Raw genomic sequence first — 115,343 nt, forward strand, 5'->3', positions numbered from 1 at the left:
GACTTGGCGGGGCCGGGGGTGCCGCGGCCGCCGCGGTCGACGACATCGCGGCCGCCGCCGGGGTCGGCCCGGGCGGGGGGCCGGTCGGGGGACCGAACGTCGGCAGCCCCGAACCCGACGGCAGGGAGAACGGTGCCGGCTCCGGAGCAGGCGCCGGGGCCGTCGGAGCGGGCGCCGCACCGGCCGCCGCGGCCCCGAACGCCCCGACCGCGGCCGCGGCACCGGCCGGACCCACGGTGACCGGCGGGAAGGCGGTGGTGGCCGGGGCGGGCCCGTCGGACCCGTTCGAAGCGCTGCTCCCGCCCTGCCCGCCGGCGAGGGTGGCGGCGCCGAGCGCGACCGCGTACTTGGGGTGCGCGTCGACGACGGTCGGCCGGCCGAGCTCCTCGGACACCATCCGCGCGACCAGCGGGATCCGCGAGGACCCGCCGACCAGCAGCACCGCGCTGAGCTCGTCCGGGGTGACCTCGGCCGAGCGCAGCGTGCGGTTGAGCGCGCCGATCGTCGACTCGATCGGCGCGCGGATCATGTCCTCGAACTCGGCGCGGGTGAGCTTGACGTCGAAGTGCCGGTTGGGCAGGAACACCGGGATCGTGGTCTCGGTGTCGATCGACAGCGCCTCCTTGGCCAGCACGCAGTCCTGCCGCAGCCGGGCCAGCGCCACCGTGGTCTGCGGGTCGCTCATGTCCAGCTCGGACAGCGCCCCGCCGGCGGCGTAGTTGACGTGGGCGAGGATCGCCTCGTCGAAGTCGACCCCGCCGAGGCGCTCGATCCCCTCCGGCGAGCCGAGGATCTCGATGCCCTCGGGACGCTTGCGCAGCACGGTGGCGTCGAACGTGCCGCCGCCGAGGTCGTAGACGGCGACGATCTCGCCGTTCTCCAGCCGCCGCGACGCGGCGTAGTGGGCCGCGGCGGCCTCCGGCTCGGTCACCATCCGCGGCATGGCCACCCCGGCCAGCTGCGGGACCTCGTCGAACAGCTCGCGGCGGAACGGGCCCCAGTTGGCCGGATGGGTCAGCACCATCGAGTCCGGGGCCGCGCCCTGGGTGGCCGAGACCCGGGCGACGACGTCCGAGAGCAGGCTCGCCAGCAGCGCGGTGACCGCGTGCGGGGCACCGCCGAGCATCACCGGCGTGGGATCGCCGAGACGGCGCTTGAACTCCCGGCCGACGCGGTCGGGATTGCTCACCGCCCGCCGGCCGGCCGCGTCGCCGGTGACGACGGTGCCGTCCTCGCGCAGGTAGACGACGGCCGGTGTCACCACACTGCGGTCGCCGAGGGTGAACATCTCGACCCGGGACGCGTTCGCCACCGCAGCGGCCACGAACGTCGTACCCAGGTCCACGCCCAGGCTGTAGGACACTCCGCCACCTCTCGGAGGCGCGGGGCCCGCGGCCCCGCGCGTTTCAGCACTGCCGACGGTACGAGCACACGATGCTCTGGAGTGATACTCGTCCCAGGTCACGCTGTCATTACCGTTTTCGCCGAGCGGGGGGCTGGCCCTACCCTGCGAGGGGGCCGACCCCCTTCCCGAGCAGGTCCCGCGGCGGGACGATTCCCCGATGAGGCTCGAGCCCGCGGCACCGGGGAACGTGCCGGCCGTCCCCACGGCCCGCCCGGGTCCCGCCTCGGCCGTCGCCGAGGCGCGCCGCAGGCGCGAGCGCGAGCAGTGGCAGGGGCGGCGCAGGCTGGAGCGCCAGCTGCACGACGGCGCCGCCCTGCGGGCCTCGGCCCTGGTCCTGCAGCTGGGCCTGTTCCGGCACCGCGTCCCCGAGGCGGAGCACGAGCTGCGCGACGCGATCGGCGTCCTGCAGGACGAGCTGCACGCGGTGCTGCAGGAGCTCCGCGACGTCGCCGGCCAGATCTACCCGCCGCTGCTCGACGAGGCCGGGCTCGGCCCTGCGCTGCGCGAGCTCGCCGAGCGGCTCGACGCCCCGCTGCGGGTCCGCGACGACGGCCGGCGCTTCGGCGCGGCCGCCGAGGGCGCCGTGTACTTCGCCCTGGCCGACGCCCTGACCGCGGACCCGGTCTCGGCCCGGTGCGTGATGGTCGCGGGCTCGGAGGCCGAGCTCGTCGTCACGGTGGCCGGTGCGGAGCCGGGGCTGAAGGAGCTGCTGCTGGACCGCGCCCGCCCGCTCGGGGGCTCGGTCCGCGACGAGCTGTGCGACGAGGTGTGTGACGTTTCCGCCCCGCCGGACGAGATCGACGGTACCGGCACGATCGTTGCGAGGATTCCATGCGAGTAGCACTGGCCGAGGACGGCGCCCTGTTCCGCGAGGGGCTGCTGATGCTCCTGCAGGCCGCGGGCCACGAGGTCGTGGCGGTGGCCGCGGGCGGCGACGAGCTGCTGGCCGCGCTCGCGAGCACCCCGTGCGACGTGGCCGTCCTGGACATCCGGATGCCCCCCGAGCCCGACGGCGGGCTGGTCACCGCCGAGCGGCTGCGCGAGAAGTGGCCGAACATGGGGCTGCTGTTCCTCTCGCACTACGCCGAGTCGCACTACCTGATGAAGATCCTCGACATCGGCACGGACGCCATCGGCTACCGGCTCAAGGAGAAGGTCGGCAGCGTCGAGGTGCTCACCGACACCCTCACCCGGATCGCCGACGGCGAGATCGTGATCGAGCCGGTGCTGGCGAAGCGTCTGGTGGAGCGGCCGCGCGGGGAGAAGAAGGACGAGGTCGCCTCGCTCTCGGAGCGCGAGCTGGACGTGCTCAAGCTGATGGCGGAGGGGCGGTCGAACGGCGGCATCGCCGGTCAGCTGTACGTGACCCCGAAGGCCGTCGAGAAGCACATCGCGAGCATCTTCGCCAAGCTCGGCCTGCACACCGACGAGACCGAGAGCCACCGCCGGGTCCTGGCGGTGCTGACCTACCTCCGCTCCCAGCGGGACGGCGACTGACGGTCCGGCATGGAGAGGTGGGCCGCGCTGGGGCTGCGCGCCGCGCTGGTCGGCGGGGCGGTCCTCGTCGTGTTCGCGGTCCTCGTCGTCCTGCCGCCCGTGCTGCTCGACACCGGGCTCGGGCAGATCGGGGTGCTGCTGCCCTTCCTCGCGGCGCTGGTGTGCGCCGTCGGGGCGGCGCGGCTGCGGCCCGTCCTCGACCGCGTCGTCGAGCGGCTGACCCACACCCGGGGCACCACCCCCTACTCGGCGCTGGCGGAGGCGGCCGCCCGGATCCGCAGCGGCACCCCGGACTCGGCCCTGCCCGGGCTCGCGGAGGTCCTGGCGGAGGGCACCGGGGCGCGCGAGGCGCGGGTCTGGCTCGCGGTCTCGGACCGGCTGGTGACGGCCGCGGTGCACCCGCCGCGCGAGGGCGTCGACCCCGCCGGCGAGACCGTGCCGAACCTCGCGGTGCTGCTCGGCGGGGAGGACCCGGAGCGCCGGGCCGACCACGTCGTCCCGATCGTCGAGGGGCAGACCCTGCGGGCCGTGCTCGCCATCCGCAAGTCCACCGCGATCACCCCGGCCGACCAGCAGCTCATGCGGGACGTCGCGGGCGGGGCGGGACTGCTGCTGCGCGGGGTCGCGATGAACACCGAGCTGCGCGACCGCGTCCGGCGGGCCGCCGAGCTGGCCGCCGAGCTGGAGCGGTCCCGCGAGCGCCTGGCCACCGCCCGGGACGTCGAGCGGCGCCGGCTGGTCGGCGAGCTCTCGCACGCCACCACGGACCGGCTCGCGACGCTCCGGATCGTGCTCGACGGCGCCCGCCAGGACCTGGGCGGGAGCGCGCCGGAACCGGCCCGGGCCGCCTCCGCGCTGCGCCGCGCCGGGACCCAGCTCGACGAGCTGCTCGAGCGGTTCCGGCTCATCGCCCGCGGCGTCTACCCGCAGGTCCTGCGCGACCAGGGACCGGTCGGCGCGCTCGAGGAGGTCGCGGCGGACCTGGACCGGCCGGTCCGGCTCGCCGGCGCGCCCGAGGACCGGCTGCCCTGGGAGGTCGAGTCCGGCGTCTACTACGTCGCCGCCTCGGCGCTGCAGTGGCTGGCGGCGTCGAAGGGGCCCGAGCTGGAGGTCGAGCTGACCCACGCCGAAGGCCGGCTGGCCGTCCGCGTCGTCGACCCCCGGCCCGGCTTCGCGCCGGGGGAGCTGCGCGCCGCGCTGGCCGGTGACCTCGAACGGCTGGCCGCGCTCGGCGGCGAGGCCGGGCTGACCACGGACGAGGACGGACGGCTGGTGCTCACCGCCAGCCTGCCCGAGCGGCTGGAACCCGCGGTGGAGGTCGCCCGGGAGGTGCGGGTGTGAGCGCGGCGACGGGCGTGACGGCCGGGGTGGCGGCCGGCGATCCTGCGGCGCGCAGCGGGCTCCACCGGCTCGCCGTCGCGGTCTACCTGGTGGTCCTCGTCGTCTGCGCCGTGGTGGCGCTGGGCTGGCTGGCGGTCGGGGCGTACGTCGCGCTCGCCTGGTTCGTGCCCGGTTTCGGGGCGGGCGACGGCGTGTGGGCGCAGGCCGTCGCCGCCGCGGCTCCCGCGACCGAGCCGCTGGACCAGCTCCTCGTCGACTACGTGCTGAGCCTGCTCGCCGTCGCGATCGCGGTGGTGCTGCTGGTGCGCGGCGGCCGCGGCTGGCCGATCCGGCTGCTCGCGCTGGCCATGGTGGGCTCCGGCGGCGCGTTCAACCTGCAGGCGCACGCGGCCGCGACGGCCGTGGACACCGCGACCGGGATCGCCGCGGGGCCCATCCACCAGATCGTGCTGCACGGCGTGGCCTGCGCGGCCTACGTCCTGGCGCTGCTGGTCTTCCCGACGCCGCAGGGTGCGTGGTTGGGGCGGTGGGGGCGCTCGGGCCGGGTGACGCTGGCGGTGTTCGGGGCGGCCGTGCTCGGCGTCGTCGGGTTCGGCACGGCCCTGCTCCCGCACACCACGAGCTGCGTGCTGTTCTTCGGCTTCCTGGTGCCGCTGGTCGGGGTGGCGGTGCTGCCCGGGCGGATCCGCCGGGGCGCGACCGCCGCCCTGCGCACCCAGGCCCGGCTGGTGTTCAGCCTGCTCGTCGCGGCCTTCGCGGCGATCGTCGTGCTGGGGATCAGCACGGTCGTGCTGTGGCTCCTCGGCGTGCCGGGCCTGGAGCTCTACGACCCGACGGCGCACGGCACGGCGGCCGCCCCGATCGCGCTGCTGTTCTGGGCCTCGCGGGTCGGCTCGGCGGCGATCGCGGTCGCGGTGCTGGTGGCGGTGCGCGCCGAGCGGCTGTGGTCGGCGGAGGCGCGGTTCAGCCGGGTGCTCGCGGCCGTGCTCGCCGTGGCCGTCGTCGGCGGCGGCGTGATCGTGTTCGAGGCGGCCGGGTGGCTGATCGGGCTCGGGCCGCTGTGGTCCTCGCTCGGCGCGTCGATCCTGGCCGCGGTCGCCTTCCTCCCCGTGTACCGGGCGGTGGAGGGGCTCACCGACCGGCTGCTCTACGGTCGCCGGCCCACCCCGTACAGCGCGCTGGCCGAGGTCGCGGCGCTGTCGCGGACCGCGGCGTCGGACGCGCCCGACCTCGCCCGCGTCGCCGAGGCGGTCGGGCGGGCCCTCGGCTCGTCGCGCTGCCGGCTGACCGTCGTGCGCCCCGGCCTGCGTGACCGCACCTACGAGTGGGCCTCGAGGCGCGCGACCGCGCGGGACGACGGCACCGGCCTCGTCGGCGTGCCCGTGCGTGGCGGCGAGCAGCACCTCGGCACGCTCGAGGTGGACCGGGCCGCGGTGGCCGGCCTGCACGCCGACCGCCGGCACCTGCTGGAGGACATCGCGGACAGCCTCGGCGTGGTCGTCACGGCCAGCCGGCTGGGCGTGGAACTGGAGCGGCAGCTGCGGGCCGCGCTCGCGCACGCGGCCGAGATCGCGGTCTCCCGGCGCGAGGCCGTGTCGGAGATGGACGGCGAGCGCCGACGGATCGAGCGGGACCTGCACGACGGCGCCCAGCACCAGCTCGTCTCGCTGCGGCTGGTGCTCGGGCTCGTGCAGCACGAGGTGGAGACCGGCCGGATCGACCAGGCCCGCGAGCGGCTCGGGGTGCTGGCCGGGCAGCTCGACACGGCCGAGGCGGTGCTCGCCGAGACCGCCAGCGGCGTCCGCTCGATCGCGCTGGCCGAGCGCGGGCTCGTCGCGGCGCTGGAGGCCGAGCTCGCAGGGCCGCCCCCCGTGCGGGTGGAGTCGCTGCTGGCGCCCGGCCGGCGCTACCCGCCGGAGCTCGAGGCGGCGGTGTACTTCTGCTGCCTGGAGTCGGTGAACAACGCGCACAAGCACGCGCCGGGCGCGGACGTCGTCGTCCGGTTCACCGAGGAGGACGGGCGGCTGCACTTCACGGTGCGGGACACCGGGCCCGGGTTCGTGGTGCCCGAGCCGGCGGTCGTCGGGCCGGCGGCCGCGACGGCCGGGCGCGGGCTGCGCAACGTCGCCGCCCGGATCGTCGCCGCCGGCGGACGGGTGGACCTGCGGTCCGCGCCCGGCGAGGGGACGACGGTCGAGGGCTCGGTCCCGGTACCGGAGCCGGAGGAGGGGACGGTGACCGCGCCCGCGGTCCCGCTGCCCGACGCCGAGGCCGACACCACCGCGCTCGACGTCCCCGGACTCGTCGTCGAGACCCGTCCGGTGCCGGCCGTCCCGCGCGAGCACCACGATCACGGCACGGACGGGACGCTGCCCGGGCAGGTGCGGCGCGCGCTGGCCGCCGCCGCCGCCGAGCTGGGCGACCCGGGCGTGCGCGAGCGGCTGCGCGCGCTCGAGGCCGACCTCGACCGCCCGTTGCGGGTCGCGGTGTCGGGGCCGCCGAGGTCCGGCGTGTCCACGCTGGTGGCGGCGCTGGCGGCGACCCCGGGCGAGGTCGACCTCGAGGTCGTCGAGGGCACGGACGGGGACGTGCTGCTCGTCGTCCTGCCCGGGACCGACGCGGTGCCGCCGGCCGGGCCGCCCGCGATCGGCGTGCTGGCCCGCGCCGACGAGCTCCCGGGCGAGCCGTGGAGCGAGGCCCGCCGGCTCGGCGCCGAACCGCAGGTCCGGCGGCGCTGCCACACCGTCGTCCCCGTCGCGGCCGGTTTGACCCGCGGGAGGACCGGCTCCGCCCTCGTGGCCGAGCTCGCCGCCGACGGCGCCCGGCCGGACGAGATCGCCGCCGAGCTGACCCGGCGCAGCGGGGTGCCGCGGCTGCGGGAGCTGCTCGAACGCGGGCTCGCCGACCGGGCCGACGCGCTGCGCGCCCGCGCCGTGCTCCGCGAGCTGGACGAGATCGTCGCCGGGCACCCCGCCGGGGCGGACGGCGACCTGCGCTACCAGCTCGAACGCCTGCGCTCCACCGCGCACGAGCTCGCCGAGCTCGACCTCGTCGACGGGCTGCGCGCCGGCAACCCCGCCCTGTCCACCGACGAGCGCGCCGCGGCCGAGCTGCTGCTGGGCGCGGAGGGGACCGCGGCCCACCGCCGGCTCGGCCTGGCCCCCGACGCCGGTCCCGAGGAGATCCGGCTCGCCGCCGCGGCGCAGCTCAGCCGCTGGCAGCGGCGCGCCGAGCACCCGGTGTCCACGCGGGACCAGCGGGCAGCGGCCGCGGTGCTCGTCCGCACGTGCGAGCGGATGCTGGCGGAGACGCCCGTGCCGCCCGCCACCCCGGTGGGCGTCGGGACGGCACCGACGCCGCCCGCCGGTGTCGGAGCCGGCCGGTAGGGTCGCCCGCATGATCGACGCCGACGGTGTGCACCGCGTCCCCGTCGACGAGCACCTGGCCGTGACCACGGAGGTCCTCACCGGGCTCGGCGCGCCGGAGCGAGCGGCCCGCGAGCAGGCCGGGATGCTGCTGGAGGGCGACCTGCGCGGGCACGCGTCGCACGGCATCCGGCGGCTGCCGGTGCTGGTCGGGCGGATCGGCAACGGGGTGCTCGATCCCGCCGCCGAGCCCGACCTGCGCTGGACCACGGACGCGGTGCTGGCCGTGGACGGCCGCACCGGGCTGGGGCCGCCGGTGGCCCACCGGGCGGTGGAGGCGCTGGTGGAACGGGTGCCGCGGACCGGGGTCGCCGTGGCGGCGATCCGCCGGGCGGGGCACCTCGGGATGCTCGCCCCCTATGTCGAGCGGCTGGCCGGGGCCGGGCTGGCCGGGCTCGCGACCACCACCAGCGAGGCCCTCGTCCACCCGTGGGGCGCTGCGCCGGCGATGCTCGGCACCAACCCGATCGCGGCGGCGATCCCGACCGGCGGCGAACCCGTCGTCCTGGACATGGCGACCGGGCAGATCTCCCGCGGCAAGGTGCTCGACCACGCCGCCCGCGGCGAGCCGCTGCCCGAGGGCGCCGCCGTCGACGCCGAGGGCGCACCGACCACGGACGCGGCCGCCGCCCTGGACGGGGCGATCACGCCGGTGGGCGGGCCGAAGGGGTACGCGCTGTCGCTGGTCCTCGAACTGCTGGTCGCCTCGCTGACGGGTACGGCGCTCGGGCGGGAGGTCCGCGGCACGCTCGACACCACCGACCCCGTCACGAAGGGCGACCTCCTGATCGCGTTCGCGCCGGCGGCCTTCGGGGTGGGCCGGACGCAGCCCGCGATCGCCGCCTTCCTCGACGAGCTGCGGACCCTCGCCCCGGCGCCCGGGCACACCGGCGTCCAGGTGCCCGGCGACCGCGCCCGGGAGGCGAGGGCGCACAACCGGTTCCGAGGGGTGCCCGTCGACGCGGCGACCTGGGCCCAGGTGCGCGCCCTCCGGGAGGAGCAGGGCGGCGCCGGAGCGTGACCGACATCCCAGGCTGAGCCGTTCGGACCAGCCCATCATCGTCCGTGCCGTCTCACGGACGGCCGATGGTTGACTACGCGCCGTAGCACGTGCGGTGACACCGTCCGAGGGGGCTGGGGGGCAGATGCATCCGGACGATCCCGGAATCGTGGGGCTGACGCTGCAGGTGGGGCGCACGGCGGTGGCCGGCGCCGATCTCACCTCGCTGCTCTCCTCGGTCTGCACCGCGCTGCCCACGACGCTCGGCGTCTCCGGCGCGGCGATCGTGCTGGTCGACTCGCCCGACCGGGTGGCCGGGGTCGCGGGGGTGTCGGCGTCGGACACCGCGGCCGGGCGGCTGGGCGAGATGGAGCTGCGCGCGGGCACCGGTCCCGTGCAGGGCGCCGTCCGGTCGGGACGCCCGATGGTCACCCCGGACCTCACCCGCATCGGCCCGCCGGAGCTGGCCGCGGCCGCCGCGGACACCGGGCTGACCTGCTCGGTCGTCGTCCCGCTGGTCGTCGACGGGGAGCCGGTCGGCGGGCTGCAGCTGTTCGGGCACCCGGGGCGGCCGGTGGGGGACGGGCACGTCGACGCCGTCGCCGGGCTCGCGGAGGTCCTCTCGGCCCGGATCGCGGACGTCTGGGCGCTGCGCCGGCTCACCGCGACGGTCGCCCGGCTGACCGCGGAGCACGAGGCCGCACTGCCGGTCGCGCACGCCACCGGGATGCTCGCCGAGCGGTACCGCACGGACGTCGAGGAGGCCGCACGGTACCTGGCCAGCCGGGCGAGGAAGGGGGGCGTCGAGCCGGCAGAGGCCGCGCGGGCGGTTCTGGACCGCACGGACGACCGGGCCGCGGCCGGCGAGGACCCGCCGACCGAGGTGCTGAGGGTGGTGGCACCGGACGGACGCGGCGAGGGTCCTGCCGGACGGAGAGAGGGTCCTGCCGAACGGGCGGAGGGTCCTGCCGGACGGGGGGAGGCTCCTGCGGGACGGGGGGCCGCGCCGCGGACGGGCGGGAACCCGATCCCCTCTCAGCGGCGCCCGGAGGAGGAGCGCAGCCGCTCGGGCGGCGGGCGACGCCGTCTCGCGGACGACCACCCCGCCGCCACCGGGGCCCCCCGCTCCGACGCGCCCGCGGGCCGGCGTGCGGCGCCGGAGGCGGAGCGGTCGCGCGGGTCCCGCTCGGAACCCCGCGGTCCGCGGGATACCGGTCCCCGCGAGCCCCGCCGGTCCGGTGCCCCTGCCGAGCGGCGCGCCGACGCACCCGGCCCGGGTGCGCCCGACGCCCTCCCGCCCGTGCCCCATGCACCCCCCGGGCCCCAGCCCCGGCACGGCGGTGCCGCACCGTCGCCGGGCCGCCGGGCGGACCGATCGGCCGGCCACGGTGAGCACGGTGAGCACCGTGAGCCCCGTGAGCAGGGTGGCCGCAGGGGGCACGCCGAGCGCAGCGGGCAGGGTGGACACGGTGCGCACGGTGCGCACCGCCCGCCGTCGAACCCGGCTCCGGCGGCGGGTGGCGGGAAGCGGCGGCTCCGCGAGCCCGCGGGCGAGGTCCTGCCCGGCCGCGACCCGTGGGACCTCGACCAGGCGGCGCTCCCCGGGATCGCGACGCCGGAGCGTCCGGGCGGCCGCCGACGCGCCGAGGACCGGCCCGACGCGCCGCGGGTCCCGCAGCAGCGCGAGGGCGAGCGGCGTGCCGAGGAGCGGTCCGCGCCGGGTCGCCGCGCCGCACCCTCCACACCGGACGCCCCGCCGATCCCGGGTTCGGGCGCCCCGCGGGCCCGCCACCGCCGCGCCGACATCACCTGACCCGCCCCGCCCGTTCACGCCGACGTCACACCCCGGGGGGGCGGTGGCACCCCGGCGCGGGGAGACGTAGGGTCTGCTTCCGAACCCGCGGGAGCACTCACGTTCCGAGGCTGAGAGGGCGGCAGGACCGGCCGTCGACCGTTCGCACCTGACCCGGTTAGCACCGGCGTAGGGAGGACCGTGTCGCGCATGTCCCTGTCCCGTACCCCCGTCCGGCTGGCCGCCCTCGTGGTCGGCCTGGCGCTGCTCCTCGTCGGCTGCGGTGGCGCCGCCGGGCGGCAGGGCTCGTCGGAGCCGATCCGGATCGCCCTGGACTGGACACCGAACACCAACCACAGCGGCCTGTACGTCGCGCAGCAGGAGGGCTGGTTCCGCGAGGCGGGGCTGGACGTCCAGTTCCTGCCGTACAGCGACACGTCGCCGGACACCCTGGTCGGCACCGGCGCCGCCGAGTTCGGGATCAGCTTCCAGGACTCGTTCACCTTCTCGAGGGCCGCCGGCGCCGACATCACCTCGGTGATGGCGATCCTGCAGCACTGGGCCACCGAGGTGGCGGTGAAGGCCGACCGCGCCGACATCACCTCGCCCAAGGACCTCGACGGCAAGACCTACGGCGGCTTCGGCGGGCCCGGCGAGGAGCCGAAGATGCGCCAGGTCATCCGGGACGCGGGCGGCACCGGCGAGTTCCAGACCGTCACCCTGGGGACCAGCGCGTACGAGGCGCTGTACGCCGGGCAGGTCGACTTCACCGAGCCCTTCGTCGCCTGGGAGGGCATCGAGGCCCAGCTGCGCAACGAGCCGCTCAAGACCTTCAAGTACACCGACTACGGCTTCCCGGACGCCTACAACGTCCTGCTGATCGGCAACTCCACCTGGCTCGAGGACCACCCGGACCAGGCGGCGAAGTTCGTGCAGGCCGCCCAGCGCGGCTACCAGCTCGCCGCGGACGACCCGGCCCGCGCGGCGAAGGACCTGCAGGAGGCGAACCCGGGCGCCTTCACCGAGCCCGAGCTGGTGACCCGCAGCCAGGACATGCTCGCGAAGGACTACCTGAAGGACGACACCGGGAAGGTCGGCACCCAGACCCTGGAGCGCTGGCAGGGCTTCTCCGGGTTCCTGATCGACACCGGCGCGGTGGTCGACGCCGCCGGGAAGCCCGTCACGACCCGTCCGGACTTCTCGACGTGGTTCACGAACGACTACCTGACGCCGGGTGGGGCCACGTCGTGACCCGCGCCGACCACCGGCCCGTCGCGGAGCCGGCGACCCCGCCGCCGTCCCTGCCGGGTCGCGCGGGCCGTCCGCCCGCGCGGCGCCCGTCGCGGGGCCGGCCGTCCCTGCTGCGGCGGGTCGCGCCGCCGGTGCTGGTGGTGCTGCTCCTGCTCGGGGTGTGGCAGTGGGCGGTCACCGTCCTCGCCGTCCGCCCGCAGGTCCTGCCCACGCCGCTGCGCGTGGTCGAGCAGGGCTGGGCGTTCCGGGACGTGCTGTGGGCCAACACCCTGCCGACGCTGCAGGTCACCGCGGTCGGGTTCGCGGTGTCGCTGGCGGTGGGCTGGGTGCTGGCGGTCGTCGTCGACTTCTCGCCGTGGCTGCGCCGCGCGCTGGTCCCGCTGCTGGTCGCCTCGCAGACCCTGCCGATCATCGCGATCGCGCCGCTCATGATCATCTGGTTCGGCTTCGGGTTGCTGCCGAAGGTGCTGGTGATCGCGCTGGTGACCTTCTTCCCGATCGCCGTCGGGCTGATCGAGGGCTTCTCCCGGGCCGATCCCGAGGCGGCGAACCTGCTGCGCAGCATGGGCGGTGGCCGTTGGGCGGAGTTCCGGTACGTCCGGCTGCCGGGTGCCCTGCCGTCGTTCTTCACCGCGCTGCGGATCGCGATCACCTACGCGGTCACAGGCGCGATCTTCAGCGAGTACGTCGGCGCCCGGGCCGGGCTGGGGATCTACATGGCCCAGCAGAAGAACTCCTTCCGCACCGACCTCGTCCTCGCCGCGGTGGGGGTGACGGCGCTGGTCAGCGTCGCGCTGTTCGGCCTGACCTACCTGGTCGAGCGGGTCGTGGCGCCCTGGATCAGGGGGGCGCGCCGGTGAAGATCACGGTCGACGGTCTCGAGCTGGCCTTCGGCGACCTGCCCGTGCTCGACGGGGTGTCGTTCGACGTCGCGCCGGGGGAGTTCGTCTCGATCCTCGGGCCGAGCGGCTGCGGCAAGAGCACGCTGTTCGGCGTCCTGGCCGGGCTGGTCGAGCCGGACCGCGGCCGGGTCCTGGTCGACGGCGCCCCGGCCGGCCGGGAGACGTTCGGTTACATGCCGCAGAAGGACTTGCTCTTCCCGTGGCGCACCGTGCTGGACAACACCACGCTGGGTCTCGAGGTGGCCGGGGTGCGCCGCCGGGAGGCCCGCGACCGTGCCCGCGAGCTGTTCGGGCCGTTCGGCCTCGCCGGCTTCGAGAGGTCCCGGCCGGCCGAGCTCTCGGGCGGGATGCGCCAGCGGGCGGCGCTGCTGCGCACGGTGGTGCAGGACCGCGAGGTGCTGCTGCTCGACGAGCCCTTCGGCGCCCTCGACTCGCTCACCCGCACCGCGATGCAGGAGTGGCTGGAGGAGGTCCGCGGCCGCTTCGGCTGGACGGTCCTGCTGATCACCCACGACATCCGGGAGGCGGTGTTCCTCTCCGACCGGGTCCTGGTGCTCTCGCCGCGTCCGGCCCGGGTCGCCCGCGAGGTCCGGGTGGACCTGCCGCGGCCGCGCGAGGTCGGCGTGCTCACCGATCCGGCCTTCGCCGCCGCCGAGGCGGAGCTGCTCGACACGCTGCGCGGCGGGACGCGGCTCTGAGGGAGCGTGCTTGACTGCGCGCGTGGACGATGATCTCCGCCGCGCGCTGACGGACGTCGGCTCGTCCGACCGGGGCGTGCAGAACGCCGCCTACCAGGCGTTGACGGCCGCGACGGACGGGCCGGTCGCGTGGGCCTACGAGGCCTGGGACGAGCTCGTCGCGGGTCTGCGGGACCGGGACAACCACGTCCGCGCGATCGCCGCGCAGCTGCTGTGCAACCTCGCGAAGAGCGACCCGGAGGAGCGGATCGTCCGCGACTTCCCCGCGCTGCTCGAGGTCACCCGGGACGATCGCTTCGTCACGGCACGGCACTGCCTGCAGTCGCTGTGGAAGGTCGGCGCCCTCGGCGGGACCCCGCTCGACACGTACCGCGAGGGCCTGGTGGCGCGGTTCGCGGAGTGCCGTGCGGAGAAGAACTGGTCCCTGATCCGCCACGACATCGTCTGCAGCCTGCGGGACGTCCACGAGGCGACGGGCGACGAGACCGTCCGGGCGACCGCGCTGGAACTGATCGACTCCGAGGACGACCCGAAGTACCGGAAGAAGTACGCGGGCGTCTGGAAGGCGCAGCGGGCGGGCCGGACCGCCTGACGCCTACGCTGGTCGCGTGGACATCACGGCCGGGGCGCTCAAGCACGGCATCCCGGCCGACGCCATCCGGGCGGTCGTGGCCGCGCCGCTGTGGCGGGTGCCGCAGGAGCCCGGCCGGATGCTGTGCATCGGCCCGGACCGGGACCGCAACCTGCTGGAGGTCGTGGTCGAGCACGGCCCGGCGGGGGAGCGGGTGGTGCACGCGATGCCGCTGCGGCCCAAGCACTACGCCCACCTCGACCCCGGTCACGACGCCGACTGATCCGCAGGTCAGGAGGGGTCGTGAGGGCCGACTGCCGCGAGAGGCGCAGTCGGCACTCACGGATCAGACGTGCAGGTCGAACGAGTGGTCGTCCGTCGGGTGGTTGTCGACGGCGTGGCTGTCGCTGACGGAGTGGTCGTCGGAGACGTGGGTGTGGGTGTCGGTATGGGTGTCGGTGTCCGTGTCGTTGTGCCCGCTGTCGACGTGGCTGTCGTCGTGCGAGTCGGTGTGGTCGTCGTCGTGCGAGTCCGTCGACGTGTCGTTGTGCGCGTTCGACCGGGTGGCGTCGCCGCCCTTGTCCGCCAGCGAGCCCGAGCCGAAGTTCGCCAGGTGGTCGTTGCTGTCCGTGAAGGTCCCCGTCGCGGGGCCCGTGCCGGAGAGCGCGCCCCCGTGGTCGGCGGTGGCGCCGGACTGGTCGACCGCCGGTCCGGAGCCGAAGGATGCCGTGTCGTCGTCGCCGTCCACCACGTCGTCGCCCCAGCCGGCCACGGCGTGGTCGCCCGTCGCGACCGGTGCGCGGTCGTCCCCGCCGACCGCGACGGCGTCGTCGCCGCTGGCGGTGGTCTGGTGCAGGTCGATGCGCTGGTCGACGTCGCCGCCGTGGGTGTCGATGTCCTGGTGGAAGGACTGGTCGAGGAAGGTCCGGCGGTCGTCGACGAACGTGGTGGTGATGTAGGTCCTCAGGTAGTCCGCGGCCTCGGCGTGCGGGTCGGCGTCATGGCCGCTGTGGCCGCCGTGGCCGTGGTGGTGCACGGGCGGGGCCGGCGGCAGCTCGTGGTGGCCGTGCCCGTCCCAGTCGTGGTGCGGGTTGTCGGCGGCGAGGGTCACCGCGTCCCGGACGTCCTCGGCGGACAGGTCGGCGAGCCCGCACTCCTGCAGGTAGCCGCTCGGGTCGGCGAGGAACGCCTGCTGCTCGGCGGGGTCGCGCAGCAGGTTCATGAGCAGGTCGAGCAGCGTCGTGGTGGCCACGGTGGTCTCCCGGAGGTCGTCGCGGTGTCGCCCGGGGTGGGCGGTTCGGCGACGACGCTAGGAACCGGGACAGGTCGGCGGATCGGGCGTGATCCCCCTTTCCCGTGACGGCCGTGCGGGGACGGTGCGGCAATTCCGACAACGGGGCGGCGGAATGCCGCAAGCGCGCATCTGAACTGCGACGACGCCCTTTCCCGGCAGCAATCGGACGCCCGGCGCGCAACACCGCGAGAATGATCGGGAGGCGATATTCGTGCAGTGGGTTTACCGCGGCATTGACCACGGCCGGGAAAGCGACACGAAAGGACGAGCAAATCGTGACCCGGCCTTGCCCGGAACCCCCGTTCCGCTCCCCGAACGGGTGCGGGGACTCAACCCGGGAGCTCGGCGAGCGCCCCGACGCTCGGGACCCGGTGGTCCGGCGCCTGCACGTGCTCGGGGTAGCGGCGGCCGTCGCGGTCGATCCACGCCGTGCGCAGCCCGGCCCGCGCCGCGCCGTGCAGGTCCCACGGGTGCACGGCGACCATCAGCAGCTCGCCGGGCTCCCTGCGGCACACCCGGGCCGCGAACTCGTAGGCGCCCGGGGCCGGCTTCCAGATCCCGGCGTCGTCGACCGACAGGACGTACTCGAACTCGTCCCGGATCCCCGCCTCGCCGAGGAGCCGCTCGGCGACCGAGGCGGCGCCGTTGGACAGGGTGACCAGCCGGGAGCCGGCCGCGCGGAGCCGCCTCACGCCCTCGACGACGTCGGGGTGCAGCGGCAGCGCGAGGAACCCCCTGATCACATGGTCGGGTGCCTCCTCGTCGGAGGTGTAGGGCGCCAGGAGGTCCTGCGCGGTCTCCCGGGCGACCTCGGCGAACGGCCGGTAGTCGCCCGCCGCGGCCAGCGCGATCCCCTCCCGCAGCGTGCTCGCGAACCACAGGGTCGACAGGTGCTCGGGTGCCCCGAGCTCGGTGAACCGGTCGGTCAGGGGGCGCAGGTCGGAGAGGGTCTCGTTGACGTCGAAGACCACCGTCTCGGGAGCCATGCCGGCGATCGTGGCACCCGCGAGCCCGGTTCGCCGTGCTTCCGCCCACGACGCCGGCGTCGATCACCCGGGAGCCACGTATGGTCTGCACCCGTGGACACGGGTGCGCACGAGGAACCGGCGGTCACCGTCGTCGGGATCGGGGCGGACGGCTGGTCCGGGCTCGCGGGCACGGCCCAGGAGACCCTCGCGGCGGCCGAGGTGATCCTCGGCGGGCCCCGCCAGCTGGACCTGGTGGCGGGCAAGGTCGAGGCCGAGCTGGTGGCCTGGCCGTCGCCGCTGGTCCCGGCCCTGCCCGGGCTGCTCGAGGAGTACTCCGGGCGGCGTCTGTGCGCCCTCGCGTCGGGCGACCCGATGTTCTTCGGCCTCGGCGCGACGCTGGCCCGCACCGTCGGGGCCGAGCGGATGCACGTGATCGCGCACCCGTCGTCCGTCACCCTGGCCTGCGCCCGGCTGGGCTGGCCGAGCGAGGACGTCGACGTGGTGAGCATCGTCGGGCGCCCGGTCGAGCGGCTGCGCCGGTCGGTGAGCCCCGGCCGGCGGATCCTGGTGCTCAGCGCCGGGGCGGCCTCACCGGCGTTGCTCGCCGCGCAGCTCACGGCGGACGGGTTCGGCCCGAGCCGGCTCACCGTGCTGGAGCAGCTCGGCGGCCCGGGGGAGCGGCTGTACTCGGGGACCGCGCGGGACTGGCTGCACCCGGAGGGCGACGCGCTCAACGTCGTCGCCGTGGAGTGCGCCGCCGCGCCCGGCGCGCGGGTGCACGGCGAGGTCCCCGGCCTGCCCGACGAGGCCTACGACCACGACGGGCAGCTCACCAAGCGCGAGGTCCGGGCCGTCACCCTCGCCCACCTCGCCCCGCGCCCCGGCCAGACGCTGTGGGACGTCGGCGCGGGTGCCGGCAGCATCGCCGTCGAGTGGATGCGCGCGCACCGCTCCTGCTGGGCGGTCGCCGTCGAGGTCCATCCCGAACGGGCGCAGCGCATCCGGCGCAACGCCGCGGCGCTCGGCGTGCCCGCGCTGCAGGTCGTGACCGGCCGCGCCCCCGCCGTGCTCGCCGACCTCCCGCAGCCCGACGCCGTGTTCATCGGCGGTGGCCTCACCCGGCCGGGCGTGCTGGAGGCGTGCGTGGAGGCCCTGCCCCCGGGCGGGCGGCTGGTGGCCAACGGCGTGACCGTGGAGTCCGAGGCCGCGCTCGCGGCCGCCCGCGAGCGCTTCGGCGGCACCCTGGTGCGGCTGCAGGTCGCCCGCGCCGAACCCGTGGGCGGCTTCCTCGGCTGGAAGCCCGCGATGCCCGTGACGATCTGGAGCACCGACCTGTGACCGAGCGCAGCCTGCCGGAGCGAGCAGCATGACCGTGCACTTCATCGGCGCCGGCCCCGGCGCCGTCGACCTGCTGACCATCCGCGCCCGCGACCTCATCGCGGCCTCGCCGGTGTGCCTGTACGCGGGGTCGCTGGTGCCGCCGGAGATGCTGGAGCTCTGCCCGCCCGACGCGCGGACCGTCGACACGGCCCTGATGACGTTGGCCGAGATCGTCGACGAGATGGTCCGGGCCCACGAGCACGGCCTGGACGTCGCGCGGCTGGCCTCCGGGGACCCGTCGGTCTTCTCCGCGATGGCCGAGCAGATGCGCCGGCTCGACGCGGCCGGCGTGCCCTACGACGTCACGCCCGGCGTGCCCGCCTACGCGGCCGCGGCGGCCACGCTCAAGCGCGAGCTGACGGTCCCGACCGTCGCCCAGACCGTCACGCTGACCCGGATCGCGGCGCGCGCGACCCCGATGCCCGAGGGGGAGTCCCTGGAGGCGCTCGGCACCGCGGGCGGCACGCTGGTGCTGCACCTGGCCGTGCACCGCATCGACGAGGTGGTCAAGGAGCTGGCGCCCTCGTACGGCGCCGACTGCCCGGCCGCCGTGGTCGCCTACGCCAGCCGGGAGCACGAGATCGTGCTGCGCGGGCGGCTCGACGACATCGCCCACGCCGTGCACGAGGCGGGCATCCAGCGCACTGCAGTGATCATCGTCGGGCCCGCGCTCGCCGCGGAGCAGTTCCCGGACAGCCACCTGTACTCCGACACCCGATGCCGTGCGTGACAACGCCCCGAGAACGGCAGTCGGCACTCACGACCCCCTCTGACGTGCGGATCCTCGTCCTCGGCGGCACGACGGACGCGCGCGCCCTGGCCGGTCTGCTGCAGGGCCGCGCCGAGGTCGTGTCCTCGCTGGCCGGGCGGGTGCGGAACCCGCTGCTGCCGCCCGGCGAGGTGCGCGTGGGCGGCTTCGGCGGGGTGCCCGGGCTGGTGGAGTACCTGCGGGACAAGGCGATCGACGTCGTCGTCGACGCCACGCACCCCTTCGCCGCCGGAATGACCGCCAACGCCGCCGCGGCGAGCGCCGGGACCGGCGTCCCGCTCGTCGTGCTGCGCCGCCCCGGCTGGACCGAGGGCCCGGACGACGACTGGCGCCGCGTCCCGTCGCTCGGCGCGGCCGCCGCGCTGCTGCCGGCCGTCGGGTCGCGGGTGTTCCTCACGACCGGCCGCCAGGACCTCGCGACCTTCGCCGGCCTCCACCTGTGGTTCCTCGTGCGCTCGGTCGACCCGCCGGATCCGCCCGTCCCGCGCCGGATGCACTCGGTCCTCGACCGGGGGCCCTTCTCCGTGAAGGGGGAGCGGGCGCTGCTGCAGGAGCACGCGATCGACGTGCTGGTCACCAAGGACTCGGGCGGGTCGGCGACCGCCGCGAAGCTCACCGCGGCGCGCGAGGCGGGCGTGCCGGTGATCGTCGTCGACCGGCCGCCGCTACCGGCGGGCGTGTCGGTGGTGGCCGACCCGCCCGCCTGCGTCGCGGTGCTGGAGGAGGCCTACGGGCTCGGCGCGTAGTGCCGCGGGGTGAACACCGTGGGCCGGCCGCCGCGCACCACGACGCGGGTGGTCGACGAGCCGACGACGACCAGCGTCCGCATGTCGACCAGCTCGGGATCGAGCTCGCCGAGGGTGGTGACCGTCAGGCGCTCGCCGGCGCCGCCGACGTCCCGCCCGAGGACGACCGGGGTCTCCGGGGCGCGGTGCTCCAGCAGGACGTCCCGGGCGGCGCCGACCTGCCACGGCCGGGCCTTGGAGCGCGGGTTGTAGATCGCGATCGCGAGGTCGGCCTGCGCGGCGTGCACCAGCCGGTCGACGACGGTCTCCCACGGCTTGAGCCGGTCCGACAGCGAGATCATCGCGTAGTCGTGCCCGAGCGGGGCGCCGACGGCGGCGGCGACCGCCTGGGCGGCGGTGAGCCCGGGCAGCACGCGCACCGGCACGTCGAGGTACTTCGGCTCGGACGCGACCTCGAGCACGGCGGTGGCCATCGCGAACACGCCGGGGTCGCCCGCGCTGACCACGGCGACGTTCCGGCCGGACGCGGCCAGGTCCAGCGCGTGCGCGGCCCGCTCGGCCTCGACGCGGTTGTCGCTGGCGTGCCGGGTCTGCCGCGGGTTCGGCGGCACCCGGTCGAGGTAGGGGCCGTAGCCGACGAGGTCGTCGGCCGCGGCGAGGGCAGCCGCGACCTGCGGGGTCAGCCAGTCCCGCCCCGCCGGACCGGTCCCGACGACGACGACCTCACCGCGGCCGGTCACCCGGTCCTCGGGCACCGTCTCCGTCTCGGCCCGCTGTTCCGCCCTGAGATCGGCGGGGTCCGGGATGCTCGCGGCGACCTCGCCCGGGAGCATGGCGATGGAGAAGTAGGGCACGGACTCCGGGTCGATGTCGGCCAGGGCGCCGGTGCGCTGCCCGTCCATCGTGGCGCGCTCGACGAACTGCGCCCGGTCGAGCTTGCCGGCGTCCGCGAAGGCCTCGCGGACGGTGGTGAACGTGCGGCCGAGCTTCATGACGGCGGCGGAGTCGGTGGCCGCGAGCCGCTCGGCGAGCACTTCGCGGGGCAGGGTGCCGGGCAGGATCGTGAGGATCTCGTCCCGCTCCACCAGCGGCTGCCCGAGCGCGGCCGCGGCGGCGCTCACCGAGGTCACGCCGGGCACCACCTCGGCGCGGAACCGGCCGGCGAGCCGCTTGTGCATGTGCATGTAGGAGCCGTAGAAGAGCGGGTCGCCCTCGGCGAGCAGCACCACGTCCCGCCCGGCCGCCAGGTGCGCGGCGAGCCGCTCGGCGGCCTCGGCGTAGAACTCGTCGATCGCGCCCTGGTAACCGCCCGGGTGGTCGACGGTCTCGGTGGTGACCGGGTAGACCAGCGCCTCCTCGATCTGGTCGCCGCGCAGGTGCGGCTCGGCGATCCGACGCGCGATCGAGCGACCGTGCCGGGCGGAGTGGTAGGCGATCACGTCCGCGGAGCCGATGAGCCGGGCGGCCTTGATCGTGACGAGGTCGGGGTCGCCGGGGCCGAGGCCCACCCCGTAGAGGGTGCCGGTCATCTACAGCTCCTGCTCGCTGGCCAGGGCGTTGAGCGCGGCCGCGGTGATCGCCGAGCCGCCGCGCCGGCCGTGGACCACCAGGTACTCGAGGTCGGGGCGCGCGGCGAGCGCCTCCTTGGACTCCGCGGCGCCGATGAAGCCGACCGGGATGCCGAGGACGGCGGCCGGGCGCGGCGCACCGGCGTCGATCATGTCCAGGAGGTGGAACAGCGCGGTCGGCGCATTGCCGATGGCGACCACGGCACCGTCGAGCTTGTCCCGCCACAGCTCCATCGCGGCGGCCGAGCGGGTGTTGCCGATCCGCTCGGCGATGCCCGGGACCTCGGGGTCGCGCAGAGTGCAGACGACCTCGTTGTCCTTGGGCAGCCGCGCCCGGGTGACGCCCGAGGCGACCATCATCGCGTCGCACAGGATCGGGGCGCCGTCCTGCAGCGCCTTGCGCGCGGCCGTCACGACGCCGGGGGAGAAGCCGACGTCGCTCGTGAGGTCGACCTGCCCACACGCGTGGATCATCCGGACGACGACGTACGCGACGTCCGGCGGGAAGGCCGACAGGTCGGCCTCGGCCCGGATCGTGGCGAAGCTCCGCCGGTAGATCTCCGCGCCGTCGCGGATGTAGTCGCTGGTCATACGGTGGGCTCTCCGGTCGGTGCGGGGACGGTGAGGGCGGTGGACAGGTCGGGGACGGTCCGGTCGTGTACGGCGTAGGTGCCGTCCGGCAGGGCGACGACGTCGAGGTGCGGCTCGTGCGGCGCCCCGCACCGCCGCGCGCACCCGACGACATGGGCGCGGGGGAGCGGGCCGTTCCCCGCCAGCACCTCCCGGACGTCGGCGCGGACGTCGGCGTGCGACTTGGCGCAGCCCGGCCGTCCGGCGCAGGCGCTGAGCGCGAGCGCGGGGGCGTCCGCGCCGAGCACGAACCCGTGCGCGCGCAGGCGCTGCACGGCGTCGGGCGCGGGATCGGGGAGCACCAGCGTGCGCCAGGGCGTCACGATCGTCTCGGGGGCGGCGGCGGCGAGCCCGCGCAGCTGCGCGGCCGAGATCTCGCCCAGCACGGGGGCGACGCCGAGGGCCTCGCCGCCCGCCGCGCGGGGGATCGGCCCGACCGGAGCTCCCGACTCGCGCTGCGGGAGATCCCGACTCGCGGAAGGGTCAGGTGCGGGAGCTCCCGACCCGCGGGGCAGGAGGGCGGCGGCGATCCGGGCGGGTGCGTCGGGCAACTCGGCGGCGCGCCAGGCACCCGCGCACCCGGCCCGCGCCTTCTCGCGGAGCGTGAGAAACACCTCAGCCGCGGCGACGAGCAGGGCGGGCGCCTCCGCCGGGGTGCACACGACCGCCGTCGGCACCCCTGCGACCTGCAGGAACCCGTGGTCCGGCGCCTCCGCGACCCAGCAGAGGTCCGGCCGCTCGGCCGCGACGTCACCTCTCCCGTCGTCCAGGGCGAACAGGAACCGGCCGGGCAGCGCGGCGAGTGCGGGGCGGGCGCACAGGGCCTCGTCGAGCACGCGCGCCAGACCCCGGACGTCCGCCCTCCCGCCGGTGATCCCGGACAGCGGCGAGGCCAGGACGTTGCGCACCCGCTCGTGCGACGGCGCCGGGATCAGGCCCGCCGCGGCGAGCCGCGACACGAGCCGCGGGTCCTCCCGGTCCAGGCCCCTGAGCTGCAGGTTCCCCCGTGAGGTGAGGTGCACCGCGCCGTCGCCGAGCTCCTCGGCACAGGCCGCGAGCACCCGCAGCTGCGCCGCCGCGACGACCCCGCCGGGCAGCCGGACGCGGGCCAGCGCACCGTCGGCCGCGTCGTGCGGCGCGAGCACGCCGGGGCAGGCGTCGGCGCGCGAGCGGGCGGCCGGTGGCGGGGTGGGCACGGCAGCACTGTAAACACGGACCGGGCGGCTTGACGCGGAGTGATCCCGTTGCGGAGAGTGGGCCCGACACAACCGCATACGGCGAGCGGGACCCAGGAAGACCGGTGCGAGTCCGGCGCGGTCCCGCCACTGTCACCGGGGAGCAGACCCCGCACGGACGGCCACGGGGAGACACCTGGAAGGCCGGGGCGAGCGCGGATCCGGGAGCCAGGACACTGACCCGCCCGCCGCGCACCACCACCGACCCGGGACGCGGATCCCGCAGGAGAGGACCTTCGATGAGCGCTGCCCCGATCCTGCTGCTCTCGACCTCGGACACCGACCTCCTCTCCGCCCGGGCCTCCGGCGCCGACTTCCGCCTGGCCAACCCCAACCGCGTGCTGCTCGACGAGCTGCCGGCGATGGTCGCCGAGGCCGCCGTCGTCGTGGTGCGGGTGCTCGGCGGGTACCGGTACTGGGAGGAGGGCCTGGACCTCCTGCGCGCCTCCGGCACCCCGCTCGTCGCGCTCGGCGGCGAGATGGCGCCGGACGCCGAGATGATGGAGCTGTCCACCGTCCCCGCCGGCGTCGCGGCCGAGGCGCACACCTACTTCGCCCAGGGCGGCGCCGACAACCTCCGCCAGCTGCACGCCTTCCTGTCCGACACGGTGCTGCTCACCGGCGAGGGTTTCGCGCCCCCGGTCGCCCTGGCCGAATGGGGAGTACTGGAGCGGGAGGGCGTCCCGCAGCAGGGCCCCACGGTCGCCGTGCTCTACTACCGCGCCCAGCAGCTCGCCGGGAACACCGCGTACGTCGAGGCGCTGTGCGAGGCGATCGAGGCCAGGGGCGCGACGCCGCTGCCGATCTACTGCGCCTCCCTGCGGCAGGCCCCGGCCGAGCTGCTGGCGACCCTGCGACGGGCCGACGCCCTGGTCGTCACCGTGCTCGCCGCGGGCGGCACCAAGCCCGCGTCGGCGCAGGCCGGCGGCGAGGACGAGGAGTGGGACGTCGCCGAGCTGGCCGCGCTCGACGTCCCGATCCTGCAGGGCCTCTGCCTCACCTCCAGCCGCGCCGCCTGGGACTCCAACGACGACGGGCTGTCCCCGCTCGACGTCGCCACCCAGGTCGCCGTGCCCGAGTTCGACGGCCGGCTGATCACCGTGCCGTTCTCGTTCAAGGAGGTCGACGGGGACGGGCTGTCGGTCTACGTCCCGGACCCCGAGCGCGCCGCCCGCGTCGCCGGGATCGCGGTGCGGCACGCGAACCTGCGGCGGATCCCCAACGCGGACAAGAAGATCGTGCTCATGCTCTCCGCGTACCCGACCAAGCACGCGCGGATCGGCAACGCGGTCGGGCTGGACACCCCTGCGTCGACGGTCGCCCTGCTCAGGGCCATGGACGAGGCCGGGTACGACGTCGGCGAGTTCCCCGGCGTCGCGGCGCAGGACGGGGACGCGCTGATCCACGCCCTCATCGAGGCCGGCGGGCAGGACCCCGACTGGCTCACCGAGGAGAAGCTCGCCGGCAACCCGATCCGCATCTCGGCCGAGCGGTACCGGCGCTGGTTCGACAGCCTGCCCGAGGACTTCCGCGCGGGCGTGGAGGAGCACTGGGGGCCCGCGCCGGGCGAGCACTACGTGCAGGACGGGGACATCGTCGTCGCGGCGCTGCGCTCCGGGAACGTCACGCTGATGGTCCAGCCCCCGCGCGGCTTCGGCGAGAACCCGGTCGCGATCTACCACGATCCGGACCTGCCGCCCTCGCACCACTACCTCGCGGCCTACCGCTGGCTCGCCGCCCCGGCGGCCGACGGCGGCTTCGGTGCGGACGCCGTCGTGCACATCGGCAAGCACGGCAACCTGGAGTGGCTGCCCGGCAAGACCCTCGGCATGTCCGCCTCCTGCGGCACGGACGCGGCGCTCGGCGACCTCCCGCTGATCTACCCCTTCCTCGTCAACGACCCGGGCGAGGGCACGCAGGCCAAGCGCCGGGCGCACGCCACGCTCGTCGACCACCTGATCCCGCCGATGGCCCGCGCCGAGACCTACGGCGACATCTCCCGGCTCGAACAGCTGCTCGACGAGCACGCGAACGTCTCCGCCCTCGACCCGGCCAAGCTGCCCGCGATCCGCCAGCAGATCTGGACGCTGATGACCGCGGCGAAGATGGACCACGACCTCGGGCTCGACGAGCGCCCGCACGAGGCCGAGTTCGACGACATGCTGCTGCACGTCGACGGCTGGCTCTGCGAGATCAAGGACGTCCAGATCCGCGACGGCCTGCACGTCCTGGCGGCCGCGCCCGAGGGTCCGGTCAGGGTCGACCTCGTGCTGGCGATGCTGCGCGCCCGGCAGATGTGGGGCGGCGAGCAGAGCGTCCCCGGTCTGCGCGAGGCGCTCGGCCTGGTGGAGGACGGCAGCGAGGCCCGCGGCGCGGTCGACGAGGTGGAGGCCCTGGCCCACGCCCTGGTCGCGGACATGGAGGCCGCGGGCTGGGACCCCGACGCCGCGCCGGCGGTGGTGCGAGCGCGACTCACCGGAGCCGAGGGCGCGACTCGCGGAACCTCGGCCCAGGACTCCGCGAGCCGGGGTGTGGGCTTCGGTGAGTCGCGCTCCGAGCTTCGGCACGAGACGGTCGAGAGGATCCTGCGGTTCGCGGCGACCGAGGTGGTGCCGCGGCTGGCGGAGACCGCGCACGAGATCGACCGGGTGCTGCACGCCCTCGACGGCGGGTTCGTCCCCGCCGGGCCGTCCGGCTCGCCGCTGCGCGGGTTGATCAACGTGCTGCCGACCGGCCGGAACTTCTATTCGGTCGACCCGAAGGCCGTGCCCAGCCGGCTGGCGTGGGAGACCGGGCAGGCGATGGCCGACTCGCTGGTCGAGCGCTACCGTCGCGACCACGCGGGCGAGTACCCGCGCTCGGTCGGACTGTCGGTGTGGGGCACGAGCGCCATGCGGACCAGCGGCGACGACGTCGCGGAGGTCTTCGCGCTGCTCGGCGTCCGCCCGGTCTGGGACGAGATGTCCCGGCGCGTCACGCGGCTCGAGGTGATCGACCTCGAGGAGCTCGGCCGGCCCCGCATCGACGTCACCGTGCGCATCTCCGGGTTCTTCCGGGACGCGTTCCCGCACGTCCTGGCCCTGCTCGACGACGCGGTCCAGCTCGTCGCCGAGCTCGACGAGCCCGCGGAGCAGAACTTCGTCCGCGCGCACGTCACGCAGGACGAGCAGCGCACGGGGGACCGGCGGCGCGCCACGACGAGGATCTTCGGCTCCAAGCCCGGCACGTACGGCGCGGGCCTGCTCCAGCTCGTCGACTCGAGGAACTGGCGGGACGACGCCGACCTCGCCGAGGTCTACACGACCTGGGGCGGCTACGCGTACGGCCGCGGGCTCGACGGCGCCCCGGCGCGGGACGACATGGAGACGGCGTACCGGCGGATCGCGGTGGCGGCCAAGAACACCGACACCCGCGAGCACGACATCGCCGACTCGGACGACTACTACCAGTACCACGGCGGCATGGTCGCGACCGTCCGCGCGCTGACCGGCTCCGCGCCCGAGGCGTACGTCGGCGACTCGACCCGGCCCGACGCCGTCCGGACCCGGACCCTGCACGAGGAGACCGCCCGCGTCTTCCGGGCCCGGGTGGTCAACCCGCGCTGGATCGAGGCCATGCGCCGGCACGGGTACAAGGGTGCCTTCGAGATGGCCGCGACCGTCGACTACCTCTTCGGCTGGGACGCGACCACCGGCGTCGTCGCCGACTGGCAGTACGAGAAGCTCACCGAGAGCTACGTGCTCGACCCGGACAACCGCAAGTTCCTCTCCGAGTCCAACCCCTGGGCGTTGCACGGCATGGCCGAGCGGCTGCTCGAGGCGGTGGAGCGCGGGCTGTGGGAGGCGCCGGAGCAGGCCACGCTCGACGCGTTGCGCCAGGCCTACCTGGAGACCGAGGGCGACCTCGAGGCCGAGTAGGGCCGGAAGTCGGTATCAACACGACTCCATCGGCCGGACACTCGGGTCCCCCGTCACGCGAGGAGGCCCGGCCATGGAGACCACCGTCGACGAGATCGCGCCAGACCTCTACCGGCTGTCCACCTTCGTGGAGCCGGTGAACCTGGCCTTCAACCAGTACCTGGTGGCGGGGGAGGAGCCGCTGCTCTTCCACTGCGGGCCGCGGCAGATGTTCCCGTTGGTCAGCGGGGCGGTCGCGCGCGTGCTACCGGTCGAGCGACTGCGCTGGATCTCCTTCGGGCACGTCGAGTCGGACGAGTGCGGGTCCATGAACGACTGGCTCGCGGCGGCTCCGCGGGCCGAGATCGTCCACGGGATCCTCGGCGTGATGGTGTCGCTCAACGACCTGGCCGACCGTCCGCCGCGCGCGCTCGCGAACGGCGAGACCCTCGAGCTCGGTGGGCGACGCGTGCGCTGGATCGACACCTCGCACGTACCGCACGGCTGGGAGTCGGGGCTGCTGTACGAGGAGACGACCGGGACGCTGCTCTGCGGGGACCTGTTCACCGCGACGGGCCACGCACCGGCGGTCGCCGAGTCCGATCCGGTCGAACCGGCCCTCGCGGCCGAGGCGCTGTTCCACGCCACGGCGCTGACCCCGGGTACCGGACCCGCCGTCCGCGCCCTCGCCGACCTGCGTCCCGAGGCGCTCGGCCTGATGCACGGCCCGGTCTTCCGCGGCGACGCGACCACGGCGCTCACCGAGCTCGGGAACGCCTACGACCGCCTGCTCGACGAGGCCCTCGCCGCCCGTGACCCGGCCTGACACCGGCATCCCGGGACGGCCCGGCACCGCTCAGCGGGCGAGCTTCCCGAGGTGCCGGTGCAGGTCACCCGCGGCCGGGCCGAGCTCCCGCAGCAGCGCCGCCTCGACCTCCCGAACGGCCGGGGCGAGCCGCCCGTGCAGCTCCCGCCCGCGGTCGGACAGCAGGACGAGCACGCGGCGGCGGTCGGTCTCGTCGACCCGGCGGTAGACCAGCCCCTGGTCGATCAACCGGTCGACGATCTTGGTCAGGGTCGGCGCGGGGACCCGGACGGCCGCGGCGATCCCGCTCATCGGGTGGCCCTCGCCGTCCGCGAGCAGGTCGAGCACGCGCCACCGGTCGAGCCCGGGACCGTCGGGCCCGAGCGCCGCCTCGATCCGGCGCTCGACCCGGTGCGCCGCACCGGCGAGCGCGTCCAGGAGGCCGGTGTCGGTGACCGACGGTGGGGCACTGCTCACGGCGGGTCCACTTCCTGCGGGGAGGGGTGACGGGGAGGGGCGTTCTGGTCAAGACTCTCACGCGGAGGACTCCGACGGCGGACACGACCGGGGAGGTCCGCGATGCGCACGGCCGGCAGCGGCGGGAGCGGCAGGCGGAGCGGCGGTGACCTCGTGGGCGGCGGGGGCCGCACGGGCGACGTGGTGGAGGTCGCCTTCGTGGTGCCCCGCAGCGGGCCGGCGGGGCTGTTCGGCCCCGCCTGCGAGTCGTGCGGCGCCCTGGCGGTGGCCGAGCTGAACGCGGCCGGGGGCGTGCTCGGCCGCGAGGTCCGGCTCCGCGCGGTCGACGGTGGCCGTGCCCCGGCCGAGGTCGCCGCCGAGGTGGGCGCGCTCGTCGAGGCGGGGGCGGTGCAGGCGGTGTCCGGCTGGCACATCTCGGCCGTGCGGCAGGAGGTCGCCCCGCGGGTCAGCGGGCGGGTGCCCTACGTCTACGCCCCGCTCTACGAGGGCGGTGAGCGCACCCCCGGGGTGTTCCTCGCCGGCGAGACCCCGGACCGGCAGGTGCTCCCCGGCCTGCGTTGGATGGCCGCCGAACTGGGCGTGCGCACCTGGTGCATCGTCGGCGACGACTACGTGTGGCCGCGGGTCTCGGCGCGCGCCGCGCGGACCTGGGCCCGGACCACGCCGGACGTGCGGATCCTCGACCAGGTCTTCGTCCCGCTGGGGACCGAGGACTTCTCGGCGACGCTGGAGCGGGTGCTGCGCTCGGGCGCGCAGGGCGTGCTGATGTTCCTGGTGGGCTCGGACGCGGTGCGCTTCAACCGCGCCTTCGCCGCCGCCGGGGCGGACCGGCGCTGCGTGCGGTTCAGTCCGCTGATGGAGGAGAACATGCTGCTCGCGAGCGGCCCGTCCCAGGAGCTGTACTCCGCCGCGGCCTGGTTCGAGAGCCTCCCGACCGCCGCCGGCCTGGACTTCTCCCGCCGCTACGTCGAGCGGTTCGGGCCGCGTGCCCCGGTGCCCGGCGCGCTGGCCGAGTCCTGCTTCGAGGGCCTGACCCTGCTGGCCCGGCTGGCGGAGCGGGCGGGCTCCCTCGACGTCGACGCGGTGTCGGGGGCGGGGGAGGGGATCGCCTACGAGAGCCCGCGCGGCGACGTCGCGCTGGTGCACAACCACCTCCGGCAGGACGTCTACCTGGCCCGGGCCGACGGGCTCGAGTTCGACGTGCTCGCCCGCTTGACCTGATTGCTGTCGCTCGACATAGTTTCACATGACAGCAAATTGGGAGGCGCCCGTGCCCACCTACGCGTTCCGCTGCCCGCACTGCGGGGGATTCGACGTGATCCGGCCGATGCGCGAGGCGGGGGCCCCCGCCACCTGCCCCGAGTGCGGCACCGCGGCCCGCCGGGTCTTCGAGTCACCGGCGCTGCGCGCGGGCGACCCCCGGATGCGCCGCGCCCTCGACGCCTCGGAACGCAGCGCCGACGAGCCCGCCGTCGTCTCCTCGGTGCCCGGCCGCAACCGCCGGGCCACCCCGGTCAGCCGGGACCCGCGGCACGCCCGCCTGCCCCGTCCCTGACGCAAGTCCGGCTCGATCACTCCGCTGACCAGGAGGAACCGCCATGCCCGACGTCGTCTTCTCCGTCGACCAGGCGAAGCCCATGCGCGACCAGAAGGTGCCCGGCCACAACCGCTGGCACCCGGAGATCCCGCCGGCGGTGACCGTCGCCCCCGACACGTCGATCCGCGTCGAGTGCCGGGAGTGGACGGACGCCCAGATCGGGAACAACGACTCGGCGAACGACGTCCGGGACGTCGACCTGACCCGCTGCCACATGCTCTCCGGACCGATCGCGGTCGAGGGCGCGGAGCCCGGGGACCTGCTCGTCGTCGACATCCTCGACCTCGGCCCGGTGCCGCAGCAGATCGGCGACGCGCCCGGCCAGGGCTGGGGCTACACCGGCATCTTCGCGAAGCAGAACGGCGGCGGCTTCCTCACCGACCGGTTCCCCGACGCCTACAAGGCGATCTGGGACTTCCGCGGCCAGGTCGCCACCTCCCGCCACCTCCCCGGTGTGCGGTACACCGGCATCACCCACCCCGGCCTGTTCGGCACCGCACCCAGCCATGAGCTGCTCAACCGGTGGAACGCCCGGGAACGGGCCCTCATCGCCACCGACCCGGACCGCGTCCCGCCGCTGGCGCTGCCTCCGTTGGAGGAGGCCACCCTGGGCGGCAGCGCGACCGGCGACGTCCTCGCCGAGATCGCCCGCGACGGCGCCCGCACCGTGCCCGCCCGCGAGAACGGCGGCAACCACGACATCAAGAACTTCACCCGGGGCTCGCGGGTCTTCTACCCGGTGCACGTGCCGGGTGCCCTGTTCTCGGGCGGTGACCTGCACTTCTCCCAGGGCGACGGCGAGATCACCTTCTGCGGCGCCATCGAGATGGGCGGGTTCATCGACTTCCACGTCGACCTGATCAAGGGTGGCATGGAGACCTACGGCGTGACGACGAACCCGATCCTGATGCCGGGCAACGTCGAGCCGCGGTACTCCGAGTTCCTCACCTTCATCGGCATCGGCGTGCAGCACGAGACCGACACCCAGCTCTACAACGACGCCACGGAGGCCTATCGCAACGCCTGCCTCAACGCCGTGACCTATCTGGAGAAGTTCGGCTACTCCGGCCCCCAGGCCTACCTGCTGCTGGGGTCGGCGCCGATCGAGGGCCGGGTCTCGGGTGTCGTCGACATCCCGAACGCCTGCTGCTCGCTCTACCTGCCGACCGCGATCTTCGAGGACGACCTGCGGCCGTCGGCGAGCGGTCCGGCGCGCAAGGACCGGGGGAGCTGCGCGGTGAGCTCGTGACGGGTCCGGACGCCTCCTACGAGGTCCACGAGATCCCGGAGTTCACCCTCGAGTGCGGGGCGACGCTGCGGCCGGCCCGGATCGCCTACCAGACCTACGGCGAGCTGGACGCCGACCGCGGCAACCTGATCCTCTACCCGACCTGGTACTCCGGGCGGCACTGGGAGAACGAGTGGCTGATCGGGGAGGGGATGGCGCTCGACCCGGCCCGGTGGTTCGTCGTGGTGCCGAACATGCTGGGCAACGGGCTGTCGTCGTCGCCGTCGAACACCCCGCCGCCGTGGGACCGGGCGCGGTTCCCGCGGATCAACGTGCGGGACAACGTCGCGGCGCAGCACCGGCTGGTCACCGAGGTGTTCGGCGTCGAGACGCTGCCGCTGGTGCTCGGCTGGTCGATGGGCGCCGGGCAGACCTACCAGTGGGCGGTCAGCCACCCGGAGATGGTGCAGCGCATGCTGCCCTTCTGCGGGTCGCCGCGGACCGCGCCGCACAACCAGGTCTTCCTCGACTCGCTGCGCGCGGCGCTGACCGCGTCCGTCGGGTTCGACGGTGGCTGGTATCCGCCGGACGACTGGCCCGTCGGCGGGCTGCGGGCCTTCGCCCGGATCTACGCGGGCTGGGGGTTCTCGCAGGCCTTCTACTGGAACGAGGTGTGGCGGGAGATGGGCTACACGTCGTTGGAGGACTTCGCGGTCGGGTTCTGGGAGGGCTTCTTCCTCGACGGCCGGGACCCGAACAACCTCCTCACCATGCTCGACACCTGGTGGAACGGCGACGTCGGGAAGACGCCCGGGTTCTCCTCCACCGAGGAGGCGCTCGGCTCGATCCGGGCGAAGGCGATCGTGATGCCGGCGGAGAAGGACCTGTACTTCCCGCCGGAGGACGAGGAGTGGACCGTCTCGCACCTGCGGGACGCCGAGCTGCGGGTGATCCCCGGGGTGTGGGGGCACTTCGCGGGCGGCGGGGCGAACCCGGTCGACACCGCGTTCATCGACGCCGCGGTGAAGGAGCTGCTGGACCGCTAGCGGAGCCGCCGGGCGCACGGTCACCCGGACCGCGGAGGAGCGGACCGGGCGGCCTCACCCGAGCAGGGCGGGGGGTGGGTCCTGCTCGGGTGAGGCTCTTCGACAGCGGCGGGGAGGGCGGCGCCCTCCGTCATGACCGACGACCGCCTCTCCCTGCCGCTCGTCGCACCGTAGGACCTCCAGCAGGGTGGAGGGTCAAGGGCCGTCGGGGTTAGCCTCGTCCGATGCGGATCGGGGAGCTCGCCGTGCGGTCCGGGGTGCGGGTGCGCACGATCCGCTTCTACGAGCAGGCCGGGCTCCTGCCGGCCCCCCGACGCACGCCCGGTGGGCTGCGCGAGTACGACGACGAGGCCGTGACGCGCCTGCGGTTCGTCCGGGCCGCGCAGGCCCTGGGCCTGTCGCTGGCCCAGATCACCGAGGTGCTGCGCGTCCGGGACCGGGTCGGGCCGCCGTGCGAGCACGTCGCCGAGCTGCTCAGGGACCACATCGCGGCGGTCGAGGCGAGGATCAGGGAGCTGACGGCCCTCCGCGACGACCTCCGCGCGCGGGTCCCGCCCGCGATGGTGCCGGACACGGGGCGCTGCCACCCCGACCACGTCTGCTACCTCATCGAGGACACGCCCTCCGACATCCTCCGCTGATCCGCCGGGGCCCGGGCGAGGCGCGCCCGGGGGCTACGCCTCCCGGACGTCGAGCAGGTCGTTCTGCTCCACGGCCTGCCGGGAGAGCGTGGTGTAGCCGCGCTCGTCGAACAGCACGGTCAGCCGGTCGGCCTCGGTGGCGAGCACCACGCCGTCGCCCCACTCCGTGTGCCGGACGGGGGTGCTGGGGGTGAGCCCGTCGCGCTCGTCGCCGAGGTCCTCGGGGACGTGCTCCTCGGCCGAGCCCGCCTCGCAGGTGTCGCAGTGCCCGCACGGCCCGCCGAGTTCCTCGCCGAAGTAGCCGAGCAGGTAGCGGCGGCGACAGCCGGCGGTCTCGGCGTACTCGCGGACCAGGTCGATGCGGGAGCGGACCAGCCGGCGGTGCCGCTCGGCGGCCTCCACGGCGGCGTCGACGGCCTCCTGCGCCGACAGGTCGGCGCGGGAGATCCGGCCCTCCTCGACCTGCACCGCGCCGACCTGTTCGAGCAGGTTGACCGCAGTGGTCCGGCGCTGCGGTGACAGCTCCGAGCGCTCGCCGAGCTCCTTGCCGGTGGCCGGGCCCTCCTCGAGGGCGGTGAGCACCGCGCGGAGCGCCTCCGGCTTGGGGCGGCGGGCCACGAGGAACCGCTGCAGGCGCAGGTCGTCGTGGTGGTGGTGCAGCTCGACGGTGGCGGCCCCGCCGTCCCGGCCGGCCCGGCCGATCTGCTGGTAGTAGGCGTCGAGCGAGCCGGGCGAGGCGGCGTGCAGCACGAACCGCACGTCCGGTTTGTCGATGCCCATCCCGAAGGCCGAGGTCGCGACGACGACGTCCAGGTCGCCGGCGAGGAAGCCGTCGTGCACCTCCTCGCGCCGCTTGCGGTTCAGCCCGGCGTGGTAGTGGGCGGCGCGGACGTCCGGCGCCGCGGCCTCCAGCGCCTCGGTGTAGCGCTCGGCCTCTTTCCGCGTCGCCACGTAGACCATGCCGGGCCTCGGCAGCTCGCGGACCCGCTCGACGAGCTCACGGTGCCGCAGGTCGTCGTCGGCGTAGACCCGCACGGTCAGGTGCAGCTCGGGCCGGTCGAAGCTCCGCACGATCTCGCGGGGCTCGCGCAGGCCCAGGCGCTCGATGATGTCCGCCCGCACGGGCGGCGCGGCCGTCGCCGTCAGGGCCACCACCGGCGGGTGCCCGAGCCGCTCGATCGCGGCCCCGATCCGCAGGTAGTCGGGGCGGAAGTCGTGGCCCCACTCCGACACGCAGTGCGCCTCGTCGACCACGAACAGGCCGATGCCGGCCTCGACGAGTCGTTCGACGACCTCGTCCTTGGACAGCTGCTCGGGGGCGAGGAACAGGTACTCGGCCTCACCCGTGGCGAGCGCCTCCCAGGCGTGCCTCGTGCGGGCCGCCGGCTGGGCGGAGTTGACCGTGACGGCCTCGGGCACGTCGCGCTCGGCGAGCCCCAGCTGCTGGTCGTGCTGCAGCGCGATGAGCGGCGACACGACGACGGTCGGGCCCTCCAGGAGCACGGCGGGCACCTGGTAGATCGCGGACTTGCCGGCGCCGGTGGGCAGGACGGCGAGGACGTCGCGGCCCTCGACGAGGTGCTCCATGCCGTCGAGCTGGTCGGGGTGCAGCTCGGCGAAGTCGAACCGGTCCGCCGCCGCCTGCTGCAGTCGCTCGCGTGCTGTCGTCACCGGCGGGTGCTACCCCGGACTCCGCCGTCACAACCTGCGCAGCGCGGGCCGGGTCGTCGCGGACCTCCTCGCCGGACGACGCCCGTGCCTACGGGTCGACCGGGTGCGGCGCGGTCCGGGACGCGATCGCCGCCCCGGTCAGGGCGAGCACGACGAGCACGACCAGCAGCACGGGCAGGGCGACGGCCGGGGTCACGAGGACGGCGAGCAGCGCGCCGCCGAGGCCGACGAAGGTCGCCTGGGCCAGCTGGTCGGCGAGCTGGGCGGCGGAGGAGTGGTAGCCCACCGCGTCGGCGGCCGACCCGGCGAGCAGCAGGGCCGACAGCGAGGAGAAGCCCAGCCCCATGCCGACCCCGGCGACCAGCCAGAGCGGCAGGGCGGCCCAGGCGACACCCCACGAGGGGGCGACGAGGAGCAGCCCGGCCGTCCCGAACGCGATCAGCAGCATCCCGATCCGCAGCAGCCGGGGCCGCGGCAGCTCGGGCCGCCTGCCCTGCCATGCGGCCGCGGCGGACCAGCCCAGCGACCCGACGATCAGCGGCAGCCCGGCCGCGGACAGCGACCAGCCGTGGGTCGCCGCCAGCATCAGCGGCAGGTAGGCGGTCACGGTGAAGAATGCCCCGGCGATCAGCCCGCGCCCGGCGACGACGGCGGCGACCCCGCGCCGTGCCCGGACCGTCCCCGCCGGCACGAGGCGGCGCAGCGCGGGCACCAGCACCGCCAGCGCGGCCACGGCGAGCACCGCGCCGACGGGCGTGGGGTGCTGGCCCGCCCAGCTGAGCGCGGACACGCCCAGTGCGGCGGCCACCGCGGCCGCGACGAGCCCGCGGTGCGGCGGGGCCGGTTCGAGGGGCGGGGCCAGCCCGCGCACCGCCGGCAGCACCAGCAGCACGGCCAGCACCACCAGCGGGAGCAGCCCGAGGAAGACCCAGTGCCACGACAGGTGCTCGGTGACCAGCCCGGCGACCGGCGGCCCGACCAGGGACGGCACCACCCACGCCGAGGACACCAGCCCGAACACCGCGGGCCGGGCGTGCGCGGAGTACACCAGCGCGATCAGCACGTACACGGCCACGCCCTGGGCGCCGGCGCCGAGGCCCTGCAGCAGCCGCCCGGCCAGGAGCTGGCCCAGCGAGCCCGCGGTGCCGGCCACCAGCAGGCCCAGCCCGAACACCGCGGGGGCGAGCAGCAGGACGAGCCGGGGCCCGCGCGCGTCGCACCACCGCCCGCCGAGGACGGTGCCCACGACGGTCGTGGCGATGAAGGCGACGAAGGGCCAGGCGTAGTCCGCGACGGTGCCGAGCTCGGCGACCACCGCGGGCATCGCGGTGCCGACGCCCATCTGCTCGAACGCGACGAGGCTGATCAGCAGCACGATCCCGACGGTCACCGCGCGCCGGTGGGGGCCGAAGAGCTCGTCGCGGACCGACGGGGCGGAGGGGACGGGGGCGGTCACGGATCGAGCCTGCACGCTGAACCGAGGTCGAGGTCAAGCGGGATCCCACGGCGGTCTCCGTTCCGCCCCCGCGCTCGGCGTTCGGCGCCGCCCGCCCGGTGGGCGACGCGCGGCGAACGGGGTCCGAACGGCGCGTTCCTAGCGTCGGCTCGTCCGCACCCGCCGACCTCGCGAGGAGACCGCGATGACCCCCCACCCGACCCCGCCCCGGCCCGCACCGCCGGCGACACCCGGGCGGCCGGGCCCGCCGGGCGCCGACGAGCCGCGTGCCTCGTCGTGGCGGGTGGCGGCATGAGGGCGCCGGCCTTCGCCAGGTTGGCGTCGGACCGCTCACCGTTCCGGCGCGCGCTCGCCGACTCCGCGACGGTGATCGTGGCGTACCTGCCGTTCGGCCTCACGCTGGGCGCCACCCTGGCCTCGACGCGGTTGCCCGCGGGGGTCGCGTGGGCCTCCTCGCCGCTGCTGTTCAACGGGGCGGCCCAGCTCGTGGCCGTCACGCTGCTCGACGGCGGCGCCGGGGCCTTCCTGGTCGTCGCCGCCACGCTGGTCGCCACCGCGCGGATGCTGCTCTACAGCGCGTCGCTCGCCCCGTACGCCGCGGAGTGGCCGCGGCGCTGGCGGTGGCTCGGCGCGTACCTGCTGAGCGACCCGGTCTACGCACTGGCGATCGGGCGGTTCGGCGGGCCCGGCGGCGGGGGCGGGGCGCGCGAGCGCCGCGTCTACTACCTCACCGTCGGCGCCACGCTGTTCGTGGCGTGGCAGGTGCTGACCGGCGCCGGCGTGCTGCTCGCCGGTGTGCTGCCGCAGTGGCTGCCGGTCGACCTCGCCGCCGCGCTGACCCTTCTGCTCCTGCTGCTGCCCATGCTCACCGGCCGGGCCGCCTACGCCGCCGCGGCGGCCGGCGGCGCGGTCGCCCTCGCCGTCACCGCGCTGCCGCTGGGCCTCGGCCTGCTCGTCGGCGCCGCGGCCGGCATCACCGCAGGCGTTGCCGCCGAGGCGTGGCGGCGGGCGCCGCGCACCGATCCTCCGGAGGGAGTCCGTGATGCGTGACCTGCTCGTCCTCGTCGCCGTCGCCGCGGGGATGTACGCGATGCGTGCGGCGTTCCTGGTGGTGGCCCGGCCCGAGCCGCCGGCGCCGCTCGCGCGGGTGCTGCCGCACGTCGGCCCCGCGGTCCTGGGCGCGATCGTCGTGCCCGCCCTGCTCGCCCCGCACGGGGCGGTCACGCTCGCCGGGACGGTGCCGGCCCTCCTGGCCGCGGCCGGGGCCTGGGTGCTGTGGCACCGGTTCCGGAGCCTGCCGATCGCCCTGTTCGGGGCCCTCGCCCTCGCCCTGCTCACCACGGAGTTGTTCCGATGAACGCCGATGTCCTGATCCCTCACGCCCCGACCGCCGACATCCGGATCCAGGAGCTCGGCCCGGACCGGTTCGACGTGCTCGACGCCGTGCTGGACGGGTTGTCCCCGACGAGCCGCTACCGCCGCTTCCACACCCCGGCCCCGCGGCCGACCCCGGAGGTGCGCGCGATGCTCGCCGCGGTCGACGGGCGGAGCCACATCGCCGTCGCCGCCTTCACGGGGTCCGGCCGGCCCGTCGGGATCGCCCGGCTGATCGCGGTCGTGGGCGGCCGGTCCGAGCTGGCCGTCGAGGTCGTCGACGAGTGGCAGGGCCGCGGGATCGGCTCCCGGCTGGTCCGCGCCGTGATCGAGCGGGGCCGTGCGGCCGGGCACCGGGTGGTGCACGCCGACGCGCTCGCCGAGAACGTCGCCGCGCAGGCGCTGTTCCTCTCGGTGTTCCCCGCCGCGATCGCGATCTCGCAGGGCCACGAGGTCGGCTTCGCGGCGGAGCTCGCCGCGCCGGGCGACGCGGCCCTCGTCGCGGCCTGATCCCGGCCCGGCCCGGCCCGGTCCCGGTCCCGGTGACGCGGTCGCGTGCCGCGCCGGGGCCGGGACCCGGCGTGGCCGGAGGGCACCCGCTCCACCGATCGGTCCACCATCCACCGCCCGACCGGCCCTGCCGCCCACCCGGTCCGGCCGGGACGCTGGCGGGACGGCCGCGCGCCGTGCCGAGGCGGGCCCGTGCGGAGGGGGCCGGGATGCTGGAGGTCACGCTCCTCGGCGAGCAGGTGGTACGGGACGCCGACGGCACGGTCCTGGTCCGGCCGTCGCGCACCCTCCTCCTGGTCGCCTATCTCGTGGTGCACGCCGGGTCCCCGCAGCCCCGCCAGCGCATCGCCCCGCTCTTCTGGCCCGACTCGACGGACGACCAGGCCCTGACGAACCTCCGCCGCGAGCTGCACCACCTGCGCGGGCTGCTCGGCGACGGATCGTCGCTCCTGGTCAGCAGCCGGGACCTGGGCTGGCAGGACGCGCCGGACTGTCGGGTCGACGTCCGGGAGTTCGCGAGGTCCCGGGCCGCCGCGCTCGCCGCCGAGGCGCGGGGCGACACGGCGGCGTTCCTGGCGCACGCGGACGCGGCCCTCGGGACGTACCGGGGGGAGTTCCTGCCGGGCAGCGTCGAGGACTGGGCCCTCGCCGAGCGGACGGTCCTGGAGCAGCAGTGCGTGGACCTGCTCGACCGGGCCGTCGCGGCGCGGACGCGCGCCGGCGACCCCGGCGAGGCGGTCGGGCTCGCGCGGCGCCGGGTGCAGCTGCGGCCGCTGGAGGAGGCCGGCTACCGGCACCTCATGGAGCTGCAGGCCGAGTCGGGGGACCGGGCCGGCGCGGTGAGCACCTACCACCACTGCGCCTCGCTGCTGGAGCGGGAGCTGGGCGTGGTACCGGACCCGCAGACCCGACGCACGCTCGACCGGGTGCTGGCCCGCGGCGGTCCCGCCGCCCCGGCACCCGCGTCGGCCCCGGCGCCCGGCCGGGCGGGCCGGGCCGGGGCGGAGCTGGTGGGCCGGGTCCGGGAGCTGGGGTTCCTCCAGGACCGCTGGCGCCGCACCGTCGCCGGGCGGCCCGGACTGCTCGTCGTGCGCGGCGACGCCGGCGTCGGCAAGTCCCGGCTGATGGCCGAGCTGGCCGACCGCGTCCGCCGCGGCGGCGCGGTCGTCGCGGAGGCCCAGTGCTTCGGCACGGCGGGCCGGCTCGCGCTCGCGCCGGTGGCGGACTGGTTGCGCACCCCGGCGATCCGCTCGGCGCTCACCGGGCTCGACGGCGTGTGGCGGACCGAGGTCGAACGGCTGGTCCCCACCAGCCGCGCCCGCGCCGAACCGGGCCCGTCCGCGATGGTCGACGCCTGGCAGCGCCACCGCTTCTACGAGGGCATCGCCCGGGCGCTGCTGCACCTCGGCCGCCCGATCCTGCTGACGATCGACAACCTGCACTGGTGCGACCCCGAGACGCTCGCCTTCCTCACGTTCTGCCTCAAGCTCACCCCGGACGCCCCGATCCTGGTGGTCGCGACCCTGCGCGACGACCCGGAGGACCAGGAGCCGGGCCTCCCGCAGTGGATCAGCCGCATGCAGGCCGCCGGCCTCCTCACCGAGGTGCGCCTGCCGCCCTTCGACGCCGCGGACACCGCCGCGCTCGTCGAGGCGGTCACCGGCCGGGCGCCCGACCCCGCGGACGCGGCCCTCCTGCAGGCCACCACCGGCGGGTTCCCGCTCTACATCGTCGAGACCGCCCGGGCGGGCGACCCGTCCGGGTCCGCCCCGGCCGGCCGGGTCACCGCCGTGCTCACCCGGCGGCTGCAGCAGATGACGCCGGCCGCGTGCGACGTCGCCGGGCTGGGGGCCGCCGTCGGCCGCGACTTCACCCTGGACCTGCTCACCGAGGCCGCGGATCTCGACGCCGACACCGTCGTCCGGGCCGTCGACGAGCTGTGGCGGGCGCGCATCCTGCGGGAGACCGGCGACGGCTACGACTTCTCCCACGACCTGCTCCGGGAGGCCGCGTACGCGCAGGTCAGCCGGCCGCGGCGGTGGCTGCTGCACCGCCGGGTCGCCCAGGCCCTGGAGATGCTGCACGCCGACGACCCCGACGCCGTCTCCGCCCAGCTCGCCGAGCAGTACGCGCGGGCCGGGAACGGGGAGCGGGCCGTGGGGCACTACCGCCGCGCCGCCGACGTCGCCGCCGGGATGTTCGCCCACGGCGAGGCCGTCCGGCTGCTGGAGGAGGCCCTGGCGATCGTGCGGACCCTGCCCGAGGGGCGGGACCGGGCGCGGCGCGAGCTGGCCCTGCTGGAGGCGATGGCCGCGCCGTTGAACGCACGGTTCGGCTATGCATCGGCGCGGGTGCGGGAGACGCTGGAGGGCGCGGTCGCGCGGGCGGAGCTGCTGGGCCGCCGGGACGCCCAGCTCAACGGGCTGGTCGGGCTGTGGACGTCCCTGTTCGTGCACGGCGACACCGAGGAGGCGCACCGCACCGCCGGCCGCGCGCTGTCCCTGGTCGAACCCGACTCCGAGCTGAGCGGTCCGGCGCACTTCGCCTTCGGCGGCTCCGCGCTGAGCCTGGGCCGGCCCGCCGAGGCCCTCGAGCACCTGCGGCGCGCCGTCGAGCTCGGCGGCTTCCACCCGCTGAGCATCGGCACCCGGGCGGACGTGCACGGGCGGGGGTTCGCGGCGCACGCGTACTGGCTGCTCGGCGACCCCGCGGCCGCAGTGGCCAGCAGCCGGGACGCGATCGCGCTGGCCCGCACGACCGGGAACCCGTTCGTGCTGGCGGTGGCGCTGGCGTACGGGGCCATCACCCACCAGCTCCGGAACGACCGGATCGAGCTGGGCCGGGTCGTCGACGAGCTGCGCGGGCTGTGCGACCGCTACTCCTTCGCCTACTACGAGGACTGGGCCCGGGTGCTCGAGGGCTGGTCGCGGACCGACGCGTCGGGCACCGACCTGGTGCGGACCGGGATCGCCAGCCTGGAGGCGCACGACGCGTTCGCGCGGATGCCGTACTGGTTGTCGCTGCTCGCGGACCGGCTGGAGCGGGACGGCCGGCCGGACGCCGCGGCGGCCACCCTCGACGCCGCCCTCGCGGCCGGCCGGGCCCACGACGACGTCTGGTGGATCCCCGAGGTGCTGCGGCGCCGGGCCGTCCACGACGACCCCGGGCGCGCGGTCGAGCGGCTGCGGGAGGCCGCGCGGCTCGCCGCCCGGCAGGGGAGTGTGGCGCTGCTGGCCCGGTGCCGGGCCGATCTCGAGGCCCGCGGGGTGTCGGACGCCGTGCCCGGCGGGGTGGTCCGCGGGGTGCCCGACGGGGTGCCCGACGGGGTGCCCGACGGTGCCGCGGACGGGGCGTTCGCCGTTCGTCCGCGGCCGGGGACGCCGGCCGCGCACCCGAACGACGCGTGAACGGTGCGTTCCTAGCGTCGGCCGGTGCCGCGCCCGAGCACGTCGGACGCACCGACCGAAGGAGCGAGTGTGACCGCCACGCCCTCCCGCACCACCAGCACGCCGTTCGCCGACCTCGCCACCGACATCGGGGGCGAGCTGATCCTCCCGGGCGACCCGGGCTACGACGACGCCCGTGCCGTCTACAACGGCATGATCGACCAGCGGCCGGCCGCGATCGCCCGGTGCCGCGACACCGCCGACGTGGTCGCCGCCGTGCGGTTCGCCCGTGCCCACCGGATCGAGATCGCCGTCCGCAGCGGCGGGCACCACGCCGCCGGCCTCGGCGTACGGGACGACGCCCTGGTCGTCGACCTCTCCGCGATGCGCGGCGTCGACGTGGACCCCGAGCGGCGCACCGTCCGGGTCGACGCCGGCTGCACGTGGGGCGACGTCGACCGGGCCACGGTGCCGTCCGGCCTGGCCACGCCGTCGGGGTTCATCGCCTCGACCGGGGTCGCCGGCCTCGCGCTCGGCGGCGGCATCGGCTACCTCACCCGCCGCTTCGGCCTCACCGTCGACAACCTCCTGTCGGCGGACGTCGTGCTGGCCGACGGGCGGGCCGTGACCGCCGGCCCGTCCTCGCACCCGGACCTGTTCTGGGCGCTGCGCGGCGGCGGCGGCAACTTCGGGGTCGTCACGTCCTTCACCTTCCGCTGTCACGAGATCGGCGAGCACGGCACGGTCGTGGCCGGTCCCGTGCTCTACGACCTCGCCGACACCGGCGAGGTGCTGCGCTGGTACCGCGCCCTGGTGCCGTCCCTGCCGGAGGAGCTCAGCGGCTGGTTCGCGCTGCTCACCGTCCCGCCCGCGGCCCCCTTCCCGGAGGAGATGTGGGGCCGCAAGGTCTGCGGGATCGTCTGGTGCTACACCGGCCCGCACGACCGGGCGGACGAGGTGCTGGCCCCGATCCGCGAGTTCGGCGCGCCGCTGCTCGTCGGGGTGGCGCCGATGCCCTTCTCCGCCCTGCAGAGCGCGTTCGACGGCCTCTACCCGGCCGGCCTGCAGTGGTACTGGCGGGCGGACTTCTTCGACGAGATCTCCGACGCCGGCGTCGCGGTGCACGAGAAGTTCGGCCCGCTCCTGCCCACCGGGCACTCGACGATGCACCTGTACCCGATCGACGGCGCCGCCGCGCGGGTGGCCGACGACGAGACGGCCTTCGCGTACCGCGACGGCGGGTGGGCCGGGGTCATCGTCGGCGTCGACCCCGACCCGGGCAACGCCGAGCGGATCACCCGCTGGACCCGCGACTACTGGGAGGAGCTGCACCCGACCTCGGCGGGCGGCGCCTACGTCAACTTCCTCATGGACGAGGGCCAGGACCGGGTGCGCGCCTCCTACCGCGGCAACTACGCGCGGCTCGCCCGCGTGAAGCGGGACTACGACCCGGACAACGTCTTCCACCTCAACCAGAACATCCGCCCCGCCGCCCAGGACTGAGCGTTCGTGTAGGGAGGCCCATGGTGAGCGAACGGCACTTCCGCTCAGACCTAGTGAGCGAGAGTGCCGTTCGTTCCTCGATCAGAGGCGGTCGAGGAGGGCGCGGGTGAACTCGGCGGTGCCCGCGGTGCCGCCCATGTCCCGCGTCCGGACCTCTCCCTCGGCGAGCTGGGCCCGCACCGCGTCGAGCACCTCCGCGCCGGCCTCGGGGTGCCCGAGGTGGTCGAGCATCATCGAAGCGGACCAGATGGCGCCCAGCGGGTTAGCCAGGTCCCGGCCGGCGATGTCCGGCGCCGAGCCGTGCACCGGCTCGAACATCGACGGGAACTCGCGCTCCGGGTTGAGGTTGCCCGAGGGCGCGATCCCGATCGAGCCCGCGACCGCGGCGGCGAGGTCGGAGAGGATGTCGCCGAACAGGTTCGAGGCCACGATCACGTCGAACCGCTCGGGCTGCAGCACCAGCTTCGCGGCGAGGGCGTCGATGTGCTCGCTGCGCAGCTCGACGTCCGGGTACGCGGCCGCCCGCTCGGCCACGACCTCGTCCCAGAAGGGCATGGTGTGCACGATGCCGTTGGACTTGGTGGCGCTCGTGACGTGCTTGCGCCGGGACGCCGCGAGGGTGAAGGCGTAGTCGGCGATCCGGACGATCCCGGCACGGGTGAACACCGCCTCCTGCACGGCCAGCTCCGAGGGCAGCCCGCGGTTCATCCGGCCGCCGATCTCGGAGTACTCGCCCTCGGCGTTCTCCCGGACGACGACGAAGCCCACCTCCCCGGCCTTCGCGCCGGACAGCGGGCTGGGCACGCCCTCCAGCACGGCGATCGGGCGGAGGTTGACGTACTGGGCGAAGGCGCGGCGGATCGGGATCAGCAGCCCCCACAGCGACACATGGTCGGGGACGCCCGGCCAGCCGACCGCGCCGAGCAGGATCGCGTCGTGCGACCGGATCCGGTCCAGGCCGTCGGCCGGCATCATCGCGCCCTCGTGGGCGTGGCGCTCGCACGACCAGTCGAGCTCGTCGTAGGTGAAGGAGAGGCCGTGCCGGCGGCCCACCGCGTCGAGCACCGCGGTCGCGGGCGGGATCACCTCCTGCCCGATGCCGTCGCCGGGAATGAGGGCGATCCGGTGTGTCGTGCTCATGCGCCCACCTTCCCCGTGCGTGGCGATCGTCGCCAGGGCGGCCATCGCCCCTCCCGAGCGGCTACACCGCGATGTCGACGCTCGGGCGCAGCGCGGCGGCCGCGGCGAGGGCCTCGTGCACGGGGTTGTCGAGGAACGCGTGCACCAGCTCGGGGTCCGCGGGGGCGGCGAGCGCCGGCAGCGCGATCTGCTCGTAGGCGGCCTGGAAGCGCGGGCCCCAGCGCCGGGTGCCGAGCCGCGCTGTGCGGGAACAGTTGTCGACCATGTACGCCACGTCCCGGGCGTGCATGTAAGGCAGCAGCGAGTCGACGGCCTCGATGATCGACTCGTTGACGATCTCCGACCAGGCGTGCCCGCGCTCGGCGAACTCGTCGACCTGGGCGACCATCGTCGCCACGAACATCCCGCCGGTGACGGGGTCTATCACGGCCTCGTGCGTGCCGCGGCGGGCGCGGACGGCGTCGCCGTGCGCCCACATCGGCGAGCCGCCGATCCGCGACATCGGCCGGGTGGCCAGCCGGGCGTCGGCGAGGACGACGCTGCGCAGCTCCGTGCCGTCGGCGACCTCGTCGTAGATCTCGGCGAGGATCTCGCGCGCCGGCCCGTAGGTCGCGGCGTAGGCGCGGTCGAAGAGCTCCGTGTCGGCGACGGCGTCGCGGACCGCGCGCAGGCCGGCCTGCGAGATCGTGTGCGCGATCGGCCCGGTCACGGCCTCGCAGGAGCGCTCGTAGGCGGTCACCGGGTCGGCGCCGTCGAGCAGGAACTGCCGGTAGAGGGCCTCGACCAGCCCGTGCACCGCGCCGAGCAGGATCCCGCGCTCGCCGACGACGTCCGAGCGGTACTCGCTCTCCAGGGTGGTCGCGAAGGTGTACGGGGAGCCGAGCGCGACGGACCAGGCCAGGGCGCGGTCTCCCGCGTGGCCGTCCGGGTCGGCGTGCACGGCGATGCTGGCGTTGATCCCGGCGCCGTTGACGGTGGCGCCCTGCTCGTAGAGCCGCCGCACGGAGTCGCCCATGCCCTTGGGACACACCGCGATCACCGGGTGGCCGGCCGGGAAGTCGCGCCCGGTCGCGCGGAGGTGACCGAGCAGGAAGCCGTGCGAGAGGCCGATGGTCGCGCCCGGCTTCAGGACCGCGAAGAGCTCCTCGTGGTGCGCGGCGAGCGCGGCGTCGGCGATCAACAGGATCACCAGGTCGGACTCGGCGGCGACGGCCAGCCAGTCGCCCAGGGTGCCGTCGGCCTCGGTGAAGCCGTGGGCCCGGGCGTCGTCGGCCGACGCCGAGCCGGGGCGCAGCCCGACGGCGACCCGCACCTCCGTGCCGGCCAACGAGTCCCGCAGGTTGCGGGCCTGGGCGCGGCCCTGCGGGCCCCAGCCGATCACGCCGATCCGGCGCACGCCGTGCAGCGCCGCCGGCAGCAGCGGGAACAGGTGCCGGCCGCCGCGCAGCACGGTCTCGGTGCCGCCGGGGACGGCCAGGGGCTCGGTGGTGAAGACGTCCGATCGCATGGCCCCCGTTGTAGGGTCAGCGGGATCGTTGCGACAAGCGCAAGAACTGCACCGGGGCGTTGCGGGAGGTGAAAGATGGAGCACCGCGAGCTGGAGCTGTTCCTGCACCTCGCCCGCACGCTGAACTTCGGCCGGACCAGCCTGGAGTGCCACGTCAGCCCGGCCACGCTCACCCGCACCGTGCAACGGCTGGAGGCGCGGGCCGGCGCCCGGCTGCTGGACCGTGGCCCGCGCGGGGTGGCGCTCACGGCGGAGGGCCGCCGGTTCACCGGCTACGCCGAGCAGGCCCTCGCGCTGTGGACGGGGTACCGGGCCGGCGCCGAGGAGCCCGCCGACCTCGCCGGGGAGCTGCGCCTGTTCGCCACGGTCACGGCCTGCCAGGCGTTGCTGCCCGCGCTGCTCGCGCCGTTCCGCGAGGCGCACCCGCAGGTCCGTGTGGACCTGCGCACCGGCGACGCCGCGGCGGCGCTGGCCCGGCTCGAGGAGGCGGAGGTCGACGCCGCCGTCGCGGGGCTCCCGCACCGGCTGCCGCACGCGATCCTCACCCGCACCCTCACGACCACGGACCTCGTCCTGGTCACGGCCCGCGGGCGGGAGGCGGCGGCGGGCGGGCCGTTCGTGGTGCCGCGCCGCGGGCTGGTGCGGGAGGCCGCGCAGCGCTGGTTCCGGGCCCGCGGCACCGCGCCGGTGATCGCCGCCGAGCCCGACGGGCACGAGGGGCTGCTCGCGCTCGTCGCCCTCGGGTACGGCACCGGGATCGTCCCGCGGCTCGTGCTGGAGACGAGCGGGGTGGCGGACCGGCTCACCGTCGTCGAGGGCGGGCTCGCGCCCTTCCCGATCGGGCTCTGCGTCCGCCGCGCCGACCTGCGGCGCCCGATCGTCGCGGCGCTGTGGGAGCTCACCGCAGGTGGGGCGGGGTCGTGAGCGGGAACTGCCCCTGCAGGGGCAGAAGGCACTCGGCGGTCGGTGAGTCAGCTGCATCTGGCGGATCACCGTCGCGTCCCGCAGAGTGGGGTGGCGGGAGGGAACGATGACGTTTCGCAACGGTTCGGCGGACTCGGGCACCGGCACCGAGATCGACCTGGACGTGGTGGTCGTCGGCGCCGGGTTCTCCGGCCTGTACGCCCTGCACGCGCTGCGCTCCGAGGGCTTCCGGACGCGGGTGCTCGAGCAGGGCGGCGGGGTCGGCGGCACGTGGTACTGGAACCGCTACCCGGGCGCGCGGTGCGACTCCGAGAGCTACTACTACTCGTACTCGTTCGACGAGGAGCTCCAGCAGGAGTGGGAGTGGACCGAGCGGTACCCGGAGCACTTCGAGATCCGCGCCTACCTCGAGCACGTGGCGGAGCGGTTCGACCTGTACCGCGACATCGACCTCGACACCCGGGTCGAGTCCGCCGCGTTCGACGACGAGACCTCCACCTGGACGGTGCGCACGGCCGACCGCACGCTGACCTGCCGGTTCCTCGTCACGGCCGTCGGCTGCCTGTCCACCGCGAACGTCCCGGACATACCCGGGCTCGACACCTTCGCCGGCGAGTGGTTCCACACGGGGCGTTGGCCGCACGAGGGCGTGGACCTGGCCGGGAAGCGGGTCGGGATCGTCGGGACCGGCTCGACGGGGATCCAGGCGGTGCCGGTGGTCGCCGCACGGGCCGCGCACCTGACCGTCTTCCAGCGCACCGCGAACTACAGCATCCCCGCGCGCAACGGCCCCGTCTCGGCCGCCGAGCGGGCCGAGGTGAAGGCCCGCTACGACGAGATCCGGCGGATCCAGCGCGAGTCGACGAACGGCCACCCCTTCCTGATCAGCGAGGTCTCGGCGCTCGCGGTCGACGAGGCCGAGCGGACCCGGATCTACGAGGAGGCCTGGCAGCGGGGGAGCCTGAAGTTCCGTGCCTCCTTCGCCGACCTGCTGACGGACCGGGCGGCCAACGACACGGCGTCGGACTTCATCCGGGCCAAGATCCGGTCGGTGGTGCGGGACCCGGCGACGGCGGAGAAGCTGACCCCGCGCGACCACGGCTTCGCCACCAAGCGCCCGCCGATCGACACCGACTACTTCGAGGCCTACAACCGGCCGAACGTCTCGCTCGTCGACGTGCGAGCCGACCCGATCCGCGAGATCACCCCGGCCGGGATCCGCACCAGCGCGGAGCACCCGCTCGACGTCATCATCTTCGCCACCGGGTTCGACGCGATGACGGGCCCGCTGCTCGCGCTGGACATCCGCGGATCGGGCGGGCTGCCGCTGCGGGAGAAGTGGTCCGCGGGACCGGTGACGCACCTCGGGCTGCAGGTCGCGGGCTTCCCGAACCTGTTCACGATCACCGGGCCGGGCAGCCCGTCCGTGCTGTGCAACATGCCGACCGCGATCGAGCAGCACGTCGAGTGGATCGCGGACTGCCTGGTCCACCTGCGCGAGAAGGGCGTCACGCGGATGGAGACCACGGAGGAGGCCGAGCGGGCCTGGGTCGCGCACGTCAACGAGGTGGCGGACCGGACGCTGCTCCCGCAGGCCTCGACCTCGTGGTACCTGGGCGCGAACGTCCCGGGCAAGCCGCGGGTGTTCATGCCCTACGCCGGCGGGATGGCCGCCTATGCCCGGACCTGCGCCGAGGTCGCGGAGAAGGGCTATGAGGGCTTCGTGCTCTCCGCCTGAGCCGCCCGGCGCGGGAGCGCCCCCGCACCCGCGATGATCACCAGCCCGGCCAGGGGGACGACGAGCAGGCCGACGCGCAGGGAGGTCGCGTCGGCCACCAGCCCGACGACCGGGGGCGACACCAGGAACCCGATCCGCAGCAGCCAGCTGACGACGGTCAGCCCCGCCCCGGTGGGCAGGCCGGGCAGCTCGTCCGCGGCGTGCATGGCGGCGGGGATGAGCGTCGCCACCCCGAGCCCGGCCAGGCCGAACCCGACGATGGTGCCCGGGACCGACGGGAAGGCCAGGGCCAGGCCCATCGCGACCACCACGATCGCCGCACCGCCGCGGGCCGTCGCGCGCTGGCCGAACCGGTCGACGAGCCGGTCGCCGACCACCCGGCCCAGGAACTCCAGCGCCTGCAGGGCCACGAACCCGAGCCCGGCGACCGCCGCGGCCGCGCCGAGGCTGCCGGACAGGTAGACCGCCGCCCAGGACGCGCCCGAGTCCTCGACCAACGCACCCGCCGAGGCGATCACGCCGAGGACCAGCAGGACCCGCAGGGCGCGACCGCCGGCCCGGGACCGCACGCGCGCCGGGGAGGCGGTGGGCTCGCGCTCGGCGTCCTCCGGACCGGGCAGCAGGAACCGGTACGCGACCAGTGCGACCACCACGAAGATCCCGGCGGAGACGCCCAGGTGCAGGCCGAGCGGGATCGCGAGCCCGGCCGCGGCGGATCCCATCAGCCCGCCCAGCACCGACCCGGCGCTCCACGTGGCGTGGAAGGAGTTGAGGATCGAGCGGCCGTAGCGCCGCTGGACGCGCAGCGCGTGGGCGTTCTGCCCGACGTCGACCACCGCGTCCGCCGCTCCGGCCACGAAGAGCGTCCCGGCCAGCAGGCCCCAGCTGGGGGCGAGCCCGGCGAGCAGGATGCCGACGGCCACCGCGATCGTCCCGAACGCCGCCACCCGCGACGACCGGAACCGCCGGACCAGCGCCGACGCCGTCAGCCCGGCCAGCAGGGCACCGAACGGGAAGGCCGCCACGGCCGCGCCCAGCTGGGCGTTGCCCAGCTCCAGCGAGGCCTTGATCTCCGGGTAGCGGGGGAGCAGGTTCGCGAACACCGCCCCGTTGGTGAGGAACACGGCGGCGACCGCGATCCGCGCCCGCCGCTCCGTCCGCCCCGGTCCCGTCGTACCGGTCTCCCCGGTCGTGCCGCTCGCCATCACCGTGCAGCGTACGGAACGCGCCGGGGACACCGCTCGGCATTCGCGCCGTCAGGCGGCGAAGGCCACGGCGGGCTCCAGGCCGACGGCCGTCCCGACGGCCCGGGCGAGCGCCCGGGCGTGGTCGGCCGCGGTCTCCCGCGCACCGGCGTCGTGCCGCCAGGCGATCACGCCGTCCGGCCGCACCAGCAGGGCCGAGCGCGGCCCCAGCCCGCAGCGGCGGGCGACCCGGTCGCCGACCACCGGGACCTCGACCGGCACCGGCAGGTGCGCGGCCGCGGTGCGCCAGTCGGCGTCCGCCGCTCCGGTGAACAGCGTGAACCCGGGGCCGAGCAGGTCGAGAACCGCCCGGCGGCCGCCCGCGCCCCGGATCCAGACGTGCGGCAGGCGCTCGCCGGGCTGCGCGGTCCCGGTTCCGAGGTGCAGGTCCCCGTCGGCGGGCCCGGTGGCGAGGGTGCCGGACCGGTAGGCCAGCCCGATGTCGCCGGCCAGCCCGTCGATCGGGTCGGTGCCGCCGGGGCGCAGCGAGCGCAGGGCCCGCGCCCGGCCGATCGGCTCGCGCTCCTCGACGTACGAGTCGAGCAGCGCCGGGCCCGCCCACCCGCGGACCGTCCAGCCCAGCCGCCAGCCCAGCTCGTGGCCGTCGTGGATCGCGGTGTTCATCCCGTTGCCGCCGACCGGGGTCATGCGGTGCGCGGCGTCGCCGACGAGGAAACCGGGCCCGGAGCGGACCGCCGTCGCGACCGCGGCGGCCATGGTGAAGGCCTGCATGCCCAGCAGCTGCGGCTCGAGGTCGGGCAGGCCCGTCGCCCCGCGCAGCAGCCAGCGCCAGAACTCCGGCGTGTAGGCCGCGATGCCCTCGGCGCCGGTGCGGTCCCGGCCGTCGTGGAGCTGCCGGGCGTAGCACCAGCGGCCCCCGCCGACCGGCAGCAGCACACCGGCGGCCTCGGGGTGCTCGATCGCCCACAGCACGTTCGGCTCGCGGGCGAAGAGCGCGTCGACCCCGGACGCCGCGTCCGGGCGGAAGAGCACCTGGGCGTAGTCGCCGAGGGTGCCCAGGTCCTGCAGCCCGATGCCGAGCGCGGAGCGGATCCGGCTGCGCGGCCCGTCGGCCCCCACGACGAACCGGGCCCGCACCCGGTCGCCCCCGGCCAGCCGGGCCTCGACCCCGTCCGTGACGGCGAGGTCGACGAGGGCGCTGTCGAAGCGGACCTCCCCGCCGCGGCGCCGCAGCTCCGCGACGAGCAGCGGTTCCAGGTGGTCCTGCGGGCACAGCAGCGGGTGCGTCGGGCTGGCCCGCAGCGCCTCGCGCCGCGAGGGGTACCCGACGTCCCGGTACTCGCGCACCGGGCCGGCGAGGGTGTCGGCGACCGCGATCCGGGGCGGGACGTCGCCGACCGCGCCGGCCAGCACCGCGTCGGTGAGGCCCCACTCGCGCAGGATCTCCATGGTCCGGGTGCTCACGCCGGTGGCGCGCGGGATGGTCGAGGTGGTGCCGCGCCGCTCGACGACGAGGACGCGCGCCCCGTGCGTCACGGCGGCCAGGGCCGTGGCGAGCCCGGCGGGGCCGGCCCCGACCACCAGGACGTCGGTCTCGATCGGGCTGGGGTTCGTCTGCATGGCCGGAACTGTCCGCCGCGGCGACGGCCGGCGGATCCGTGAGAACTACCGAGTTTGGCCCCCGGCCCACCGGTGCAGCTCCGTGCGCCGGGCCGCGCCCGTCTTGGCCAGCAGGTTCGCGACGTGCGTCTCCACCGTCCGCCGGGACAGCACCAACCGCTGCGCGATCTCGGGGTTGGTGAGGCCGCGGCCCACGAGCACCAGCACCTCGTACTCGCGCCGGGTCACGCCCTTCTCCCGCAGCCCGGCCGGCACGGTCGTGCCGTGCCGGCCGCGGGTGGGCGCCCCGGCGGCGCGCAGCAGGTCGCGGCAGGTGCGGGCCTGCAGTTCCGCGCCGGCGGCCTCGTGCGCGGCGAGGTCGGCCCGCAGGACGGGGACGGGGTCGTCCCAGCCGTCCCGCACCGCGCACTCCAGCACCATCGGATGGAGCAGGCGCCGCCACCACGCCCGCCGCCCGAGCAGCTCGTCGCCGCGGACGCGGGCCTCCGCCGCCTCCGCCGCCCGCCCGGCACGCCCGGCGGCGACCGCGTCGGCGTAGGCGAGGGCGGCGCGGATCGACCGGGACAGCCCGGACGGATGGGTGGTCAGCTGCGCGCGCGCCCGCTCGCCGCCGTCGAGGACGGCGTGGACCAGCAGCCAGGCGCCGACCGGGGCGAGCAGGGGCGTCGCCCGGTCCTCCAGCACACGGTCGATCTCCGCGTCGAACTCCCGGGCGGCGCGCGGCAGGTCGTGCTCGACCAGCGCACCCACGCCCCGGGCCAGCGCGGTCGTGGCGCGGTTGCCCGGGCTCGGTTCGAGGACGTCGGCGAGGAGGGCCTCGGCGCCGATCGCGTCGCCGCGGGCGGCGAGGGCGGCCGCGGTCTGGATCCGGCCGATGTCCGTGAGGGCCGGCAGGTGCAGGCGCAACGCCGTGTCCAGGGCGCGCCGGGAGTGCACCTCACCCGCGTCCGGACCGTCGGTCATGAGCGCGACGTCGGCCAGGATGATCTCCGCCGACGCCAGGTGGGCGAGCATCCCCACGTCGCGGGTCAGGGTGCAGGCGAGCTCGAGGGTGGGGTGCTCGTCCCCGTCGAGGGCCTCCATCATCCCGGCACCGAACAGCGCGGTGACCCGCCACGGCACCAGGCCGTGCTCGGCGGCGACCTGCGCGGCGCGCCGGAAGGCGGCCGAGGTCGCGGCCAGGTCCGTGCGCCAGCGGGTGCGGGCGAGCACGCCGAGCGCCTCGCACAGGCTCTCCGGGGCCCTCGCGCGCTCCGCCCGCTCCACGGCCCGGGCCGCGAGCTCCGCGGCCTCGTCGACCCGGCCCGCGCCGAAGGCGGCGTCGGCGCGCAGCACCGCCGAGCGCGGGTCGTCGGGCCGCCCGGCCCGCTCGACGAAGTCGTCCGCCACGGTCCACCGCCCGGCGACGACCGCGGTGCGTGCCAGGTCGAGGCACAGGTCGGCGTGCCGGTCCCCGGTGACGCCGGACAGCCGGGCCGCGCCGAGGTCCAGCGCCTCGTGGGCGCGGCCGGTCAGGGTGAGCACCCGGATCCGCTCCCGCAGCACCTCGGTGTCGAGGGGCGGGCCGGGCCCGGCGCGCTCGGCCGCGTCGAGGTGGTCGACGGCCGCGCGCAGCGCGCCCCGCGCGACCTCGGCCCGCGCCTCGCGCAGGTAGAGGGCGGCCGCGCGGTCGGACCGTCCGGCCTCGGCGAACAGCGCGGCCGCGGCCGGGCCGCCACCGGCGGCGGCGAGCACCTCCGCGGCCCGGGCCGCGAGGCGGGCCCGCTCGGCCGGGAGCAGCGCGGCGAGGACCGCCTCCCGGGTCAGGGCGTGCGGCCAGCGCAGCTCCGCCCGGCCCGCTCCGGCCTCGCGCGCCAGCAGACCCTCGCGGACCCCGCCACGCAGCGCCTCGCCGACCTCGTCCTCGCCGAGGCCGGCGACGGGCCCGAGGACCTGCCAGTCCGGGACCGGCCCGAGCACCGCGGCGGCCTCGACCGCCCGCCGGGCCGCCGGCGCCAGCGCGTCGAGCCGGCCCTCGACCAGCGCCGCGAAGGTCGGCGGGACCGCCCGCGCGGGCGCCGCCAGCATCTCCTCGACGACGAACGGCAGCCCCTCCGAGCGGGCGTGCAGGGCGGCGACCTCGTCGTCGGACGGGGGTGAGCCGTCCCGGCAGGCCGCGACCAGCGCCGCGACCCCGGCCGGGTCGAGCGGCCGCAGCTCCAGGACCCGCAGGCCCGGTGCCGTGGCGAGCCGCGTGGCGGCGGGACCGGGACGGGACGACACCGCGACGAGCAGCCCGGGGCCCGCCCCGGTCAGGGACGCGACCGTCGCCAGGGTGTCCCGGTCCGCCCAGTGCAGGTCCTCGAGCCGCAGGACGCAGCCGCCCGGCGCGACCACCCGCAGCAGCCGGCGCAGCCCCTCGCCGAGGACCACGGCCTGGTCGGGGGCCCCGGGACCGGACTCGGGTCCGGTACCGGAGCGCAGCCGCTCCAGGGCCGCGCGGTACGGCCGGACCGCGTCGCCGTCGCCCGCCGGGTCGTCGAGACGGGGGAGGACGGCCTCGGCGAGCGGCCGGAACACGCCGCCACCGGGCACCGCGCGCCCCGTGAGGACGGTGAGCCCGGCGGTCGTCGCCGCCGATGCGATCTCGTCGAGCAGGCGGGTCTTGCCGATCCCGGCCTCGCCGACGACGGCGACCGACCCTCCGCCGCCTGCCGCCGTGGTCGCGACGAGCCGGCGGATCTCGGCCAGCTCGGCCGCCCGTCCGACCAGGACGGGGCTGCGGACGACGGTCTGCACCCGATCAGTGAAGCGCGGTCGGGCGAGGCCGGGAAGCCAATAGGCAGGAGCGTCGATCAGGGGCGCTGATCAGGGGCGTGGCTCAGGGACGCGGCTCCGGGGCGCTCCGCCGGCGGCTGCCAGGCCTGCACCCGGCGCAGCGGGACGTCGGCGAGCACGCCGGGCGTGAGGCGGAGGGCGAGGTCGCGCAGGCCCACGGCGACGGGGGAGGAGGCCTGCGCCACCGCCCCCACCCGTCGGGACGCACGCATCAGCCGCGCGGTGCGGGGCCGGCGGAGCGCGTCGTAGCGGTCCAGCGCGGCGTCCAGCGCCTCGCCCGTCTCGTTCACCGGTGCGCTGCTGGTGCGGGCCCGGACCGCGCGGCCCGGGCCGAGGACGTCGAGCGCGGTGAAGGCGTTGGCCCACAGCGAGATCCCGGCTCCCACGGGTCGGAGCTCGGGTGATCGCTCCAGCACCACGACGTCCGCGCCCGCCCGGCGCAGCCCCGCCGCGACGGCGAGCCCGCCGATCCCGGCGCCGATCACCCGCACCTTCATGCCGGCGCCGCCGCGGGACGGGCGGGCGCCGCGCCGAGCGTGCGGGCGATGCCCTCGGCGTACGGGGTCGGCGTGAAGCCGAACCGGGCGGCGAAGGCGGAGCCGTCGACCACGAACGGCATCTCGAACTGGTAGACCAGCTCGGCGCCCTCGCGGGCCAGGGGCCACAGCAGGCCGAGGACCCGGGCCGTCCGCGCCCCGACGCGGACCAGCGGGGCGCGGCAGCCGGTCCGCCGCCGCAGCTCCGCCACGAACTCGTGCCCGGTCGTCGGCGCGGGGTGGGGCACGTGCCAGACCCGGCCGAGGTCCTCCGCGGGCACCCCGCCCAGCGTGGCGAGCACGCCCGCGAAGTCCTCGACGAAGGTCGGCGTGAGCGGGCGGTCGAGCGCCCCGATCCAGCGCGGCGGTCGACCGGCGGCGGCCGCACCGAACAGGGCTGGCCCGAGCACCGAGTCGACCCGCGGCCCGTACAGCTCGCCGGCGCGGGCGATCACGGTCGGGCAGTCGCCGCGGGCGTGCGCGGCCAGCACCATCTCGGCGAGCCAGGCCCGCAGCACGCCCTTGGCGCTCACCGGCCGCACCGGCGTCGCCTCGGTCATCGGGGCGTCGACGCGCCCGTACATCCACGTGTCGTCGGCGAACACCAGTCGCGCGCCGGCCGACGACGCCCCGGCCAGCGTCCCCCGCACGGCCGCGGGGAAGGCCTCGGTCCAGCGGTCGAAGGGCGGGTTGACGGTGTTGTAGACCGCTGCGGCGCCCGCGCACACCTCGCGCATCCGCCCGGCGTCGGTCGCATCGGCGGCCACGGCGTCGACGCCGGGCCCGCCGCCCCCGCCGCCGCGGCTCACGGCCCGGACGCGGTGCCCCCGTCGCACCAGCTCACGGACGAGCGCGGTGCCCGTCCCCCCGGTCGCACCCACCACCACGTGCAGCTCGGACTGCATGACCCCTCCTCGTCGATGCGCAGACGTATCGTCACGGGTGGCCGCTCCGACACGGCTCCGGGTCCGCTCAGCCGACCCGCCCGGTCAGCAGCCACGCGGCCGACCCGAGGGCGACGCCGCCGGGACCCGCGCCGCGGGCGAGCACCGCCCGCAGGGCCGCGACCGCACGCTCCCGCTCGACGGGCTCCAACCCGGCCAACGCGCCCGCCATCATCCGGCCGATCAGCCCGAACGCCTCCTCGACGTCCCGGCCCAGCACGACCGGCGCCGCGCACGGCTCCACGCGGAACTCCGCGAGCCCCGCGCCCTCGAGCAGGGCCCGGGCCCGATCGGGGTCGGCGAGGGCGAACGCGCCCGGGCCGGGCGGGGGCTCGGGCGGTGTCCGGCCGGTGAGGGCGGTCATCAGGTCGTGCATCCACGGGTTCTCGGCGAGCGACCGCCACACGAGGAACGCCAGCCGGCCGCCCGGCCGCAGGGCGCGCGCGAGGTTCGCGAACGCGGCGGGCGGGTCGCCGAAGAACATCACCCCGCCCCGGCTGACGACCCGGTCGTAGCGACCGCCGAAGTCGTGCACCTGGGCGTCGGCCTCGAGGAACTCGACGCCCGGGATCCCGGCACTGCGCTCGCGCGCGACCTGGAGCATCGGGGCGGAGATGTCCACTCCGGTCGCGGTGCCGCCCGGCGCGACCGCGCCGGCGACCTTGCGGGTGACCGACCCCGTCCCGCAGCCGACGTCGAGCACGTGCAGGCCGGGGGCGAGGTCGGCGGCCGCGAGCAGCGGCGCGTCGTAGCCCGCGGCGGACGCCTCGAACTGGGCGGCCCGGGCCGCCCAGAGCAGCCCTAGGTCCCCGCCCCACTGCGCGCGCTGCTCGGCGTTCGACGCGGCCACGCCGGCCCCGTCCCGGTCCGTGGTCATGGCGTCCCCCCTGGCGTCCCCCTGGTGTGCCGCCGTCGTCGGGGACCACGTGTGGATCTCGCGCGTCGTTACCCGGGAACGACGACGGCCCCGGGCCGGAGCCCGGGGCCGCGCGTCAGGAGGTGCCGGTCAGTCCAGGTAGTCCCGCAGGACCTGCGACCGCGACGGGTGGCGCAGCTTGGACATGGTCTTCGACTCGATCTGGCGGATCCGCTCGCGGGTCACGCCGTAGACCTGGCCGATCTCGTCCAGCGTGCGCGGCTGGCCGTCCGTGAGGCCGAACCGCAGCCGCACGACGCCCGCCTCGCGCTCGGACAGCGTGGCCAGCACCGACTGCAGCTGGTCCTGCAGCAGGGTGAAACTCACCGCGTCGACCGCGACGACCGCCTCGGAGTCCTCGATGAAGTCGCCGAGCTGCGAGTCGCCCTCGTCGCCGATGGTCTGGTCCAGCGAGATGGGCTCCCGGGCGTACTGCTGGATCTCCAGCACCTTCTCCGGGGTGATGTCCATCTCCTTGGCCAGCTCCTCCGGCGTGGGCTCGCGGCCCAGGTCCTGGAGCAGCTCGCGCTGGATGCGGCCGAGCTTGTTGATGACCTCGACCATGTGCACCGGGATGCGGATGGTGCGGGCCTGGTCGGCCATCGCGCGGGTGATGGCCTGCCGGATCCACCACGTCGCGTACGTCGAGAACTTGTAGCCCTTGGTGTAGTCGAACTTCTCGACCGCACGGATCAGGCCCAGGTTGCCCTCCTGGATGAGGTCCAGGAACGCCATCCCGCGGCCGGTGTAGCGCTTGGCCAGCGAGACGACGAGGCGCAGGTTCGCCTCGAGCAGGTGGTTCTTCGCGCGCTCGCCGTCCCGGACGATCCAGCGCAGGTCGCGGCGCAGCTGCGGGGAGAGCTTCTCCGAGGCCTCGATGGCCCGGCGGAGGCGCTCGGCGGCGTAGAGGCCGGCCTCGATCCGCTTGGCGAGCTCGACCTCCTCCTCCGCGTTCAGCAGCGCGACCTTGCCGATCTGCTTGAGGTAGGCGCGGACCGAGTCGGCGGAGGCGGTGAGCTCGGCGTCCTTGCGCGCCTGGCGCAGCGCCTCGGACTCCTCCTCGTCCCAGACGAACTCGGTCGACTTCTGCTGCGAGGAGCGGGTGGTGGGGGCGCGGCGGTTGGCGCCGGTGTTGGCCGGCTCCTCCTCCTCGTCGTCCTCGTCCTCGTCGTCCGAGGAGTCGTCGGTCGCCTCGACCGCGTCCTCCTCGACGTCGTCGATCACGACGTCCTCGAGCTCGACGTCCTCACCGAGGTCGGCCTCGTCGAGGTCGACGGCCTCGTCGTCGCCCTCGGGCGAGGTCGCCTTCTTCTTGGCCGACGTCTTCGGGCCGGTCTTCGCGCCCCCCCGTGGGCGCACCGGCCGGGACTTCGTCGCGGTACCCGCCCCGCGGCCACGACGGGCGGGTGCGGCCGCCGTCTCGTCCACGGTCGAGTCGGTTCGGGTTGCGGAGTCTGCGGCTGCCACCTAGGCCCTCTCGCTGCGTGCGCTTGCGGTCCGCCGGAGCTGCCGAGAACGCGGCGGGCGCTCCGGTCCGGCTGGCTTCGAGTGACTTCGCCTCGCCGGTCGCCGTCGTTTCTCGTGGGGTCGGCGCGCGTCCCGGGGGTGAAGTTCCCGACCATTGTAACTACGGGTTTCCCCGGTGCTCGCGGGTCGAGTCCCCCTCAGGGCACCCGCATCGGTTCAGAGACCCCTCCGGCGGGCCGGACGGGCACGCGCGTGCGCCGGACGGCGGCCGGCGTGACGCGCCGAACCCCTCGTCCACCTGCGGTCTGTGGTCGGATGGGGGTCATGGTCCCGCGCAGCGCCCCCGACGGCGCCGGAGTACCCGGCACGGACACGACCACACTTCCGGACGCCACGGAGCTCGCCGAGCTCCGGCGTGTCGCGGAGCTGGTGGCGGGGGAGGCCGCGGCCCACCTGCGCACCCTGCCCGCCCCCCGGGAGACCGGTGCGGTCGGCACGAAGAGCACGCCCACGGACGTCGTGACGGAGTCCGACCGGGCCCTCGAACGGCTGGTCCGGGACCGGCTCGCGGAGCTGCGGCCCGGCGAGCCGGTGTTCGGCGAGGAGGCCGCGGGCGACGCGGGGGCGGCCCGCTGGGTCGTCGACCCCATCGACGGCACGGTGAACTACCTCTACGGGCTGCCCTGGTACGCGGTGTCCGTCGCGGCCGTGCAGGACGGCGTGTCGCTGGCGGGGGCGGTCGTCGAACCGGCGTCCGGGCGCGTGTGGAGCGCGGCGGCGGGGGCGGGCGCCACCTGTGACGGCGTGCCGCTGCGGGTCACCACCGAGACCGACCTCGCGCAGTCGCTGGTCGCCTGCGGGTTCTCCTACGACGCCCGGCGCCGGGAGCGGCAGGCGGCGATGATGGCGGCGCTGCTCCCGAAGGTGCGCGACCTGCGTCGGACGGGCTCGGCCGCGCTCGACCTGTGCGGGATCGCCGCCGGTCAGCTCGACGCCTACGTGGAGCACGGCATCAACTGGTGGGACTGGGCCGCCGCGGCGCTGGTCGCGCGGGAGGCCGGCGCCGTGGTTCGGGTGCGGCCGGCGCCGGGGCGGCCCCGCACGGACGGCGACGAGCTGGGGGAGGACGTCACGATCGCGGCCGCGCCCGGGGTCGCCGCGGCCTTCGAGGAGCTCCTGCGCGAGGCCGGGGCCGCGGACGTCTGACCGCGGCGGCCGGCGGTTCGCGGGACGGGGCAGCAGGACCGCGCAGCGCGGCAGGCCGTTCGGGCGGGTCAGCAGCTCGCGGTGTCCCGCGCCTCGGCCAGCACCTGCGGGTCGAGCTGCGGGGCCGCCACCTGCTGACCCTCGCCCGTCTCGCCGGAACCCGGGGCGCCGAGCTGCTCCAGGGCGTCGCGCACCGACCGGCCCGGGTTCACGTCCGTGAAGCCCGACCCGACGGCGACGTCGACCGAGTCGTCGCCGCGCTCGTCGCGGACCAGCTCGAGGCAGGGCAGGACGAGCTGCAGCGTGGCGGCCGCGCCCTCGCCGGCCTGCCCGAACCGGAGCTGGCCGTGGCACTCCAGGTCGCCGTTCGGGTAGAGGGGGTCGTTGTCCGGCTGGCGGGCCTCGCCGAACCCGAGGTCGCCGAGCTGGGCGGCGACGAGGTTGGCCTGGCCGCGCTGCCCGCCCGCGTTGAGCACCGTCGCGCGGACGGCGGCCGGCGGCGCGGGGGCGGCCGCGGCGAGCGCGTCGGAGTCGAGCACGTTCCCGGCGGACCCCGCGGCCGGTGTGTTGCACGCGGCGAGGCCGGACTCGGCCGCGGAGTTGAAGAACACGATCGTCCAGGTCACGAGGGCGGCGACGGCGAGCGCCGCGACGGTGATCGCGACCGGCCGGGTCCGCCGCCGCTGGTAGGGGCGCAGGCCGGCGTTCACGCCGCACCCGCCCGACGACCCACCGCACGCACGCACACCCCGCGGATCAGCACGGCGGAACCCTAACGCCCCTGCGTCGCCCCTGTGGGCGGGCGACACGGGTGGGCCGGGTGGAGGGGGCTTGACCGCTCGGCTACCCTCTGCGCGCCGACGGGGGAGCCACGACGTTCGCGGGGCCCGGTCGCGGGGGTCGTCACCGCCTCGCGACCTGGTCCGGTCGAGGCCTGCGTTCTTCCGCAAACGGGTGAGACCGGCGTCACTCCGATGCCGGGCACAAACGCCCGCGGCCGGGACGTTGTGCAGCGGCACGACAGACGACGAAGAGTACTGAGGGTGGGAACGATGGCGACCGACTACGACGCACCGCGGCGCAACGAGGCCGACGACATGGCGGAGGACTCGCTCGACGAGCTCAAGGCCCGTCGGAACGAGGCGCAGTCGTCCGTGGTCGACGTCGACGAGTCGGACACGGCGGAGAGCTTCGAGCTCCCGGGGGCGGACCTCTCGGGCGAGGAGCTCACGGTCAAGGTCCTGCCGAAGCAGGCGGACGAGTTCACCTGTGGCAGCTGCTTCCTGGTGCACCACCGCAGCCGGCTGGCCGAGACCCGCGGCAACCTGTTCATCTGCCGCGACTGCGCGGCCTGACGGGCCGCCGCCGGCCCGACCGGCGTCGACACGCTCGACGGAGAGAGCACGACCACCGACGGAGGGCGTCCCGGGTTCCCGGGGCGCCCCTTTCGGCGTTCTCGGGCCGCTCCGGGCCTCACACGGGCGGCTCCGGGCCTCAGGCGTTCTCGGGGCAGCCCCGGGGGCTTCAGGCGTTCTCGGGGCAGCCTCGGGGGCTTCAGGCGTTCTCGGGGCGCCCCGGGTCCTCAGGCGCGGCCGGCGCCCAGCGCGGCGACCAGCTCCTCCGGACGGCGGCTGCTGACCACCCAGTACGGCACCGGGCTCGCCGGGTCCCGGGTCTCGATCCGCACGACCGGCCCGATCCAGCTGCGGTGCAGCACGAAGGCGATCGGGTCCAGCTCCGGGCCCAGGGCCTGCTGCTTGTCCTTCTTCGCCACGATCTGCGTGCGGCCCACGTGCTCGAGCGCGATCCGCTCGTCGCCCGCCACCAGCTCGGTGTCGGTGACCTGCACCCGGACGCTGCCGAGCCGCCAGACCACCAGCAGCGCCAGCGGGACCAGCACGGCGTAGCCGATCCACGACCGCACCCCGGGATAGCCCATGTGGATCTCGGCGCCCAGCAGCACGGCGACGCCGCCGGCGAACAGGAACCACCAGAGCGGCGTACTCAACCGCTCGTCGAACCCAGGACGGCCGGACGTCGCAGGACCGGCGCTGGACGGGTGCTCGCTCACGACGACCCACTGTAACGTCGCCCGTTGTGCCCGGCCCGATCGATGCTCCCCCGCACGAGCCGATGGTCACGCCGCTCGTCGACGTGCTGCTGACCCGCCTCGACCCCGAGATGCCCCTGCCCGCGTACGCCCGACCCGGCGACGCGGGCGCCGACCTCGCGACCGCGACGGACGTCGTCCTCGCCCCCGGCGAGCGCGCGGTCGTCGGCACCGGGATCGCGATCGCCCTCCCCGTGGGCTACGCCGGATTCGTACACCCGCGCTCCGGCCTGGCCGCCCGTGCGGGCCTGTCGGTCGTCAACACGCCGGGCACGATCGACGCCGGCTACCGCGGCGAGATCAAGGTGTGTCTGATCAATCACGACCCCCGCGCGGAGATCGTGCTGCGGAGGGGTGACCGGATCGCCCAGTTGGTCGTTCAGAAGGTGGAGTACGCGCGCTTCGTCGAGGTGCCCGAGCTCCCGGCCTCCGATCGGGGGACGGGCGGCCACGGGTCGACGGGCGGGCACCACCGGCTGGCGGGAGGGGACGGACCGTGAGCGTCCGCTACGGCGAGGACCTCGAGGACCTGGAGGCCGCGGACCAGGGGGAACCCGGGTACGACGAGTACGACGGTGAGTTCGACGAGGAGGAGTACGACGCGGAGTACGACGGGCCGGACTTCGGCCCGTTCGACGTCGCCAAGCTCGACCCCGAGATGACGGACGCGCTCACGCGGATGGACTTCGGCGCCGTGCAGGTGCCGATCCCGCCGCAGGGCAGTGTCGTCGAGCCGGAGGACGGCTCGCGCCTGTCCGCGGTGCACATCTCGATGCCCGGGGGCGGGCGGCTGTCGCTGTCCGCGCTCGCGGCGCCCCGCTCCGGCGGGTTGTGGAAGGACCTCTGCGAGGAGATCGCGGAGTCGCTGCGCGAGGGCGGCGCGACCGTGCGCTCGTACACCGGCGAGTGGGGCCGGGAGCTGCGGGCCACCACACAGGTCGCGTCCTCGGTGTTCGTGGGCATCGACGGCGAGCGCTGGATGGTCTACGGCGTCGCCGCGGGCCCGGAGGAGCAGGCGGAGCGCCTCGACGCCGAGATGCGGCGGATGCTGCGCGGCACGATCGTGGTGCGCGGCAAGTCGCCGTACCCGCCGCGGACCGTGCTGCCGCTGACGCTGCCGTCGGCGGTCGACGAGGCGTCCGACGTGGCGTCCGACGCGCCGCCGAAGGCCACGCTCACCTTGCGGACCCGGTCCGTGACCCCGGCCGCGGAGGAGTCGTCCCCGGAGGCGACGGAGGGGGCCGCGGCGACCACGGGCTCGGCCCCGGCCGGTCCCGGGCAGGGCGGCGGTGCCCCCGGTGCCCCGACGCCGGCTGCTGCTCCGGTGGCGCCGGCGGCGTCCGCGGGTGGTCAGGGTGCTCCCGCTGCCGCGGGTGGGCCCGGCGGTCCCGGCGTTCCCGGTGGTGCTCCGAACGGTGCCGGTATTCCTGGCGGCCCCGGTGCGCCCGGTGGGCCCGGCGTGCAGCAGCCCGGCTTCGGCGGCCTGCGGCCCGGCGGTCCCGGTGCGGGCGGGCCCGGCGTGGGCGGTTCCGGTGTCGGCGGTTCGGGTGTCGGTGGTCCCGGTGCTCCCGGCGTGGGTGGTCTCGCGGCCGCCGCGCACGGTGGCGGTGCACCAGCCGGCGGGCCGGGTGTCGACGGCCGGTTCGGCGGCCCGGGCGCCGCTGGTGCGGGCACCGGTGGTCCGGGTGCCGGTGGGGTCCCGTTCGGGCGGCCGGTCGGTCACGGCCCGGGCGGTCCGGAGTTCGGCCCGGGCGCTCCCGGCGGTCGGCTGCCCGCTCCGGGCGTCGCCGGTCCGGCCGGTGGCCCTGCGGCGCCAGGTCCCGTCGTCGGCCCCGGTGGTGCCGGAGGCCCGGTTCCCGCTGGTCCGGCGGGTGTGCCCGGCGGTGTCGGTTCCGGTGCCCCCGGCGGTGCCCCGTACGGGGGCCCCTCGCGGGTGCCCGGCAACGGGTTCCGGCCGGCCGACGCGCCGAGCGGCCCGTACGCCTCGCCCGTGAGCGGCCCTGCCGGTCCGGGGACGTACGGCCCGGGCACAGGTGGCCACGGCCCCGGTACCGGCGGCTACGGCCCCGGCGGTTTCAACCCCGGCACCGGCGGCTACGACGCGCCGTCCGGGGCCTCGTTCCCGCCCGCGAACGGCGCTCCCGCCGGGGGTGCCGCCCAGGGCGGTTCGTCCGCGGCGGGTGCCCCGGGCTTCGGCGAGCACCGCCACCCCGGGCCGGCCGCGGGCGCGCAGGCGGGACCCGGTGGGTTCCCGCAGCAGCCGTCGGGCCGGCCTGACGCGCCGTGGGGCACCGACGCCGGTGCCCCGGGCTCCGGTCAGGCGGCCGGCGAGACCCGCGCGCTGCCCGTCGTCGGACGGGGGGCCGATGGTCCCGTGGGACGAGCGGACCGCGCTGCCCGGCCCGCTCCGCGGACCGACCCGCACAGCGGGGGCTGGGCGACCGCCGAGTACCGCCCCGACTGGTCCACGGGCGACAGCCTGTCGACCGCACGCCCGCAGGACGGGTCGACCGGGGGTGCCCGCCACGCGGAGCTGCCCGTCGACCAGCCGAGCGGTGGATGGACGCCCGGCGGCCGGTACGCCGACGCCGGGTCCTCCCGTCACGGCGGCCCGTCCGGCTGGGCCGCGGACCGGCACGGCAACGGCGGCCCGTCCGGCTGGGCCGGGGACCAGCAGGGCGGCGGCAGCCCGTCCGGGTCGGCAGCGAACCAGCAGAGCGGCGCCTGGTCGTCCGGCTGGGGCGGGGACGGGAGCGGCGGTGCCCCGGGCTCGGCCGCGAGCCAGCAGAGTGGCACCTGGTCGACCGCAGCGCCGGAGTCCGGATGGGCCGGGCGCGACGGTCGCTCCACCGGCCCGCAGTTCCCGGACGGCACCGGCGACGCGCAGCGGCCGGGCGCCGGCGGGCAGCCGGGCGGCCGGGCCGACGAGCAGGGGTTCGGTTCGGCTGCGGGCGTCGGCCGGGACCTGGGTCCCTCGGCGTCCGGCCGGGCCTCGGACCAGCAGGGCGGCCGGTCCGGCGGTCCGCAGCACGCGGCCCCGGCACAGGGCGAGGACCCGGGGTGGGCCGCGGAGCGGCCGAACGGTGCGCCGTATCGCGGTCCGGCACCGGCCGGCGAGCGGACCGCCGACCAGGCCGGCCCGGCGCCGTCGGGGAGCGGGGACACCTCGGCGGCCCGGTACAGCGGCTGGGCCGACGAGCAGCCGAGCGGCCGCCGTGCCGCCCCGACGAAGCCGAGCGACGGCTGGCGGCCCACGGTGCACCAGCCGCCGGCCCCGGGCTACGAGACCGTCGACCGGGACTCGGGCCGGCTGCCGCAGTACGGGTACACCGCGTCCGGCTGGTCCTCGAACGGCGGTGGTCGCGAGGTGACCGGGTTCGCGGGCGTCCGGACGGGGCCCGGCTCGCCGGCCGACGTCCCGACCAGCCTGTTCGACGCCCTCATGGCCGAGTCCGCCGACCGCTCCGCCGGGCCCTCCGGCCCGCGCAACGGTCACGGCCCGCGCGACGGTCATGGCCCCGTCGAGGGGCACGGCCCCGTCGAGCGGCACGGCGGGCCGAACGGCCGGCGCGCGGCCGCAGGTCCCGTGAACGGCTTCGGCGGGCCGGGCGGTCGCCCGAACGGCGCCGTGAACGGCTTCGGTGGTCCGGGCGGCCGCCCGAACGGCGCCGTGAACGGCCCTGCCCCTGCCGGGTGGGCGGCCGACGGCCACGGCTCGCCCGGTGGACACGGCTCCGGCGCCCCCGAGCAGTACGGGCAGCTCGGCGGCCCCGAGCAGTACGGGCAGCTCGGCGGCCCCGAGCAGTACGGGCAGCACGGCGCGTCCGAGCCCGGCTCCGGCCAGGGCGAGGGCCACGGCGAGTCCCGGCCGGGGGAGAACCGCCGTCACGGCGGGGGCCCGGGCGCCCGCCCGGCGCTGTCGTTCCTCGACGCCGACCCGCTGAACGGCGCTGATCCCGACCGCGGCCGCCACCGCCGGCCCGAGTAGGTCCGGCCGCCGGCCGCACACCCGTCGCGACCGGCCGCCACACCGCCCGGGAGCGCGGCACATCCCGTCGACCGGATGTGCCGCGCTCCTCCCGTTGTGCCGCCCCGCCCCTCGCTCGCCCCCGCGAGCCCCGCCCACGAGCCGCGCGGCCCCCGAGTCGCGCGCCCCCGAGCCCCGCGCCGACGAGCCCCGCGCCGACGAGCCCGCGCCGACGAGCCGTGCGCCCACCAGCCCACGCGAGCCCGCCCCACGAGCCCCTCCCGGCGAACCTGGCCGACCGAACCCCGAGCGCCGACGACCCCCGAACCCCACGCCCATCGGCTCGCCGAACGGCTGCGAGCAGCGTCACGTCCGTCCGCCGCGACGACGAGCGGGGCGCCGACCCGGGAATCCGCCCGAACAGCCACGAACCGGGCACAGCGGGCCGGCTCACCCGTCCGGGCAGGAGCGTGTCGTCGCGATGATTCAGCCGCTCACCGACCGGGAACCCCGAGAGCGCCGTCAGCAGGACGAGTCCGCTCGTTCGGGGCACACAGACCGTTTCCCCCGCGTTACCCTTGCACGGGCAGCGGCCGGATCAAGGGAGACGGCCCGCGCCCGAGCAGCCGAGGAGAGAGATGGGCAGCACGGACGGTGGGGCGTTCCGCCGCATGCTTCGCAAGCTCACCAGCGACGTCGACGTCCTGGACGCGGACGACCTGTCCGAGGATTCCGAGCGTTCGGGGGCGCAGCGCGCGAGCGAGTGTGCGTGCGGCCAGGAGGTGACCATGCTGGGTCGCCTCCGCAGTGTGGAGTTCTGCCCCGCGGACGACAGCGCGGCGCAGCTCCAGGCGGAGCTGTTCGACGGCACCGAGGGAGTGACGCTGGTCTGGATGGGACGACGCCGGATCCCGGGCATCGAGCCGGGCCGGACGATGCGCGTCCGCGGCCGGATCTCGGTCCGGGACGGGCGCAAGGTCCTGTACAACCCGTACTACGAGATCTGCCAGGCGCAGTGACGCCGGGTCCCGAGGGGGACCCGCCGACCACCCGCATGCCGCGGGTGGCCGGCGAGCCGGCGGACCACGACTCCGAGACGGGCCCGATCCCGCGCGTCGGCGACGGGCCCGCCGCGGACCGTGCCGATGCGTCGGACGAGGTCACGAGCGCCACGGACGGCACGGACGCCGGAAGCGCCGGGGAGTCCGGGCGCAGGCCCACGCTCATGGAGCAGATGGGCGGCGTCTCGGGCATCGTCGCGTCGACGGTGCCGGTGGCGGTCTTCGTCGTCGCCAACGTCCTGTTCGAGCTCAAGCCCGCGCTGATCGCGGCCGTAGTGGCCGGTGTGCTGGTGGCGCTGTTCCGCATCGCCCGCCGGCAGCCGCTGCAGCCCGCGGTGTCCGGGCTGTTCGGCGTGGCCGTGTGCGCCTTCATCGCCTACCGCACCGGCGAGGCCCGCGGCTTCTACCTGCCCGGCCTGCTCTACAGCGCCGCGCTCGGGCTCGCCTTCCTGGTGTCGATCGTGGTGCGGTGGCCGCTCGCCGGCGTGATCTGGCACGCCGTGAACGGCCACGGCCAGGGTTGGCGGCAGAACCCGCGGATGCTCAGGGCCTACAGCTGGGCCAGCGCGCTGTGGGCGCTCGTGTTCGCGGCCCGCCTCGTGGTGCAGGGCTGGCTGTACAACGCCGACGAGGAGACCTGGCTCGGCATCGCCCGGTTGGCCATGGGCTATCCGCTGCTCGGCCTGGCGATCGTCGGGACGGTCGTCGCCGTCCGTCGCGCCGAACGCGCCCCCGCCGGCTGAGAGCGGTTCCGGTCGGCCAGGACGGCGGCGACTCCTCAGGCCTCGACGACCGCCGCCCGGATCTCCTCCTCGACGGCGGCCGTCGCGACGAACAGCAGCTCGTCGCCCGGCTCGAGTGCGTCGTCGGCCTGCGGGACGATCACCCGACCGCCGCGCAGGATCGTGACCAGTGCCGAGTCCGGCGGCAGCGCCAGGTCCCGCACCGGACGCCCGGCGAGCCGGGTGTGGTTGGGCAGCGTGACCTCGACGAGGTTGGCCTGACCCTGGCGCAGGGTGAGCAGCCGGACCAGGTCGCCGACGGCCACGGCCTCCTCGACCAGCGCGGCGAGCAGCCGCGGGGTGGAGACCGAGACGTCGACGCCCCAGTTCTCCCCGAACAGCCACTCGTTGCGCGGGTCGTTGACCCGCGCGACCACCCGGCGCACCGCGAACTCGGTCTTGGCGAGCAGCGAGACGACCAGGTTGACCTTGTCGTCCCCGGTCGCGGCGATCACGACGTCGCAGCTCTCGATGCCGGCGTCCTCGAGTGTCTGGAGCTCGCAGGCGTCGGCGTGCACCCACTCCGCCTCCTCCACGGAGGCGGGGTCGATCTGGCCGAGGTCGCGCTCGATGAGCATGACCTGGTGCTTGTTCTCCACCAGCTCCCGCGCGATGGAGCGGCCGACGGCGCCGGCCCCGGCGATGGCGACCCTCATGACCTCACGCCCTCTCGGTTGTTCAGGAGTCGGCGGGCGGTGCGGCCGCCGCGGCCGTGACGTCGGAGACCGTGCCCGAGACCGCCGCCACGTAGACGACGTCGTCGGCCTGCACGGCCGTCTCGCGAGTGGGCAGCACGCCGGTGCCGAACCGGACGACGAACGCCACCCGCGAGTTCGTCGCCTCCTCCAGCTCGCGGATCGGGCGACCGACCCAGTCCTCGTGCAGCGGCAGGGGCAGGATGGCGACGGTCCCGGCGGGCTCGCGCCAGGCCGTCGCGACGCCGTCGGGCAGCACCATGCGCATGAACCGGTCCGTGGTCCACGGCACGGTGGCGACGGTGGGGATGCCCAGCCGCTCGTAGACCGCGGCGCGCTTGGCGTCGTAGATCCGCGCGACGACCCGCTCCACGCCGAAGGTCTCCCGGGCCACCCGGGCGGACAGGATGTTGGAGTTGTCACCCGAGGAGACGGCGGCGAACGCGTCGGCCTTCTCGATCCCGGCCTCGATCAGCACGTCCCGGTGGAACCCGAACCCGACGACCTGGCGGCCCCGGAAGTCCGTGCCGAGCCGGCGGAAGGCCTGCACGTCCCGGTCGATGACGGAGACCTCGTGACCGAGGCGCTCGAGCCCGGCGGCGAGGGACGCGCCGACGCGGCCGCATCCCATGATCACGACGTACATCGGATGGGCCCTCCCGGGCTCGCTCGGCCTCACGTGGCGACGCGTCCGTCCCGTGGGGACCGCGGCTCGTCGTCGGCGCACGCTATCGCGTAGGTCCGCCGAGCAGAGCATAGGCTTCGGACGTGTCCAAGCTCGGCGTCGCCGTCAAGCGCATCCTGGTCGGTCGCCCCCAGCGCAGTGACCGGCTGCGCAGCACGCTGCTGCCCAAGCGCATCGCGCTGCCGGTGTTCGCCTCCGACGCCATGTCCTCGGTCGCCTACGCGCCCGAGGAGATCTTCCTGACCCTGTCCGTGGCCGGGGTCACCTCGTACGCGCTGTCCCCGTGGATCGGCCTCGCGGTCGTCGTCGTGCTGCTCACGGTGGTCACCAGCTACCGGCAGAACGTGCACGCCTACCCGTCGGGCGGCGGCGACTACGAGGTGGCGACGGTCAACCTCGGCCGCAAGGCCGGGCTCACCGTGGCGAGCGCCCTGCTCGTCGACTACACCCTCACCGTCGCGGTGTCGATCTCGGCGGCCGCGGCCAACGTCGGCGCGCTGATCCCGTTCGTCGCCGAGCACAAGGTGCTGTTCGCGGTGCTCGCGATCACCGTGCTCACCGCGATCAACCTGCGGGGCATCCGGGAGGCCGGGACCGCCTTCGCCGTGCCGGTCTACCTGTTCATGCTGGGCATCGGCACCATGATCGTCTGGGGCCTGACCCGGGTGCTGATCCTCGGCCAGGACGTCGAGACGGCGAGCACGAACCTGCACCTCGTGGCCGAGGGCGACACCTTCACCGGCCTGGCGCTGGTGCTGCTGATCCTGCGCTCGTTCACCCAGGGCGCCGCGGCGCTGACCGGTGTCGAGGCGATCTCCAACGGCGTCCCGGCCTTCCGCAAGCCGAAGTCGCGCAACGCCGCGACCACGCTGCTGCTGCTCGGGCTGATCTCCGTGACGATGTTCATGGGGCTGATCGCGCTGGGCCGGCTCACCGGCGTGCAGATCGCCGAGGACCCCTCCCGCCAGTTCCCCGACGCGCCACCGGGCTACGAGCAGCAGACGATGGTGGCCCAACTGGCCGACGCCGTGTTCTCCGGCTTCCGGCCCGGCTTCTTCTTCGTCGTGATCATGACGGCGCTGATCCTGGTCCTGGCCGCGAACACCGCGTTCAACGGCTTCCCGGTGCTGGGCTCCATCCTGTCCCAGGACCGCTTCCTGCCCCGCCAGCTGCACACCCGCGGCGACCGGCTGGCCTTCTCGAACGGCATCGTGATCCTCGCGGCGTTCGCGGTCGTGCTGGTGATCGGCTTCCAGGCCGAGGTCACCCGGCTGATCCCGCTGTACACGGTCGGCGTCTTCGTGTCGTTCACGCTCAGCCAGGCGGGCATGGTCCGACACTGGAACCGCGAGCTCGCCTCGACCACGGAGCCGCGCGAACGGGCCCGGATGCGCCGCTCGCAGACGATCAACGGCTTCGGCGCGATCATGACGGGGCTGGTGCTGCTCACCGTCCTGATCACGAAGTTCACCCTGGGCGCCTGGATCACGATCGTGGCGATGGGCGGGTTCTTCCTGCTCATGGTCACGATCCAGAAGCACTACGACCGGGTGTCGGCGGAGCTGGTGGCGGGCGAGTCGGACACGGTGATGCCCTCGCGCAACCACGCCGTCGTGCTGGTGTCCACGCTGCACAAGCCCACGCTGCGGGCGCTGTCGTACGCCCGGGCGACGCGGCCGGACGTCCTGGAGGCGGTGACCGTCAACGTCGACGACGCCGACACCAAGAAGCTGGTCAGCGACTGGGGCAAGCGGAAGATCCCGGTGAAGCTCAAGGTGGTCGAGTCGCCGTACCGCGAGATCACGCGCCCGGTCCTGGACTACGTCAAGCGCATCCGCTCGGACAACCCGCGGGACGTCGTGACGGTGTACATCCCGGAGTACGTCGTGGGGCACTGGTGGGAGCAGTTGCTGCACAACCAGTCCGCGCTGCGACTGAAGAGCCGGCTGCTGTTCCAGCCGGGAGTGATGGTCACGAGCGTGCCCTGGCAGCTGGCCTCCTCCGCCGCCGCGCACCCGCTCTCGCCGCACTTCGCGCCCGGTGCCTCGCGCCGCGGCTACCCGTCCATGGAACAGCTGCCCGGCGAGCAGACGCCGAGCGCCACCCGCAGCACCGGCACCCGCGACACCCCCGGCCACCCGGACGCGACCTCGAGGAAGGACACCGGTGACCCGGTCCGCTGAGCGCACCCTGGACTGGACCGACCGCGTCCTCGAGCTGGAGGTCGGCCCGGTCGCCCACGGCGGGCACTGCGTGGCCCGGCACGAGGGCCGTGTGCTGTTCGTGCGGCACGCGCTGCCCGGCGAGCGGGTCCGGGCGGTGGTGACCGAGGACCAGGGCGGGTCGTTCTGCCTCGCCGACGCGATCTCCGTGCTGGAGGCCTCGCCGGACCGGGTGCCGGCCCCGTGCCCGTGGGCGCGCGCCGGCGGCTGCGGGGGGTGCGACTTCCAGCACGTCGCCCCGCCCGCGCAGCGGGCGCTGAAGACCACCGTGCTGCGCGAGCAGCTCACCCGCCTCGGCGGCCTGAGCGGCGGGCTCGCCGAGACGGTCGAGGTCGAGGAGCTGCCGGGCGGGCCGTTGGGGTGGCGGCAGCGGCTGCGCCTGGCGGTCGACGACGAGGGCCGGGCCGGGCTGCGCGCCCACCACAGCCACGAGGTCGTCCCGATCTCGGACTGCCTGCTCGCGCCCGCCGGGCTGCTCGACGACCTGCTCGAGCGGCGGTGGCGGCCCGGCGACGAGATCGAGGTGGCGGTCGACGCGCACGGCGAGCGGCACCTGGGCTCGGGCGTGCCGCCGGGGGAGCGCAGCACCTCCGTGCAGCACGCCGCCGGGCGTGACTGGCAGCTGTCGCCCGGGGCCTTCTGGCAGGTGCACCCCGAGCTGGCCGACACCCTCGTCGAGGTGGTGCGGGAGTGGGCCGCGGCGCCCGCCGGCGGGACCGCGTGGGACCTGTACGGCGGCGTCGGGCTGTTCGCGGCGGTGCTGGCCGGGCAGGTGGGACCCGAGGGCGCGGTGACGGTCGTCGAGTCGGCGCGGCAGGCCGTGGCGGACGGCGAGCGCGCGCTGCGCGACCTGCCGCAGGTCGCCTTCCGCTCCGGCCGCGTGGAGCGGGTGATCACCGAGCTGCCCGACCCGGCGGTCGTCGTCGCCGATCCGCCGCGCAAGGGGCTGGGCAAGGCGATGGTCGAGGAGCTGTGCGCGCGGGGGCCGGAGCGCATCGTGTACGTGGCCTGCGACCCCGCCGCCCTGGGCCGGGACGTGAAGCTCTTCGCCGACCGGGGTTACGCCCTCACGGCCCTGCGCTCCTTCGACGCCTTCCCGATGACGCACCACCTGGAGTCCGTGGCGCTCCTCGAACCCGTGAGCGCCGAGCGCCCCTAGAGCGCACCCGCCACGCACGACCCGCGCCGACCAGCGAGAAACGGCAGACAGGAGGATCATGGGCATCGCCGAGTACGTCGAGGGCTGGGAGCCGGGACCGGTCGAGGTGCGCGAGGTGCTGGACCGCACCCCGTCCGACGCCTTCGCGGGCCTCCTCGACCAGCCCTCGCCGATCGACGCCACGGGCCAGGGCTCGACCGCGCTCCCGCCGCTGTGGACCGCGTTCCACTTCCTGGAGCGCCCGGCCACCTCCGAGCTCGGCGAGGACGGGCACCCGCGGGAGGGGCACTTCCTGCCGCCGATCCCGAACCGGCGGCGCATGTTCGCGGGCGGGCGGCTCACCGTGCACTCCCCGCTGCGTGTCGGGGACGACGTGGTGCGGCGCAGCGCGCTGAGGTCGGTCACGCCGAAGTCGGGGCGTTCCGGGGACATGCTCTTCGTGACCCTGGCCCACGAGTACCTGCGCGAGGGCGAGGTGGCCCAGGTCGAGGAGCACGACGTCGTCTACCGGGAGCAGGAGCCCGGCGCCGAGCGCGCCGCGGCCCCGACGGCCCCGGAGCCGCGCGAGCCCGAGCCGGCCGCGCCGGGGGAGTGGCAGGCCGTGCTGCGCCCCGACGAGGTGCTGCTGTTCCGGATGAGCGCGCTGACCTACAACGCCCACCGCATCCACCACGACCTGCCCTACACCCGCGAGGTCGAGGGCTTCCCGGGGCTGGTGGTGCACGGGCCGCTGCTCGCGCTGATGTTGCTGGAGCTGCCCCGCCGGTTCGCGCCGGACCGCCAGGTCGCGGAGTTCTCCTACCGGCTGCGCCGCCCCGCGTTCGCCGGCGCGCCGGTGGTCGCGACGGGCAAGCCGGACGGCTCCGACCTGGTCTGCGGCGTGCCGGGCGCCGACCCGAGCATCACGGGCCAGGTCACCTTCGCCTGATCGGCCGCGGTCCGCGGCCTCCGGCCGGCCTGCCCGGCGCCGGACCCGACCCCACCCGTACCGGGCCGGGGGGCGCCCGGGGAGGATGGGGGAGTGACAGGTTCGGTTCCCGCAGCGGCCCCCGCGGCCCCCGCCCGGGCGGCGTCGGCCCCGCAGCAGTCCCCGGTCCAGAGCCCCGCCCAGCCGTCGATCGAGCAGCGCATCGCCGACGAGCTGGGCGTCCGGCGGCACCAGGTCGCCGCGGCCGTCGACCTCCTCGACGAGGGGTCGACCGTCCCGTTCGTGGCGCGCTACCGGAAGGAGGCCACGGGCGGGCTGGACGACGCCCAGCTCCGTACCCTCGAGGAGCGGCTGCGCTACCTGCGCGAGCTGGAGGAGCGGCGCACCGCCGTCCTCGAGGAGATCCGCAAGCAGGGCAAGCTCACCCCCGAGCTGGAGCAGCAGGTCCTGGCGGCCGAGTCGAAGGCCCGGCTCGAGGACGTCTACCTGCCGTACAAGCCCAAGCGCCGCACCAAGGCCATGATCGCCCGGGAGAACGGCCTCGAGCCGCTCGCCGACGCGCTGCTCGCCGACCCGACGCTCATCCCCGAGGAGGAGGCGGCGAAGTACCTCGGGGAGAACGTCGCGGACGCCGCCGCCGCGCTCGAGGGCGCCCGCGCGATCCTCGTCGAGCGGTTCTCCGAGGAGCCCGACCTCATCGGTGGCCTGCGCGAGCGGATGTGGAGCCGCGGCGTGCTGGTCTCCAAGGTCCGCCCGGGCAAGGAGACCGAGGGCGCGAAGTTCGCCGACTACTTCGACTTCTCCGAGCCGTTCACCTCGCTGCCGAGCCACCGCATCCTGGCGGTGTTCCGCGGCGAGAAGGAGGAGATCCTCGACGTCTCGCTGGAGCCCGACGCCGAGCCGGCCGAGCCGGGCGTGCGCACGGACTGGGAGACCCTGATCGCCGCCCACGTGGGCATCTCCGACCAGGGGCGACCCGCGGACCGGTGGCTCAACGACGTGGTGCGCTGGACCTGGCGCACGCGCATCCTGCTCCACCTGGGCATCGACATCCGGGTCCGGCTGCGCACCGCCGCGGAGGAGGGCGCGATCGGCGTCTTCGCCTCCAACCTGCGCGACCTGCTGCTCGCCGCGCCCGCCGGGACCCGGGCGACGATGGGCCTGGACCCGGGCCTGCGCACCGGCGTGAAGGTCGCCGTGGTCGACGCGACCGGCAAGGTCGTCGCCACCGACACCGTCTACCCGCACGAGCCGCGGAAGGACTGGAACGGGGCGCTGGCCACGCTCACGAAGCTGGCCACGGCGCACGGCGTCCAGCTGATCGCGATCGGCAACGGCACCGCCTCCCGGGAGACGGACAAGCTCGCGGGTGAGCTCGTGGCGATGAACCCCGGCCTGAAGATGACCAAGGTCGTGGTCAGCGAGGCGGGCGCGTCGGTCTACTCGGCCTCGGCGTACGCGTCGGCCGAGCTGCCGAACCTGGACGTGTCGCTGCGCGGCGCGGTCTCCATCGCCCGCCGGTTGCAGGACCCGCTCGCCGAGCTGGTGAAGATCGACCCGAAGTCCATCGGCGTGGGGCAGTACCAGCACGACCTGCCCGAGGCGTCGCTGTCCCGCTCGCTCGACGCGGTCGTCGAGGACTGTGTGAACGCCGTCGGCGTGGACCTCAACAGCGCCTCCGCCCCGCTGCTGCGCCGGGTGTCGGGCATCAGCGAGTCCCTGGCGGCGGCGATCGTGGGCCACCGGGACGCCAACGGGCCCTTCCGCACCCGGACCGCGCTCGTCGACGTCCCGCGGCTGGGCCCGAAGGCCTTCGAGCAGTGCGCCGGCTTCCTCCGGATCCGGGGCGGCGACGAGCCGCTCGACGTCTCCGGCGTGCACCCCGAGGCCTACCCGGTGGTCCGGAAGATGGTCGACGCGGCCAAGGTCGGCATCGACGAGCTCATCGGCAACAGCACGAAGCTGAAGAACCTGCAGCCCCAGCGGTTCGTCGACGACCGGTTCGGGCTGCCGACCGTCACCGACATCCTCGCCGAGCTGGAGAAGCCGGGCCGCGACCCCCGCCCGGCCTTCCGCACGGCCACCTTCGCCGAGGGCGTCCACAAGATCGCGGACCTGCGCCCGGGCATGGTGCTCGAGGGCGTGGTGACGAACGTCGCCGCGTTCGGTGCGTTCGTCGACGTCGGCGTGCACCAGGACGGGCTCGTGCACGTCTCGGCGATGTCCAGCCAGTTCGTGTCGGACCCGCGCGAGGTCGTGAAGTCCGGCGACGTCGTCAAGGTCAAGGTGCTCGACGTCGACGAGGACCGGAAGCGGATCTCGCTGACCCTGCGCCTGGACGACGAGCCGGGCAAGGGCGGCGCCGGCGGCGGCCGGCAGCGCGGCGGCGGGGACCGCCAGCGCGGCGACCGGGACCGCCAGGGTGGCGGCCGGAACCAGGGCGGCCAGGGCGGACGCGGCGGCCAGGGTGGCCAGGGTGGTCAGGGTGGTCAGGGTGGTCAGGGTGGTCAGGGTGGTCAGGGCGGCCGGGGTGGTCAGGGCCGGCAGGGCCAGGGCGGCCGGCAGGGCGGCCAGCGCAACCGGCAGGAGAAGCCCGCCCCGCTGAACAACGCGATGGCGGACGCCCTCAAGCGTGCCGGCTTCAAGTGACCCGCTGAGCAGCACGAACGGCACTCTCGCTCACTAGGTGTGAGCGAGAGTGCCGTTCGTGCATGCGGGCGGCTAGGCGACGAGGCGGCGGGTGAGCAGGTCGAGGTCGTCGGGGTCCGTGCCGTGGTCCAGCAGGTGGCCGCGGATCCCGTCGGGGTGGGCGTCCATCTCGTCGAGCACCGCCTCCAGGGCGGCGCGGTCGACGCCGAGCAGGCCCTCGACGTCGTCCGGCATCGGGACGCCGGTGGCCTCCAGCCGCGCCCACAGCCGCTCGAGGTTCTGGTTCGTGCGCAGGTAGTCGGCCACCACGTGCTCGCGCGGCACGCCGACGACCCCGAGCACCACGGCCGTCACGATCCCGGTGCGGTCCTTGCCCGCCGCGCAGTGCACCAGCACCGGCCCGCGCGAGCGCGCGACGATCCGCACGATCCGGGCCAGCTCCGGGGCGGCCTCGGTGACGAGCAGCCGGTAGGCCCAGGCGATGTCGCGCTCGTGGGCGGGAACGGCCGCGACGACCTCGGGCGCGAGCGAGGCGCCGAGCGGCACCTCGTGGACCTCGGCCGTCCGGGCCAGCGGGTGCGTGCGCCCGCGGGTCTCCGCCCGGGACCGCAGGTCGACGACGGTGCCGGGGACGAGGGGCGTGACGTCGCCGAACTGGGGGGCGTCGCTGCGCAGGTACTCGCCGGCGCGAAGGCGGCGCCCGTCGACGGTGGGCAGGCCACCGACGTCACGCAGGTTGGCCGGGGTGCGCAGGTCCGGGGGCAGCGAGAGGGTCACCCGTCCGAGGTTCCCCGGCAGGGGTGAACCGCAGGTGGAATCGTGATCGGCGGCACGTCCGGCGCGGCCGGGAGCACAGCGGGGAACATCGTCGCCGGGGGTCCTGTTGCACAGGGTGGCGGACGGCACCACCGGCCGCCGTGATCCCCCCGCGACCCGACGTGTGACAATGGGTCCTGTCGGCTGTCAGCGATGACGTCAGCCGAGAGCCCCATGGTCCTTCTCAGGCGGTACCGAGCCGCTCCGGGCCCGCGGGCTTCCCCGCGGGTGCGCCGTCCGTCCGGATGTCGGCCGGGCACCCCGCTGCGACGAGGACTTGAGTGAGCACTCTGCTGGACCTGCCCGAGAACGACACCGACGACATCACGGAGTTCGAGAACGACCTCGCCTCCGACAGCGAGGACGCCGAGGACGCCGGTACCGCCTTCGCCGAGCTGGGCCTGGCCCCCGGCATCCTGAGCGTGCTGGCCGAGCTCGGCTACGAGAGCCCCAGCCCGATCCAGGCCGAGGCCATCCCCTCCCTGGTTCAGGGCCGCGACCTGCTGGGTCAGGCGGCCACCGGCACCGGCAAGACCGCCGCCTTCGCGCTGCCCATGCTGCAGCGCCTGAGCGAGACCGACCGCGACGGCGAGCGCCGCCCGTACGGCCTGGTCCTTGCGCCGACCCGCGAGCTGGCCATGCAGGTCAACGACGCGATCACCCGCTACGGCTCCGAGATCGGCACCCGGGTGCTCGCCGTGTACGGCGGCGCCCCGATCGGACCGCAGCTCGGCGCCCTCAAGCGCGGGGTCGACGTCGTCGTGGCCACCCCGGGCCGCGCGATCGACCTGATGAACCGCGGCGCCCTGTCGCTGGACGCGCTCGAGACCGTCGTCCTCGACGAGGCCGACGAGATGCTCGACATGGGCTTCGCCGAGGACATCGAGACGATTCTCCAGGCCACGCCGGACACGCGGCAGGCGGTGCTGTTCTCCGCCACCATGCCGCGGCGCATCGAGTCGCTGGCCCGCGAGTACCTGCGCGACCCCGTGACCGTGCGCATCGCCCGCGAGGAGGTCCCGGCCGGCGAGGCGCCACGCGTGCGGCAGACCGCCTACATGGTGCCGCGCACCCACACCACGACCGCGCTCGGCCGGATCCTGGAGCTCGAGCGGCCCACCGCGGCGATCGTGTTCTGCCGCACCCGGGCGGACGTCGACGCCGTCACCGAGACCCTCACCGCCCGCGGGCTGCGGGCCGAGGCGCTGCACGGCGGCATGGACCAGGAGCACCGCACCCGCGTGGTCGAGCGGCTGCGCTCCGGGCGCACGGACCTGCTGGTCGCGACGGACGTCGCCGCCCGCGGGCTGGACATCGAGCAGCTCACGCACGTGGTCAATCACGACGTGCCGAAGTCGCCCGAGGCCTACGTGCACCGCATCGGCCGGGTCGGCCGGGCCGGTCGGGAGGGCGTCGCGATCACGCTGGTGCCCTCCGGGGCGATCCGGCACCTGCGCAACATCGAGCGGCTGATCGGCAAGAGCGTGCCGGTCGCCCCGGTGCCCACCGTCGCGGACCTCAAGCAGGCCCGCCTCGAGCGCACCCGCGGGCAGCTGCGGGAGCAGATCGTCGCCGACCTTCGGGCGGACGCGGACTCCGACCCGGACGGCGTCCGGGCCATGATCGAGTCGCTGGCGGCGGAGTTCGACCCGGCGGACGTGGCGGCCGCGGCCGTCCGGCTCGCCCGGGCGGGCACCACCACGGCGGACGACGAGGTCGACATCCCCACGCTGTCCGCGCCCCGCGAGGGCCGGGGCCCCCGCGAGCGGAGCGACCGCGGCCCGCGCGAGGGTCGTCCCGGTGGCCGCGGCCAGGGCGCGCGGCCGCCGAAGGCCGGCGCGACGCGGCTGTTCGTCTCCGCCGGCCGGGCCGCGGGCATCCGCCCGCAGGACATCGTCGGGGCGCTGGCCAACGAGTCGCGGCTCTCCGGCCGGGACATCGGGGCCATCCAGATCCACGAGCGGCACTCGCTGGTCGAGATCCCCGAGCACGCGGCGGACGACGTGCTGCGCTCGCTGCGCGGCGTCACCACGCTGAAGGGCCGGCGGGCCAACGTCCGCCGGGACCGCGCCACGAACTAGTCCCCGGACCGGTTCACGGACTGACCCGCGCACGGCCGAAGGGCCCCGCACCTCTCCCGAGGTGCGGGGCCCTTCCGCGTGCCGTGGGGCGGCCGGTCGCGTGGCGACCGTCCGCGCTAGTGGATCTCGACCGTGTCGCCGACCTCCAGGTCCTCGAACCAGGCGACGGCGTCGTCGTGGCCGAGGTGGACGCAGCCCGCGGACGGGTTCTGCGGGTTGCCCTCGTGGAAGGCGATGCCGCCGTCGGCGAAGAACACCGAGTACGGCATCGGGGCGTCGTTGAACTCGGCGGACCTGTGGTCCTTGTCCTTCCACTGCACCTCGAAGTCCCCGGTCGGGGTCTCCTTGCCCTGCCCGCCGTGCGAGATGCCGACCGGCCCGCGGGTGATCTTCCCGTCGTGGATCAGCCAGGCCTGGTCGTGGGCGAGGTCGACGCACGCCCGCGCCTGCTCCGAGCAGGGGGTGCCGCCCGTCTGGTTCCGGTGCCCGTCGTGGTGCCCGTCGTCGGCGAACGCCGCGCCGGTGAGAGCCGCGCCGCCGAGCAGCGCGGTGAGCGCTCCGGCCGCGGCGAGCCCCGTGATGCGTCGCCGGCGGCCCTCGGCGCGCCAGGCGTGTCGTGCCATCGTCTCGTCGTCCCTTCGCCCGTTCCCGAAGCGGCAACGACGCCGCGCGATACTGGTGACGGGGCGTGACCGCAAGTCGACCGGACGTACCCGGAGTCCGGATCGTCCCCCTCGGTCACGCGGTCCCCAGGGCTGCCGCGGAACGCGTTCGGGGGCACGATGACCTCGCGAGCACCACGCCGCCCACCACGTACCGCCATCGACGAGGAGCGCCGCCATGCCCGATCTGAAGCCCCGGTCCCGCCAGGTCACCGACGGCATCGAGCGCACGGCCGCCCGGGGCATGCTCCGGGCCGTCGGGATGCGCGACGCGGACTTCGCCAAGCCGCAGATCGGCATCGCGTCGAGCTGGAACGAGATCACCCCGTGCAACCTGTCGCTGCAGCGCCTGGCGCAGGCGGCGAAGGAGGGCGTGCACCGCGCCGGCGGCTACCCGATGGAGTTCGGCACGATCTCGGTGTCCGACGGCATCTCGATGGGCCACGTCGGCATGCACTACTCGCTGGTCAGTCGCGAGATCATCGCCGACTCCGTGGAGACGGTCGTCGAGGCCGAGCGGCTCGACGGCACCGTCCTGCTCGCCGGTTGCGACAAGTCCCTGCCCGGCATGCTGATGGCCGCGGCCCGGCTCGACCTGGCCGGCGTGTTCGTCTACGCCGGGTCGATCCTGCCCGGGCACGTCGACGGCCGCGAGGTCAACATCGCCGACGCGTTCGAGGCCGTCGGGGCCTGCGCGCGCGGCCTGATCAGCCGCGAGGAGCTGGCCGAGATCGAGCGGGCGATCTGCCCCGGCGAGGGCGCGTGCGGCGGCATGTACACCGCGAACACGATGGCCAGCGCGGCCGAGGCGCTCGGCATGGCGCTGCCGGGCTCGGCCAGCCCGCCCGCGGTCGACCGGCGGCGGGACGGGATCGCCCGGGCGTCCGGTGAGGCCGTGGTCGGGTTGCTGGAGAAGGGGATCACCGCCCGGCAGATCATGACGCGGGAGGCGTTCGAGAACGCGATCGCGGTCGTCCTGGCCTTCGGCGGGTCGACCAACGCCGTGCTGCACCTGCTCGCCATCGCCGCCGAGGCGGGGGTGCCGCTGGAGCTCGACGACTTCAACCGCATCGGCGACCGGGTCCCGCACCTCGCGGACGTCAAGCCCTTCGGCGCGCACGTGATGAGCACGGTCGACCAGGTCGGCGGCGTGCCCGTCGTCATGAAGGCGCTGCTCGACGCCGGTCTCCTCCACGGCGACGCCCTCACCTGCACCGGGCGCACGGTCGCCGAGAACCTCGCGGAGATCGACCCGCCCGGCCTCGACGGCACCGTGCTCCACGCCATGAACGACCCCATCCACCCGACGGGCGGGATCACCATCCTGCGCGGCTCGCTCGCCCCCGACGGCGCCGTGGTGAAGAGCGCCGGGTTCGACGCCGCGGAGTTCCGCGGCCGCGCGCGGGTGTTCGACGGCGAGCAGGGCGCCCTCGACGCCGTCGGCGACGGCACCGTCGTCCCCGGTGACGTCGTGGTGATCCGGTACGAGGGCCCGCGCGGCGGCCCGGGGATGCGGGAGATGCTCGCCGTCACCGGGATGATCAAGGGCGCCGGGCTGGGCAAGGAGGTGCTGCTGGTCACCGACGGCCGGTTCTCCGGGGCGACGACCGGCCTGTGCATCGGGCACGTCGCCCCCGAGGCGACCGACGGCGGCCCGATCGCCCTGGTGCAGGACGGCGACCCGATCGTGCTGAACATGACGACCCGGACCCTCGACCTGGACCTGCCGGAGGAGGAGCTGGAGAAGCGCCGCGCCGACTGGGCGCCGCGCGACCCGGGGCGGCGTCGGGGTGTGCTGGCCAAGTACGCGAGACTCGTGGGGTCGGCGGCGCAGGGGGCGGTCTGCACCCCGCAGTGACGGGCGCCGGAACGCGCACGAGGAGCGGTGTGGGGAAGAAGCAGCAGTCGCGGGGCCAGAAGCGGGCGGCGAAGGTCGCCGCGCGGCGGAAGAAGGCCGGGCGCGGGCACGAGCCGCTCCGGCCGATCACGACGCTGCCCGGGCTCGACGAGTACGGAGCGGGGCCGGACGACCTCGGGCAGGGCCTCGCCGAGGAGCTCGAGGCCGTCGAGGAGATGCGCTACGCCGTCGCCGAGATCCGCACGGTCCGCGCGGTCGGCCCCTACGACGGCAACCCCGAGTGGCTCGAGGTCCTCGAGGGCAACGTCGACGCGCTCGCCGAGGCCGGGGAGGACGAGCTGGTCCTCGAGATCATCGACGACCGGGTGCGGCGGGCCGTCGCGGACACCCTGGCCTCGTCCTCGCCCGAGCCGGCGCGGGAGGAGGTCCGGTGCCTGGTGGCGTCGGACGGCGAGGTCGCGCCGCCGGAGCGGGACGCGGACGACCCGGGCGGGTCGCCCGCCCAGGCCCTCGCCTTCGCCGTGCTGCTCGGGTGGCTGGCCAACCGCGGCCCGCGCCCGATCCCGGCGGCCGCCCGCACCCGCGTGCCGGAGTGGGTCCGCTCGACCCTCGGCGAGGAGCCCGCGGCCGCCGTCGACCGCGTGATCGGGATCCTCGGCTCCGACGCCGACCGGGCCGAGGCGATCGGGCCGGTCGCCGAGGAGCTGGGGGACGACTACCTCGCCGCCCTCGTGTGGATCTCCGCCGGTCTCGTCGCCCTCTACGGCGAGGGGTCGACCGACTACCTGCCCGGGGTCGACGCCGAGGGCTGACTACGCAGGTCCGTGGGTCGCCCGCCTGTCCGGCAGGCGGTCACGCGTCCTGGACCGCGAAGACGGGGTAGCGCTCGGCCAGGGGCGCGAGTTGCTCGACCGACGGGTGGGGCGGCAGCCCGAAGTAGTACCGAGCCGCCCGCGCGGGGGAGCGGGTCAGCGCGCGACGCTGCAGGAACGCGTGCAGGATCGGCGCGCGGTCGGGCACCGCCACCGGGGTCAGCCGCACCCGTCGGGCGTCGCCGTGCCGGAGCACGGCCTCGCCCCCGGCCGCGCGCAGGTTGCGCACCCATTCCGACTCGCCCGCCAGGGACACCAGGTGGTCGCGGCCGCCACATGGTTCATCGCCCGTGCGAGCCGGCCCGGGCGCCCGCCCCGGTACATCCGCCGCTTCAGCGCGTACGGCCACTCGATCGACCGAGCGCGGTTGCCACTGGCCATCCGGTACCTCCGTCGGCCAGGCTCCGGTGAGCCGATCCGGCCGAGAAGAGCCGTTGGGCCCGGGCCGTCCGCGTCGTCCGGGGATCCGCACCCCGACCCCCGACGTCGACGGCCGGGTACGCAGGTCCGCGTATGGCCGGGTCCACCTCGCCGGCGGGACGATCGGGGCATGGCGACGGAGCCGATCGGGGTGGCGGTGATCCCGGGCGCGGGCTGGCGGGCCGCCGACGTGCGCACCGTGGCGCGCGCCGCGGAGGACGCGGGCTTCTCGGCCGTGCTGAGCACCGAGGTCAACAGCGACTCGCTCGCCACGGTCGCGGTGATGGGCGGTGCGACGAGCCGGATCCGGGTCGGCACGTGGGTGGCCGACATCTACCTGCGCCACTCGTTCACGCTCGCGAAGGGCGCCGCGCTGCTCGCCGACGACACGGGCGGCCGCTTCGTGCTCGGGCTGGGCGTGAGCCACCAGCCGGTCAACGCCGCGCTCGGCATCGCCATGGCCGACCCGGCCGGCGACCTGGTGCGGTACACCGCGGAGCTGCGGGACTGGCTGGCCGGGAAGGGCCCGGTCACGCACCTGCCGCAGCAACCGGCGCCGGTCGCCGTGCCGGTCCACCACGCGACGCTCGGGATGCGGGCCGTGGAGCGGGCCGCCGAGAACGCGGACGGGATCATGCCGACGTTCTGGTCGCCGGAGCGGGTGGAGCGCAGCCGCGAGGTGATCGACCGCGGACGCCGCCGGGCCCCACAGCTCGGGCACCTCGAGGTGACGCTCGGGATCCCGGTCTACGTGGGCGAGGACCTGCCCGCCCTGCGGGACCTCGCCCGGCAGAACCTCGCGCTCTACACGACCTTCCCGTTCTTCCGCCGCATGTGGCGCGCCGAGGGGTTCGTCGAGGAGGCCGACCGGATGGCCGCCGGTGAGGGCGGGGCCGCCCTCAGCGACCGCCTCCTCGACTCCTTCTGCCTGCTGGGGCCGGTGTCGCGGTGCCGGGAGCGGTTGGCGCGCTACCGCGAGGCCGGGGTGGAGCTGCCGATCCTCGTGCCACCGGTCGGCCCGGACGCCGCCCTCGCCGTCCTGGATGCACTCCTGCCGACCTGACCGGACAGAACACGCGCACACCCCGATCACCCCGACGCTCAGGCGGAGCGGGCCGCGTGCCCCTCCTCCCACGCCTTCTCCAGCAGCTGCAGGAGGGCGTCGGCGGGCTGGGCGCCGGAGGCGCCGTAGGTCGCGTCGACCACGAAGAAGGGAACGCCGGTGATGCCGTGGCGGCGGGCCTGCTCCTCGTCGGCGCGAACCGCGTCGAGGTACTCGTCCGACCCGAGCACGCGCTCGACGGCCTCCGCGGACAGCCCCGCGTCGACGGCGAGGCGGCGCAGCGCCTCCGGCTCCCCGATCGGCTCGCCCTCGGCGAAGTACCCCTGCTGCAGACGCTCCTTCAGCGCCTCCTGCAGCGCGGGTCCGCCCTCGGCCCAGGCCAGGTGCAGCAGGCGGTGCGCGTCGACCGTCGAGCCGTCCTGCGCCTGCTCGAACCGGAACTCCACGCCCTCGGCCGCGCCCATCGCGGTCATCCGGTCGTGCATCGCACGGACCTGTGCGCGGTCGCTGCCGAACTTCGCGGCGAGCCGCTCCTCGCGGTCGCCCTCGTGCCGCCGGGGCGCCCCCGGGTCCAGCTCGAAGCTGCGGTAGCGCACCTCGACCTCCGCGGTGTGCGGGAAGCGCGCGAGCGCGGCGGCGAATCGGCGCCGGCCCAGGGCGCACCACGGGCAGACGACGTCGGACCAGATCTCGACCTTCACCCCTCGCCCAACCCCGGACGCGTCAACCCGATTCCTCCGTCCGGCTCACAGGGTCCTCTCAGCGCCGTCCTACCGCCCGGCAGGCGATCCGGGCCAAGGTCGAGGGGTGGTGCTGAGGGGGAGCAGACGGGGGAGTGGCGCGCGCGCGGCGGGGAGGAGCGCGGCGGGGACGAGCGCAGCAGGGACCGGTGCCGCGGCGGCGGGCGCGGCGGGGGAGGACACGCCGGGGGTGCGACCACCGGGCGGGCCGGACCGGGCGACGGTGGCGCGGGCGTCGGCGGGGGACCCGGCGGCGATCGAGGAGGTCCTGCGGCTCGTGCGGCCCTTCGCGCTGCGCTACTGCCGCGCCCGCATGACGACGGTGCTCCCGGGGGTGACGGCCGAGGACCTCGCCCAGCAGGTCTGCATCGGCGTGCTCGGCGCGCTGCCCCGGTACGAGGACCGCGGGCTGCCGTTCCTCGCGCTGGTGCACCGGATCGCCGTGCACGAGGTGGGCGACGCCTACCGCGCCGCGGCGCGCAGCCCCGTGCTCGCCGACCTCGTCCCGGACCGCCCGGACCGCGCGGCCGGGCCGGAGGAGCAGGCCCTGGTGCACGACGACGTCGCGCGGCTGCGGCCCGCCCTGGACCGGCTGAGCCCGACCGCCCGCGAGGTCCTGGTGCTGCGGGTCGCCCTCGGCCTGTCCGCGGACGAGACCGCGGCCGTCGTCGGCAGCACCCCGGGCGCCGTCCGGGCGATGCAGCACCGGTCGCTGAACGCGCTGCGCCGGCACGCCGAGGAGACCGGGATCGCCCCCGGCACCGCGGACATCGCACGCCGTTGACCTGCGACCCGCCGTGATGTCCGGCCCCCTTACCTCCCGGTAACGCGCCGGATCCGGGTCGGACACACGGGAGATCCACCGTGGCGGTATGCAGGAGAGCCTCGGGGAGCCGGTGGGTGGTCGGGAGCACGCGGACGCCCTGGCCGCGGCCGGCCCGTCGCCGACCTCCGGGGTCGGTGTGATCGTGCCGTTCGACTTCGCGCTGGACCGCGAGCTCTGGCGCTGGGTGCCGGACGACGCCGCCCTGCACGTCACGCGCACCCCGTTCGTGCCGTCGCCGGTCACCGCGGAGATGGCGCGGGCGATCTCGGACCCCGAGCCGGTCCGGCGGGCCACTCGGGACGTCCTGGTCCCCGAGCCCGGCGTGGTCGCCTACGCCTGCACCTCGGGCAGCTTCGTCGACGGGGCGGCGGGCGAGATCGCGCTGACCGGGGTGATCCGCGAGGCGGGCGCGCCGCACGCGCTCACCACGGCCGGGGCCCTGGTCGAGGGCCTGCGGTCGCTCGACGCGCGCCGAGTCGCCGTCGTCACGCCCTATGTGGACGACCTCACCCGTCGGCTCGAGGAGTTCCTCGCCGCGCACGGGATCGTGACGGTGGCGAGTGTCGGGCTGGGGCTGCTCGGCCAGATCTGGCGGGTGTCCTACGAGGAGGTCGTGCGCGCGGTGCGCGCCGCCGACCGGCCCGAGGCCGAGGCCGTGTTCATCAGCTGCACCAACCTGTCCACGTACGACGTGATCGCCCCGCTGGAGCGCCTGCTCGGCAAGCCGGTGATCACCGCGAACCAGGTGACGATGTGGGCCGCGCTGCGGGCGGTCGGGCACCGCGCCGTCGGACCGGGCCAGTCGCTGATCCACGGGACCGCGGGCTCCGTGCCGCCGCCGCACCTGCGCGTGGTGCCCGACCAGCCGACCCACGACGAGGAGCCGGGTGGCCGGGGCGGCGGACCGGAGGACCCGCAGGTGCTGCACAAGGTCCGCGTGCGGCTGCCCGACGAGTCCGGCGCGCTCGCCCGGCTCACCGGGGCCGTCGCCCGCGCCGAGGGCAACATCCTCGGGCTCGCGGTGCACGGGCAGGACTCGCGCTCGGTGGTCGACGAGATGTTCGTCGGGTCCGCGCGCAGCGCCGACGAACTGGCCCGGGCCATCCGGGAGGGGCTCGGCACGCAGGACCCGGGCGCCGTCCTCGTCACCCCCGCCGACCCGCACGACCTGGTCGACGCACCGACCCGCGCCCTCGACCTCGCCGTGCAGGCCGTCGGCGGCGCCGCCGCGGGGGACGACTCCGCGCTGGCCCGGGGTCTGGGCGCGCTCGTCCACGCCGACGAGGTCCGGCTCCGGCCGAGCGAGCCCCCGCACCACCCGCACGTCCTCGCGGTGCCCGCGCCGAGCGGCGGCTGGCTGGTCGCGATGCGCGACTGGGCGCCGTTCACGGTCACCGAGCAGGCCCGCGCGGAGGCCTTCCTGCGCGCGGCGGACCTCGAGCCCGTCCGGCCGCGCTGGGACATCGTCCTGCTCTCCGGCGACGAGCTCGTCGCCGAGCCCGCCACCGGGGACGAGGTGGGCGCGGTCGAGGACCTGCTCTGCGCCTGCCTGGCCGCGCGGCCGGCGGAGAGCTACACCGCCAGCTGGACCGACCGCGAGCTGCGCCAGCTCCTGATCACGCCCCGGGGCCCCGCCCTCGTGGTGCGCGACGAGGCGGGCACGCTCGTCGGGCTCGGTGCCGTGCTGGAGGGGTCGGCACCGGGGCACGACGAGGAGCGCACTCCGCGCGACCGGGGCCGTCGGGACCTCGACCGCGCGGAGACCGTCCTGCTCGTGCACCCGCACTACCGCGGGATGCGGCTCGGGCGGTGGCTGCGCAAGCGCCTCGCGGCGCGCGCCCTCGTGTGACCGCGTCCTAGGGTGAGGGTGTGCCACTCCCCGAAAACTGGTCCCAGTGGAAGGACACGATCGACGTCGGCGGGTACGACGCGCGCTGGGACGCGTTGGCCGCCGCCGGGAAGAACGTCCACGGCGAGGCCGATCTCGTCGCCGCCTACTCGCCGGCGTCGGTGCTCGACGGCGGCTGCGGCACCGGGCGCGTCGGGATCGAGCTGGCCCGCCGCGGGGTCGCGGTGATCGGCGTCGACCCCGACCCGGACATGATCGCCGCCGCCCGCTCGAGGGCGCCCGAGCTGCGCTGGATCCAGTGCGGGCTCGAGGACCTGGCGATCGAGGAGCGGTTCGACGTCGTCGTGCTGGCCGGCAACGTCATCCCCTACGCGCGGGAGCGGGCCGGGGTCATCGCCGGGAGCGCCCGGCACCTCGCGCCGGGCGGCCGGCTGATCGCCGGGTTCACCCTGCAGGTGGGCTGGCCCGGGCTCGACGAGTACGACGCCTGGTGCACGGACGCCGGGCTCGCGGTCGAGGACCGCTTCGCGACCTGGGACCGCGAGCCCTACACCGGTGGCGGCTACGCGGTCTCGGTCAGCCGGAAGCCCTCGTAACCCCTGGCGGCCACGCCGTCGCAGATCGTCCGGTACGTGCCCACCCCACCGACGTACGGGAGCAGGACCCGCGGCTTGCCCGGCACGTTGGCGCCCAGGTACCACGAGTCCGCCCGGTGCATCAGGGTCTGCGCGCCGACCTCGGCGACGTGCGCGGTCCACTGCTCCTGCGCCTGCTCCTCGGCCTCGATCGTGCGGCCGGCGAGCGCGGCGAGGCAGTCGGTGATCCAGTCCACGTGCTGCTCGATGGACACCAGCATGTTCGACAGCACCGACGGGCTGCCCGGCCCGGTGACGGTGAACAGGTTCGGGAAGCCGGCGACGCCCAGTCCCAGGTAGGTGCGCGGCCCGTCCGCCCATGCGTCGCGCAGCCGCACGCCGTCCCGGCCGCGGATGTCGACCGCGAGCAGCGCACCGGTCATGGCGTCGAACCCGGTGGCGAGGACCAGGTCGTCGACCTCGACCAGCTCCTCGGTGGTGCGGACGCCGGCCGGCTCGATCGCGACGATCGGCGTCTTCCGCAGGTCGACGAGCCGGACGTGCGGGAGGTTGTAGGTCTCGAAGTACCCGGTGTCGAGGCACGGGCGCTTGGTGCCGAAGGGGTGGTCCTTCGGCCCGAGGGCGTCGGCCGTCTCCGGGTCGGCGACGATCTCGCGGATCCTGCCGCGGATGTAGTCGGCGACGGTGTCGTTGGCCTCCAGGGTGAGCGCGAGGTCGCCGAAGGTCTGCCGGAACGACCCGAGCCCGCCCGTCGCCCAGGCCTTGTCGAACGCCGCGGTGCGCTCCTCGGGTGTCACCGAGAGCGCCGAGACCTCGGAGGGGGTGCCGAGCAGGCCGCCGAGGGACTCGCGGGCCTCCTTCCGGAAGCGGGGGTAGTCCGCCTTGCGCGCGGCCTGCGCCGCCGGGTCCATCGGGGCGTTGCGCGCGGGGACGACGTAGTTGGCGGTGCGCTGGTAGACAGTCAGCTGCGCGGCCTGCGTCGCGATGACGGGGATGGACTGCACGGCCGACGATCCGGTGCCGATCACGACGACCCGGCGTCCGGTGAAGTCGACGCCCTCGTGGGGCCAGCGCGAGGTGGAGTACGTCGGGCCGGCGAAGGTCCCGACGCCGGGCAGGTCCGGCTCCTTCGGCATGGACAGGCAGCCCGTGGCGAACACGCAGTAGGTCGCGGTGAGCTCCTCGCCGCCGTCCGTGCGGATCTCCCAGTGGTCGTCGCACCAGGTGGCGTGGGTGACCCGGGTGTCGAAGGTGATGTCGCGGCGCAGGTCGAAGCGGTCGGCGACGTGCTCGGCGTAGCGGAGGATCTCCGGCTGGCCGGGGTAGCGCTCGGTCCACTCCCACTCCTGCTCCAGCTCGGGGGAGAAGGAGTAGGAGTACTCGAGGCTCTCGACGTCGCAGCGCGCGCCGGGGTAGCGGTTCCAGTACCAGGTGCCCCCCACGCCGCTGCCGGCCTCGAACACCCGCGCGCGCAGCCCGAGCCCGCGCACCCGGTGCAGCTGGTACAGGCCGGCGAACCCGGCCCCCACGATGACGACGTCGGTGTCGACCATCAGCACTCCCTCGTGTCGGCGGGTCACCTCAGCGTGCAGGATTACGCCGTGGAAGGCTGAGCGTTCGTTCAGCACGAGTCGCCGAACGGTCGTTCAGGAAATGCTCAGGCCCTTGCGAGGATCTCGCCGTGGGGGACGAGGAACCACCCGTCGTCGTGCGCGGCCCAGTCCCGCCAGGCCGCGGACATCTCCTCCAGATCGGAGCGGGTCGCGAGCCCCCGCTCCACCGCCTGCCCCGCGATCGACGACGACACGATCCGCTCCGCCCACAGCCCGCCCCACCAGGCGCGGGTCTCCGGGGTGGCATAGCACCAGACCGAGGCGGACGGGGTGATCTCGGTGAACCCGGCCGCGCGGGCCCAGGCGAGCAGGCGGCGGCCGGCGTCGGGCTCGGCGTGGTTGCCGTGCGCGACGGCGCGGTAGAGGGCGAGCCAGGCGTCGAGCCGCTCGTCGTGCGGGAACCAGGTGAAGGCCGCGTAGTCGGCGTCCCGGGCGGCGACGACCCCGCCCGGCCGGGCGACCCGGCGCATCTCGCGCAGCGCGGCGACCGGGTCGGAGAGGTGCTGCAGGACCTGGTGGGCGTGCACGACGTCGTAGGAGTCGTCGGGATCGGTGAGCCCGTACACGTCGTCGACCGCGAACTCGACCCTGTGCTCGGCGCCGGCCTCGACGCCGTCGCCGGCCGCGCGTGCCTCGACCAGCGGCTCCTCGACGACGTCGATCCCGCGGACCCGGCCCGGCGCCACGCGCGCCGCCAGGTCGTGCGTGATGGTGCCGGGCCCGCAGCCGACGTCGAGCAGGTCGAGCCCGGGCCGGAGCAGCGGCGCGAGGTAGGCGGCCGAGTTCTCCACGGTCCGGTTGCGGTGCGAGCGCAGGACCGAGTCGTGGTGGCCGTGTGTGTAGGTGTCGCTCACTCAGCGGACCCTACGGATCCGGATCGGCCCGCGGGCACTGTCCGGGTCGACGACCTCGCCGCGCTGCGTGATCTCGACCTTTCCCTGCGCGACGAGGCGGCGGGCGGCGGCGCGGGCGGGTTCCATCAGGTCCCGCCAGCCGTCGGACGAGACGCGACGGGCGGCGTCGGACGGGCAGATGGTGCCGGAGCGGGCGGCGAGCAACTCCTCGATCGCCCTCTCCAGCTCCCGCTCGACGCCCATGCTCCCCCTCCTACGCGTTCTGGATCCATGGTGCGCCCAGGAGCGGTACCGGGCGCGTCGGGATCCCCGGTGCGCTCAGGAGCGGGCACCGGGATGCGGCGTGCGCTCAGCCGGTCTCCGCGATCGCGCGGCGGCGGGCACGCGAGCCGGCGGCGACGATCGGGACGATCGCCAGGGCCACGATCCCGCCGACGAGGGCGAGGGCGGGATAGCCGGTCGCGGCGACGACGGCCCCGGAGGCCAGCCCTCCGCCCGCGCCGGCGGCGGCGATGCCGACGTCGACGGTCCCCTGCGTGGTGGCCCGCCGCTCGAGGGGCACGGCGTCGGTGACGATCGCGGTCCCGCTCACCAGCCCGAAGTTCCAGCCCAGACCCAGCAGGGCGAGGGCGACGGCGAGCAGGACGACGGAGTCCGCGGGTGCCGTCGCGGCGAGGAGCCCGGCGGCGAGCAGGGTGAACCCGGACAGCGCCGCGACGGGGACGCGTCCGTACCGGTCGACGATCCGGCCGCTGAGCGGTGAGGGCAGGTACATGGCGGCGACGTGCACGGCGATCACGGCTCCGGCCGCGCCGACCCCGTGGCCGTGCGCGGTCATGTGCACCGGGGTCATCGTCATGATCGCGACCATCACCAGTTGGGTGAGCACCATGACCGCGGCGCCCAGGGCGACCCCGTCCGACCGGCCGCGCCCCGGGCCGGCCGCAGGCGCCCGCGTCGAGGCGGTCGACGCATCCGGGGCCGCGCTCCCGACCCCCGCGGCCCGGGCGGCGAGTTCGCGGGCCAGGCGGAGCGGATCGGGGCGCAGCAGCACGCCGAGGACGAGCGCGGCGAGGAGGTAGGCGGCCCCGGAGAGCAGGAACGGGCCGGCCAGCGGCGGGATGCCCCACGCCGCGGCGACCCGGCCCGAGGGGGAGACCAGGGTCGGCCCGAGCACCCCGCCGAGGGTGGTCGCGACGAGGACGGTGCTGACCGCCCGGCCCCGGTGCGCCGGAGCGGCGAGGTCCGCGCCGGCGTAGCGGGCCTGCAGGTTGGTCGCGGTGCCGGCGCCGTAGACGAACAGCGCCGCGAACAGCAGCGGCACGCTGTCCGCGACGGCGGCGAGGACGACCCCGGCGCTGCCCGCGGCGCCGACCGCATACCCGACGGCAAGGCCGGGCCGCCGGCCGAACCGCTGCGACAGCCGGCCCACGCCGGCGGCCGCCGCGGCCGAGCCGATCGTGAACAGCGCGGCGGGTAGCCCGGCCAGGCTGGTCGTGTCGAGCATGTCCTGGGCCAGGAGGGCTCCGACGGTGATCCCGGCGGCGAGACCGGCGCCGCTGAGGACCTGGGCCAGGACGAGCACGCGGAGGATGTGCCGCTGCTCCGGTGGCTCGGCCTCCTCGGCGGCGGGACCTCGTCCCCGGGTCGGCTCGGGCGCGGGGTCCTGGGCCCGGGAGCCGGTCACCGGGCCGCCCCGGCGGTGACGGGCTGCCCGGCGAGGCGCCACTCCAGGAAGCCCTCGGTCAGCCGCACCGCGCGCCGGCCGTGACCCGCGAGCAGCCGGACGGCGTCGTGGGAGAACACGCACAGGGCGCCGCGACAGTAGGCGACGATCTCCTGGTCCGCAGGGATCTCCTCGAGCCGGTCGGCGAGCTCGTCGATCGGGATCGACACCGCACCCGGGATGTGCCCCGCGGCGAACTCCGGCCCGGGCCGCACGTCCAGGACCACCGCCCGGCCGTCGGCGACCCGGCGCAGCAGCTCCTCGCGGGTGATCTCCTCGGTGTCGTCGGGGCCGAGGTAGCTCCGGGTGGCCGATCCGACGTCCGCGAGCCGGGCGTCGGCCACCTCCCGCAGCCGCAGCCACAGCGCCGCGACGTCCTCGCCGGCCAGCGCGTACTCGATCGTCGTGCCGTGCCGGGTCGCCGTCACGAGCCCGGCCCGCTTGAGCGCCTGCAGGTGCGCGGACGCCGTCGTCAGGCCCAGCCGGGCCGTCCCGGCGAGGTCGGCGACGCTGCGCGGGCCCTGGGTGAGCAGGTCCAGCAGCTCGAGCCGCGTGCCGTTGCCGAGCGCCTTGCCGATCCGGGCGAGCTGGGCGAACAGCGTGCCCTTCGCCGATTCCTCCGCCATCACATCCTCCATAAATCCATGGAATACCGTAGCATCACGGACCGTCGGTGGGCCGGAGCGTCGCCCGGCCCGTCGACCCCGAGGCACGAGCGGTCCGCCGGGGAGGGGCGCAGGAGCGATGGTCACGCCCGCACAGGTACAGCTGCACGCCGTCGTCGACGAGGGGCTGGGCAACTCCAGCTACCTGCTCGATCTGGGCGACGGGTCGGCGCTGGTGGTCGACCCGCCGCGGGACCTCCGCGCGGTGCTCGCCCGGGCCCGCGCCGAGGGGCTGCGGATCCGGTTCGCGGCCGACACGCACCTGCACGCCGACTTCCTCACCGGCGCGGTGCAGCTCGCCCACGACGAGCAGGCGACCGTGCTCGCGTCGGCCGCGGGCGCCCGGCGGTTCCCCCACCGCGGGCTGCGCGACGGCGACGAGGTCGACCTCGGCGGACTCGGGCTGACCGCGCTGGCCACCCCCGGGCACACCGACGAGCACCTGTCCTTCCTGATCTCCGACGGCGCCCGCCCGGTCGGGGTGTTCACCGGCGGATCGCTGATCGTCGGCTCGGCCGCGCGGCCCGATCTGCTCGGTCCGGACCGCACCGACGAGCTGGCCCGCGCGCAGTTCGCGTCGCTGCGCCGGCTCGCCGCCCTACCCGGGCCCACCGCGGTGTGGCCCACGCACGGCGCCGGGTCGTTCTGCTCCGCCCCGCCCGGGGCGCAGCGCACCTCGACGGTCGCCCACGAGCTGGCCACGAACCCCCTGCTCGCCGTCGGCGAGGAACAGCGGTTCGTCGACGCCCTGCTCGGCTCGCTGGGCAGCTACCCCGCCTACTTCCGCCGGCTGGGTGAGATCAACCGGCGGGGCCCGGCCGTGCTCGACACGGCCTCCGTCGGCGCTCTCGCCCCGCTGTCGGCGCCCGAGGTACGGCGCCTCTGCGCCGGGGGCGCGACGCTGGTCGACGTCCGCCCGGTCGCCGACTACGCCGCGGCCCACGTCCCGGGTGCGCTGTCCCTCGCGCTGCGCCCCCAGTTCGCGACCTGGCTGGGCTGGGTCGCGCCGCCGGACGGCGCCGTCGTCGTGGTGCGGAACCCGGACCAGGACCCCGCCGACATCGTCTGGCCCGCGCTGAACATCGGCGTGGAACGGATCGAGGGCGAGCTCGCCGGGGGCCTCGACGCCTGGACCGCCGCCGGGTACGGGACCGTCGGGATCCGCGTCCTGCGCCCGGACCACCTCGACGGCGAGGCCGTCCACGTCCTCGACGTCCGCCAGTCCGCCGAGTACACCGCAGGGCACCTGCCGGCCGCCCACCACGTGGAGCTCGGCACCCTCGCCGACCGGGCCGCCGAGCTCGCCCTCGGGCCGACCGCGGCGATGTGCGGGCACGGCGAACGCGCCGCCACCGCCGCCAGCCTGCTCGAGCGCGCCGGGCACCGCGATCTCGCCGTCGTGACCGGCGGGCCCCAGGACTGGGCCGACACCACGGGGCGGGCCCTGGTCACCGGCCCCGACGCGGACCCCGGCCCACCAGCACAGGACCCGGCCGCGCGGGGCGGAGGGAAGGCGCACCCGTGAGCTCCCCGCGGGTCGGCTCGCCGCCCGTCCGGCTCGGGCTGCGCGAGAACCTCGGCCAGTTCACGCTGCTCGCCCTGGTGAATTTGCTGGTCGGCGGCATGGTCGGCCTCGAGCGCACCGTCACCCCGCTCGTGGGCGCGCAGGTCTTCGGGCTCGGCGACCTGACGATCGCCCTGTTCGTGATGGCGTTCGGGCTCACCAAGGCCGTGACCAACCTGGTCGGCGGCGCGGTCGTCGGCCGCTACACCCGCAAGAAGGTGCTGATCGCCGGGTGGGTCGTCGGCCTGCCGGTGCCGTTGCTGCTGGCCTACGCCCCGAACTGGTGGTGGGTGATCGCCGCGAACGTGCTGCTCGGCGTGAACCAGGGCCTCACCTGGTCCATGACGGTCAACATGAAGATCGACCTCGTCGGCCCGGCGCGCCGGGGTCTGGCCCTCGGGATCAACGAGACCGCCGGCTACCTCGGCGTCGCCGTCACCGCGCTGGTCACCGGCTACCTCGCCACCGCCTACGGGTTGCAGCCGGCGCCCGAGCTCCTCGGCGCGGCCTACGCCGTCGCCGGGCTCGGCCTCACCCTCACGCTGGTCCGCGACACCACCGCGCACGCCAGGCTCGAGGCCGACCAGCACCACGCCCGCCGGCGTGACGACGAGCAGGACCGCGGTGGCCGGTCCGGCGCGACCGCCACACCGGGGCTCGGCACGATGTTCGCCGAGCTCACCTGGCGCAACCGGAACCTGACCTCGATCAGCCAGGCCGGCCTGGTCAACAACCTCAACGACGGCCTGACCTGGGTCCTGCTCCCCGTCCTGCTCGTCCAGGCCGGGGTCTCGGTGGGCGGGGTCGGCGTCGTCAAGGCCCTCTATCCGTTCATGTGGGCCGTCGGCATGCTGGGCACCGGCCATCTCGCCGACCGGATCGGCCGCAAGATCCCCGTCGTCGCCGGCATGGCGATCCAGGCGGTGGGGCTGCTGATCATCGTGCTCGGCCTGTCCCGGGCCTTCCTCGCCGGGATCGTCGGGTCGTTCCTGCTCGGGGTGGGTACCGCGCTCGTCTATCCCGCCCTGCTCGCCGCGATCAGCGACGGCGTCCACCCCGTCGCCCGCGCCGCCGCCCTCGGCGGCTACCGCTTCTGGCGCGACCTCGGCTACGCCGTCGGGGCGCTCGTCGGGGGCCTCACCGCCGCCCTCGCCTCGCTCGAGGCCGCCGTCCTCGTCGCCGCCGCGCTCACCGCCGCCTCCGCGGTGTGGAGCCAGGTCGCGATGCACGGCCGCGATCGATCGGCGGGGCCGCGCCGCTCGTGAGTCCGGCACGGCCCCCGGGCTCGATCCCGCGTCAGGAGCGGGCGAGGACGGCCTCGTCCAGGGCCGTCCGCATCGCGTCGACCGGCCCGGGGCGGCCGGTCATCAGCTCGACCTGCGCGACGGCCTGGTGCAGCAGCATGTCCAGACCGCTCGCGACCCGGCAGCCCGCCGCGGCCGCCCCCGCGCCGAGCGCGGTCGGCCAGGGCGCGTAGATCACGTCGAGCACCACGGTGGCCGGGTTCCAGCACAGCCCGCCGAACTCGTCGGCCGCGCCGGCGGGCAGGGTCGAGACGACGACGTCCGCCTCGGTCAGCACGCCCGACGCCGCCGCGAGGTCGGCGTCCGCGCCGGTGAGCAGGGCCCGGACCTCAGGCTGGACCTCGAGGCGCTCGGCGGCGGCCGCGAGCTCGCCGGTACGGGCGGCGTCGCGCACCAGGACGACGGGGTCCTTCGTGCCCAGCTCGCGCAGCGCCGCGAGCGCGGCCTGCGCGGTACCTCCGGCACCCAGCACGACGGCCCGGTCGACGCCCGCGACCCCTGCCCCCTGCAGCGCGCGCACGATCCCGGCGACGTCCGTGTTGTCCGCCAGCCGCCCCTCCGGCCCCAGGACCAGCGTGTTCGCCGCACCGGTGGCGGCGGCGAGGGGGCTGACCCGGTCCGCGACCTCCAGCGCGACCCGCTTGAGCGGCATGGTCAGGGACAGCCCGGCCCACGTCCCGTCGAGCCCGTCGACGAACGCCGGCAGCCTCGCCTCGTCGACCTCGTGCGCCGTGTAGCACCAGCCGGCGAGACCGAGCGCGGCGTAGGCCGCGCGGTGCAGCACGGGGGACAGCGAGTGGCGGATGGGGGAGCCGAGCACCGCGGCCCGTCGTTCGCCGGTCACCGGCCCAGTATGGTCCAGCGCCCGGCTAGCGCCGGAACGCCTCCAGCGTGACGTGCTCGTCCGCGGCGAACCGGGCCGCCGCCTGCTCGATGCCCGCCATGGTCGCGACGGACTGCGCGCACCCGAACCCGTACTTCTGCCGGACGCGCTGGTCGGCGATCCGCATGCAGGTGCGGCTGGTGTCCACGAAGTCGCCGACCGGGTAGCTGTGGCCGGCGCGGAAGTACTCCTCCACGATCAGCGAGGGGGAGTAGAAGGACTGCGTGGAGCCGTCCGGCCAGCGGACGTCGAAGAGCACCTCGGGCACGGCTCGACGGTAGGGGGGACGTGTTGCGCCGGTGTTGCGCGGCGCGGTCTACCTCATCGTGATGAAAGGGCGGCGCTGGTGCTCATGGCCCAGTCGGCGTCGCGATGGGCCGGGTGTCCGAGATCGGCGCGGCGGCATCGGCGAGCGTCGACGATCGACGCCACCGGGACCTTCCGGCTCGTCGACGACGGCCACTACGGCTACGGCACCGTCAGCGCCGGCTCTGCCTGCTCGGGCAGCGGCGGCTACTCGGACGTCCACGCCGGCACGGGCGTGACGATCTCGAACGCCACCGGGGCGGTGATCGCCACCGGGTCGTTGTCCGCCGGCCGGGCCAGCTCGACGACCTGCGACTTCACCTTCACGGTGCCGGACGTCCCGGCCGGCGAGGACTTCTACCAGGTCGAGGTCTCGCACCGCGGCACGCTGACCTACACCGCAGACGAGCTCCGCTCGGGCCTCGGGCTCTCGCTCGGCGACTGAGTGGCCGTCCGCTTCCGGGTCCACGTCCCCTGCCAGACTCCCGCCCATGGCCGGGACGCTGCTGGTGCTGGGTGGGCGGAGCGAGATCGGGGTCGCGGTGGCGCGGCGGCTGGCGGGGCGCGAGGCGTCGACCGTGGTCCTCGCCGCCCGCCGCAGCGCGGACCTCGACGCCGAGGAGAAGGCGGTCCGGGAGCAGGGGGCGGACGTCGAGCGCGTCGAGTTCGACGCCGACGACCTCGCCTCCCACCGCCCGCTGCTCGACGACGTCGCGGCCCGGCACGGGGGGATCGATCTCGCCGTCGTCGCGTTCGGGCTGCTCGGCGACCAGGCGCGGGCCGAGGCCGTGGCGACGCACGCGGTGCAGATCGTGCACACCGACTACGTCGCGCACGTGCAGGTCCTCACCGAGCTCGCGCAGGTCATGCGGGCGCGGGGGAGCGGCACGATCGTCGTGTTCTCGTCCGTGGCGGGCGCGCGGGTGCGCCGCGCGAACTACGTCTACGGCAGCGCCAAGGCCGGGCTCGACGGGTTCGCCTCCGGCCTGGCCGACGCGCTGCACGGGTCCGGGGTCCGCCTGGTGCTGGTGCGGCCGGGCTTCGTGATCGGGCGGATGACCGAGGGCATGCGGCCCGCACCCTTCTCCAGCACCCCCGACCAGGTCGCCGAGGCCACGGTCGCGGCGTTGCGGGGCGGGCGGGACGAGGTGTGGGTGCCGCGGGTGCTGCAGCCGATCTTCGCGCTGCTCCGGCACGCCCCCCGCGCGCTCTGGCGCCGCATGCCGCGCTGACCCCCGATCCGCAGGAGCCCGCGGCGCGCGTCGCGGGAGCCCACGGCGCGACTCGCGGGAGCCGGGAGCGCGACCACGGACAGTCGACAGATCGGTGACGGGAGATGCCCTCCCCCTTCCACTTTGCGGAGCCCGGTCATAGGGTCGTGTGCGCATCTCCCCATGTGACGACGGTGTCCCAGGAGGAACACGAAGTGCAGACCCGCGGAGCAGTCATCCGGCAGGCGCCGGGCAAGTACGAGGTCGTGAACCTCGAGGTCGACGACCCGCAGAGCGGCGAGATCCAGGTCCAGATGGTCGCGTCCGGCATGTGCCACTCCGACGACCACGTGGCGACCGGGGACATCCCCGTCGGCGTCTACCCCTTCGCCGGCGGCCACGAGGGCGCCGGCATCGTCACCAAGGTCGGTCCGGGCACCCGGGGCTTCAAGGAGGGCGACCACGTCGTCTTCTCCTTCCTGCCCGGCTGCGGCCGCTGCCGCTGGTGCGCGAGCGGCCAGCAGAACCTGTGCGACCTCGGCTCGACCCTGCTGCAGGGCTCGCGCTGGGACGACCCCGAGAGCTTCCGGCTCCACCTCGAGGACGGCCACCCCGTCGGCCAGATGTGCGGCATCTCGACCTTCTGCGAGACCACCACGGTGGCGGTCGAGTCGGCCGTGAAGGTCCCCGAGGACATCCCGCTGGACAAGGCCTGCCTGGTGGGCTGCGGGGTCGGCACAGGCTGGGGCTCGGCGGTCAACTCCGCCGAGGTCAAGCCCGGCGACACCGTGATCGTCATGGGCATCGGCGGCATCGGGATCAACGCCGTGCAGGGTGCGAAGCACGCCGGAGCGTCGAACATCATTGCGGTGGACCCGGTGGCCTTCAAGCGTGAGAAGGCACAGGAGCTGGGCGCCACGCACGCGGTCGACTCGATGGAGGAGGCCACCGAGCTCGGTAAGCAGTTCACCAACGGGCAGGGCGCCGACTCGGCGATCGTGACCGTCGGCGTGACGAAGCCGGAGCACGTCGCGCAGGCCTTCGCCGCGATCCGTAAGGCCGGTACCGCGGTGGTCACCGGCCTGGGCAACATCCAGGAGGTCGGCGTCCCGATCGCGATCTCCGAGCTCACGCTGTTCCAGAAGCGCCTGCAGGGCTCGCTGTTCGGTGCCTCGGCCCCGAGCTTCGGCATCCTGCGCCAGCTGGAGATGTACCAGCAGGGGCACCTCAAGCTCGACGAGCTGATCACCAAGACCTACTCGCTCGACGAGATCCAGCAGGGCTACCAGGACATGCACGACGGCAAGAACATCCGCGGCGTCATCGTCTACTAGGCGTCGTCCACCGGACGTCCACCGGGCGTCGTCCACCGGGCGAGAGACCCACCGCGGGCCTCCAGCCGTTCCCGCACCTCCCCGGGCAGCAGCTCGCGCAGCTGCTCGGGGAGGAGCGGGAGGTCCAGCAGGCTCAGCTTGACCCGGCTGCGCTGGGCGTGGACGTCCGGGTCCAGCCGGACCACCCGCCCGGCGGCGGCCTGCACGGCGACGTCCACCCGGTCGCCGGGCCCCACCTCGCCCTGGCCGATCCCGTCGGCCTCCAGGGCGAGCGCCCCGCACCGCGGGTTGAGCTCCAGCCGCAGCGTGTCCGCCTCGGACAGCACCAGCGGCCGCGAGATCCCCGACATCGGCGCGGACGGCGTGACCACGATCCCGCCCACCGACGGCGACACCAGCGGGCCGCCCGCCGCGTAGCTGTAGGCCGAGGAGCCGGCCGGGGTCGCGACGACCAGGGCGTCGCACCGGTAGTAGCCGTACCGCAGGCCGCTCACGGCCAGGGACGCGTCGACGGTCCCGCGCCCCGGGTGCCGGGCCAGCGCGAGGTCGTTGAACGCGACCGCCCGCCGCTCGCCCGCGGTGATCCGCAGGGCGCCGTGCGGCTCCTCCACGAAGTCCCTGGCGAGCAGCCGCGCCAGCGCCGAGTCGAGCTCCGAGGGGTGCACCTCGACCAGGAAGCCCAGGTTGCCGAGGTGCACGCCGAGCACCGGGACGGGCCGGTCGGCGACCAGGCGCAGCGCGCCGAGCATCGTGCCGTCCCCACCCAGGCTGATCACTGTGTCGGCCTCGGCGGCGAGCTCGCCGGTGCCGACCGGCACCGAGCCCGGCACACGTCGCGCGTCGGGGGCACGCACCAGGACCTCGATGCCCCGCGCCGAGGCGAGTTCGACGACGCGCTCGGCGACCTCCGTGACGTCGTTGCGGGGATGCAGGACCAGGGCCACGCGGGCCACGCCGGGGGAGCCGTCCACGCGGCCCAGTCTGCCGGTCCGTGATCACGGGTGCACACTGCTCCGCTGTGCACGCCACCGACCTGCTCTCCGGCACGCCGCTGATCGACGGCCACAACGACCTGCCGTGGGCGCTGCGGACCCTCGGCGACCCCGAGCCCGACCTCGCCCGGGTCGAGCCGCGGCTGCACACCGACCTGCCGCGGCTGCGCGCCGGGAAGGTGGGCGGCCAGTTCTGGTCGGTCTACGTGCCCTGCTCCTTCACCGGCGACGCCGCCGTGCGCGCCGTCCTCGAGCAGGTCGAGCGCGTGTACCGGCTGGCCGACACCTACCCGGCGGACCTGCGGGTCGTGACCACGGCCGACGAGGTGGAGGCCGCCGTCGCGGACGGCTGGATCGCCTCGCTGCTCGGGGCCGAGGGCGGGCACAGCATCGGCGGATCGCTGCAGGTCCTGCGGGCGCTGCGCCGCTCCGGCGTCCGGTACATGACCCTGACGCACAACCTGAACACCGAGTGGGCGGACTCCGCGACGGACGAGCCGGTGCACGGCGGGCTGACGGACTTCGGTCGGCAGGTGGTCGCCGAGATGAACCGGATCGGCATGATCGTCGACCTCTCGCACGTCGCCACCACCACCATGCACGCGGCCCTGGAGACCACCACCGCGCCCGTGCTGTTCACCCACTCGTCGGCCCGCGCGGTCACCGACCACCCGCGCAACGTGCCCGACGACGTCCTGGAGTCCCTGCGCGCCAACGGCGGCGTCTGCATGGTGACCTTCGTCCCGCGGTTCGTCTCGCGCGCCGTGGCCGAGTGGGACGCACGGCTCGCCGACGCCATGGCCGCCGCCGGGCAGGACCACCGCGACCTGAGGGCGCGGGAGGCCTTCGCGGCGAGCTGGGACGGCCCGCCGCCGCCCGGGGCGACGCTCGACGACGTCGTGGCCCACCTCGAGCACGTGCGCGAGGTCGCCGGGATCGACCACGTCGGGATCGGCGGCGACTACGACGGCGTGGCCGAGCTGCCCGCCGGGCTGGAGGACGTGAGCGCCTACCCGCGACTGTTCGACGCCCTCCTCGCCCGGGGCTGGAGCGCCGCGGACTGCGGGAAGCTGGCGGGCCGCAACGTGCTGCGGGTGCTCCGCGCGATCGACGAGGTCGCCGGGTCGTCCGCGGCCTGAGCGCGCGACTCAGCCGCGCAGGGAAGGGCGCAGGTCCGCCGCGGTGACACCGTCGGTGCTGCCCGCCCGCTCGATCCGCCCGGCCAGGGCGAAGCCGTGGTCCTGCAGACCGCGCAGGTCGAGGCCCGCCGGCGGGTCGCCGACCCAGCGGGCGATGCCGTCCGACGCCCGCTCCAGCAGCGAGACGGCGCCGCGGGCGTTCCCGCGCTGGGCGTGCGTGAGCCCGGCGCCGTACTGGGCGAGTGCCCGCCACAGGTCCCGGGTCTCCGGTCCCGCCGACTTCCACGCCGCCTCCAGGACCTCGTGCGCCTGGAAGGGCAGCCCCTCGTCGAGCAGCCGCTGGGCCTCGGTGACGGTCTCGTCCGGGGTGAGGTCGAGGTCGTCGGGCACCTGCGGCACGCCGGTGGCGCCGTAGGGGAGGGGCCGCCCGGCGGCGTCGCGGGGGCGGGCGTTGCGGGCGCGGCCCGCCTCGTCTCGATCACGGACCCGTCGCACGCTCACGCTCGCTGACCCTGCCACACCCGTGCCCGGCCCTCACGTCTCGAGGGGCCGCAGCTCCTGGTCGAACCGATCGAGGAAGCCACGCCACGAGGCGACGGGCGTGGCCGGGCGCACCACGAACTTCGTCAGCCCGGCGTCGACGTACTCCGTGATCCGCTCGCGCGCCTCGGCCCAGCCGTGCGCCACGATCTTCTGCGGGTCGACGTCCGGGCGCCGGTCCAGGGACGCCGCGAGGGCCGCGTCGACCTGCGCCGCCGTCGCCTCGGGCGGCACCACGGCGAGATTGGTGCCGTAGTGGTCCTCCTCGATCTCCCGCCCGGCCGCCGCGGCCGCCCGCTCGATCGTCTCCCGGCACTCCGCGGCCTCGGCGGGGGTGACGAAGCTGCCCAGCCAGCCGTCGGCGAGCCGGCCGATCCGGTCCAGGCCGACGGGTGCGCGGCCGCCGAGCCACAGGTCGAGCCGGCCGGGCGGGCGCGGGCCGATCGTCGCGTCGTCGAGGTGGAAGAACTCGCCGTGGTGCGTGACCCGCTCCTCGGCCAGCAGCCGGCGGACGACGACGAGCGCCTCCTCGAACACCGCGGCCCGCCTCCCGTCGGGCACCGGGTAGAGCTGGCGCTCCCGCGGCCGGGCGGGGCGAACCCCGAACGCGGGCAGGATCCGCTTGGGCGCCAACGCCGCCAACGACGCCAGCTGGGCCGCGACCAGCGCGGGGTTGCGGCCCGGCAGCACGAGCACGCCGGTGCCGACCTTGAGCGAACGCGTCCGGCCGACGGCGAACGCCATGCCCGTCAGCGCGTCGACGGAGTCCGTGCCGACGAGGTCGGGCAGCCACAGCGAGTCGATCCCGCGGGCCTCCAGCTCGTCCACCAGGTCGGCGAACCCGCCGACCTCGCCCGTGCCGTCCCCGACGGGCAGCGACCCGATCCCGATCCTGACCTTCACGGGAGACGACGCTAGGTGCCCGCGCGCGCCGTTGTCGATCGGCCGGTGGGACGGGACACCTCAGCTCGGGCGGGGGCCGGACGCTTCTGCCGCAGGCGATTCCGGAGCGGCGGGCGGTGCGGCGGGCGGTGCGGCGGGCGGTGCGGTGGAGGGTGCGGTGGCCGGTGTCGCGAGGCCCGGCTCGGGTGTCGCGGCGGCGGCGTCCTCGGCCCGCAGCTCGGCCTGGAGGATGCGCGCGGACCGGCCGAGGCTCCGGGCGGCGTCGGGCAGCCTGCGCGCCCCGAACAACAGCACGAACACCGCGAGCACGACCAGCCAGTGCCAGATGCTCAGCTCACCCATCGCCGTCCCTCCGCTCGTGCGACCCGCCCAGTGTGCGCCTCCGCGGAAAAGCGCTCCATGGCGGGTCACGGCAATTCCGTGTGGGCCGCGGGAATTGCGTACTCATTGCGGGTGATCGTCCGGAAGGGGCGGTTCGGGATGATCGGGGTTTCACCGGCGACCGACGGTCCCTGCTGGTAGAAGTGCACCCGTGGGTCTCGCGTGGAGTGTGCGGCGGCTGGCGGTGCTGGTCGTCGTGGCCGGTGTCCTGGTCGCCGGAACGCTGTTCCCGTTCGCCGGCGGAATCGGACTCCTGGCGGACGCGGTGAGCGATTCCGCGGTGGGCACGAACGCGGATCTGGAGGCCGGGGTGCTGCCCGCTGTGACCACGATCCGGGACGCGACCGGCAGGACCGTCGCCTCGCTGTACGACCAGTACCGCGTGCCGGTCGAGAGCAGCGCGATCTCCCCCGCGATGAAGGCCGCGATCGTCGCGATCGAGGACCGGCGGTTCTACGAGCACGGCGGGTTCGACCCGATCGGCGCCGCCCGCGCCCTGGTCAACAACTCCCACGGCGGTGCGACCCAGGGCGCGTCCACGCTCACCGAGCAGTACGTCAAGAACTACGACCTCTACGTCGCCGCGCGGACGGACGCCGAGCGGCAGGCCGCGGTCGCGCCCAGCTACGCGCGCAAGCTCACGGAGGCCGAGCTCGCGGTCAGCCTCGACCACGAGCTGTCGAAGGACGAGATCCTCACGCGCTACCTCAATCTCGTCTACTTCGGGCACGGGGCGTACGGGGTGCAGGCCGCGGCGCAGGCGTACTTCGGGGTCGACGCCTCGGCTCTCACCGTCCCGCAGGCCGCGCTGCTGGCCGGGATGGTGCAGAGTCCGGCCGAGTACGACCCCGTCGTCCATCCCGACGGCGCCACGGGCCGGCGCGACGTCGTGATCGAGGCGCTGCGCCAGCAGGGATCGATCGGCCAGGAGCAGGCCGCGGAGGCCGCGGCGGCGCCGCTCGGCGTGGTGCCGGACCCGTCCATCCCGGCCGAGGGCTGCATCGGCGCCGGCGACGCCGGCTACTTCTGCGACTACGTGCTCGCCTACCTGGAGCAGTCCGGCTTCCCGACCAACCGGCTCGACGGGGGCGGTTACACGATCCGGACCAGCCTCGACCCGGACGCGCTGGCCAGGATCAAGGCGGCGATCGACGGGCAGGTGCCGCCGACCCAGCCGCACGTCGCGGACGTCATGGCGGTGGTCCGGCCCGGCACCGACGTGCACCAGGTCGTCGCGGTGGCGGCCAACCGCACCTTCGGCAACGAGCAGGGCGAGTCGAGCTACGGGCTGCCCTACGAGCCGGAGAACATGGGCGCCGGATCCGTCTACAAGATCTTCACGGCGGCGGCCGCGATGGAGCAGCACCTGGTCGGGATCGACACCGTGATCCCGGTGCCGCCCAGCGGGTACACGTCGCCGATCTACAGGAACGGCGCCGGGCGGCCGATCCCGGTGGGCAACGCCGGCACCTACCGGACCGCGCTGACCCTGCAGGACGCATTGGCCGAGTCGCCGAACACGGCGTTCGTCAAGCTCGAGGAGAGCACCGGGATCGCGCCCGTGGTCGACATGGCGGTCCGGCTGGGGCTGACCTCGCTGGCCGAGACGCCGTACAGCGGGAAGTCGGGCACGGCTTCCATCGCGGACGTGATGAAGCAGCAGAACCAGGCGTCGTTCACGCTCGGCGTCACGCCGACCAGCGCGCTCGAGCTGGCCAACGTGCAGGCCACCCTGGCGAGCCACGGCACCTGGTGCCCGCCGTCGCCGCTGCAGTCGGTCACCGACCGCTCGGGTGCGTCCGTGGCGGTCACGCAGGCCGCGTGCCGGCAGGCGCTCGACCCCGCGATCGCGGACACCCTCATGACCGGCCTCTCCAAGGACGACGCAGCGGGCGGCACCTCGGCGGCCGCGGCCGGGCAGATGGGGTGGAACCGGCCGATCGCGGCGAAGACCGGGACCACGCAGGAGTACAAGTCCGCGGCCTTCGTCGGCGCGACGCCGCAGCTCGCGGGCGCCGCGATCGTGTTCGACGACTCCAACTCGCCCAGGCCGATCTGCGACGGCACCCCGCCACGAACCTGCTCGGGCGGCAACATCTACGGCGGGAAGGCCCCGGCCCGCACCTTCTACCGCGCCTTCGGCGACATCCTCGCCGGTCAGCCGGTGGTCCCGCTCCCGCCCACGGACCCGCGCTTCCTCACCGGCACCCTCCCCTCCGTCCAGGTCACCGCCCCGCCCACCCCCGACCAGGGCCAGGGCGAGACCGCCCCCGCCGACACCGGCGGCGGAAACAACGGCGACTGACCGCGAGTCGCGCTGTGGGGCTTCCGCGAGTCGCGCTCCGTGCTTCCGCGAGCCGCGCTGTGGGCTTCTGCGAGTTGCGCTGTGGGCTTCCGCGAGCCGCGAGTTCTGGCAGCACGAGTCGCGACCTCGTGCAGCGCGAGTCGGCCGTGTCGGGTCACCGAACCACACACCGGGAGCTCCGGGTGTGTGTCACTCGGTGGACCGGAACTGCCGGCTCGCGGGGATCAGCGGGGACCGAGCGTCGTCGTCAGGGCCTGGTCCAGGTCTGCGACCAGGTCCCGCGGGTCCTCGAGACCGACCGAGAAGCGGAGGTGCCCCCAGCGCCGGAACTCCTCGGGGTAGGCGCCCGCGCGCTCGTCGTCGCCCGAGACGTGCACGATCAGCGACTCGTCGTGCCCGAGGGACACCGCGGACGTGATGATCCGCAGGTTCGCGACGAAGCGGTTCTGCGTGTCCGCGTCGCCCTGCACCGCGAAGGCGAGCATCCCGCCGAACCCGCTCATCGTGCGGGCGGCGAGCTCGTGCTGCGGGTGGTCGGGCAGCCCCGGGTAGGCGACGTAGGCCACCCGCGGGTCCGCGTGCAGGAACTCCGCGACCGCCTGGGCACTCTCGCAGTGCTGGCGCATCCGCAACGGCAGGGTGACGGCCCCGCGCATGATCAGCCAGGCGTTGAACGGGCTGATCGCGCCGCCGACGTTGACCATCGCGTCCGCCCGGATCCGGTCGATGAGGGCGCGGTCGCCGATCACGGCGCCGCCCATCGCGTCGCCGTGGCCGTTGAGGTACTTCGTCAACGAGTGCACGACGAGGTCGGCGCCGAGCGCGAGCGGGCGCTGGAGGGCCGGCGTGGCGAAGGTCGCGTCGACGCTGAGCAGGACACCCGCCTCGTGCGCGATCCGCGCGACCGCCTCGACGTCCGTGACCCGGGTGGTCGGGTTGGCGGGGGTCTCGACGTGCACGAGCCGCGTCTCCGGCCGGATCGCGACGCGCACCGCCTCGGGGTCCGACGAGTCGACGAGGGTGGCCGTGATCCCGTACTTCTCCGGCAGCAGCTCCGTGAGCAGCCGGTACACGGCGACGTACGTGACGTCCGAGGAGACGACGTGGTCCCCGCTGCTCAGGAACGTGAAGAAGACCGCGTGCAGGGCCGCGACCCCGCTGGCCAGGGCGACGGCGTCGACGTTCCCGCGCTCGCCGGCCGTCTCGAGCAGGGCGAGCTTCTCCTCGAGCCAGCCCTGGTTGGCGCCGCCGTTGCGGGTGTAGAGGGGCGTGCCGAAGTCCGACCAGCTGAGCGCGGACGGGTCGTCGGGCAGCGCGTACGAGTTCGCCATGACGACCGGGCGGCGGATGGCGCCGGTGCTCGGGTCGACGTCGTTGCCCGCATGGACGCTGAGGGTCTGGAGATGGGGCCGTTCCACGGCGGCATTCTCACCGCCGCGCCCGCGGCTACCGGTCGGGGGACCAGTGGGGGTCGCGACCCGCGTAGCCCAGGACGCGGTGGAAGACGGGGGCGCCCTCGCCCACCGGCACCGGGGGCCCGAACAGGCCGTCGACCGCCTCGCCCTGGGCGAACGACGAGCAGAACTCCAGGCACGCGGCCGCGCTCGCGGCGTCGACCGAGAAGCGCTGCCGCGTCGCGCGCGCCAGGTCCCACCCGTGCACGACGATCTCGTCGAGCGCGACGACACCGTGCACGTGCGCCGGCAGCACGACGCCGCCGGCCTCGGTCTCGCCCTCCCACGCGGCGGGCTCGCGCCATGCGGTCACCAGCGCGGCCAGCCGGTCCGGCAGCTCGGTGCGCCAGTCGGGGTCGAGGTGTGCGGCGGACGGGACGGGCGCGCCGCCGGTGGGGGTCTTGTGCGCGGCGTCGGTGAAGGCCGCGGTCAGCCCGAGGAGGTGGTCGAGCAGGGCGGCCACGGTGAAGTCCGGGCAGGGCGTCGGGTCGGTGAGCTGCTCGGGGCGGATCGCGGGGAGCAGGGCCGCCAGCCGGCGGGCGGCGGGTTCCAGGTCGAGCGTCGGCACGGTGCTGGCGGTCGCGGTGGTCACGGGTCCTCCTCGGATCGGCTCCTGCCCGTACGACCGCGCCCGTGCCCGGAACTCATCGCCGGGAGTGGAGTTCGACACCCGGTAGAAGTTGCGGGTGGTCGGTCGGGCACCATAAAGGGTGAACCGCCGATCCGGACGATCCAGACTTGGAGTGCGATGAGCACCAGCACCGAGGCCGCCGCCACCCCCGCCGTCACCGGTATCGGCCGGCTCTTCCGCGTGGTCGCGATCGCCGAGGCCTGCTCCTGGGTGGGCCTGCTGATCGGCATGTTCTTCAAGTACGTCGTGGTGCAGAACGAGATCGGCGTGCAGGTCTTCGGCCCGATCCACGGCGCCCTGTTCGTGCTCTACGTGGTCGTGACGCTGCTCGCCGCGCGCCGCCTCCGGTGGTCGGCCGGCACCCTCGTCCTCGCGCTGATCTCCAGCATCCCGCCGCTCATGACCGTCTGGTTCGAGCGCCGCGCGGCCCGCCAGGGCAAGCTCACCACCCCCTGACCGCCGCGTGTGGTGCAGGAACCGCTCCACATCGGCTCCTGTACCGCGACGCGGTCGACGGGCCGCGCCCGCCCGGTCCGCGACCGGCCCCTCCGGTGACGGGGGAGAGGCCGCCGTGTACCCTGCGGAATGCGACCACCCCGTCGCGCGTTGAACCGCGCGTCAGGGCGATCAAGTGGAGCCCCGCTCCCACCCGCTCACCGCCTGACAGGTGTCCGGGTCACGGTCCGGCGGTCCGCCCGTGGGCGGCCCGTCGATCGACGGGTCTTTGCTTGTCGTCGCAGGACATGACGGCACAACGAGGAGACCCCATCAGCACAGAGACACGCATCAACGACCGCATCCGCGTTCCCGAGGTCCGACTCGTCGGCCCGAACGGCGAGCAGGTCGGCATCGTGCGTATCGAGGACGCCCTGCGGCTGGCGCAGGAGGCCGAGCTCGACCTCGTCGAGGTCGCGGCCCAGGCCCGCCCGCCCGTCTGCAAGCTCATGGACTACGGCAAGTTCAAGTACGAGAGCGCGCAGAAGGCCCGGGAGTCCCGGCGGAACCAGCAGCTCACGGTGATCAAGGAGCAGAAGCTCCGGCCGAAGATCGACACCCACGACTACGAGACCAAGAAGCGCAACGTCGTGCGCTTCCTCGAGGGTGGCAACAAGGTCAAGGTCACCATCATGTTCCGCGGTCGTGAGCAGAGCCGGCCCGAGCTGGGCTACCGGCTGCTGCAGCGGCTCGCCGAGGACGTGCAGGAGCTCGGGACCGTCGAGGCCGCCCCGAAGCAGGACGGCCGCAACATGACGATGGTGCTCGCTCCGACCAAGAAGCCGGCCAAGCGCCCGGCGGCCCAGCAGGCCCCGGCCGAGGCCGAGCCCCAGGCCTGAGTCTGAAGCAAGCGGCACGAACCTCCCGGTCCCGGCCGGGAGGTCCCCCACGGTGCGCCCGCGAGGGTGCTCCGCGACACCGAACGGATCAGCCATGCCCAAGAACAAGACGCACAAGGGAACGGCCAAGCGGGTCAAGGTGACCGGCAGCGGCAAGCTCCTGCGCCAGCAGGCCGGCCTGCGCCACCGGCTCGAGGTCAAGTCGAGCAAGGAGACCCGGGACCTCTCCGGCGTCGTCCCGGTGAACAAGGCCGACGTCAAGCGCGTCAAGAAGCTGCTCGGCCGCTGAGCGTCACCGCCCCCACCCGCTGAACCGGCCTGCCCAGCCCCCGGGGCCGGCCACCCGAGAGACAGGACAGACCCATGGCACGCGTGAAGCGCGCGGTGAACGCCCAGAAGAAGCGCCGGACGATCCTCGAGGCGTCGAGCGGCTACCGCGGTCAGCGGTCGCGGCTGTACCGCAAGGCCAAGGAGCAGCAGCTCCACTCGATGACCTACGCCTACCGGGACCGTCGCGCCAGGAAGGGCGACTTCCGGCAGCTGTGGATCACCCGCATCAACGCCGCGGCCCGCGCCAACGGCATGACCTACAACCGCTTCGTTCAGGGCCTCAAGGCCGCGGGCGTCGAGGTGGACCGCAAGAACCTGTCGGAGCTCGCGATCAGCGACCCGACCGCGTTCGCCGCCCTGGTCGAGGTGGCCAAGGCCAACGTCCCGGCCCAGGCGCCGCAGAACGAGAGCGCCGCCTGACCGAGCTCATGCTCGGAACGGAACGCACCCCGCGCGTCGTGGCAGCCCGCAAGCTGCTGCGGCGCGCGGGTCGTGAGAAGGCCGGCCGCTTCCTCGTCGAGGGCGCCCAGGCCGTCCGCGAGGCCGTCACCGGCGAGGTCCGGGTGCACGAGCTCTTCGCGACACCGCTGGCCGTCGAGCGCAACGCCGACATCGTCGGGATCGCCGAGGGCCAGGGCATCCCGGTCACGACCGTGAGCGACCGGGTCGCCGAGATCCTCTCCGACACCGTGACCCCGCAGGGCCTGGTGGCCGTCTGCGACCTGATCGACGTCCCCGTCGCCGAGGCACTGGCCGGTGCCCCCGGGCTCGTGGCCGTCCTCGCCGGCGTCTCGGAGCCCGGCAACGCCGGCACCGTCCTGCGCGCCGCCGACGCGGCCGGGGCCGACGCCGTGCTGCTCGCCGGGGACAGCGTCGATCCGCACAACGGCAAGGCCGTCCGGGCCTCCACCGGCAGCGTCTTCCACCTCCCGGTCGCCCGCGACCGGGACACCCCGCGCCTGCTCGCGGCCTGCCGCGACGCCGGACTGACCCTGCTCGCGGCCGACGGGCACGGCGAGCTGGACCTGCACTCCCCGGAGGCCGCGGAGGTCCTCGGCGGCCGGGTGGCATGGATATTCGGTGGCGAGGCACACGGCGTGCCGGAGACCGTGCTGGAGGCGGCCGACCACCGGATGCGGGTCCCGCTCTACGGCCGCGCCGAGAGCCTCAACCTGGCCGCCGCCGCAGCGGTCTGCCTGTACGCGAGTGCCGCGCACCGGCGCTCTAGGATCACCGACCGTGCATGAGGGAAGCCGATGACCGAGAACCTGCTCGACGCCGCGTCGCTGGACGCTGCCGTCAAGGCCGCGGTCGAGGCGTTCGACGCCGCCGGTGACCTCGACGCGCTGGCCGCGGCCAAGCCCGCGCACCTCGGCGACAAGGCGCCGGTGCTGCTGGCCCGCCGCTCCCTCGGCAGCCTGCCCGGTCCCGAGCGGGCCGACGCCGGCAAGCGCGTGAACGCCGCCCGCCAGGAGGTCCAGGCCGCCTTCGACGCCCGCCGCGAGGTGCTCCTCGCCGAGCGGGACGCACGCGTGCTGGCCGAGGAGTCCGTCGACGTCACCCTGCCGTGGGACCGGCAGCCCCGCGGCGCCCGGCACCCGATCACGCAGATCGCCGAGCGGATCGCGGACGTGTTCGTCGCGATGGGCTACGAGGTCGCCGAGGGGCCCGAGGTCGAGTCCTCCTGGCTGAACTTCGACGCGCTGAACTTCGGCAAGGACCACCCGGCGCGCACCATGCAGGACACCTTCTACCTCGGCGAGGGGCAGGACATGGTCCTGCGCACCCACACCTCGCCGGTGCAGGTCCGCGCCCTGTTGGAGCGCGAGCTCCCGGTGTACGTCGTCTGCCCCGGCCGGACCTTCCGCACGGACGAGCTCGACGCCACCCACACCCCCGTCTTCCACCAGGTCGAGGGCCTGGCGGTGGACAAGGGCATCACGATGGCGCACCTCAAGGGCACGCTCGACGCCTTCGCCCGCGCCATGTTCGGGGCGGAGTCCACCACCCGGCTGCGGCCCTCGTTCTTCCCCTTCACCGAGCCGTCGGCCGAGGTCGACGTCTGGTTCCCGGAGAAGAAGGGCGGCGCCGGCTGGGTCGAGTGGGGCGGCTGCGGCATGGTCAACCCGAACGTGCTGCGCGCCTGCGGCGTCGACCCGGAGGTCCACTCCGGCTTCGCCTTCGGCATGGGCCTGGAGCGGACCCTGCAGTTCCGCAACGGCCTGCCCGACATGCGGGACATGGTCGAGGGCGACGTCCGCTTCAGCCGCGCGTTCGGCGTCTAGATCCCGAGAAGGAGTACCGGTGCGAGTCCCCCTGTCCTGGCTGCGCGACCACGTCGCCGAGGTCCCCGCGGACGCTGAGGCGGTCGGTGAGGCCTTCGTGCGCGTCGGCCTGGAGCTCGAGGAGATCCACGGGACGCCGGAGCTCACCGGCCCGCTGACCGTCGGCCGCGTGGTGGAGATCGAGGAGCTCACCGAGTTCAAGAAGCCGATCCGGTTCTGCCGGGTCGACCTCGGCGGCACGGTGCGCGGGATCGTCTGCGGCGCCCGGAACTTCGTGGTCGGCGACCTGATCGTCGCCGCGCTCCCCGGCGCCGTCCTGCCGGGTCCGTTCCCGATCTCGGCGCGCGAGACCTACGGCCGGACCTCGGACGGCATGATCTGCTCGGCCAAGGAGCTCGGCCTCGGCGCCGACCACTCCGGCATCCTCGTGCTGCCGCCGGGCACCGCCGAGCCGGGCACCGACGCGCTGCCGCTGCTGGGCGTCGACGACCCGGTCGTCGAGCTGGCCATCACCCCGGACCGGGGCTACTGCTTCGCCGTGCGCGGGATCGCGCGCGAGCTGGCCGCCTCGCTCGGCGAGGACTACACCGACCCCGCGCGACGGGTGCGGGTCCCCGAGGCCGAGGGCCCGGCCTGGCCGGTGCGCATCGCGGACGAGGCCGCCTGCCCGCGGTTCGTCACCCGCCGGGTCGTCGGGGTCGACGCCAGCGCGCCCACCCCGTGGTGGATGCAGCGCCGGCTGCTCGCCGCCGGCATGCGGCCGATCTCGCTGACCGTCGACGTCACCAACTTCGTGATGCTCGACCTCGGCCAGCCGATCCACGCCTACGACGCGACCCGGCTGCAGGGCGGCATCGTCGTGCGCCGCGCCGAGCCGGGGGAGAAGCTCCGCACGCTCGACGACGTCGAGCGCACCCTCGACCCGGACGACCTGGTCATCGCGGACGACTCCGGTGCGATCGGCCTCGCCGGCGTGATGGGCGGGGCGTCCACGGAGATCCCGCTGGACAAGACCGGTTCGGTCGACGTCGTGATCGAGGCCGCGCACTTCGCGCCCACGGTGGTCGCCCGCGCCGCCCGCCGGCACAAGCTGCCCAGCGAGGCGGCCAAGCGCTTCGAGCGGTCCGTGGACCCGCAGCTGCCGCCGGTCGCGGCCGAGCGGGTCGCGAACCTGCTGGTGGAGCACGGCGGCGGCCGGATCGAGCCGGGGCGCACGGACGTCGGCGCCGCTCCGGTGCTGCCGCCCGTCCGCATGGCGCTGGACCTCCCGGACCGCACCGCGGGCGTGACCTACGAGCGGGGGGCCACGGTCGCGCGGCTCACCCAGGTCGGCTGCGCGGTGGAGCTGGAGACCGGCGGGGACGGCAGGACGGGCTCGGTCACCACCGTGGTCGCCACGCCGCCGTCCTGGCGGCCGGACCTGGACCTGCCCGCCGCGCTGGTCGAGGAGGTCCTGCGGCTCGAGGGCTACGACACCATCCCGTCGACGTTGCCGCCGGCGCCGGCCGGGCGCGGGCTCACCGCCGCTCAGCTCCGCACGCGGGCGGTGTCGCGGGCGCTGGCCGAGACGGGGCACGTCGAGGTCGAGCCCTTCCCGTTCGTCGGCGACGCGACCTGGGACGCGCTGGGGCTGCCCGAGGACGACGTCCGGCGGCGCACGGTCACGGTCGCCAACCCGCTCGACGCCGACCGGGACCGGCTCGCGACCACACTCCTGCCGGGCCTGCTCGAGATCCTGGTGCGCAACAAGGCCCGCGGCTTCGACGACCTCGCGCTGTACACGGTCGGGCAGGTCGTGCTGCCGCACCGCAATTCGGTGCCGATGCCCGACCCGGGTGTCGACCGCCGGCCGTCGGACTCCGAGATCGCGATGATCGAGGCGGCACTGCCCGCGCAGCCCGTGCACGTCGGGGTCGTGCTGACCGGGCACCGCGAGCCGCGCGGCTGGTGGGGCCCCGGGCGCCGGGCCGGGTGGCAGGACGCCGTCGAGGCGGGCCGGCTCGTCGGCGCGGCCGCGGGGGTGGAGCTGCGGGTGACCAAGGCCGAGCTCGCGCCGTGGCACCCGGGCCGCTGCGCCGCGCTGCGGGTGGGGGAGTGGGTCGTCGGGCACGCCGGCGAGCTGCACCCGAAGGTCGTCGAGGCGCTGGGGCTGCCGCCGCGCACCTGCGCGATGGAGCTGGACCTCGACGCGATCCCGCTGCGGGACGAGCGCCCCGCGCCGCAGGTCTCGCCGTACCCGCCGGTGTCGGTCGACGTCGCGCTGGTCACGGACGAGGCGGTCCCGGCCGCCGAGGTGGCCGCGGCGCTGACCGAGGGCGGCGGCGAGCTGCTCGAGGAGGTCCGGCTGTTCGACGTCTACACCGGCGCGCAGGTCGGCGAGGGCAACCGCTCGCTCGCCTACGCGCTCCGGTTCCGCGCGCCGGACCGCACGCTGACGAACGAGGAGGCGAATGCGGCCCGGGACGCCGCCGTCGCCCTCGCCGCCGAGCGCTGCGCGGCCGTCCTGCGCTGACCGTGAGGTCGGCGGTGCCGGCCCGATCGGGTCGGGGCGCTCAGTCGTCCCGGCCCGTGATGCCCAGCTTGTTCGTGATGCGGTCCCCGAGGAACGGCACCACCGCCCAGACCGCGAACGCCCACAGCTCGAGCAGCGGGAACAGCGGGATGGACACCAGGAACGCGAACCCGGTGATCGCCGAGGGCACCCAGCCGTAGCGGACCAGCCGCCAGGGCGTGCCGGGCACGAACGAGCGGGTGCGGGCGAGGACCACGAGGATGACGGTGAACGTGCCGATCTGCACCGTCTCGGCGAGGGCGTACACCGAGAACCGGGCGAAGTCGACCTGGTCCTCGGCGATGAACCGCGTGAAGAACGGCGTCAGCACGATGATCAGCAGCCACAGCATGTTCAGCCAGATCAGCGGCAGGGTGGCCCGTGCGACGTACCGGAACACCCGGTGGTGGCTGATCCAGTGCCGGGCGATCACGGCGAAGCTGATGAGGAAGGCCAGGTACTCGGCGCGGTGGGCGGAGAACCCGGCCGCGAGCTCGGCGGCGGTGTCGCCCTGGGGGACCTGCAGGTCGATCGCCAGCAGCGTGATCGCGATGGCCACGACGGCGTCGGAGAAGAAGGTGAGGCGTTCGGCCGCCCCGCGCTCGGTCGGGCCGAACTCGTCCTCGGTCCCCTGCGTGGACGCCTCGGCCATGCGGGGACTGTAGCGATCTCCGACGGGCGCGGACAGGACAGGCGGGACGCCCCTCCAGGCCCCTCACCGCGGACCGGCGCCGGCGGCCGTGGCGGGATCCCGCCCGACCGCGTCGAACGCCCGCACGATCCCGACGGCGACCACGAGCATCGGAACAGCCCGTCGTCAGACGCGGGCGAGCCGGAGGAGCTCGCGGGTGGAGGTGTCCGGCAGGTAGGCGCGGGTCAGGGCCACGCCCAGCCGCGGCAGGTCCGCCTCGTCGCGGAACACCAGGTGCATCGGCTCGTACCGCGGCTGGAACTTGGCCTTGAAGGCGTGCAGCGAGCGGAAGCCGTAGAGCGGTTCCAACCGCGCCCCGAGGGTGTCGAGGAGCCGGTCGAGCGCCGCGGTGTCGCCGGTGGCGTCGGTCCGGGCGAGCGGCGCCCCCGACAGCGACACGACCGTCGCCCCCTCCTCGCGGAACGCCAGGCAGGCCGACGCGATGAGGAACTCGACGACGGGCCGGAACCCGCCCTCCCGCCGCCGCATGACGTCGAGCGTCCAGCCCCGCACGGTGCCGCCGGGCGCGTACACCGGCAGCCAGGAGGTCACGCCGTGCACCAGGCCGTCGGCGTCGACCGCCAGGCCGACCCGGACGTGCGGGTCGAGCGCCTCGTCGACCCCGCCGAGGGTGAACCCCATCTCCGGCAGGCCCTTGCCGCCGACCCACTGCTCCGAGAGCTCCCGCACCTGGTCGACGACGGCGCGACGCTCCTCGGCGAGCCGGACCAGGCGGTGGGTGATCCCCTGCTTGCCCGCCTTGTTCAGCGCCGACCGCACGTCCTGCCAGGCCTTGCCGCGGAACTCCAGCCCGGACAGGTCGACCAGGGTGTCCTCGGCGACCTGCGCGGTGACCCAGCCGGCCTCGCGGGCGGCCCGGGCCGTGCGGTCGGAGGCGGAGAACAGGCAGGGGATGAGTCCGGCCGTCTCGCTGCGGAGCGCGAACTCCTCCAGGGCCGGGAGCGGTTCCGGCCCGATCGGGTCGCCGAGGCCGATCGCCACGCCCGCGTGCCGCTGGAAGGCCACGCAGGACTCGCCGTCCGCCGTCACGAACCACTCGTTGTCCGGCCAGGTGGCCATCCACGAGACGGTGCCGCCGCCGTGCCGCTCGAGCAGCCCGACCGCCGTTTCCCGGTCGGTGATCCCGCCGACCGCCCGCCGGGCCCGGCGCGACGGCACCCGCCAGGCCCGCCGCCCGACCAGGAGCAGCACGAGCAGCACCGTCCACGCGAGCCGGTCGGCCACGAAGATCCCCGGCTGGTCGAGGACGGCCACGCCGCCCTCCACCAGCGCCGCCACGACGAACACCGCGGCGACCAGCAGGCCCAGGGCGACGTTGAGCGCGGCCAGCCCCACGGCCCACCGCCACGCCACCCGCCGGCCCTTGCGCAGACCGTTGACCAGCAGCGCCGCCCCCACGACGGTGATCGCCAGGTCGAGCCAGCCCGCCTCCGGGTCGCCGGTCGGGCCGAGCGGGCCGTCGTTCGGCAGCAGGAAGCCCAGCACCGACCCCGCGGCCATCAGTACGAGCAGGAACACCGCGAGCAGCCGCCATTCCCGGCGGCTCGGGCGGGTGGCCGGCACCGCCCGCCCGCGGACCAGCCGCGGCCCGGCGACCAGCGCGATCAGCACCGCGACGAGGTGCTCCAGGTCGGCGAGCGAGCCGAGGTAGACCGCCGAGGCGAGGACGTAGAGGGCCAGCGCGAGCCGCAGCCGCAGCCGCCACGGCGGGCGCAGGGTCGCGCTGGTCACGGCCAGCGCGGCGAGCGCCCCAGCCGAGAACCCGACGTCGAGCAGCCGGCTCGTCGCGTCCGCCCACGGCCAGCCGGTGCCCCGCACCAGGAGCAGGAAGCCGAGCGCCGAGAGGATGCCGACCAGCTGGCCGACGACGGCGGTGAGCGCGGCCAGCCCGGTCCCCAGCCGCCACTCCGCCCACCCGACGAAGAGCGCGAAGCTGCCGGTCATGGCGAGGTAGAAGGGCGGGACGACGGCGAGGAACGGCCCGGAAAGCAGCGTCCACCAGCGGCCGCTCTCCAGCGACGGCACGCCGTAGGCGATCCACGGGTACCAGGGCTGGTCCGCCGCGGCCCGCCAGAACGCGCCGGTGAGCACCCCGGCGACGACCATCACGAGCACGACGGCGCTGGTGAACGGGGTGCGGCGGATCAGCGTCGTCACCCGGGCGAGCAGCGGGGCGAGGGCCGCCGGGAGGGCCCGGGCCGGG

99 protein-coding genes, 1 pseudogene and 1 riboswitch (1 of these 101 running past the window's edge) are annotated in these 115,343 nt (G+C 75.4%); of the genes and pseudogenes, 59 read left to right on the forward strand and 41 right to left on the reverse strand.

What is annotated here, in order from left to right; genetic code table 11:
- A partial coding sequence (locus ABD990_RS25080; RefSeq protein WP_345383199.1) for an Hsp70 family protein occupies positions 1-1,363 on the reverse strand: 1,363 nt, incomplete at its 3' end.
- Positions 1,364-1,562: 199 nt separating this feature from the next.
- Here ABD990_RS25080 and ABD990_RS25085 point away from each other — a divergent pair.
- The 11 genes from ABD990_RS25085 to ABD990_RS25135 all read left to right on the forward strand — a co-directional run bounded on the left by ABD990_RS25085 (position 1,563) and on the right by ABD990_RS25135 (position 14,165).
- Positions 1,563-2,246, forward strand: coding sequence for a sensor histidine kinase (locus tag ABD990_RS25085; RefSeq protein WP_345383200.1), 684 nt, complete (start codon positions 1,563-1,565; stop codon positions 2,244-2,246).
- A complete protein-coding gene (locus ABD990_RS25090; RefSeq protein WP_345383201.1) occupies positions 2,237-2,902 on the forward strand; it encodes a LuxR C-terminal-related transcriptional regulator in 666 nt (221 codons plus the stop codon). Before ABD990_RS25085 ends, ABD990_RS25090 begins: the two co-directional genes overlap by 10 nt.
- 9 nt (positions 2,903-2,911) lie before the next feature.
- Positions 2,912-4,243: a sensor histidine kinase gene (locus ABD990_RS25095; protein ID WP_345383202.1), complete on the forward strand. Its 1,332-nt coding sequence runs from the start codon at positions 2,912-2,914 to the stop codon at positions 4,241-4,243.
- On the forward strand, positions 4,240-7,629 hold the full coding sequence (locus ABD990_RS25100) for an ATP-binding protein (RefSeq protein WP_345383203.1): 3,390 nt from the start codon (positions 4,240-4,242) through the stop codon (positions 7,627-7,629). The genes ABD990_RS25095 and ABD990_RS25100 overlap by 4 nt, the downstream gene beginning before the upstream one ends.
- Positions 7,630-7,639: 10 nt before the next feature.
- Positions 7,640-8,689 carry an Ldh family oxidoreductase gene (locus tag ABD990_RS25105; RefSeq protein ID WP_345383204.1) on the forward strand — a complete coding sequence of 350 codons (1,050 nt, stop codon included), beginning with the start codon at positions 7,640-7,642 and terminating at the stop codon, positions 8,687-8,689.
- A gap of 148 nt (positions 8,690-8,837) precedes the next feature.
- On the forward strand, positions 8,838-10,481 hold the full coding sequence (locus ABD990_RS25110) for a GAF domain-containing protein (RefSeq protein WP_345383205.1): 1,644 nt from the start codon (positions 8,838-8,840) through the stop codon (positions 10,479-10,481).
- Between the two features lie 189 nt (positions 10,482-10,670).
- Positions 10,671-11,711 (forward strand): ABC transporter substrate-binding protein, encoded by a 1,041-nt coding sequence (locus ABD990_RS25115; RefSeq protein ID WP_345383206.1) that lies wholly within the window; start codon positions 10,671-10,673, stop codon positions 11,709-11,711.
- A complete protein-coding gene (locus ABD990_RS25120) occupies positions 11,708-12,571 on the forward strand; it encodes an ABC transporter permease (protein ID WP_345383207.1) in 864 nt (287 codons plus the stop codon). The genes ABD990_RS25115 and ABD990_RS25120 overlap by 4 nt, the downstream gene beginning before the upstream one ends.
- Positions 12,568-13,311, forward strand: coding sequence for an ABC transporter ATP-binding protein (locus tag ABD990_RS25125; protein WP_345383208.1), 744 nt, complete (start codon positions 12,568-12,570; stop codon positions 13,309-13,311). Before ABD990_RS25120 ends, ABD990_RS25125 begins: the two co-directional genes overlap by 4 nt.
- 22 nt (positions 13,312-13,333) lie before the next feature.
- Positions 13,334-13,903, forward strand: a complete 570-nt coding sequence (locus ABD990_RS25130; RefSeq protein WP_345383209.1) for a hypothetical protein — start codon at positions 13,334-13,336, stop codon at positions 13,901-13,903.
- Positions 13,904-13,919: 16 nt separating this feature from the next.
- On the forward strand, positions 13,920-14,165 hold the full coding sequence (locus ABD990_RS25135) for a hypothetical protein (protein ID WP_345383210.1): 246 nt from the start codon (positions 13,920-13,922) through the stop codon (positions 14,163-14,165).
- Between the two features lie 63 nt (positions 14,166-14,228).
- On the opposite strand, the gene ABD990_RS25140 is transcribed toward ABD990_RS25135, so the two are convergent.
- Entirely contained in the window at positions 14,229-15,134 is a 906-nt protein-coding gene (locus ABD990_RS25140; RefSeq protein ID WP_345383211.1) for an IniB N-terminal domain-containing protein, read from the reverse strand.
- Between the two features lie 371 nt (positions 15,135-15,505).
- Complete coding sequence (locus ABD990_RS25145; protein WP_345383212.1) at positions 15,506-16,162, reverse strand: haloacid dehalogenase type II; 657 nt, start codon at positions 16,160-16,162, stop codon at positions 15,506-15,508.
- 93 nt (positions 16,163-16,255) lie between these two features.
- On the opposite strand from ABD990_RS25145, the gene cbiE reads away from it, so the two are divergent.
- From cbiE to ABD990_RS25160, 3 genes are read left to right on the forward strand one after another with little or no spacing between them, the layout of a single operon-like run.
- Positions 16,256-17,482, forward strand: a complete 1,227-nt coding sequence (cbiE, locus tag ABD990_RS25150) for a precorrin-6y C5,15-methyltransferase (decarboxylating) subunit CbiE (RefSeq protein WP_345383213.1) — start codon at positions 16,256-16,258, stop codon at positions 17,480-17,482.
- 28 nt (positions 17,483-17,510) lie between these two features.
- Entirely contained in the window at positions 17,511-18,254 is a 744-nt protein-coding gene (gene cobM, locus ABD990_RS25155; protein ID WP_345383214.1) for a precorrin-4 C(11)-methyltransferase, read from the forward strand.
- A gap of 50 nt (positions 18,255-18,304) precedes the next feature.
- Complete coding sequence (locus tag ABD990_RS25160) at positions 18,305-19,039, forward strand: cobalt-precorrin-6A reductase (protein ID WP_425569659.1); 735 nt, start codon at positions 18,305-18,307, stop codon at positions 19,037-19,039.
- Here ABD990_RS25160 and ABD990_RS25165 read toward each other — a convergent pair.
- From ABD990_RS25165 to ABD990_RS25175, 3 genes are read right to left on the reverse strand one after another with little or no spacing between them, the layout of a single operon-like run.
- Positions 19,021-20,568, reverse strand: coding sequence for a precorrin-2 C(20)-methyltransferase (locus ABD990_RS25165; protein WP_345383216.1), 1,548 nt, complete (start codon positions 20,566-20,568; stop codon positions 19,021-19,023). The genes ABD990_RS25160 and ABD990_RS25165 overlap by 19 nt on opposite strands.
- Positions 20,569-21,198 (reverse strand): precorrin-8X methylmutase, encoded by a 630-nt coding sequence (locus ABD990_RS25170; RefSeq protein WP_345383217.1) that lies wholly within the window; start codon positions 21,196-21,198, stop codon positions 20,569-20,571.
- The gene (locus ABD990_RS25175; protein WP_345383218.1) at positions 21,195-22,433 is read right to left on the reverse strand and encodes a precorrin-3B synthase; all 1,239 of its coding nucleotides are present in this window, start codon (positions 22,431-22,433) and stop codon (positions 21,195-21,197) included. The genes ABD990_RS25170 and ABD990_RS25175 overlap by 4 nt, the downstream gene beginning before the upstream one ends.
- Before the next feature lie 93 nt (positions 22,434-22,526).
- A riboswitch (cobalamin riboswitch) is annotated at positions 22,527-22,651 on the forward strand.
- 60 nt (positions 22,652-22,711) lie between these two features.
- On the opposite strand from ABD990_RS25175, the gene cobN reads away from it, so the two are divergent.
- Together cobN and ABD990_RS25185 are read left to right on the forward strand one after the other, a co-directional pair.
- Positions 22,712-26,389, forward strand: a complete 3,678-nt coding sequence (gene cobN / locus ABD990_RS25180) for a cobaltochelatase subunit CobN (protein ID WP_345383219.1) — start codon at positions 22,712-22,714, stop codon at positions 26,387-26,389.
- Positions 26,390-26,462: 73 nt separating this feature from the next.
- Positions 26,463-27,194: an oxygen-binding di-iron domain-containing protein gene (locus ABD990_RS25185; protein ID WP_345383220.1), complete on the forward strand. Its 732-nt coding sequence runs from the start codon at positions 26,463-26,465 to the stop codon at positions 27,192-27,194.
- Positions 27,195-27,224: 30 nt separating this feature from the next.
- Here the strand turns inward: ABD990_RS25185 and ABD990_RS25190 are convergent, their stop codons facing one another.
- Positions 27,225-27,650, reverse strand: coding sequence for a MarR family winged helix-turn-helix transcriptional regulator (locus tag ABD990_RS25190; RefSeq protein ID WP_345383221.1), 426 nt, complete (start codon positions 27,648-27,650; stop codon positions 27,225-27,227).
- Between the two features lie 102 nt (positions 27,651-27,752).
- Between ABD990_RS25190 and ABD990_RS25195 the strand changes: the two genes are divergently transcribed.
- The 5 genes from ABD990_RS25195 to ABD990_RS25215 all read left to right on the forward strand — a co-directional run bounded on the left by ABD990_RS25195 (position 27,753) and on the right by ABD990_RS25215 (position 32,162).
- Positions 27,753-28,871 carry a substrate-binding domain-containing protein gene (locus ABD990_RS25195; RefSeq protein WP_345383222.1) on the forward strand — a complete coding sequence of 373 codons (1,119 nt, stop codon included), beginning with the start codon at positions 27,753-27,755 and terminating at the stop codon, positions 28,869-28,871.
- A gap of 49 nt (positions 28,872-28,920) precedes the next feature.
- Positions 28,921-29,205 (forward strand): FmdB family zinc ribbon protein, encoded by a 285-nt coding sequence (locus ABD990_RS25200; RefSeq protein WP_345383223.1) that lies wholly within the window; start codon positions 28,921-28,923, stop codon positions 29,203-29,205.
- A 43-nt stretch (positions 29,206-29,248) separates the two neighbouring features.
- Positions 29,249-30,496 carry a formamidase gene (gene fmdA / locus ABD990_RS25205; protein ID WP_345383225.1) on the forward strand — a complete coding sequence of 416 codons (1,248 nt, stop codon included), beginning with the start codon at positions 29,249-29,251 and terminating at the stop codon, positions 30,494-30,496.
- Positions 30,493-31,521, forward strand: coding sequence for an alpha/beta fold hydrolase (locus tag ABD990_RS25210; RefSeq protein WP_345383226.1), 1,029 nt, complete (start codon positions 30,493-30,495; stop codon positions 31,519-31,521). The genes fmdA and ABD990_RS25210 overlap by 4 nt, the downstream gene beginning before the upstream one ends.
- 224 nt (positions 31,522-31,745) lie before the next feature.
- Complete coding sequence (locus ABD990_RS25215; RefSeq protein WP_345383227.1) at positions 31,746-32,162, forward strand: heavy metal-responsive transcriptional regulator; 417 nt, start codon at positions 31,746-31,748, stop codon at positions 32,160-32,162.
- Positions 32,163-32,195: 33 nt separating this feature from the next.
- Here ABD990_RS25215 and ABD990_RS25220 read toward each other — a convergent pair whose 3' ends face one another.
- Positions 32,196-33,833 carry a RecQ family ATP-dependent DNA helicase gene (locus tag ABD990_RS25220; RefSeq protein ID WP_345383228.1) on the reverse strand — a complete coding sequence of 546 codons (1,638 nt, stop codon included), beginning with the start codon at positions 33,831-33,833 and terminating at the stop codon, positions 32,196-32,198.
- Positions 33,834-33,921: 88 nt separating this feature from the next.
- Complete coding sequence (locus tag ABD990_RS25225; protein ID WP_345383229.1) at positions 33,922-35,289, reverse strand: MFS transporter; 1,368 nt, start codon at positions 35,287-35,289, stop codon at positions 33,922-33,924.
- Between the two features lie 291 nt (positions 35,290-35,580).
- Between ABD990_RS25225 and ABD990_RS25230 the strand changes: the two genes are divergently transcribed.
- From ABD990_RS25230 to ABD990_RS25250, 5 genes are all read left to right on the forward strand, one after another.
- Positions 35,581-36,339: an AzlC family ABC transporter permease gene (locus ABD990_RS25230; RefSeq protein WP_345383230.1), complete on the forward strand. Its 759-nt coding sequence runs from the start codon at positions 35,581-35,583 to the stop codon at positions 36,337-36,339.
- A complete protein-coding gene (locus tag ABD990_RS25235) occupies positions 36,332-36,646 on the forward strand; it encodes an AzlD domain-containing protein (protein WP_345383231.1) in 315 nt (104 codons plus the stop codon). The genes ABD990_RS25230 and ABD990_RS25235 overlap by 8 nt, the downstream gene beginning before the upstream one ends.
- Positions 36,643-37,173: a GNAT family N-acetyltransferase gene (locus ABD990_RS25240; protein WP_345383232.1), complete on the forward strand. Its 531-nt coding sequence runs from the start codon at positions 36,643-36,645 to the stop codon at positions 37,171-37,173. The genes ABD990_RS25235 and ABD990_RS25240 overlap by 4 nt, the downstream gene beginning before the upstream one ends.
- Before the next feature lie 209 nt (positions 37,174-37,382).
- Complete coding sequence (locus tag ABD990_RS25245; RefSeq protein ID WP_345383233.1) at positions 37,383-40,580, forward strand: ATP-binding protein; 3,198 nt, start codon at positions 37,383-37,385, stop codon at positions 40,578-40,580.
- A gap of 69 nt (positions 40,581-40,649) precedes the next feature.
- Complete coding sequence (locus tag ABD990_RS25250; protein ID WP_345383234.1) at positions 40,650-42,062, forward strand: FAD-binding oxidoreductase; 1,413 nt, start codon at positions 40,650-40,652, stop codon at positions 42,060-42,062.
- An 81-nt stretch (positions 42,063-42,143) separates the two neighbouring features.
- Here the strand turns inward: ABD990_RS25250 and ABD990_RS25255 are convergent, their stop codons facing one another.
- Complete coding sequence (locus ABD990_RS25255; RefSeq protein ID WP_345383235.1) at positions 42,144-43,202, reverse strand: tartrate dehydrogenase; 1,059 nt, start codon at positions 43,200-43,202, stop codon at positions 42,144-42,146.
- Between the two features lie 61 nt (positions 43,203-43,263).
- Positions 43,264-44,709, reverse strand: a complete 1,446-nt coding sequence (locus ABD990_RS25260; RefSeq protein WP_345383236.1) for a ketol-acid reductoisomerase — start codon at positions 44,707-44,709, stop codon at positions 43,264-43,266.
- Positions 44,710-44,784: 75 nt separating this feature from the next.
- Between ABD990_RS25260 and ilvY the strand changes: the two genes are divergently transcribed.
- Complete coding sequence (gene ilvY / locus ABD990_RS25265; RefSeq protein ID WP_345383237.1) at positions 44,785-45,633, forward strand: HTH-type transcriptional activator IlvY; 849 nt, start codon at positions 44,785-44,787, stop codon at positions 45,631-45,633.
- Between the two features lie 106 nt (positions 45,634-45,739).
- The gene (locus ABD990_RS25270; protein WP_345383238.1) at positions 45,740-47,371 is read left to right on the forward strand and encodes a flavin-containing monooxygenase; all 1,632 of its coding nucleotides are present in this window, start codon (positions 45,740-45,742) and stop codon (positions 47,369-47,371) included.
- Here ABD990_RS25270 and ABD990_RS25275 read toward each other — a convergent pair.
- The 7 genes from ABD990_RS25275 to ABD990_RS25305 form a co-directional block, all read right to left on the reverse strand.
- Complete coding sequence (locus tag ABD990_RS25275) at positions 47,344-48,576, reverse strand: MFS transporter (protein WP_345383239.1); 1,233 nt, start codon at positions 48,574-48,576, stop codon at positions 47,344-47,346. The two genes, ABD990_RS25270 and ABD990_RS25275, sit on opposite strands and share 28 nt — an antisense overlap.
- Positions 48,577-48,627: 51 nt before the next feature.
- Positions 48,628-50,196 carry an FAD-dependent monooxygenase gene (locus ABD990_RS25280; RefSeq protein ID WP_345383240.1) on the reverse strand — a complete coding sequence of 523 codons (1,569 nt, stop codon included), beginning with the start codon at positions 50,194-50,196 and terminating at the stop codon, positions 48,628-48,630.
- A gap of 45 nt (positions 50,197-50,241) precedes the next feature.
- Positions 50,242-52,974 carry an ATP-binding protein gene (locus ABD990_RS25285; protein ID WP_345383241.1) on the reverse strand — a complete coding sequence of 911 codons (2,733 nt, stop codon included), beginning with the start codon at positions 52,972-52,974 and terminating at the stop codon, positions 50,242-50,244.
- Between the two features lie 56 nt (positions 52,975-53,030).
- Complete coding sequence (locus ABD990_RS25290) at positions 53,031-53,510, reverse strand: NAD(P)-binding protein (protein ID WP_345383242.1); 480 nt, start codon at positions 53,508-53,510, stop codon at positions 53,031-53,033.
- Positions 53,507-54,454, reverse strand: a complete 948-nt coding sequence (locus tag ABD990_RS25295) for an NAD-dependent epimerase/dehydratase family protein (protein WP_345383243.1) — start codon at positions 54,452-54,454, stop codon at positions 53,507-53,509. Before ABD990_RS25295 ends, ABD990_RS25290 begins: the two co-directional genes overlap by 4 nt.
- A gap of 67 nt (positions 54,455-54,521) precedes the next feature.
- Positions 54,522-55,370: a class I SAM-dependent methyltransferase gene (locus ABD990_RS25300; RefSeq protein WP_345383244.1), complete on the reverse strand. Its 849-nt coding sequence runs from the start codon at positions 55,368-55,370 to the stop codon at positions 54,522-54,524.
- Positions 55,371-55,499: 129 nt separating this feature from the next.
- Complete coding sequence (locus tag ABD990_RS25305) at positions 55,500-56,876, reverse strand: RNA polymerase sigma factor (protein ID WP_345383245.1); 1,377 nt, start codon at positions 56,874-56,876, stop codon at positions 55,500-55,502.
- Between the two features lie 324 nt (positions 56,877-57,200).
- On the opposite strand from ABD990_RS25305, the gene ABD990_RS25310 reads away from it, so the two are divergent.
- Positions 57,201-58,082, forward strand: coding sequence for an inositol monophosphatase family protein (locus tag ABD990_RS25310; protein WP_345383246.1), 882 nt, complete (start codon positions 57,201-57,203; stop codon positions 58,080-58,082).
- A gap of 68 nt (positions 58,083-58,150) precedes the next feature.
- Here the strand turns inward: ABD990_RS25310 and cei are convergent, their stop codons facing one another.
- On the reverse strand, positions 58,151-58,792 hold the full coding sequence (gene cei / locus ABD990_RS25315; protein WP_345383247.1) for an envelope integrity protein Cei: 642 nt from the start codon (positions 58,790-58,792) through the stop codon (positions 58,151-58,153).
- Between the two features lie 342 nt (positions 58,793-59,134).
- Here cei and ABD990_RS25320 point away from each other — a divergent pair, with 342 nt between their 5' ends.
- A complete protein-coding gene (locus ABD990_RS25320) occupies positions 59,135-59,437 on the forward strand; it encodes a DUF4193 domain-containing protein (RefSeq protein ID WP_232872866.1) in 303 nt (100 codons plus the stop codon).
- A gap of 227 nt (positions 59,438-59,664) precedes the next feature.
- On the opposite strand, the gene ABD990_RS25325 is transcribed toward ABD990_RS25320, so the two are convergent.
- The gene (locus tag ABD990_RS25325; RefSeq protein ID WP_345383248.1) at positions 59,665-60,153 is read right to left on the reverse strand and encodes a DUF3093 domain-containing protein; all 489 of its coding nucleotides are present in this window, start codon (positions 60,151-60,153) and stop codon (positions 59,665-59,667) included.
- Positions 60,154-60,215: 62 nt separating this feature from the next.
- On the opposite strand from ABD990_RS25325, the gene dut reads away from it, so the two are divergent.
- The 4 genes from dut to ABD990_RS25345 all read left to right on the forward strand — a co-directional run bounded on the left by dut (position 60,216) and on the right by ABD990_RS25345 (position 65,963).
- Positions 60,216-60,692 carry a dUTP diphosphatase gene (gene dut, locus ABD990_RS25330; protein WP_345383304.1) on the forward strand — a complete coding sequence of 159 codons (477 nt, stop codon included), beginning with the start codon at positions 60,216-60,218 and terminating at the stop codon, positions 60,690-60,692.
- Positions 60,689-64,180, forward strand: a complete 3,492-nt coding sequence (locus ABD990_RS25335; protein ID WP_345383249.1) for a DUF3710 domain-containing protein — start codon at positions 60,689-60,691, stop codon at positions 64,178-64,180. The genes dut and ABD990_RS25335 overlap by 4 nt, the downstream gene beginning before the upstream one ends.
- A gap of 617 nt (positions 64,181-64,797) precedes the next feature.
- Positions 64,798-65,178 carry an OB-fold nucleic acid binding domain-containing protein gene (locus tag ABD990_RS25340; protein WP_345383250.1) on the forward strand — a complete coding sequence of 127 codons (381 nt, stop codon included), beginning with the start codon at positions 64,798-64,800 and terminating at the stop codon, positions 65,176-65,178.
- Positions 65,175-65,963, forward strand: coding sequence for a DUF3159 domain-containing protein (locus ABD990_RS25345; protein ID WP_345383251.1), 789 nt, complete (start codon positions 65,175-65,177; stop codon positions 65,961-65,963). The genes ABD990_RS25340 and ABD990_RS25345 overlap by 4 nt, the downstream gene beginning before the upstream one ends.
- A 35-nt stretch (positions 65,964-65,998) precedes the next feature.
- Here the strand turns inward: ABD990_RS25345 and ABD990_RS25350 are convergent, their stop codons facing one another.
- Both ABD990_RS25350 and ABD990_RS25355 read right to left on the reverse strand, forming a co-directional pair.
- The gene (locus tag ABD990_RS25350; protein ID WP_345383252.1) at positions 65,999-66,658 is read right to left on the reverse strand and encodes a potassium channel family protein; all 660 of its coding nucleotides are present in this window, start codon (positions 66,656-66,658) and stop codon (positions 65,999-66,001) included.
- 22 nt (positions 66,659-66,680) lie between these two features.
- Positions 66,681-67,343: a potassium channel family protein gene (locus ABD990_RS25355; RefSeq protein WP_345383253.1), complete on the reverse strand. Its 663-nt coding sequence runs from the start codon at positions 67,341-67,343 to the stop codon at positions 66,681-66,683.
- 122 nt (positions 67,344-67,465) lie between these two features.
- On the opposite strand from ABD990_RS25355, the gene ABD990_RS25360 reads away from it, so the two are divergent.
- From ABD990_RS25360 to ABD990_RS25375, 4 genes are all read left to right on the forward strand, one after another.
- Entirely contained in the window at positions 67,466-69,565 is a 2,100-nt protein-coding gene (locus tag ABD990_RS25360) for an APC family permease (protein WP_345383254.1), read from the forward strand.
- Positions 69,549-70,763 (forward strand): class I SAM-dependent RNA methyltransferase, encoded by a 1,215-nt coding sequence (locus tag ABD990_RS25365; RefSeq protein WP_345383255.1) that lies wholly within the window; start codon positions 69,549-69,551, stop codon positions 70,761-70,763. The genes ABD990_RS25360 and ABD990_RS25365 overlap by 17 nt, the downstream gene beginning before the upstream one ends.
- A gap of 58 nt (positions 70,764-70,821) precedes the next feature.
- Positions 70,822-71,691: an HTD2 family dehydratase gene (locus ABD990_RS25370; protein WP_345383256.1), complete on the forward strand. Its 870-nt coding sequence runs from the start codon at positions 70,822-70,824 to the stop codon at positions 71,689-71,691.
- 189 nt (positions 71,692-71,880) lie between these two features.
- Entirely contained in the window at positions 71,881-74,340 is a 2,460-nt protein-coding gene (locus ABD990_RS25375) for a Tex family protein (protein WP_345383305.1), read from the forward strand.
- Positions 74,341-74,412: 72 nt separating this feature from the next.
- On the opposite strand, the gene ABD990_RS25380 is transcribed toward ABD990_RS25375, so the two are convergent.
- The gene (locus tag ABD990_RS25380; protein ID WP_345383257.1) at positions 74,413-75,117 is read right to left on the reverse strand and encodes a tyrosine-protein phosphatase; all 705 of its coding nucleotides are present in this window, start codon (positions 75,115-75,117) and stop codon (positions 74,413-74,415) included.
- Positions 75,118-75,437: 320 nt separating this feature from the next.
- Here ABD990_RS25380 and ABD990_RS25385 point away from each other — a divergent pair, with 320 nt between their 5' ends.
- A complete protein-coding gene (locus tag ABD990_RS25385; protein ID WP_486362909.1) occupies positions 75,438-77,237 on the forward strand; it encodes a DEAD/DEAH box helicase in 1,800 nt (599 codons plus the stop codon).
- A gap of 116 nt (positions 77,238-77,353) precedes the next feature.
- On the opposite strand, the gene ABD990_RS25390 is transcribed toward ABD990_RS25385, so the two are convergent.
- A complete protein-coding gene (locus ABD990_RS25390; protein WP_345383258.1) occupies positions 77,354-77,860 on the reverse strand; it encodes a L,D-transpeptidase in 507 nt (168 codons plus the stop codon).
- Between the two features lie 217 nt (positions 77,861-78,077).
- On the opposite strand from ABD990_RS25390, the gene ilvD reads away from it, so the two are divergent.
- Together ilvD and ABD990_RS25400 are read left to right on the forward strand one after the other, a co-directional pair.
- On the forward strand, positions 78,078-79,757 hold the full coding sequence (gene ilvD / locus ABD990_RS25395; protein WP_345383259.1) for a dihydroxy-acid dehydratase: 1,680 nt from the start codon (positions 78,078-78,080) through the stop codon (positions 79,755-79,757).
- A 29-nt stretch (positions 79,758-79,786) separates the two neighbouring features.
- Positions 79,787-80,569 (forward strand): hypothetical protein, encoded by a 783-nt coding sequence (locus tag ABD990_RS25400; RefSeq protein ID WP_345383260.1) that lies wholly within the window; start codon positions 79,787-79,789, stop codon positions 80,567-80,569.
- A 40-nt stretch (positions 80,570-80,609) separates the two neighbouring features.
- Here the strand turns inward: ABD990_RS25400 and ABD990_RS25405 are convergent, their stop codons facing one another.
- The gene (locus ABD990_RS25405; RefSeq protein WP_345383261.1) at positions 80,610-80,885 is read right to left on the reverse strand and encodes a hypothetical protein; all 276 of its coding nucleotides are present in this window, start codon (positions 80,883-80,885) and stop codon (positions 80,610-80,612) included.
- A gap of 294 nt (positions 80,886-81,179) precedes the next feature.
- Between ABD990_RS25405 and ABD990_RS25410 the strand changes: the two genes are divergently transcribed.
- On the forward strand, positions 81,180-82,112 hold the full coding sequence (locus ABD990_RS25410; protein WP_345383262.1) for an LLM class flavin-dependent oxidoreductase: 933 nt from the start codon (positions 81,180-81,182) through the stop codon (positions 82,110-82,112).
- A 38-nt stretch (positions 82,113-82,150) separates the two neighbouring features.
- Here the strand turns inward: ABD990_RS25410 and ABD990_RS25415 are convergent, their stop codons facing one another.
- Positions 82,151-82,813 (reverse strand): DsbA family oxidoreductase, encoded by a 663-nt coding sequence (locus tag ABD990_RS25415; RefSeq protein WP_345383263.1) that lies wholly within the window; start codon positions 82,811-82,813, stop codon positions 82,151-82,153.
- A gap of 229 nt (positions 82,814-83,042) precedes the next feature.
- On the opposite strand from ABD990_RS25415, the gene ABD990_RS25420 reads away from it, so the two are divergent.
- The 3 genes and pseudogenes from ABD990_RS25420 to ABD990_RS25430 all read left to right on the forward strand — a co-directional run bounded on the left by ABD990_RS25420 (position 83,043) and on the right by ABD990_RS25430 (position 86,123).
- On the forward strand, positions 83,043-83,636 hold the full coding sequence (locus ABD990_RS25420; RefSeq protein ID WP_345383264.1) for a sigma-70 family RNA polymerase sigma factor: 594 nt from the start codon (positions 83,043-83,045) through the stop codon (positions 83,634-83,636).
- 88 nt (positions 83,637-83,724) lie between these two features.
- Positions 83,725-84,486 (forward strand): annotated as a pseudogene (locus ABD990_RS25425) (maleate cis-trans isomerase family protein); the annotation flags it as partial.
- Between the two features lie 1,061 nt (positions 84,487-85,547).
- Positions 85,548-86,123, forward strand: a complete 576-nt coding sequence (locus ABD990_RS25430; RefSeq protein ID WP_345383265.1) for a class I SAM-dependent methyltransferase — start codon at positions 85,548-85,550, stop codon at positions 86,121-86,123.
- Here the strand turns inward: ABD990_RS25430 and ABD990_RS25435 are convergent.
- From ABD990_RS25435 to ABD990_RS25455, 5 genes are all read right to left on the reverse strand, one after another.
- Positions 86,090-87,676 (reverse strand): flavin-containing monooxygenase, encoded by a 1,587-nt coding sequence (locus ABD990_RS25435; protein ID WP_345383266.1) that lies wholly within the window; start codon positions 87,674-87,676, stop codon positions 86,090-86,092. The genes ABD990_RS25430 and ABD990_RS25435 overlap by 34 nt on opposite strands.
- Before the next feature lie 104 nt (positions 87,677-87,780).
- A complete protein-coding gene (locus ABD990_RS25440) occupies positions 87,781-88,590 on the reverse strand; it encodes a methyltransferase domain-containing protein (protein WP_345383267.1) in 810 nt (269 codons plus the stop codon).
- On the reverse strand, positions 88,591-88,833 hold the full coding sequence (locus ABD990_RS25445) for a DUF3253 domain-containing protein (RefSeq protein ID WP_345383268.1): 243 nt from the start codon (positions 88,831-88,833) through the stop codon (positions 88,591-88,593).
- Between the two features lie 106 nt (positions 88,834-88,939).
- Positions 88,940-90,175: an MFS transporter gene (locus tag ABD990_RS25450; RefSeq protein WP_425569660.1), complete on the reverse strand. Its 1,236-nt coding sequence runs from the start codon at positions 90,173-90,175 to the stop codon at positions 88,940-88,942.
- Between the two features lie 98 nt (positions 90,176-90,273).
- Positions 90,274-90,942 (reverse strand): ArsR/SmtB family transcription factor, encoded by a 669-nt coding sequence (locus ABD990_RS25455; protein WP_345383270.1) that lies wholly within the window; start codon positions 90,940-90,942, stop codon positions 90,274-90,276.
- A 118-nt stretch (positions 90,943-91,060) separates the two neighbouring features.
- Here ABD990_RS25455 and ABD990_RS25460 point away from each other — a divergent pair, with 118 nt between their 5' ends.
- Together ABD990_RS25460 and ABD990_RS25465 are read left to right on the forward strand one after the other, a co-directional pair.
- A complete protein-coding gene (locus tag ABD990_RS25460) occupies positions 91,061-92,506 on the forward strand; it encodes an MBL fold metallo-hydrolase (RefSeq protein WP_345383271.1) in 1,446 nt (481 codons plus the stop codon).
- Positions 92,503-93,810, forward strand: a complete 1,308-nt coding sequence (locus tag ABD990_RS25465) for an MFS transporter (protein ID WP_345383272.1) — start codon at positions 92,503-92,505, stop codon at positions 93,808-93,810. Before ABD990_RS25460 ends, ABD990_RS25465 begins: the two co-directional genes overlap by 4 nt.
- A 31-nt stretch (positions 93,811-93,841) precedes the next feature.
- Here the strand turns inward: ABD990_RS25465 and ABD990_RS25470 are convergent, their stop codons facing one another.
- Both ABD990_RS25470 and ABD990_RS25475 read right to left on the reverse strand, forming a co-directional pair.
- The gene (locus tag ABD990_RS25470) at positions 93,842-94,693 is read right to left on the reverse strand and encodes a shikimate dehydrogenase (protein ID WP_345383273.1); all 852 of its coding nucleotides are present in this window, start codon (positions 94,691-94,693) and stop codon (positions 93,842-93,844) included.
- A 25-nt stretch (positions 94,694-94,718) separates the two neighbouring features.
- Positions 94,719-95,000, reverse strand: coding sequence for an MSMEG_0570 family nitrogen starvation response protein (locus tag ABD990_RS25475; protein ID WP_345383274.1), 282 nt, complete (start codon positions 94,998-95,000; stop codon positions 94,719-94,721).
- 84 nt (positions 95,001-95,084) lie between these two features.
- On the opposite strand from ABD990_RS25475, the gene ABD990_RS25480 reads away from it, so the two are divergent.
- The 3 genes from ABD990_RS25480 to ABD990_RS25490 all read left to right on the forward strand — a co-directional run bounded on the left by ABD990_RS25480 (position 95,085) and on the right by ABD990_RS25490 (position 97,583).
- Entirely contained in the window at positions 95,085-95,483 is a 399-nt protein-coding gene (locus ABD990_RS25480; RefSeq protein WP_345383275.1) for a hypothetical protein, read from the forward strand.
- A gap of 46 nt (positions 95,484-95,529) precedes the next feature.
- Positions 95,530-96,270: a decaprenylphospho-beta-D-erythro-pentofuranosid-2-ulose 2-reductase gene (gene dprE2 / locus ABD990_RS25485; RefSeq protein ID WP_345383276.1), complete on the forward strand. Its 741-nt coding sequence runs from the start codon at positions 95,530-95,532 to the stop codon at positions 96,268-96,270.
- A 194-nt stretch (positions 96,271-96,464) separates the two neighbouring features.
- Positions 96,465-97,583, forward strand: a complete 1,119-nt coding sequence (locus tag ABD990_RS25490) for an NDMA-dependent alcohol dehydrogenase (protein WP_345383277.1) — start codon at positions 96,465-96,467, stop codon at positions 97,581-97,583.
- Here ABD990_RS25490 and ABD990_RS25495 read toward each other — a convergent pair.
- On the reverse strand, positions 97,580-98,554 hold the full coding sequence (locus ABD990_RS25495) for an NAD(+)/NADH kinase (RefSeq protein ID WP_345383278.1): 975 nt from the start codon (positions 98,552-98,554) through the stop codon (positions 97,580-97,582). The two genes, ABD990_RS25490 and ABD990_RS25495, sit on opposite strands and share 4 nt — an antisense overlap.
- 47 nt (positions 98,555-98,601) lie before the next feature.
- On the opposite strand from ABD990_RS25495, the gene ABD990_RS25500 reads away from it, so the two are divergent.
- Complete coding sequence (locus ABD990_RS25500) at positions 98,602-99,714, forward strand: dipeptidase (RefSeq protein ID WP_345383279.1); 1,113 nt, start codon at positions 98,602-98,604, stop codon at positions 99,712-99,714.
- A 9-nt stretch (positions 99,715-99,723) separates the two neighbouring features.
- Here ABD990_RS25500 and ABD990_RS25505 read toward each other — a convergent pair whose 3' ends face one another.
- The 3 genes from ABD990_RS25505 to tatA are packed head-to-tail and all read right to left on the reverse strand — an operon-like array spanning position 99,724 to position 101,499.
- Entirely contained in the window at positions 99,724-100,209 is a 486-nt protein-coding gene (locus ABD990_RS25505) for a DUF309 domain-containing protein (protein ID WP_345383307.1), read from the reverse strand.
- A 39-nt stretch (positions 100,210-100,248) separates the two neighbouring features.
- Positions 100,249-101,157, reverse strand: a complete 909-nt coding sequence (locus ABD990_RS25510; RefSeq protein ID WP_345383280.1) for a TIGR03854 family LLM class F420-dependent oxidoreductase — start codon at positions 101,155-101,157, stop codon at positions 100,249-100,251.
- A gap of 60 nt (positions 101,158-101,217) precedes the next feature.
- Complete coding sequence (gene tatA, locus ABD990_RS25515; RefSeq protein WP_345383281.1) at positions 101,218-101,499, reverse strand: Sec-independent protein translocase subunit TatA; 282 nt, start codon at positions 101,497-101,499, stop codon at positions 101,218-101,220.
- A 190-nt stretch (positions 101,500-101,689) separates the two neighbouring features.
- Between tatA and ABD990_RS25520 the strand changes: the two genes are divergently transcribed.
- Positions 101,690-103,843 (forward strand): transglycosylase domain-containing protein, encoded by a 2,154-nt coding sequence (locus ABD990_RS25520; RefSeq protein WP_345383282.1) that lies wholly within the window; start codon positions 101,690-101,692, stop codon positions 103,841-103,843.
- Between the two features lie 224 nt (positions 103,844-104,067).
- On the opposite strand, the gene ABD990_RS25525 is transcribed toward ABD990_RS25520, so the two are convergent.
- Together ABD990_RS25525 and ABD990_RS25530 are read right to left on the reverse strand one after the other, a co-directional pair.
- Positions 104,068-105,261 (reverse strand): trans-sulfuration enzyme family protein, encoded by a 1,194-nt coding sequence (locus tag ABD990_RS25525; RefSeq protein ID WP_345383283.1) that lies wholly within the window; start codon positions 105,259-105,261, stop codon positions 104,068-104,070.
- A gap of 28 nt (positions 105,262-105,289) precedes the next feature.
- Positions 105,290-105,889 carry a TIGR03086 family metal-binding protein gene (locus tag ABD990_RS25530; protein ID WP_345383284.1) on the reverse strand — a complete coding sequence of 200 codons (600 nt, stop codon included), beginning with the start codon at positions 105,887-105,889 and terminating at the stop codon, positions 105,290-105,292.
- 156 nt (positions 105,890-106,045) lie between these two features.
- Between ABD990_RS25530 and ABD990_RS25535 the strand changes: the two genes are divergently transcribed.
- From ABD990_RS25535 to pheT, 7 genes are all read left to right on the forward strand, one after another.
- Positions 106,046-106,384, forward strand: coding sequence for a DUF3817 domain-containing protein (locus tag ABD990_RS25535; protein WP_345383285.1), 339 nt, complete (start codon positions 106,046-106,048; stop codon positions 106,382-106,384).
- A 287-nt stretch (positions 106,385-106,671) separates the two neighbouring features.
- Positions 106,672-107,262 (forward strand): translation initiation factor IF-3, encoded by a 591-nt coding sequence (gene infC / locus ABD990_RS25540; RefSeq protein ID WP_037051974.1) that lies wholly within the window; start codon positions 106,672-106,674, stop codon positions 107,260-107,262.
- A gap of 94 nt (positions 107,263-107,356) precedes the next feature.
- Positions 107,357-107,551 (forward strand): 50S ribosomal protein L35, encoded by a 195-nt coding sequence (rpmI, locus tag ABD990_RS25545; protein WP_232872832.1) that lies wholly within the window; start codon positions 107,357-107,359, stop codon positions 107,549-107,551.
- A 74-nt stretch (positions 107,552-107,625) separates the two neighbouring features.
- Positions 107,626-108,012, forward strand: coding sequence for a 50S ribosomal protein L20 (gene rplT / locus ABD990_RS25550; protein WP_345383286.1), 387 nt, complete (start codon positions 107,626-107,628; stop codon positions 108,010-108,012).
- Between the two features lie 8 nt (positions 108,013-108,020).
- Positions 108,021-108,839: a TrmH family RNA methyltransferase gene (locus ABD990_RS25555; protein ID WP_345383287.1), complete on the forward strand. Its 819-nt coding sequence runs from the start codon at positions 108,021-108,023 to the stop codon at positions 108,837-108,839.
- A 9-nt stretch (positions 108,840-108,848) separates the two neighbouring features.
- Positions 108,849-109,877: a phenylalanine--tRNA ligase subunit alpha gene (pheS, locus tag ABD990_RS25560; protein ID WP_345383288.1), complete on the forward strand. Its 1,029-nt coding sequence runs from the start codon at positions 108,849-108,851 to the stop codon at positions 109,875-109,877.
- A 19-nt stretch (positions 109,878-109,896) separates the two neighbouring features.
- The gene (pheT, locus tag ABD990_RS25565) at positions 109,897-112,389 is read left to right on the forward strand and encodes a phenylalanine--tRNA ligase subunit beta (RefSeq protein ID WP_345383289.1); all 2,493 of its coding nucleotides are present in this window, start codon (positions 109,897-109,899) and stop codon (positions 112,387-112,389) included.
- A gap of 40 nt (positions 112,390-112,429) precedes the next feature.
- Here pheT and ABD990_RS25570 read toward each other — a convergent pair whose 3' ends face one another.
- The gene (locus tag ABD990_RS25570; RefSeq protein WP_345383290.1) at positions 112,430-113,080 is read right to left on the reverse strand and encodes a TMEM175 family protein; all 651 of its coding nucleotides are present in this window, start codon (positions 113,078-113,080) and stop codon (positions 112,430-112,432) included.
- A 165-nt stretch (positions 113,081-113,245) separates the two neighbouring features.
- A protein-coding gene (locus ABD990_RS25575) for a bifunctional lysylphosphatidylglycerol flippase/synthetase MprF (RefSeq protein ID WP_345383291.1) crosses the window boundary here: on the reverse strand, positions 113,246-115,343 show its 3' portion. It continues 23 nt past the right edge of the window; 2,098 of the gene's 2,121 nt are visible here — the last part of the coding sequence; the start codon falls outside the window, past its right edge — the gene reads right to left on this strand; it ends in the stop codon at positions 113,246-113,248.

The organism is Pseudonocardia yuanmonensis (assembly GCF_039542425.1).
In the GTDB taxonomy this organism is placed as follows: domain Bacteria; phylum Actinomycetota; class Actinomycetes; order Mycobacteriales; family Pseudonocardiaceae; genus Pseudonocardia; species Pseudonocardia yuanmonensis.

Excerpts from the sequence above, each read along its gene's own strand:
- ABD990_RS25085 (WP_345383200.1), top strand. The coding sequence starts at position 1,563 with ATGAGGCTCGAGCCCGCGGCACCGGGGAACGTGCCGGCCGTCCCCACG.
- ABD990_RS25090 (WP_345383201.1), top strand. The coding sequence starts at position 2,237 with ATGCGAGTAGCACTGGCCGAGGACGGCGCCCTGTTCCGCGAGGGGCTG.
- ABD990_RS25095 (WP_345383202.1), top strand. The coding sequence starts at position 2,912 with ATGGAGAGGTGGGCCGCGCTGGGGCTGCGCGCCGCGCTGGTCGGCGGG.
- ABD990_RS25105 (WP_345383204.1), top strand. The coding sequence starts at position 7,640 with ATGATCGACGCCGACGGTGTGCACCGCGTCCCCGTCGACGAGCACCTG.
- ABD990_RS25115 (WP_345383206.1), top strand. The coding sequence starts at position 10,671 with ATGTCCCTGTCCCGTACCCCCGTCCGGCTGGCCGCCCTCGTGGTCGGC.
- ABD990_RS25145 (WP_345383212.1), bottom strand. The coding sequence starts at position 16,162 with ATGGCTCCCGAGACGGTGGTCTTCGACGTCAACGAGACCCTCTCCGAC.
- cobM (WP_345383214.1), top strand. The coding sequence starts at position 17,511 with ATGACCGTGCACTTCATCGGCGCCGGCCCCGGCGCCGTCGACCTGCTG.
- ABD990_RS25165 (WP_345383216.1), bottom strand. The coding sequence starts at position 20,568 with ATGACCGGCACCCTCTACGGGGTGGGCCTCGGCCCCGGCGACCCCGAC.
- ABD990_RS25170 (WP_345383217.1), bottom strand. The coding sequence starts at position 21,198 with ATGACCAGCGACTACATCCGCGACGGCGCGGAGATCTACCGGCGGAGC.
- cobN (WP_345383219.1), top strand. The coding sequence starts at position 22,712 with ATGAGCGCTGCCCCGATCCTGCTGCTCTCGACCTCGGACACCGACCTC.
- ABD990_RS25185 (WP_345383220.1), top strand. The coding sequence starts at position 26,463 with ATGGAGACCACCGTCGACGAGATCGCGCCAGACCTCTACCGGCTGTCC.
- ABD990_RS25195 (WP_345383222.1), top strand. The coding sequence starts at position 27,753 with ATGCGCACGGCCGGCAGCGGCGGGAGCGGCAGGCGGAGCGGCGGTGAC.
- fmdA (WP_345383225.1), top strand. The coding sequence starts at position 29,249 with ATGCCCGACGTCGTCTTCTCCGTCGACCAGGCGAAGCCCATGCGCGAC.
- ABD990_RS25215 (WP_345383227.1), top strand. The coding sequence starts at position 31,746 with ATGCGGATCGGGGAGCTCGCCGTGCGGTCCGGGGTGCGGGTGCGCACG.
- ABD990_RS25230 (WP_345383230.1), top strand. The coding sequence starts at position 35,581 with ATGAGGGCGCCGGCCTTCGCCAGGTTGGCGTCGGACCGCTCACCGTTC.
- ABD990_RS25235 (WP_345383231.1), top strand. The coding sequence starts at position 36,332 with ATGCGTGACCTGCTCGTCCTCGTCGCCGTCGCCGCGGGGATGTACGCG.
- ABD990_RS25240 (WP_345383232.1), top strand. The coding sequence starts at position 36,643 with ATGAACGCCGATGTCCTGATCCCTCACGCCCCGACCGCCGACATCCGG.
- ABD990_RS25245 (WP_345383233.1), top strand. The coding sequence starts at position 37,383 with ATGCTGGAGGTCACGCTCCTCGGCGAGCAGGTGGTACGGGACGCCGAC.
- ABD990_RS25255 (WP_345383235.1), bottom strand. The coding sequence starts at position 43,202 with ATGAGCACGACACACCGGATCGCCCTCATTCCCGGCGACGGCATCGGG.
- ABD990_RS25260 (WP_345383236.1), bottom strand. The coding sequence starts at position 44,709 with ATGCGATCGGACGTCTTCACCACCGAGCCCCTGGCCGTCCCCGGCGGC.
- ilvY (WP_345383237.1), top strand. The coding sequence starts at position 44,785 with ATGGAGCACCGCGAGCTGGAGCTGTTCCTGCACCTCGCCCGCACGCTG.
- ABD990_RS25270 (WP_345383238.1), top strand. The coding sequence starts at position 45,740 with ATGACGTTTCGCAACGGTTCGGCGGACTCGGGCACCGGCACCGAGATC.
- ABD990_RS25275 (WP_345383239.1), bottom strand. The coding sequence starts at position 48,576 with ATGGCGAGCGGCACGACCGGGGAGACCGGTACGACGGGACCGGGGCGG.
- ABD990_RS25280 (WP_345383240.1), bottom strand. The coding sequence starts at position 50,196 with ATGCAGACGAACCCCAGCCCGATCGAGACCGACGTCCTGGTGGTCGGG.
- ABD990_RS25290 (WP_345383242.1), bottom strand. The coding sequence starts at position 53,510 with ATGAAGGTGCGGGTGATCGGCGCCGGGATCGGCGGGCTCGCCGTCGCG.
- ABD990_RS25295 (WP_345383243.1), bottom strand. The coding sequence starts at position 54,454 with ATGCAGTCCGAGCTGCACGTGGTGGTGGGTGCGACCGGGGGGACGGGC.
- ABD990_RS25300 (WP_345383244.1), bottom strand. The coding sequence starts at position 55,370 with ATGACCACGGACCGGGACGGGGCCGGCGTGGCCGCGTCGAACGCCGAG.
- ABD990_RS25310 (WP_345383246.1), top strand. The coding sequence starts at position 57,201 with ATGGTCCCGCGCAGCGCCCCCGACGGCGCCGGAGTACCCGGCACGGAC.
- ABD990_RS25320 (WP_232872866.1), top strand. The coding sequence starts at position 59,135 with ATGGCGACCGACTACGACGCACCGCGGCGCAACGAGGCCGACGACATG.
- dut (WP_345383304.1), top strand. The coding sequence starts at position 60,216 with ATGGTCACGCCGCTCGTCGACGTGCTGCTGACCCGCCTCGACCCCGAG.
- ABD990_RS25340 (WP_345383250.1), top strand. The coding sequence starts at position 64,798 with ATGGGCAGCACGGACGGTGGGGCGTTCCGCCGCATGCTTCGCAAGCTC.
- ABD990_RS25350 (WP_345383252.1), bottom strand. The coding sequence starts at position 66,658 with ATGAGGGTCGCCATCGCCGGGGCCGGCGCCGTCGGCCGCTCCATCGCG.
- ABD990_RS25355 (WP_345383253.1), bottom strand. The coding sequence starts at position 67,343 with ATGTACGTCGTGATCATGGGATGCGGCCGCGTCGGCGCGTCCCTCGCC.
- ABD990_RS25370 (WP_345383256.1), top strand. The coding sequence starts at position 70,822 with ATGGGCATCGCCGAGTACGTCGAGGGCTGGGAGCCGGGACCGGTCGAG.
- ABD990_RS25390 (WP_345383258.1), bottom strand. The coding sequence starts at position 77,860 with ATGGCACGACACGCCTGGCGCGCCGAGGGCCGCCGGCGACGCATCACG.
- ilvD (WP_345383259.1), top strand. The coding sequence starts at position 78,078 with ATGCCCGATCTGAAGCCCCGGTCCCGCCAGGTCACCGACGGCATCGAG.
- ABD990_RS25410 (WP_345383262.1), top strand. The coding sequence starts at position 81,180 with ATGGCGACGGAGCCGATCGGGGTGGCGGTGATCCCGGGCGCGGGCTGG.
- ABD990_RS25435 (WP_345383266.1), bottom strand. The coding sequence starts at position 87,676 with ATGGTCGACACCGACGTCGTCATCGTGGGGGCCGGGTTCGCCGGCCTG.
- ABD990_RS25445 (WP_345383268.1), bottom strand. The coding sequence starts at position 88,833 with ATGGGCGTCGAGCGGGAGCTGGAGAGGGCGATCGAGGAGTTGCTCGCC.
- ABD990_RS25455 (WP_345383270.1), bottom strand. The coding sequence starts at position 90,942 with ATGGCGGAGGAATCGGCGAAGGGCACGCTGTTCGCCCAGCTCGCCCGG.
- ABD990_RS25460 (WP_345383271.1), top strand. The coding sequence starts at position 91,061 with ATGGTCACGCCCGCACAGGTACAGCTGCACGCCGTCGTCGACGAGGGG.
- ABD990_RS25480 (WP_345383275.1), top strand. The coding sequence starts at position 95,085 with ATGGCCCAGTCGGCGTCGCGATGGGCCGGGTGTCCGAGATCGGCGCGG.
- dprE2 (WP_345383276.1), top strand. The coding sequence starts at position 95,530 with ATGGCCGGGACGCTGCTGGTGCTGGGTGGGCGGAGCGAGATCGGGGTC.
- tatA (WP_345383281.1), bottom strand. The coding sequence starts at position 101,499 with ATGGGTGAGCTGAGCATCTGGCACTGGCTGGTCGTGCTCGCGGTGTTC.
- ABD990_RS25535 (WP_345383285.1), top strand. The coding sequence starts at position 106,046 with ATGAGCACCAGCACCGAGGCCGCCGCCACCCCCGCCGTCACCGGTATC.
- infC (WP_037051974.1), top strand. The coding sequence starts at position 106,672 with ATGACGGCACAACGAGGAGACCCCATCAGCACAGAGACACGCATCAAC.
- rpmI (WP_232872832.1), top strand. The coding sequence starts at position 107,357 with ATGCCCAAGAACAAGACGCACAAGGGAACGGCCAAGCGGGTCAAGGTG.
- rplT (WP_345383286.1), top strand. The coding sequence starts at position 107,626 with ATGGCACGCGTGAAGCGCGCGGTGAACGCCCAGAAGAAGCGCCGGACG.
- ABD990_RS25555 (WP_345383287.1), top strand. The coding sequence starts at position 108,021 with ATGCTCGGAACGGAACGCACCCCGCGCGTCGTGGCAGCCCGCAAGCTG.
- pheS (WP_345383288.1), top strand. The coding sequence starts at position 108,849 with ATGACCGAGAACCTGCTCGACGCCGCGTCGCTGGACGCTGCCGTCAAG.
- ABD990_RS25570 (WP_345383290.1), bottom strand. The coding sequence starts at position 113,080 with ATGGCCGAGGCGTCCACGCAGGGGACCGAGGACGAGTTCGGCCCGACC.